Source organism: Flavobacterium sp. GW821-FHT11G01 (genome assembly GCF_058808175.1).
This window is the reverse complement of record NZ_JBXARK010000003.1, coordinates 310,230-425,572: the sequence shown is the minus strand read 5'-3', so window position 1 is coordinate 425,572 and position 115,343 is coordinate 310,230. Positions and strand designations below refer to the sequence as shown.

Sequence of the window (115,343 nt, the reverse complement as noted above, 5' to 3'; positions counted from 1 at the left end):
TAATCAGTAAATTTAAGATTACAACAAATTAAATCTACTATGAAAATAGCTACTTATAATGTAAACGGAGTTAACGGGCGCTTACCCGTATTATTACGCTGGCTTGAAGAAGCTGCCCCAGATATCGTTTGCCTGCAGGAATTAAAAGCGCCACAGGATAATTTTCCGCTTAAAGCGATTAATGAAGCCGGTTACAATGCTATTTGGCACGGACAAAAACAATGGAATGGCGTTGCGATTCTCGCCCGAAATATGGAAATTGAAGAAGTAACGCGTATTCTTCCCGGAGATGATGAAGATATTCAGAGCCGTTATATTGAAGCTTTAATTAACGGAATTGTGATCGCCTGTCTTTATCTTCCAAATGGCAATCCTTCTCCGGGACCTAAATTTGAATATAAATTGAAATGGTTTGATCGTTTGGCAGAACGTGCAGATATTTTGCTAAAATTGAAAATACCTGTAATACTCGTTGGCGACTACAATGTTATGCCAACTGAACTGGATGTTTATAAACCTGAAAAATGGGTTAATGATGCCCTTTTCAGACCTGAAGTACGAAAAGCTTTTGCGGCTATTGTTTCACAAGGGTGGACAGATGCGATTCGAAAACTATATCCCGATGAGAAGATTTACACTTTTTGGGATTATTTCAGAAATGCTTACGAAAGAGATGCAGGTTTAAGAATTGATCATTTTTTACTAAGTCCGGAAATAGCTGCAATATTGCGTTCCGGCGGCGTAGATCGTCATGTGCGAGGCTGGGAAAAAACAAGCGATCATGCACCTGTATGGATTGAAATTGACAAAAAATAAAGGAAAAAATGACATTATTTAACGACACCGAATTATTTACCGCAGGTTTGGCAGGAAAAAAAGTATTTGACATTCCTGATTCTGAATTAATATTGATCGACAATTTCTTTACAAAAGAAGAATCTGATCGTTTTTATGAAAGAATACTTCGCAAGACTAAATGGAGAGAATATGAAATGGAAATTTATGATAAAATCTATACTGTTCCAAGAATGATTGCCTGGTATGAAGACAAAGATAATCCCGGAGCAGATCCAAAAGGACCAGACTGGACTTATGAATTATTGACTATTAGAGGTCGTGTTGAAAAAGAAACGCAATTAGATTTTAATACGGTTCTGCTTAATTTATACAGAGATGGAAATGATGGCGTAGGCTGGCACAGCGATAAAGAACATAATACTGGGCCAAATCCTACTATTGCTTCAGTGACTTTTGGCGAAACCAGAATGTTCAGGCTTCGCCATAAATTTAGCAAGGAGATTCCGCAGGTCGAAATCCCACTGCATCATGGCTCTTTTTTGTTGATGGCCGGGACGACCAATAGTTATTGGCAACATCAGGTTCCGAAAACAGCCCGAGATGTTTTGCCACGAATTAATTTAACTTTTAGACAAACCCATCGTAGTTTATGATTTATAAATGACTGAAAATGAAATTATTTTATACAATCTAACGACGAGGAAAATTCTGTCGAAAAAAGTTAAATTACTCATTGCGTGAACCTTTTATTAGGCAGACCTTATCTTTTTTAGTACTTTTGCAACCCTTTTTTATAAATTCAATACCATAATGGCTTACTCAAACAATGATTTATCGCGTTTTTTAGATGCGCAAAACAAACTTTATCTTACTGCTTTTTCTGAAATCAAAAAAGGAAAAAAAGAGACACACTGGATGTGGTTCATTTTTCCTCAGATTAAAGGATTAGGTAGTAGTGATACTGCAAATCTTTATGCCATTAACGATCTAAAAGAAGCAACCGAATTTTTAGAACATCCTATTTTAGGAAAACATCTTATTGAAATTTCTGAACTTTTTTTGACTTTTAAAAGAAAATCAGCTGATGGAATTTTAGGCGATTTAGACGCTCGTAAATTACGCTCGTCGATGACACTTTTTTCTTTGGCAGAAAACACGAATCCTGTATTTCAGGAAATATTAGATGCTTTTTTCTCTGGAGAAACAGATCCTCTTACTTTGAATATTATTAATTCAACTATAAAATCATCTACTGAAACTGAAATGGTATAATCACCAAAACGTTTCCTGGATTATTTAAATCAAAAGACACTGTTAGAAATAAGCAGTGTCTTTTTTTTTTGAAATGTGCTGAAGATTTAACCGCAAGGGGCGCAAGGGTTTTACGCAAAGTGCGCTAGTGATTTTTTGGTCGCAAAGTCGCAAGGTCGCAAAGTAAAAAAATAAAGCTTAAAAAACTTTGCGCCTTTGCGTCTTTGCGAGATTATTTTCTCACGCAGATTCTGCAGATTGAGCAGATTTATACAAAGAAACCGCCTTGCTAATAACAAGGCGGTTTCTTTTATTTATTTCCACAGTTGATTTAACTTGAAACTTTCAAACTTGAAACTTTGAAACAACTTTTTAATTCTCCTTTGGTTTTGTTAAGTAATAAACCGGAATTCCAGTTAGCATAATTAATACTCCCCAACCACAGGTTGAAAATTTAGTTAATAGCAATGAAATACAAATCGCTGTTGCAATAATGATGTATAACATTGGTAAAAACGGATACCCGAAAGCTTTATAAGGTCTTTCTGCATCTGGCATTTTTTTACGTAAAATGAAGATTCCGTAGATTGTTAGTATATAAAAAATCAATACAATGATGATTACAAAATCTAATAAATCACCGTATTTCCCTGTCAGACACAAAGCTGAAGCCCAAATACATTGTGCCCAAAGTGCCCATGCAGGAACACTAGATTCGTTTAACACAGCTGCTTTTTTAAAGAACAAACCATCTTTAGCCATTGTATAATAAACTCTGGCGCCTGCCATAATTAATCCGTTGTTGCAGGCAAAAGTCGAAATCATAATCATGATAGCTATAATTAGTGTTCCGATATTTCCAAAAATATATTGCGAAGCCACAACCGCTACTCTATCTGATTTTGCTGTTGCAATTTCGTCAAGCGGAATTACAGCCAAATACATCAAATTGGTCAAAACATAAATTATCGTTACAATAAAAGTTCCCAGAAATAAACTGAAACCAACATTACGTTTTGGATTTTTAATTTCTCCCGCAATAAAAGTTACTCCATTCCATGCATCACTTGAAAATAATGATCCAACCATTGCGGCCGAAATTCCAGTAATTAAAGCTGTTCCACTTATCGGAAGCCACGAACCATTTTCAGTATTATACGAACGTGTTGTCCAGGCATCTGCCCAATTCGCATCCCAAACTGAAGCTTTTGCGGCAAGTGTTAATCCGAAAACAATTAAGCCCAGCAATGATAAAATTTTGATAATCGTTAAAACAGTTTGCAAAATTTTTCCGTTTTTCACTCCACGACTATTAATGTAAGTCAATAAAATAATAGTAAAAATCGAAACTAATTGTGCTGCATTGAGTTTAAAAGAACCCAATTCAAATAATATATTTTCGTCGCTTAACGGTTCATAAATGTAAGCGGCAAATTTTGAGAAAGCCACACCAACAGCGGCGATTGTTCCGGTTTGAATTACGGCAAAAAAGCTCCAGCCGTACAAAAAGGCAATCAGTTTATTGTAAGCTTCTTTTAGGTAAACGTATTGTCCACCAGCTTTTGGAAACATGGCACTCAACTCGCCATAACTCACGGCAGCAATAATGGTAATTAATCCAGAGATTAGCCAAATTAGTGTTAGCCAGCCCGCAGATCCTACTTGTCTGGCGATATCGGCACTTACGATAAATATCCCGGAGCCAATCATAGAACCCACGACAAGCATGGTTCCGTCTAGTAATCCGAGTTCTCTTTTAAAATGTTCTTGGTCTTGTTCGTTTTCTTGCATTTTTTTGGTTTTGGGTTGGTTAAAGATATACTTTTTTCTGAAATCTAAAGATTTCAAATTCCAAATTTTGAAAATTTAGAATTCCAATTAGAAATAAAAACTTGCACATAATAATTTGGGCATGTCCCGCCGAAAAAGGCGGGTCGTGCTTTCGGCTATATTCCCGATTAACAAAAACTACGGCTAAAAAGCCTTGTTTTTCTAAATCGGGAGATACCGCCTCTATCCCTCATGCGGTCTCGGTTTCATAAGACGATATTATATTTAAAAATCAAAAAAGATATTTTATACTTTAGCGATAATTTAAATCCCAAATAAGAAATATGAATATTGACATTTTACTTTATATAATTTTTACAATTCCTCTTTTTGTCGTGGGATTTCAAATAGAAAGATTAAAAGAGAAAAAGGTATTTATCATTTGGATTTCAATTGCAATTCTATTAATCATTATTGGAATATTAATTGAAGACAACTCTAATAACGAAATGAGAAACATTAGCTATTTCGGTTCTCAAATGCTTTTTATCTTTCTGATTATTCAAAAGATCACAAGAAATATTTACTTTAAAATATTTAAAAGAGAGCCTGAATTAGGAAAATTTCCGAAATATAAAATTGATTATATTTATACTTTCACAATCTTAATTGCAACGATGCTTTTACCTTTTATTTTAGACAGTTATATCTTTAAAAAGTTCTAAAAACAAGAATGGAAGAAATAATCAATAAAATAGCACAAGACAAAATAGATTTTAATTCTGGTCTCAAATTATTATTACAATATAATTTCGAAGATATTTTCAAAACTTTGAATTACTACATCATTAATTCAATTTCAAATAAAACAGATTATAATTCAGAAGCTTATCAAAATGCAATAGCTACAATTCCATTAAAACCAACCTATTCTCCAATTGTAATTTTAAAAACATATCCAACTAAAATTGCATTTAGTAAGTTACTTCTGCTTCCTGAAACTGAAAATATAAAAACAATAACTGCATTACTTTGGGTCTTTAAAATTACGGACACAGAAAGAAGAAATACCGAGTGCAAAAATGGTTGCGGACACTTCTGGCATGAAATTGAATAAATAAAAGCTGCTACTATTTAAATATTGCAGTTTTTATTTATCTAAATCAACTTCAAAAATAAAATTTTAACACTTTACGTCTTCCCGTAAGATTATACAATTTCAACTATTTATATTTGAAAATCAAAACTATAAAACTTAACCAACCACATTATGGAAACCACGAACGTAGAATCTCAGGAAGTAGCGAATCAATTTTATAATTATGCCGCAAATCTTTTAATCAACCAGGATAAGTCAGCATACGAAACCAGAGCCGCTCTTGTTGAAAAAGGATTGAGTGCTGAAAGTGCCGCAATTATTGTAGAGAAACTAGAAGAGCAAATAGAAGATGCACAACAAGAAAAAGCAAAAAAAGACATGATTTATGGCGCTTTATGGTGTGTTGGCGGAACTGCTTTAACGCTTGCAAATGTAGGTTTCATTTTTTGGGGAGCTATTTTATTTGGTGGAATTCAGTTTTTTAAAGGTTTAATAAATTACAACTCATAATAATTTTCTATCTAAAACATTCAGTCAAAATAAGCCGAAAACAGGACTTTAAAAGTAGTAGGCAATCTCATTTAAATCAGCAATTATGATAGTTTGGTCAGGAAGAGGATTTCTCTCACTTCTAATTTTATTTATCGCCATCTTTTTATTCATCCCAATTTTACCAGAAAATTATATAACGCAAAGTTTTGTTATTCCTCTTTATATTGCTGCAATTTTTAGCTTTATTTATGGAATTAAATGGAATAAAACTTTAAGGGTATTTATTGATAAAGAAACGGGTAAGGAAATAAATTTCAAAAACAATCACGGTTTATTCTGGATTAACATGGAATATTGGGGAATTATATTTCCTTTATTCGCGCTTATTATGTTAATGCAAAGTTTAGACAAACAAGGAACGGAACTTTACCTGAATATCTTTTTGATTCTGGTAGGAATTGCCTGTTTAGTATACTTTAGCATTACTCTTTTTAAAATTAAAAATTCGGCAATTTCGAACTCACAATTTCAAAAAACTGACGCTGAACCTAAATTAAGTTTTGTTAAGGAAGAAATTATAACAAATAAGTTTGATAACGAAGATCCCAACCAATATTTACCAAAATAATTAAGGAAACATAGTTATAGAGCGTTACTATTGTTTTTGTCATCTAAACAACTAAAAAAAATAAAATCTCAAATCATGAAAGAAGTTTTTGAAAAGCTTATTCAGCTCGGTATGATTGCATTATGTCTTGTATTTTGTCAAACCTGTACTAACGATTATATTAAAGGAGGCGACAATAAAGTCATTAACAATTATCAAAAAATCATTTCAGAGAATACGTTTACTACAGCGACATTTAGCCCGATTTACAAAGAAAACACAATAAAAATAGCTGGATTACCCATAAAAACATATGATTTTGATTATTCTTTTGAAGTAGATAACCAACGTTATGAAGGCAAAAAAACATTCAGTAAATTACCGAAAGGTAGTCAGACAAAAGTTTTCTATTTAAAAGAGAATCCTAACTTTAATACGCTTACTCCACAAAGTGACTTAAAAGCCGAAAAAGATAAAAACAATGCGACTGGAAATTTATATTGGGGAATTTTTTGGGGAATTCTAAGTCTTATTATGTTAATAGGTTTTATTATTAATATCCGTGAATTCATAAATAACAGAAAATTAGAAAATCAGAATCTCTCTGCGGATTCTTAGATTCAAATTTTAACTTAAGACTTTAGATCACTTTATATTTTTCAAGAAGATCTTTCTGTATTTAAAACGGAAAGATCTTTTTTGCTTTAATGCCTTAATTTCTCGAATAAAAACAGTTAAACAAAATATCCTTTTTTTACGATATTGTTTCTTTTAGATTACTTTCCATTTAATTTTCCATTAAAGCTTTTAAGTTATTTATTTTTTAAACTTTTTCAAAAAATAAATAACAAACAACTAATAATCAATTAATTAAAAATTAAAAGTATTAAACTTAAAAGAAAATTCGCACTATTTAATTAAAATCAATTCTTTTTTATTAAATTTGAAAGAGATGTTAAAAGTATAAAATTCAGGCATTTTATTAACAATTGTTTATCTTTTTCAACATAATAATCAAACCTCAATAGATTATTCCCTGCGGAAAAAATTGTTAGATGTTCATAAGAATTCATGAAACCAAATTATTAACCTACAAATACAAAACTATGCTTAAGTTCCATTTTTTTAAGAAATTACGCTTTGCGAATGTTTTTATTCTTTTATTAATTGTATTTGTTTCTTGTGCTCTATTAATTTGCATCAATTTTTTCACTATTAAAACCTTATCAGCAAACAGAGCCTATGTAAATGGCGAATCTCATTATTCTAAAGGTCAAAAAGACGCTTCCAGACACCTGATTACTTACCTCTATACCAAAGACCAAAATCAATGGAAATTATATCTGGAAGAATTAAGAGTACCACAAGGCGACGGAATTGCAAGAATAACGCTTTTGAAAGCAGGAGATAATAAAATTGCCAGAAAAGAACTGCTCATAGGACGAAATCATGAACAAGATTTAGACGATCTTATTTGGTTGTTTGAAAATTTTAAAGAAGTTTCTTTTTTAGCGAAAGCCATTCACGAATGGGAACAAGGTGACAAATTGATTTTTCAATTATTTATTATCGGACAACAAATTAACGCCAAAATAAAACGCAATATACTAACGATTGAAGATCAGCAAAAATTTCTACAGGAGATTAGTGTTATTAGCGACAAACTTACCATTAACGAACGTAATTTTTCTAATACTCTGGGTGAAGGAACACGCCAAATAAAAAGCTTACTTATCATAACAAACATTTTTTTCATCTTCATTATTATCTGTAGTGTTTGTTTGTATTATTCCATAATGGTAAAACGACTTATTGTCTCTAAAAAGGAGATTGAAATTAAAAATGAAAACTTAATGCTTGTTAATCACGAACTGGATCGCTTTGTTTATAGTGCATCACACGATTTACGTTCTCCTATTACTTCATTAAAGGGACTCATAGAAGTAACACAATTAGAAGATGATCCAAATCAGATCAAAAGATATTTGAATTTAATGCACCAAAGTCTTGCAAAACAAGATCGTTTCATTAATGATATTATAGATTATTCTAAAAATAAACGAAAAGAGGTTGTTATGGAACCTGTCAGTTTACAAGAATTGTTTGATGAGGCTATTTCACAGCTTATGCACATTGAAAATGCAAATCAAATTAAGTTTACCAAAGAGTTATTAGTTGATCAAATTCAAAGTGATAATTTACGATTAAAAATTATTATTTCGAATTTAATCTCAAATGCTATAAAATATGCAGACAACAGCAAACAGGAAATGTACATTTCTATCAAAACCTATTTTATAGATGGCTTTCATAAAATTGAAGTATCAGACAACGGGATTGGTATTCACGATGAATACAAGGACAATATATTTGAAATGTATTTTGGAACTAATAAAAACAAAGGATCAGGATTAGGTCTTTACATTGTCAAAGAAGCTGTAGAAAATATCAAAGGGAATATTTCAGTAAGCTCACAAAGTAATATTGGAAGTAAATTTATAGTCACAATACCATATGCATATGCCAGCTAAAAATATATTTTTATTAATTGAAGACAATCTCATAGATCAGCTTGTCATTAAGCAATTGCTAAAAAAGGTTCTTTCTATAGAAGAAGTTCATATTACCAATAATGGTAAGGAAGGAATTGAATGGCTTCAGACTAATGCAAAACTTTATCCAGCGATTATTATCATTCTCGATGTACAAATGCCTGTGATGAACGGTTTTGAGTTTTTGAACGCGTATGCCAAATTAGATAGTGAACTAAAAAAAGGCAATCAAATCTATGTACTTTCGTCGACATTAGATCCTGATGAAATTAAAGAAATAAGCGAGAGTATCTATGTCACTGATTTTTTAGGCAAACCTTTTCCTATTGAAGAATTTAGAAATAAAATTCATCAAAATGCCTAAATTTTTTCTAAAACACGGTTTACTTGCGAAAAAGCTCTTTCGTAATAAGGCTCTTTAGTAGAAGAAATCATAACACCGCCGTGAGTTGAAGAGTGAACAAACTTAATCTCTCCATCGAGCACTTCAATTACCATCCCAACGTGATTAATTTGTCGTCTTCCATTTGTTCTAAAAAAGATAAGATCACCTTTTTGCGCTTCACCTGAATTGAGTTTTACACCAATTCGTGATTGTTCTATAGAACTTCTGGGTAGTTTAATGTCGAAATTACTAAAAGTGGAAATCATTAAACCAGAGCAATCAAAACCTGCTTTTGTTGTTCCGCCAGACCGGTACCTGACTCCAATATTTTCAGTCGCATTAATTATCAGCTGATTAATTAAATCTGAATGATTACTAACCCTTATAACGGTTGACGAATCTTTTTTAATTTCTGAATTCTCAGCAATCTGAACATTTTGATTTGGAGTTGATAAAGAGTCTTTTAGCGCAGGATTTGTTGGCTGTAATAATGCCTGAGCCGCATCAGCCTTTTCTTTTGAAGTTCGAATCTTTAAAACATATCCAACCGGTAATTTTCCTTTAATAAATGGATTTTGTTTTTCTAACTCTGCAACTGTTAATCCGTATCTTTTTGCAATTGCGTATTTTGTTTCTTTAGGCTGAACCTCAACAACAACTTCAACATCAGTGACAATTTTAAGATCATCAATTGGTTTTTCTGAAACCGATATTGAATTTGACGGAATATTTATTTGTTGTCCAATTTTCAGTCCTTCGGTTTCTAATGAAGGATTTGCTTTTTTTAAATCGTCAACCGAGACATTGTATTTTTTTGATATTCCCCAAAGTGTCTCTTTGGCTTGAATTTCGTGCAAACCCGGAGTACTATTTGCAACAGTTTCGACAGATTTAATCTCAGGAGTTTGATTGGTATTTGGAATTAATAAAATTGAATTTAATTTTAAAATTTTAGGAGCATTAGGATTCGCTTCTGAAATATCTTTTGCTTTTACTCCATACTTTTTAGCAATTACTGTAAGATTTTCTCCTTTTGAGATCTTATGTTTGATGTATTTTTCCTGCGAAAAAACACCAACACTAAAAAAAAACAATACTATTATTAATCTAAAAACCATTTTTATTCTATTTAATCTTCGTCTTCTCAGTTCTATCTTTAATTTAAAACTGAAAAAACGAATTGTATTTGGGGGTAGGCGAATTTAACTTTTTAAAGTAAAAAAAACACATTTTTTAACAACTTATTTTATTGAAATTAACAAACACGGTATAAAAATTGATCCAATATTTTTTCAAAACACCATTTTTTATACGAAAAATTGTATTTTTAAACCTCTTAAATAACCTTAAGCCAAAACATTATGAAAAAAGTACTTCTACTATTTTTTTTCCTCCCCTTACTTTCAATTTCCCAAAACATTAAAGGTAAAGTTGTTTCTGAAAAAAGTAACCTCCCAATAGACGATATAAATATTTCAGCGTTCAATTTCAACACCTCAACATTAACAAATGAAAACGGTGAATTCAGTTTAAAATTGCCTTCAAATTTTCAAGAAAAAGATAGTATTGAATTTTCTCATATTGGGTTTACAACTTTAAAAATTAGCTTGGGAGATTTAAAAAAATTAAACTTTAAAGTTTCACTTCAAGAAGAAATCGAAAATTTATCAGAGTTAACAATTATAACTAATTCTTGGTTAAAACTAAAATCAAAACTTGCTTTTACTAAATTATCTCCTTTGAAACATCCAATTTCCTCTTTTGGATCCTGTATTAATGATGGTAAAATTTATATTGTAGGAGGCAGTGACAGCTATGAATCGAATGCTTTAGAATCCTTGAAAGCAAAAAACATAAACTCAGAAGATCCCCGATTTTTACAAAAATATCTGACCGAAGTCGCATCTCAATCTTCATATTCTTCAATTGCATACCAAGGCGTCTTTTTAACTTACGATATTAAAAAAGACTCTTGGGAAACTTCTGAAGCAAAATTCAAAAGAAGAGCTTTTAACAACCTTAATTATTACGACAATAAACTTTATGTTCTAGGCGGCAAAAGAGTTTCTAAAACTGGAAAATATCAGTATTTGGAAAACGAAATTGAAGTATTTGATCTGAGTAAACAAAACATTACAATTGACAAAACTTATCCTCACCAAGCTTCAAATGCAGCTTCTTTTACTTATAAAAATAATATTATTGTTCTGGGAGGTTCTATAAAATCTACTGAAAAAGGGGAAAAAGAATTTACAAATAAAGTGCATTTTTATAATACAACATCTGGTTATTGGTATGAACTGACAAACATGCCAATTGCAATGGAAACTTCAGGAACGATAGTCGACAATAAAATTTATTTAATTGGAGGAAACAACGGTAAGCCTCTGACAGCTATTGAAAGTTTAGATTTAACAACTGAAAAATGGCAAACTGAGGGAGAATTGTTTTCCGGTTTTGATCATCCAGCTGTGACGTCCAATAATGACATCATCTATTTCTTTGAAAACAGAAAAATATGCGTTTACGACACTAAATCAAAGCAGCTTAAAGAATATCTAGTTGAACTAAGTGTAAAATCTTCAGCTATGTATTTTTTTGATAATAAATTATACATTGCAGGAGGAACTACATTTGTAAATTATGCCACAGCTGCTACAGCAAATATGTACAGTATAGATATTAATGAATTTGAAAATACAAAACCAAATCGAATCAAAGTTTTATCACAGGGATTAAATTTAGCTAAAAACAACTGATCTATTTAAATTCCATTTTAAAATTCTAAAAATAAATCAGATCGAAATCCTGTTTAAATTTATCATTAAAAAAAACGCTCTGTTTTCACAGAGCGTTTTTAGTATAATCAAATCTTAAAGATTAAGCTTTTCCTGCAGCAATTAAGTTTAATGCTGAACCTGCAACAAACCAACCAATCTGACCAGCGTTATAAGTATGATTTGCCAGGATGATATCTTTAGTACCATCAGCGTGAAGAAACTCTAATGTTAATGGTTTTCCTGGAGCGAACTCCGTTAAATCAGTAAAATTAATAGTATCGTTCTCCTGAATTTTATCGTAATCGGCTTCGTTTGCAAAAGTCAATCCTAAAAGACCTTGTTTTTTAAGGTTAGTTTCATGGATACGGGCGAAAGATTTCACCAATACCGCTTTTACTCCTAAGAAACGCGGTTCCATAGCAGCATGCTCACGAGAAGAACCTTCACCATAATTGTGATCTCCAACAACAATTGATGGAACTCCAGCCGCTTTATAAGCACGAGCAACAGCAGGAACTGCATCATAATCACCCGTTAATTGATTTTTAACCGAGTTTGTTTTTTGGTTGAATGCATTTACTGCACCAATCAACATATTATTAGAAATATTATCTAAATGTCCACGGAAACGTAACCATGGTCCAGCCATAGAAATATGGTCAGTAGTACATTTTCCAAATGCTTTGATCAATAATTTAGCACCTGTAATGTTTTTACCGTCCCAAGCATCAAATGGAGCCAATAATTGCAAACGATCAGATGTTGGACTTACAACAACCTGAACTCCTGAACCATCTTCAGCAGGAACCTGAAAACCTGGATCTTTAACATCAAATCCTCTTGGAGGCAATTCATCCCCTGTTGGAGCTTCAAGCCTTACTTCTTCTCCGTCTTCGTTGATCAAAGTATCAGTTAAAGGATTAAAACCTAAATCACCTGCAATCGCCATAGCAGTCACCAATTCCGGAGAACCAACAAAAGCTAAAGTATTTGGATTACCGTCTGCACGTTTTGAGAAGTTACGGTTGAAAGAGTGAACAATAGTATTTCTTTCTTCTTTCTCTGCTCCATCTCTGTCCCACATACCAATACATGGTCCACAGGCATTAGCAAAAACAGTAGCTCCAATTTTTTCGAAAGTATCGATAAATCCATCTCTTTCAATTGTATAACGAACTACTTCAGAACCTGGAGTAATTGTAAATTGAGATTTAGTTTTTAAGTTTTTAGCACTTACTTGTCTTGCCAAAGAAGCGGCACGAGAAATATCTTCGTAAGAAGAGTTTGTACAAGAACCAATTAAACCAACCTGAATTTGTAATGGCCAGTTATTTTTGATTGCTTCCTCTTTCATTTTAGAAATTGGAGTAGCTAAATCTGGAGTAAAAGGACCGTTTAAATGCGGTTCTAATTCAGTTAAATTGATTTCGATAACCTGATCAAAATATTTTTCCGGATTAGCATATACTTCAGGATCTCCAGTTAAATAAGAAGCTACTTTGTCTGCAGCATCAGCAACATCTGCTCTATTTGTAGAACGTAAATAACGACTCATAGAATCATCATAACCAAAAGTTGAAGTTGTAGCTCCAATTTCAGCCCCCATGTTACAAATAGTTCCTTTACCAGTACAAGACATAGAAGTTGCACCTTCTCCAAAATATTCAACAATAGCACCAGTACCACCTTTTACCGTTAAGATACCTGCAACTTTAAGAATAACATCTTTAGGAGCAGTCCATCCTGATAATTTACCAGTTAATTTTACTCCAATTAATTTAGGGAATTTAAGCTCCCAAGCCATACCAGACATTACGTCTACAGCATCGGCTCCCCCAACACCAATAGCTACCATTCCTAAACCACCTGCATTTACAGTGTGAGAATCGGTACCAATCATCATTCCACCCGGGAAAGCATAATTTTCAAGTACTACCTGGTGAATAATTCCAGCTCCTGGCTTCCAGAAACCAATTCCATATTTATTAGAAACTGACGATAAGAAATCGAAAACTTCGTTACTTTGTGTTTTTGCTCTTGCCAAATCGGTTGCAGCATCTACTTTTGCCTGAATCAGGTGATCACAGTGAACTGTTGTAGGAACTGCTACTTTAGGCTTTCCAGCGTGCATAAATTGCAATAATGCCATTTGAGCTGTTGCATCCTGACATGCCACGCGATCCGGTGCAAAATCAACATAATCAACTCCTCTGCCAAACGCCTTCGTCGGATTTCCGTCCCAAAGGTGATTGTACAAAATTTTCTCCGTTAAAGTTAGTGGACGACCAACAATCTCGCGTGCTTTATCAACACGACCTGGCATGTTCTCATACACTTTTTTAATCATTTCAATATCAAAAGCCATAAGTATAATTGTTTTTGTTTTTTTTATTTTGAACACGACAAGATACAAAAAATAGAATAGCCATAAAAGAAAAAGCCCGAGAATAACTCGGGCTTTTGCATATAATTAACTAATCTTATGATTACATAACTAGTAATTTATGAGAAGGTGCAAATCTGGTCAAATTAATACCATCTACTGCAGCTGTATACTCATCCAAAGTAGGAGTTCTTCCAAGGATTGTAGACAATACTACAACCGGTGTCGACGAAAGTAATGATTCTCCTTTTTTACCCTCAGAATCTTCTACAACTCTTCCCTGGAAAAGACGCGTTGAAGTTGCCATTACAGTATCTCCTTTTGCCGCTTTTTCCTGATTCCCCATACAAAGGTTACATCCTGGACGCTCTAAATACAACATGTTCTCGTATTCAGTACGTGCAGCACCTTTAGGAGCATTGTCGTCGAATTCGAATCCTGAATATTTCTGTAAAACTTCCCAGTCTCCTTCAGCTTTAAGTTCGTCTACGATATTATATGTAGGAGGCGCTACTACTAGCGGTGCCTTAAATACAACCTTACCTTGTTGATCTTCTATATTTTTAAGCATTTGAGCCAAAATTTTCATATCACCTTTGTGAACCATACAAGAACCAATAAATCCAAGATCTACTTTTTTATCTCCTCCGTAGAAAGATAAAGGTCTGATAGTATCGTGAGTGTATCGTTTAGAAACATCAACGTTGTTTACATCCGGATCAGCAATCATAGGTTCTATAATCTGATCAAGATCAACCACAACTTCAGCATAATATTTAGCATTTGCATCTGGAGTTAACGCAGGTTTCTCAGCTGACTTAATTTCAGTAATTCTCTTATCTGCTTTATTGATCAATCCCTGAAGAACTTGTTTATGATTGTCCATTCCTTTGTCGATCATGATCTGGATTCTTTCTTTTGCAATCTCTAAAGATTCAATTAAAGTATCATCCTCAGAAATACAGATAGAAGCTTTTGCTTTCATTTCTGCAGTCCAGTCTGTAAATGTAAACGCCTGGTCAGCAGTAAGAGTTCCAAGATGAACCTCAATAATTCTACCCTGAAATACGTTTTCACCACCAAATTTCTTAAGCATTTGAGCTTGTGTAGCATGAACAACATCACGGAAATCCATGTAGCTTTTCATATCACCTTTGAAAGTAACCTTAACTGATTCCGGAATCGGCATTGAAGCTTCACCAGTTGCCAATGCAAGAGCAACAGTTCCTGAGTCAGCACCAAAAGCAACACCTTTTGACATTCTTGTATGAGAGTCACCACCAATAATGATAGCCCACTCGTCTATTGTAATATCATTAAGAACTTTATGAATTACGTCAGTCATTGAATGATAAACACCTTTCGGGTCACGAGCTGTGATTAATCCGAAATCGTTCATAAATTTCATCAATTTTGGAATATTTGCCTGCGCTTTTTTATCCCATACAGAAGCTGTATGACAACCAGATTGGTATGCACCATCAACAATTGGTGAAATAACTGTAGCAGCCATCGATTCCAATTCCTGAGCAGTCATAAGACCAGTTGTATCTTGTGAACCTACAATATTAACTTCTACACGAACATCTGAACCAGCATGTAATACTTTACCCGGAGTAATTCCAACAGCATTTTTGTTGAAGATTTTTTCTACCGCTGTAAGGCCTTGCCCTTCAATAGAAATCTCTTTTGACGGAGCAAATACAAGAGGAGCTTCGATATCCAGAATTTTTGCGGCTAATGTCTGAAGCTTTTTACCAAATACAATTGCATATGATCCACCAGCTTTTATAAATTCCATTTTCTGAGGAGTGAATGCCTTAGAAATGTCAATTAATTCTTTATCGCCGTTGTAAAGCTTCTTCGTTTTTGTGTTTATCGTAAGTACAGTTCCGGTAGCAACAGAGTAAGCTTCTTCTAAAATTGGCTCATTATTCTCATTACGAATAACATTACCCTCTGCATCAAGCTTTTTTACCCAGTTTTTAAGATCTAAACCAATACCACCTGTAACATCTACTGTTGTTAAGAAAATCGGAGAAATACCGTTTGTTCCTGCAACAATTGGAGCAATATTAATAAATGGAACATAAGGACTTGCTTGTTTACCTGTCCAAAGTGCCACGTTGTTTACACCTGACATTCTTGATGAACCTACACCCATAGTACCTTTTTCAGCAATCAACATAACGCTCGCATCAGGGTGTTTTGCTTGTAGTGCTTTAATTTCTTCTTGTGCCTGAGGAGTAATCATGCATTTACCATGAAGTTCACGGTCAGAACGCGAGTGCGCCTGGTTACCCGGAGATAACAAATCGGTTGAAATATCACCCTCACCAGCTATAAAAGTAACCACTTTAATTTCTTCAACTACTTCTGGCAATGTAGTAAAAAACTCTGCCTGTGCGTAACTTTTAATAATCTCTATAGCAACTGGGTTACCATTTTTAAATGCTTCTTTTAAACGGTCAGTATCTGCCTCATACAGATAAACTTGTGTTTTAAGAACATCTGCAGCTTGTTTTGCAATAGAAACATCATTACCAAGAGCCAAATCAAGCAATACTTCAATAGAAGGACCACCTTTCATATGTGATAATAATTCAAATGCAAAAGCAGGAGTTATTTCTTTTACTGCAAATTCACCAAGAATAATTTCTTTTAAAAACTTAGCTTTCAGACCAGCAGCACTAGTTGTACCCGGTACCACATTATAAATAAAAAAGTTAAGAGAATCTTCTCTGTACTCGTTATTCAAATCTTTAATTTGTTCAATGATGTCACTTAATAATTCAGCACCATCAATTGGTTTTGGATGAAGTCCCTGACCTTTTCGGTCTTCAATCTCTTTAATGTAATCCTTATAAATGTTCATAAATAGAAGTATTTCTTGGTATTTTTATTTTTTGTTCGCAAATTTAGCTATTAAAGCCGAGAATTAAAAAAAATATAATAGAACTCGCCTTTTCAAAAATTATTATTGTTAAAAAACGATTTTGACCGCTTGTTTTTGTCAAAACCTCAATTTTGTATTAAAATAATGAATTATTGATATTTTAAAATCTTTTCTTTAACAAAGTCGAAATTTGTTGTTACAATCGAAGTGAGATTTTACCTCGTTTTTCACTAAGAATCTTTCTAAATAAAGAATTATAACGTTATAGTTGCATTTTTTTCTTCTTTTGAGACTCAATCCTGAAGAACTGATTCCCTCAAAAAACTATTTTCAAAAAAATAAAATAAAAATCTTGTAATTCAAAATTTCTATTAACTTTGTATTTCAAAGTACTTTTAAATAAATATAACTATGAAACACAAAATAGAAATTTTAAAAAATTACACGCAAGAACCAGGTGTCTTAATTAGCTTAATTATTACACTCTTTAGTACGATACTATTAATCAGCTCTCTTGTAGGCAGAGAATTTCGTTTTTATAATTCAGAATCTATTGCCATATTAAGTTTAATAGTAGAATTTGTTTATGGAACTATTGTTTCATTCCTAATTCTAAAGCATAAAGAACAATACATTCATTTAACGTCATTTCTAATATTAAACTGGTTTATTGGATGCTTTTGTCTAAATACTTTAATTCCCGTTTTTCAGGATTTGCCAATTTGGGTTTACATCACAACCTTTGCTTTCTGTTTATCGAACTTCTTCATTTACCGTAACTCAGAAGACATTCCTAACACTTTTGTGTACTTTTTCATTAATGGATTGTCCTTTTGGATTATCTTTTATTTTGCACTCTATCTAATTCCGATTATACCTATTTCTTTCATCGGAATTTTAGCTTTGGGGCTTGGATTTTATGGTTTAGTTCCCGCATTAGTCTTAATCATTCATATGTTGACTATTATTCGTTATTTGCATCGAAACAGAATTCATTACATTTCGTTTGGTGTAGGGTTTTCAATTATATTAATCACTTTATTAATTTTCACTACAGGTTTAGCAATCGAAAGCAGGAAAATTTCCAAAACTGTGATGCTGCAATCTTTTAATTCTCGTGAAGATTTACCTTCTTATATTAAGGTTTCACAAAATTTAGAGCCTAATTTTTTTAATGAAATACTACTAAAGAAAGACATCGTTTATGTGTCTCCAGATGATTTCTTTTCATTTAGCGGACTTGATTCATTTGGAACAAAGCAATTCAACGAAAAAAAAATACACAACCCATTTATTACAATCGCTTATTTATGCTGCGCCGATCTTGGCCTTGATAATGATGATAAAATAAATATTCTGAAATCGAATTTTGATAAAAGACTAGAAACCGAAGAACAACTGTGGAGTGGCGAAGATTTATTTACCAAAACCATTAAAGAAGATGTAAAAATATATAGTGAAACCAGATTAGCCTATACAGAAGTTACAATGCAAATTGTTTGTAACGAAGATTCATGGAGACAAAAAGAAGCAATTTATTCTTTTCAGTTACCTGAAGGATCAGTTGCAACTTCACTCTCTTTGTGGGTAAACGGAATGGAACGTAAAGGTGTTTTAACTACTAAGGAAAAAGCAAAAAAAGCGTATAAACAAATTGTGGGTGTAGAATATCGCGATCCTTCCTTAATGCAATGGAGAGAAGGAAATAAAATTGTAGTCAGAGTTTTTCCAGTAAACTACAAGACACCAAGAACTTTTAAGTGCGGCTTTACAACTCCTTTACAAGTAGAAGATAATGAAATGAAATACCAGAGCCTTTCTATAAAAGGCCCAAACATTTCAAATGCTAAAACAATTTCAAGAATCCAAATAGTTGGAAATACAAAAATTGAAACCAGCAAAGACTTCGAACTCAAAAATGGATTTTATATAAATGAATCTGAAGGTTTAGACGACTGGCACGCAAAGATGCCTTTAAATAAAATACATTCTAATTCATTTGTATGGAAAGAAAAAGCATATGAAGTTAAAGATATTCAGAAAACGGTAGTTCCTTTTGCGCCGTCTGAAATCATTTTAGACTTAAACAACAACTGGACCACCAAACAAATCGAGTCATTTGTAAACCTGAATCAAAAAAATATTTACGTTTTTGTAAATGGTCGAAAAACAGCAATAAATAAAGATAATTTCAAAGCAATTCAGCTAGATTTTGAAGACTTTCATTATTCTTTATTACCACTTTATAAATTAGCAAAAAACAGTTTGATCATTACAAAATCCGGAACATTTTCGGCCAATTTTGAAGAATTGGAAAATTCAGACTATTTGAAGAAAATTAAAACCCAAACAAAACAGAGAAACATCAAGGTTATTAATATTTCAGCAGACATTAATCCTTTTTGGCAAACTGTTAAGGAACAAAAATACGTTGATTACTTTCAGACCAATTTACCAAACAGCTTAAAAATGATCGAACAGCATCAATTTATTTTATTTAAATCAACTGAAAACGGTGTGAATATTGAGCCAGCTCAAATTTCTATTCAGGAAAACCCAAAAGATAGTATTTCAAAAAGCAATGGTCCAAATCATATTTACAGAATGTATGCTTTTGGAAAAGTTATGGAAGAACAGGTAAAAATTCAAACCGATACCATGGCCAGCAATCAATATGTTGAATTAGCAAAAGATGCCAATATCGTTACACCAATTTCGTCATTAATTGTTCTTGAAACCGATAAAGATTATGAAAAGAATGGCATCGATAAAAACGTTAATACATTAGGAAATGCTTCTATAAACAATGACGGATCAGTTCCTGAGCCACATGAATGGCTTTTAATTATTATAGGAACTGCAACACTTTACTTCTATTATAGAAAAAATAAAAAACAGACTATTTAAATGAATCATCTATTGAAATACCAAAAAACAATTGGCTTCTTAATCATTTTATGTCTTTTAATTATAAATTACAAGATTGTATTAACAGGGCTCAATAGTAATTTGTTAGGAATCATATTTTCAATAGCATTATTTTTTATTGGGGGAAGAAAAACGACCTTAAATCTAAACTTTCCCCTTTTTACAATGATTTTTATATTAGAATTTGTAAGCTACCGTCTTCATACCAAATCTGTACATTTTTTGGCTTTAGCCTTATTTATCTGTCTTATATATTATAACATAACTCAAAAATTCTCCTTCATTGCCTTTATCTGTATTCTTTTATTTTCTTCATTATTTAGCACTTTTTTTGATTATCTGACAACAGAAATAAAACAAGCTCTTTGCTATTATGTCTATATAACATTAAAGAATTTTATTCCGATTAATAAAATAGAAGGTGTCAATTTTTATATTAATGATGCTAAAATCACCATCGATACCGCTTGTATGGGATTGTCAATGTTTAAAACCGGTTTGCTTTCAGGAGCACTTTTATTAACACTGGAAGAAAGAAAATATCAAAAATATTTTAACATCATACAAATACTTTTGTTTTGTTGCTTCTTAATTGCGTTGAACATTATTTCAAATTATTTCAGAATCATCACGTTGGTTTTATTTAATTGTACCGAAGAAAACGTATTGCATCATACTATTGGAATACTCTGTTTTGTATTTTATCAAATCATACCAATGCTTTTTTTGGTCCGATTCTTCAAACCGAAAAAAGAAGAAATTAAAATAACGAAAAATCTTTATCCGGTATTTTTCACCATAATCACTGCAATAATACTATTCGCAACCAGTTTAGAAATCAAAAAAGAACAACATTACAATTTACTTGAAAATCTAAACCATGAATATAAAAACCACAAAGGAGTTTGGGTAAATAAAGAAGTATTTAAAATTTCGACTCCAGAGAAGCTGATTTACATTAAAACACCTAATCACAATCCATTGGTTTGCTGGACAGGTGTAGGATATAAAATAATTGAATCGAAAAAAATAAAAAAAGGAAATGAAAAAATTTGGTTAGTTAAAATGGAAAAAAATCAAATTCAATATTTCTCCTATTGGTGGTATGAATGTAATAACAAAAAATACACTTCTCTTATTGAAGTCCTTTTAGTCAAATTATTTGATAACAAACCAGTTCGCTTAATAAACGAAACACGTAAAGCTTAAAAGAAAAAAGCCTGACAAATTAATTCTGTCAGGCTTTCTTAGAAATCGCATCTATTGTTACAAAAGCTTCTGAATAATAATATCTTCTGTTATTCCTTCAGCATCTGCTTTATAATTTTTAATAATTCTGTGACGTAAAATTCCAGTCGCAACTGCTTTTACATCTTCAATATCCGGAGAAAATTTACCATGGAAAGCGGCGTGCGCTTTTGCTGCCAAAATCAAATTTTGAGAAGCTCTTGGTCCAGCACCCCAGTCTAAATAGTTTTTTACAAAATCGTTAGATAATGCATTGTCCGGACGGGTTTTACTTACCAGAGTCACTGCATATTCAATAACATTATCCGCCACAGGAATCCTGCGAATCAAGTGTTGAAAATCAATAATTTCCTGCGCTGTAAACAAAGGATTGATAGTTGTCTTAGCATCCGATGTCGTACGTTTAACCACCTGTACTTCTTCTTCAAAAGTTGGATACTCTAATTTTACAGCAAACATAAAACGGTCTAACTGTGCTTCTGGTAACGGATAAGTTCCTTCCTGCTCAATTGGATTTTGAGTTGCTAATACAAAATAAGGTAAATCTAATTTATAATTTTGGCCTGCAATAGTTACCGAACGTTCCTGCATTGCTTCAAGTAAAGCTGCCTGAGTTTTTGGTGGAGTTCTATTAATCTCATCTGCCAAAATAATATTTGAGAAGATTGGCCCTTTGATAAATTTAAAATGTCTGTTTTCATCCAGAATCTCACTTCCTAAAATATCTGAAGGCATTAAATCCGGAGTAAACTGAATTCTCTTAAAATCTAAGCCTAAAGCCTGAGACAAAGTATTAATCATTAATGTTTTTGCCAAACCCGGAACACCAATTAAAAGAGCATGTCCTCCTGAAAATATACACAGTAAAATTTGATCTACAACTGCATCCTGGCCTACAATGATTTTTGCTATTTCTGATTTTAATTCGTTTCGTTTTTGAACTAAATTATGAATTGCTGCTACGTCAGACATTTAAGTATGTTTTTAAATTGAAAAAGAGTTAGCTCTATGAATTCATAAAACTAACTCTTTTATTTATTTAATAAAAATTATTTTTTCAGCCAATTGTTAGCAAAAGCACAATCTCTGTATTCTCCAATAATTTTGATGTAAGTATCTTTAATCTTAGTATCGAACCATTTTCCAATTGCTTCAATCTGTTTTTCTTTCAGGGCTAAATCTTTAATTTTTGTATAATCTTTAGCATAATCAGCAACATGCTCATCAATTCTATTTGTAACTGTAATTAATTTATACGTTTTTTTCCCTTTATCATCTGTACTTAAAAGCGGCTGAGAAATTTCAGTATCTTTTAAATTTGACACCTGGCTGTACAATGCCGGATCCATCTTAGTCAACTCAAAACGAGTATCTTGCGTATTAGGATTTATTAATACACCTCCATTTGCTCTTGTTTCTTTTTCATCAGACTCTGTTCTGGCAGCATCTGCAAAAGTAATTTCTTTAGATTCTATCTTTTTTCTAATATTGGTAATTCTTTCTTTTGCTTCTTTTAAAGCATCTTCAGATACAGTTGGAGAAATTAAAATATGACGCAACTCTACTTCTTGCCCCTTAATTTTGTCTACCATAATAATATGGAATCCAAAATTTGTTTTAAAAGGCTCTGAAATTTCACCTTCCTGCAAACTAAATGCTACATCTTTAAATTCTTTTACAAAGGGTGTTCTTCTGGTCATTTTATAATAACCTCCGTTTGATGAAGATCCCGGATCTTGAGAGTATAAAACTGCTTTTGTTGCAAAGCTAGATCCTTCAAGAACATCTTTTCTAATAGCATTTAATCTGTCAATTACTTTTTGTTCGTCTTCTTTTGAAACTTTTGGTTCTACCACAATCTGTGCTACTTCCATCTCTGCTCCAAAAGTTGGTAATTCATCTTTCGGTATTTTTTTAAAGAAATTACGAACCTCCTCGGGAGTAATCGATACACCATCAACAATTTTATCTCTCATTTCTGAAGATAATTTTTGCTCTTTTAAAATATCTGCAAAATAGGTTTTAAATTCCTCTACAGAACTTTTTTTATAATACTCAACTACTTTATTTATATCACCAACTTGTTTTACCATATAATTCAGTCGGTCTTCCATCATTCCTCTAACTTCTGCATCACTTACTATAATACTATCCTGAATCGCCTGGTGTGCATATAGTTTGTCTTCTAAAAGTTTACCAAGCATCTGACATCTTGTAATATCCTTTACATTCCCTCCCTGAGCAGTAATTTCTAAAAATCCTTTATCAATATCTGAATCTAAAACAATATAATCTCCAACAGTAGCAATGATACCGTCAACTTTTAGCTTCTGTCCAGTAGGAACTTCAACTGGTTTTTGAGCTACAACATCTGGAATAATTTCCTGAGCCGAAACAATTGAGTTGAAAAAAAGTAAAAAACACATTGTCAACACTAGTTTGTAATCAATTGTTTTTAGCTGTAATTTTTTTAATAACATTATTTTAAATTTAATTTGAATGTAAAGATCTTGCCTTCGTATTTCGTTTTTAAACTAAAAATCACTAAATAATTAAGATCTAGTTCTTTTTAACTTATAACGAACAAAAATAACAATTCAATCACATAATACAACTATCAGCCATACTATTAACAAAAAATTATATGGGTTGTATTTCGATTTCAACAATTGAACCTATTTATCAAAGATTATTCTCTAAAAAGCAGCACAAATCACACTTTAAAAAATTTTTAGAAATAGCATAAATCAAAATTGACACAAAACACAAAAAGCTATATTTCAGTAAAATAAAAAAAGTTTTTAACACTACAACGTTTTCGTTGTATAACTATTTTCTTATAAAAACGGATCGAATTAAAAAACACATACTTTAGATGCGTAATTAATAATTTTCAGGTATTAAAATTACGAATATCACTTTATAAATACTTAAAAATAAACAATTACAAACTTTATTAACCTTTTAACCAAATCTAAATTATGAAAAACCACAATGCGAAAATTTATTTGATGACAGCAATAACAGCATTTTTTTGTTCGTGTTCGCCAAATGAAACAAATGAAGTTGATTCGAAAGCTGAAAGTCAACAATTTGAAATTATTAATGTGACACATCATGATGGGAAGCCTTTCAGTACCGGAGCTAAATCGTCACTAACAGGAAAATATGTGGATAATCCTGGAGGTGGAGTTATGATGCAAGCCTTTTATTGGGATGTTCCTGCTGGAGGAAATTGGTGGAATACCGTTAATGGTAAAGTAACGGCCTGGTCGAATGCCGGAATTGGCTCAATTTGGCTTCCACCAGCTTCTAAAGCACAAAATGGAGCATTTTCAATGGGATACGACCCAACAGATTATTTCGATTTTGGTGATTATAATCAAAATGGAACTACAGAAACCAGATTTGGTTCTAAAACCGAATTGGTAAGTTTGATTACAAAAGCACATACTGAAAACATGAAAGTGTATGCAGACATTGTAATTAATCATAACAGCGGAGGACAATCAGAAGCAAATCCGTTTACAGGAACCAATACCTGGACAAATTTTAATGGAGTTGCTTCAGGAAAATTTAAACGTACTTATGTTAATTTCTACAAAAATAGTTACGGTAATAATGATGAAGGTTCTTTTGGAGGTTTTCCTGATTTATGCCATGCAGATCCTTATGTACAGGATTGGCTTTGGAAAAGAGCTGATGGAGTTGGTAAATATTATAAAAACACCATGAAATTTGATGGATGGCGATTTGATTATGTAAAAGGCTTTGCTCCCTGGGTCGTATACGATTGGAATGCAAATGTTGGTGGATTTTCTGTTGGTGAATTATGGGATTCTAATGTCGACATATTAAATAACTGGGCAAATAGCGCCAACAGTTCTGTCTTTGATTTTGCTTGTTATTATAAAATGAATGATGCTTTTGACGGAAACAATCTGGCTCTTTTGAATGATGATATGATGTGGAAAAGAAATCCATACAAAGCTGTAACATTTGTAGCAAATCATGATACTGACGAGATTTCAAATAAATTACTGGCTTACTCTTATATATTAACACATGAAGGATATCCAACGATTTTCTACAGAGATTATGAAGAATGGCTGGATAAAACGAAATTGAATAATCTTATCTGGATTCATAATAACAAGGCAACGGGTACAACATCTATTTTATACTCTGACAATGATGAATATGTGGCAAGAAGAAATGGATATAACGGAAACCCTGGATTAGTTGTTTACATAAATAACTCAACTGTTTGGCAGGAAAGATGGATTCAGACGAATTGGGCAAATACTCAAATTAAAGATTTTACAGGAAGTTCAACTTGGTACCCAACTACGCAAGCAGATAAATGGGTGAAAATTCAATGTCCACCAAAAGGATATTCAGTTTGGTCAATTAATCAATAATTCTTAAAAACAACAATTAAAAGACTGTTCTAAAAAAACAGTCTTTTTTTTTGCCTAAAAGTTTCTGTTTATAAAGTAATGACTTCTAAATTATAGAAGTGAATATTTTTATTAAGCCGTAATTAATAGTACTTTTGCAAACCTATTTATACAAAATATGAGCTTTTTAAAAGAAATACAACGTAGAAGAACATTCGGAATTATATCGCATCCCGATGCCGGTAAAACAACTTTAACTGAAAAATTATTGTTATTTGGAGGTGCAATTCAGGAAGCTGGTGCGGTAAAAAATAATAAAATAAAAAAAGGAGCAACAAGTGATTTCATGGAAATCGAACGCCAAAGAGGTATTTCGGTTTCGACATCTGTACTTGCTTTTAATTATAAAGACAAAAAAATCAACATTCTTGACACTCCCGGGCACAAGGATTTTGCTGAAGATACTTTTAGAACTTTAACTGCTGTAGATAGCGTCATTGTTGTAATTGACGTTGCAAAAGGAGTTGAGGAACAAACTGAGAAATTGGTTGCAGTTTGTAGAATGAGAAATATTCCGATGATTGTTTTCATCAATAAATTAGACCGTGAAGGAAAAGATGCTTTTGACTTAATGGATGAAGTTGAACAGAAGTTAGGTTTGACCGTTACCCCTTTAAGTTTTCCTATCGGAATGGGGTATGATTTTCAGGGAATCTATAATTTATGGGAACAAAACATCAATCTTTTTAGCGGTGACAGCCGTAAAAACATTGAAGAGACTATTGCTTTTTCAGATGTTCAAAATCCTGAATTAGAAAAAATTATCGGGCAAAAACCAGCAGATAAATTACGTGAAGAATTAGAATTAATCGATGAAGTTTATCCAAAATTTGAACGTCAGGATTATTTAGACGGAAAAATTCAACCTGTGTTTTTTGGTTCAGCCTTAAATAATTTTGGAGTTCGTGAATTGTTAGATTGTTTTGTAACTATCGCTCCTTCTCCAAGACCAAAAGATTCTGAAACTCGTTTAGTTGATCCAAAAGAAGAAAAAATGACCGGTTTTGTATTTAAAATCCATGCCAATATGGATCCAAAACACAGAGATCGTTTAGCTTTCATCAAAATTGTTTCCGGAACTTTTGAAAGAAATAAGCCTTATTATCACGTTCGTCAAAAGAAAAATTTAAAATTTTCTAGTCCAAATGCCTTTTTCGCAGAGAAAAAAGAAATTGTAGATATTTCATATCCTGGTGACATTGTAGGTTTACATGATACAGGAAACTTTAAAATTGGAGATACTTTAACCGAAGGAGAAATAATGAGTTTTAAAGGAATTCCGAGTTTCTCTCCAGAACATTTTAGATACATCAATAATGCTGATCCAATGAAAGCCAAGCAATTGGACAAAGGTGTCGATCAATTAATGGATGAAGGTGTTGCACAGTTGTTTACATTAGAAATGAACAACCGTAAAGTGATAGGAACTGTTGGAGCACTTCAATATGAGGTAATTCAATATCGTTTGGAACATGAGTACGGTGCAAAATGTACTTATGAAAACTTCCCGGTTCATAAAGCTTGTTGGGTTAAACCTGATGATGCAAAAAATGATGAGTTTAAAGAATTTAAACGAATCAAACAAAAATTCCTAGCTCATGATAAATACGGTCAACTAGTATTCTTAGCTGATTCTGATTTTACAATTCAAATGACACAAAGTAAATATCCAAGTGTAAAATTATTTTTCACTTCTGAATTTGACTAAATTCTTCTTTTTTTGAAGAAAAACTATAAAAAAAGCGCTAATTATATAATTAGCGCTTTTTTTTAATTTGAATTAAACCAACCTTTACTAAGTTATTATATTCCAAAAAATTAAATCTTTTTATTAGGAAACTCTAAATTAGAATAATGTAACCTAAGATAGAAATATAGTCGATGAAAGTAAAATTAAATCGGTTAAAGTGCACTTAATTCTAAATTTCATGCAAAAAAAAGCCCCATTACTGGGGCTTTTTAAATTTATGCTTGTCCTGCCGGACCAAAATTAAGCGGAATTGGAGCTTGTTCAGTGTCTTTAATTTCGCCATGAGCGACTTCAAAACGATGAATATTTTCGCCAATTGCTTTTAATAATCTTTTAGCATGTTGTGGTGTCAGGACAATTCTTGACTTTACCTTGGCCTTAGGAATACCTGGCATAATGCTCACAAAATCTAAAACAAACTCTGATGATGAGTGGTTGATAATCGCAAGATTAGAATAAATTCCTTCTGCGATAGTTTCATCTAACTCGATATTAATTTGCTCTTGTTGTTGTTTCGGATTACTCATAGTTTCCTAATTAATAAATATATTCTTCTTTATTAGCCATCATTTCATTGTAATCGTCTTTAGATCCTACGATAGTGTTATCGTATTCTCTCATACCAGTTCCCGCAGGAATTCTGTGTCCAACAATTACATTTTCTTTTAATCCTTCTAAATCATCTACTTTACCAGCTACAGCAGCTTCGTTAAGTACTTTTGTTGTTTCCTGGAAAGAAGCAGCAGAGATGAATGATTTAGTTTGTAGCGAAGCTCTTGTAATACCTTGTAAAACTGGCGTTGCAGTTGCAGTAATTACATCTCTGGCTACTACCAGATTTTTATCATTTCGTTTAAGCAATGAATTTTCATCACGTAAATCACGAGGTGTAATAATTTGACCTGGTTTCAATACAGCAGAATCTCCAGCGTCTTCAACTACTTTCATACCATATAATTTATCGTTTTGAACGATGAAATCTTTAGTGTGAATCAATTGATCTTCTAGGAATAATGTATCTCCTGGATCCTGAACTCTTACTTTACGCATCATTTGACGAATAACTACCTCAAAGTGCTTGTCGTTAATTTTTACCCCTTGTAAACGGTATACTTCTTGAATTTCATTTACCAAATACTGTTGAACAGCAGCTGGCCCTTGAATTCTTAAGATGTCATCTGGTGTAATTGCACCGTCAGACAATGGAACTCCCGCTCTTACGAAGTCATTTTCTTGTACTAAGATTTGGCTTGAAAGTTTAACTAAATACTTTTTAATCTCACCAAATTTAGATTCGATAACAATTTCACGGTTACCTCTTTTGATTTTTCCAAAAGAAACAACACCATCAATTTCAGATACAACTGCTGGGTTTGAAGGGTTACGAGCCTCAAGCAACTCGGTAATTCTTGGTAAACCTCCTGTAATATCTCCCGCTTTAGAAGAACGACGTGGAATTTTAACCAATACTTTACCTGCTTTAATTTTCTCACCGTTCTCAACCATAAGGTGTGCACCTACCGGTAAGTTGTAAGAACGAATCAATTCACCTTCTTTACCGTAAACCAATAAAGTTGGGATTAATTTTTTGTTTCTAGCCTCAGAAATTACTTTTTCCTGGAATCCTGTTTGCTCATCAATTTCAACCATGAACGATTGTCCTTGTTCTAAATCCTCGTAAGCAATTTTACCAGTAAATTCAGAAACAATTACACCATTATATGGATCCCACTTACAGATCACAGTTCCTTTAGTAACTACTTCACCATCCTTAACGAAAATACTAGATCCGTAAGGAATGTTGTGTGTATTTAAAACGATTCCAGTTTTCTCATCAACCAATTTCAATTCAGTTGAACGTGATACTACGATATCAGTCGCATTACCTTCACTATCCTCACCTTTTACAGTTTTTAAATCTTCAATCTCAAGTCTACCGTTGAATCTTGTAACAATACTAGATTCTTCAGAAATACCTCCGGCAACCCCTCCAACGTGGAACGTACGAAGTGTTAACTGTGTACCTGGCTCTCCAATAGATTGAGCTGCAATAACTCCGACAGCTTCACCTCTTTGTGTCATTTTACCAGTAGCTAAGTTTCTACCGTAACATTTAGCACAAATACCTTTTAAAGCCTCACAAGTTAATGGAGATCTTACCTCTACTTTTTCAATTGGAGAAGCTTCGATAGTTCTCATAATTGCTTCAGTAATTTGGTGTCCAGATTGAACCATTACTTCATTAGTAAGTGGATTTATAACATCTTGCAATGCCACACGCCCTAAAATTCTTTCTCCTAATGATTCAACGATTTCCTCATTTTTCTTCAATGCAGAAACTTCAACACCTCTTAAAGTTCCACAATCTTCGATGTTAACAATAACATCTTGAGAAACGTCATGAAGTCTTCTTGTTAAGTAACCAGCATCGGCCGTTTTAAGAGCCGTATCCGCAAGACCTTTACGAGCACCGTGAGTAGAAATGAAGTACTCAAGGATCGAAAGACCTTCCTTAAAGTTAGAAAGAATCGGGTTTTCAATAATCTCACCACCACCGGCAGTAGATTTTTTAGGCTTAGCCATCAAACCACGCATACCAGTTAACTGACGAATCTGCTCCTTAGAACCCCTCGCCCCAGAGTCAAGCATCATATATACAGAGTTAAAACCTTGTTGGTCTTCTCTAATATTTTTCATTGCTAACTCAGTTAATTGAGCATTTGCAGAAGTCCATACGTCAATAACCTGGTTGTAACGTTCGTTATTTGTAATAAGACCCATGTTATAATTCACAGAAATACCTTCAACTTGTTCTCTGGCATCTGCAATTAATTTTGTTTTTTGTTCCGGGATTCTAATATCACCAAGAGAGAAAGATAAACCTCCTCTAAATGCGAATTTATAACCCATATCTTTCATATTATCCAAGAAAGCTGCAGTAGTAGGTACATCAGTCACACTTAAAATGTGTCCGATAATATCTCTAAGGTTTTTCTTAGTCAATACATCATTGATATATCCAGCTGCTTCAGGTACTACTTCATTAAATAATACACGTCCTGCAGTTGTTTGAATAATTTTGAACACTAATTCTCCAGCGTCATTAAAATCTTTTGCTCTAATTTTTACACGAGCATTCAATTCTAATCTTCCTTCGTTTAATGCAATGTTTACTTCTTCAGCAGAATAGAAAGTTAAGTCTTGACCTAAAATTACATGTTCTGGTGTCGAGATACGTTCTTTGGTCATATAATATAGACCCAAGACCATATCCTGAGAAGGTACAGTAATTGGTGCTCCATTTGCAGGGTTAAGAATATTATGAGAAGCCAACATTAATAATTGTGCCTCTAAAATAGCCTCTGGTCCTAATGGCAAGTGAACTGCCATCTGATCCCCATCAAAATCGGCGTTGAAAGCCGTACATACTAATGGGTGCAATTGGATCGCTTTTCCTTCAATTAATTTTGGCTGAAAAGCTTGAATACCAAGTCTGTGCAACGTAGGAGCACGGTTAAGTAATACAGGGTGTCCTTTAATTACATTTTCAAGGATATCCCAAACTACAGGCTCTTTTTTGTCTATGATTTTCTTAGCAGATTTTACTGTTTTAACAATACCTCTTTCAATCAATTTACGGATAACGAAAGGTTTGTATAATTCAGATGCCATATCTTTTGGCAATCCACATTCGAATAATTTTAATTCAGGACCAACAACAATTACCGAACGAGCAGAATAATCCACACGTTTTCCAAGTAAGTTTTGACGGAAACGTCCTTGCTTACCTTTTAAAGAGTCAGATAATGATTTTAATGGTCTGTTAGATTCTGTTTTAACAGCAGAAGCTTTACGAGTGTTATCAAATAATGAATCTACAGATTCTTGTAACATACGTTTTTCGTTTCTTAAGATAACTTCTGGAGCTTTAATCTCCATTAATCTTTTCAAACGGTTGTTACGAATGATTACACGACGGTATAAGTCATTTAAATCCGAAGTTGCAAAACGACCTCCATCAAGTGGCACAAGCGGACGTAATTCTGGTGGAATAACAGGAACCACTTTCATAATCATCCACTCAGGACGATTTTCGCGGTTTAAGTTAGACTCACGGAAAGACTCAACAACTTGTAATCTTTTTAAAGCTTCAGTTTTACGTTGTTTAGATGTTTCATTGTTAGCGCTGTGTCTTAGTTCATAAGATAAAGCATCTAAGTCAATACGAGCCAATAAGTCCATAATACATTCTGCTCCCATTTTGGCAACAAATTTATTAGGATCCATATCATCTAAATATTGATTTTCTTGCGGAAGAGTATCTAAAATATTCAAATATTCTTCTTCAGTTAAGAAATCTAATCTTTGTAATGATTCTCCATCTGCATTTTTAGCAATACCTGCCTGGATTACTACGTATCTTTCATAGTAAATAATCATATCTAATTTCTTAGATGGAAGACCAAGGATATAACCAATTTTGTTTGGAAGAGAACGGAAATACCAAATATGAGCAATTGGCACAACAAGGTTGATGTGTCCTACTCTATCACGACGTACTTTTTTCTCAGTAACTTCAACACCACAACGGTCACAGATAATACCTTTGTAACGAATTCTTTTATATTTACCACAAGCACACTCAAAATCCTTTACAGGTCCGAAGATTCTTTCACAGAAAAGTCCGTCACGCTCTGGTTTGTGAGTTCTGTAGTTAATTGTTTCCGGTTTCAACACCTCTCCTCTTGATTCTTTCAAGATAGATTCTGGTGAAGCTAATCCAATAGAGATTTTATTAAATCTTTTGACTGGATTTTTATCCTTATTATTGTTTCTATTATTCATCATAGTTTTTACTATTGATTTATTTGCAATTAAAAAATTGATTTTAGATTTATAATCTACTCTTAAAAAAATAAAGAGTTAATCATTCAGCTACTACCTCGGGTTACTTCTCTAAACCTCAAAATTACTTTGAAGCGCTAGTTATAAAATGCCTTGCATTCTTATAAAAAATCGGAACGGGTTACGGGTATAAATCTTTAAAAACTTTTATAAATGAGTAATCAGTCCCATTAAAAAATGAGACTGACTACAAAACTTTTATTATTCTTCTAAACGAATGTCAAGTCCAAGACCTTTCAATTCATGCATTAATACATTGAATGATTCTGGTAATCCTGGTTCCGGCATAGACTCACCCTTAACGATAGCTTCGTAAGTTTTAGCTCTACCAATAACATCATCCGACTTAACTGTCAAGATTTCACGAAGTGTACTTGATGCTCCATAAGCCTCAAGTGCCCAAACCTCCATCTCTCCAAAACGCTGACCTCCAAATTGAGCTTTACCTCCAAGTGGTTGTTGAGTGATCAACGAGTATGGTCCGATAGAACGTGCGTGCATCTTATCATCAACCATGTGTCCTAATTTAAGCATGTAAATTACACCCACAGTTGCTGCTTGATGGAAACGCTCTCCAGTACCACCATCATAAAGATGTGTATGTCCGAAACGTGGTACTCCAGCTTCATCAGTTAATTCATTAATTTGATCTAAAGAAGCACCGTCAAAAATTGGAGTAGCAAATTTTCTACCCAAGTTCATACCAGCCCATCCAAGAACAGTTTCATAAATCTGACCAATGTTCATACGTGAAGGTACCCCAAGTGGATTCAATACGATATCTACTGGTGTTCCGTCTTCAAGGAAAGGCATATCTTCATGACGAACGATTCTTGCAACAATACCTTTGTTACCGTGACGTCCCGCCATTTTATCACCAACTTTTAACTTACGTTTTTTAGCGATATAGATTTTAGCCAATTTCAAGATTCCAGATGGTAATTCATCCCCAACTGTAATAGTGAATTTTTCTCTTCTTAAAGATCCTTGTAAGTCATTCAGCTTAATTTTATAGTTATGAATTAAATCATTAACCATTTTATTAGTAGCATCATCAGCAACCCATTGACCTTTGCTTAAGTGAGCAAAATCTTCTACTGCGTAAAGCATTTTTTGAGTATATTTTTTACCTTTTGGTAAAACTTCTTCACCCAAATCATTCATTACACCCTGAGATGTTTTTCCGTTAACGATCAAGAATAATTTTTCAACCAATCTGTCTTTTAATTCAACAAATTTAGTTTCAAATTCCATTTCTAAAGCGCCTAAAGCATCCTTATCCTGAGTACGTTTACGTTTATCTTTTACAGCTCTTGCAAATAATTTTTTGTCAAGAACTACACCATGTAAAGATGGAGAAGCTTTTAATGAAGCATCTTTTACATCACCTGCTTTATCCCCGAAGATTGCACGAAGCAATTTCTCTTCCGGAGTAGGATCTGATTCTCCTTTTGGTGTAATTTTTCCGATCAAAATGTCGCCAGGTTTAACCTCTGCTCCAATTCTGATCATACCGTTTTCATCTAAATCTTTAGTAGCTTCTTCAGAAACGTTAGGAATATCGTTTGTTAACTCTTCATTTCCTAACTTAGTATCTCTAACCTCTAATGAATAATCATCAACGTGGATAGAAGTAAAAATATCATCACGAACTACTTTTTCAGAAATTACAATCGCATCCTCAAAGTTATACCCTTTCCATGGCATGAACGCAACTTTTAAGTTTCTACCTAAAGCTAATTCACCATTTTGAGTAGCATATCCTTCTGATAATACTTGTCCAAGAACAACTCTGTCACCTTTTCTTACGATTGGTTTCAAGTTAATACTTGTACCTTGATTGGTTTTTCTAAACTTAATTAAGTTGTAAGTTTTTTCATCAGCATCAAAACTAACCATTCTTTCGTCTTCTGTACGGTCGTATTTGATAGTAATGATATTAGCATCAACATATTCTACAGTTCCATCTCCTTCAGCATTAATCAATACTCTAGAATCTGAAGCTACCTGACGCTCTAAACCTGTACCAACAATTGGTGCTTCTGGACGGATCAAAGGAACCGCCTGACGCATCATGTTTGATCCCATCAACGCACGGTTCGCATCATCATGCTCCAAGAAAGGAATTAATGAAGCCGAAATCGAAGCAATCTGGTTAGGAGCAACGTCTGTATAATGTACTGCTGATGGCTCAACAACCGGGAAGTCACCTTCCTCACGAGCAATAACATTGCTTGCAGTAATTTTACCAGTAGCATCCATTTCAATGTTTGCCTGAGCAATCATTTTTCCTTCTTCTTCTTCAGCACTTAAATAAATTGGAGTACTTTCTAAATCAACTACACCATTTGTAACTTTACGGTATGGTGTTTCGATGAAACCCATTCCATTTACTTTTGCATAAACACCAAGAGATGAAATCAAACCAATGTTTGGTCCCTCAGGAGTTTCAATCGGACATAAACGACCATAGTGTGTATAGTGAACGTCACGAACCTCAAAACCAGCTCTCTCTCTCGAAAGTCCACCAGGTCCAAGTGCAGATAATCTTCTTTTGTGTGTAATCTCAGCTAATGGATTCGTTTGATCCATAAATTGAGACAACTGGTTAGTACCAAAGAAAGAGTTGATAACTGATGATAATGTTTTAGCATTAATCAAATCAATTGGTGTAAACACCTCGTTATCTCTAACGTTCATTCTCTCACGAATAGTTCTAGCCATACGCGCTAAACCAACACCGAATTGTTGAGACAATTGTTCTCCAACTGTTCTAACACGACGGTTTGATAAGTGATCAATATCATCAATCTCTGCTTTAGAGTTGATCAATTCGATCAAATATTTTACAATGGTAATGATATCTTCTTTGGTAAGCACTTGCTTTTCCATTGGGATATCTAAACCAAGTTTTTTATTCATTCTATAACGACCAACTTCACCTAAGTTATAACGTTGATCAGAGAAGAACAATTTATCTATAATACCACGAGCAGTTTCTTCATCAGGCGGTTCTGCATTACGCAATTGTCTGTAGATATGCTCAACAGCTTCTTTTTCAGAGTTTGTTGGATCTTTTTGTAATGTATTGTGGATAATAGCATAATCTGCTTGATTATTATCCTCTTTATGTAACAAAATAGATTTTACGTTAGAATCAATGATCTCTTCAACATTATCTTTGTCGATAATTGTATCACGATCAAGGATGATTTCGTTACGTTCGATAGAAACTACCTCACCGGTATCTTCATCAACGAAATCCTCATGCCATGTATTCAATACACGTGCAGCAAGTCTTCTTCCAATGTATTTCTTAATACCCGTTTTAGAAACTTTAATTTCTTCTGCTAAGTCGAAAATTTCAAGGATATCCTTATCTCTTTCGAACCCAATTGCACGGAATAAAGTCGTAACCGGTAATTTTTTCTTTCTATCGATATAAGCATACATAACGCTATTGATATCAGTAGAAAATTCTATCCAAGAACCTTTAAAAGGAATTACTCTGGCAGAATAAAGTTTTGTTCCATTTGCGTGGAATGATTGACCAAAGAAAACTCCAGGAGAACGGTGTAGTTGAGATACTACTACACGCTCAGCACCATTGATAACAAAAGTACCGCTTGGAGTCATATAAGGTATTGTTCCAAGATAAACATCTTGTACAATAGTTTCAAAATCTTCGTGTTCTGGATCTGTACAGTATAGTTTTAACCTGGCTTTTAAAGGCACACTATAAGTAAGACCTCTCTCTATACATTCTTGAATTGTATAACGTGGTGGATCAACAAAATAATCTAGGAACTCCAATACAAAGTTGTTTCTTGTATCTGTAATTGGGAAGTTTTCCATGAAGGTGTTGTACAACCCTTCGTTGCCTCTTTCGTCAGATTTCGTTTCTAATTGAAAGAAATCTTTAAAAGATTTAACCTGAACATCTAGAAAATCTGGATAATCAGGGATATTTTTTGTAGAGGCAAAATTCAATCTTTCAGTCTGATTTGTTATCATCAATGGACAAAATTTTGATTAAAAAAAAGTAATTTTTTTGTGTAAAAACACACTGTTTAATCTATACTTTCTTATTATAATCAATACATCTTTAAAAATAAACCAAAAGTAAGTTCAATTTTTTTTCTTCGTATTGATCAAAAACTTTTTCGTATTTTAAACTATTTGATAATAAAACTTGATATATTTTATTATACGAAAAATGGTTTAGGCCTTTGAGTGTTCACTCAGGACCTAAACCTAGTTCTTAAAACTGAGTTGAATTATTTTAATTCAACAACAGCTCCAGCTTCTTCTAATGATTTTTTAAGACCTTCAGCCTCTTCTTTAGAAACACCTTCTTTAACGTTACTTGGAGCACCGTCAACTACATCTTTAGCTTCTTTCAAACCTAAACCTGTAAGTTCTTTTACTAATTTTACAACTGCTAATTTAGAAGCACCAGCTTCTTTTAATACAACTGTAAATTCAGTTTGTGCTTCTTCAGCAGCACCTTCTCCACCACCAGCAGCAACTACTACAGCTGCAGCAGCAGGCTCGATACCATACTCGTCTTTTAATATTGTTGCTAATTCGTTAACTTCTTTAACTGTTAAGTTAACTAATTGTTCTGCGAATTGTTTCAAATCTGCCATTTTTTCTATCGTTTAAAATGATTTGTAAAATATAATTTATTTATTGTGCGCTAATTAAGCAACAAGGAAATGAATTCCCTGCTTCGAATTATTATGCTTCAGCCTCTTCTTCGCTACCAGCGAATTTGTTTTGTAAAGCAGAAATAATTCTTTGTGCTGGTGATTGCAATAATCCAATAAGTTCTCCAAGAAGTTCTTCTTTAGATTTAATAGTAGCTAATGCTTCTAATTGATTATCTCCAATATATACTTCAGAATTGATGTATGCTCCTTTTAAAACTGGTTTATCAGATTTCTTACGGAAATCTTTGATAATTTTTCCAGGTGCATTAGCTACATCAGAAATAAATATAGCACTATTACCAGTCAATACAGTAGGTAAATCACCATAATCATTAGCAGAAGCTTCCATTGCTTTTGCAAGCAAAGTGTTCTTTACAACTTCTAATTTGATACCTGCTTTAAAACAAGCTCTACGTAAGTTTGAAGTTGTTTCTGCGTTTAAACCAGAAATATCAGATACATAAATGATATTTGTACCAGCTAACTGCGCAGTTAAATTTTCAATCGCGATTGATTTTTCTTCTCTAGTCATACTAAAAATTTTTAACTACCAATTATACTGCTTTTGGGTCTAATGCAATAGCAGGACTCATAGTGCTTGTAAGGTGAATACCTTTAATGTAGGTACCTTTAGCAGCAGTTGGTTTAAGTTTTATTAATGTTTGAATAATTTCGTGTGCGTTGTCAACAATTTGCTCAGCTCCAAAAGAAACTTTACCAATTCCTGCGTGAACGATACCAGTTTTATCAACTTTAAAGTCAATTTTACCAGCCTTAACCTCTTGAACAGCTTTTGCAACATCCATAGTTACAGTACCTGTTTTAGGATTTGGCATTAAACCTCTAGGTCCTAAAATACGACCTAATGGACCTAATTTACCCATAACAGCTGGCATAGTGATAATTACATCAACATCAGTCCAACCATCTTTAATTTTTTGTAAATAGTCATCAAGACCTACATAGTCTGCACCAGCTTCTTTAGCTTCCGCTTCTTTATCTGGAGTAACTAATGCTAATACTTTAACATCTTTACCTGTTCCGTGAGGTAATGTAACCACACCTCTAACCATTTGATTCGCTTTTCTTGGATCTACACCCAAACGAACTGCGATATCAACAGACTCATCAAATTTTGCAGAAGCAACTACTTTTAATAATGCCGCAGCATCTTTAAGAGAATATAGTTTGTTCTTTTCAATTTTTGAAGCAGCCTCTTTTTGCTTTTTTGTTAATTTTGCCATGTCTTTTTCTTAATTAAAAAGGAGCTTCTCCTGATACAGTTATACCCATAGATCTAGCTGTTCCAGCAACCATACTCATTGCAGCCTCAATAGTGAATGCATTTAAGTCCGGCATTTTGTCATCAGCAATTGCTCTAATTTGTTCCCAAGTAACACTAGCTACTTTTTTACGATTAGGCTCACCAGAACCAGATTTTAGCTTTGCAGCTTCCATTAACTGAACCGCTGCTGGAGGAGTCTTAACGACAAAATCAAATGATTTGTCTTTATACACAGTGATTTGCACTGGGCATATTTTGCCAGGTTTATCCTGAGTTCTAGCATTAAATTGCTTACAGAACTCCATGATGTTTACCCCAGCAGCTCCTAAAGCAGGTCCAACCGGTGGCGACGGGTTCGCAGCACCTCCCTTAACTTGTAGTTTAACTACCTTACTAATTTCTTTAGCCATTTTTAAAAAATTTAACATCACAATCAATTGGAAGCGATTGCAATGGATATTATATATGTAACAAAAAATTATACTTTTTCAACTTGCATAAAACTTAATTCCAATGGCGTTTTTCTTCCGAAAATCTTAACCATAACTTCAAGTTTACGCTTTTCTTCATTTATTTTTTCAACAGTACCATTAAATCCATTAAAAGGACCATCGATCACTTTAACAGTTTCACCTAAGTTGAATGGAATAGCACGAGTATCTGTATTAACAGCTAACTCATCTACTTTACCTAACATACGATTTACTTCAGATAGTCTCAAAGGAACAGGTTCTCCTCCTTTTATCTCACCTAAAAAACCAATTACACTTGTAATAGACTTAATAATATGAGGTATCTCACCAACTAAATTGGCTTCGATCATAACATATCCAGGGAAATAAACTTTATCCTTAGACATTTTTTTTCCTTCTTTTACAGTAACTACTTTTTCTGTAGGTACCAAAACTTGGGAAACATAATCACCCATACCTAATCTGGCAATCTCAGTTTCGATGTAAGCTTTGACTTTATTTTCTTGTCCGCTTACAGCTCTAACCACGTACCATTTTTTCACATTATTATCTGCCATCACAAAAAAATTATCCTTTTAACCAGTTAAAAAATCCAGCCAAAGCTTTTGCAAAAAATTCGTCTACTCCCCATGTTGCCAAAGCAAATAGAATCGAAAATACAGCCACAACAATTGTCAATTTTTGAACCTCAGCCCAAGCTGGCCAAGTAACATTTGACTTTAACTCCTCGAAAGCCTCTGATAAATAATTAGTAACTTTTGTCATTTGATATATTTTTTATTGCACGGGCGGAGGGATTCGAACCCCCATCAACGGTTTTGGAGACCGCTATTCTACCCTTGAACTACGCCCGTAATTAAAAGCCAGTGATTTCAGTTAAGAAAATCAGCTGGCTTTTTATAATATTTATAGGATTATCCTACGATTTCAGTAACCTGACCTGCACCTACAGTTCTACCACCTTCACGGATAGCGAAACGTAAACCTACGCTCATTGCGATTGGGCTTAATAAAGATACATTGATAGTTAAGTTATCTCCTGGCATTACCATCTCTACTCCTTCTGGTAAAGTAATAACTCCTGTTACGTCAGTTGTACGTACGTAGAACTGTGGACGGTAGTTATTATGGAATGGAGTATGACGTCCACCTTCTTCTTTTTTCAAGATATAAACCTCAGCTTTGAAAGTAGCGTGTGGTTTTACTGATCCTGGCTTAATGATAACCATTCCTCTTTTGATAGATTCTTTATCAATACCTCTTAACAATAAACCTACGTTATCTCCAGCTTCACCTCTATCAAGGATTTTACGGAACATCTCAACTCCTGTAATAGTAGAAGTTAATTTATCAGCCCCCATACCAATGATTTCAACTGGATCTCCTGTATTAGCAATACCTGTTTCGATACGACCTGTAGCAACAGTTCCACGACCAGTAATTGTAAATACATCTTCAACCGGCATCAAGAATGGTTTAGCAACGTCACGCACTGGCTCTTCGATCCAAGCATCAACAGCTTCCATTAATTCAATGATTTTTGGTACCCAAGCAGGATCATTATTCAATCCTCCTAAAGCAGAACCTTGAACCACAGGACCATTATCTCCATCATATTCGTAGAAAGATAATAAATCTCTAATTTCCATTTCAACAAGCTCTAACAATTCAGCATCATCAACCATATCCACTTTGTTCATGAAAACAACGATTCTTGGAATACCAACCTGACGACCTAAAAGGATGTGCTCACGAGTTTGTGGCATTGGACCATCTGTAGCAGCAACTACTAAGATAGCTCCGTCCATTTGAGCAGCACCAGTAACCATGTTCTTTACGTAATCCGCGTGACCTGGACAGTCAACGTGAGCGTAGTGACGGTTAGCTGTTTCATACTCTACGTGTGATGTATTAATAGTAATACCTCTTTCTTTCTCCTCTGGAGCGTTATCGATTTGATCAAACGATTTTGCTTGACAGTAACCTGCATCAGACAATACTTTTGTAATTGCAGCAGTTAATGTAGTTTTTCCGTGATCCACGTGTCCAATTGTACCTATGTTTAAGTGCGGTTTGGAACGATTAAAATTCTCCTTTGCCATTTTACTTAATTTTTAATCTTAGTTATATATTAATTTTCAATTTCCTACTTACTTGAGCCAATGTCGGGAATTGAACCCGAGACCTCTTCCTTACCAAGGAAGCACTCTACCCCTGAGCTACACCGGCAGAGAGTTCTGATTTTAGATTTTTGAATTTAGATTTCAGATTTGAAAAAATCCAAAACCTATAATCCGAAATCTTAACTTCTTTTTTTGTGGGGAGAGCAGGATTCGAACCTGCGAAGTTCACACAGCAGATTTACAGTCTGCCCTCGTTGGCCGCTTGAGTATCTCCCCTATTTTTATCAATAATTGCATGAACAATTTCAAATCGCATTTGAAATATTTAGAGCCGGCGGAGGGACTCGAACCCACGACCTGCTGATTACAAATCAGCTGCTCTAGCCAACTGAGCTACGCTGGCAATATCAATAAAAAAGTCCGCTATTTCTAACGGACTGCAAATGTAGCTATTTTATCTTTGTATCAAAACATTTTTTGAAAAAATTTTTCAATTATATGTGTGCTCTTATTTTTTCTTTCCTTTTTACTAGTAAACGCTCTAGAGATTCTGCCGAAAGTTCAACTGCCTCTTCAAATGTCTTACACTGCTTTTTAACCAAAAAATCATCTCCCGGAACATTGATCTTTATCTCAACAGCTTTATTCTCTTTATCACTTGTTCTTTCAACTTTTAAAAAAACATCAGCCGAGACAACTCGATCGTAATACTTTTCCAACTTATCCATTCTCTCTTGAATAAAATCCACCAACTTTCGGTCAACAGTAAAGTTAACTGCATGAACATCTACCTTCATAATATTAATTTTATGGTTAAACATTTCAGAAGTATTATTTATTTCTAGGATGAGCATCCCCGTATACTTTTTTAAGCTCCGCTAAACTATTATGAGTATAAACTTGCGTAGATGCCAAACTCGAATGTCCTAATAACTCCTTAACTGAATTTAAATCCGCCCCGTTATTTAGCAAATGAGTCGCAAAAGTATGCCGAAGCACATGCGGACTTTTTTTTACCTTTTCTGAGACTCTACTAAAGTAAGAATTAATTAATCGATACACAAAAGATTCACTCAATTTTAATCCTTTTTTTGAAATAAAAAAATAATCTGCATCTACGATATTCTCAACCGAGTTCCGCTCATCAAGATACAATTTAAGCTGATCTGCAATAATCGGCAAAACAGGAATAATACGCTCTTTATTACGCTTACCCAAAACCTTTACAACATTTAAAGTTAAATCAACATTATAAAACATCAAATGTATTAATTCTGCACGCCTCATTCCAGTTGTATAAAACATATCCACAATAAGCTTGTCACGCACTTCCTCAAAACCAACAGGACTACCCACCTGACCCATTAAATCAGAAAGTTCTTTTTCAGAAAATGGAATTTGAACAATTTTTGGAGTCTTCAAAGCCTTATGTTTCAACATTGGACTCACCTCTATTTGTTTTGTTTTTAAAAGAAATTTATAAAAAGCTTTTAACGAAGCCATTTTTCTATTTACAGAAACATTTGAAATATTCTGATCTACCAAAAAAACAATCCAACTCCTAATTTGATTATAATTTACCTGCTCAATGTTTTCCTGCTCAAAATTCTCCTTATTATAAGCTTCAAAAAAAATAATATCATTCAAATAAGCATTAACCGTGTGTGGCGAATATTTTTTCTCCAACTGAAGATAATCACGAAATGCATCTTTATTTGACTTCATATGTTATTTTTTCATAAATAAGATCCTACCTATATATATTATCTCAAAATTAAGCATAAAAAAACCGTTAGTATCAAAATATTGATAACTAACGGTAATTATTTTTGAAAAAGCTAATACTAACTCTCTAAACTATCTCTCAAGTTTTGGATGTAAGCCGCTTTTTGAATTTGAGCTCTTTTGATAACAGAAGGCTTAATAAAAGCAGTACGTGCTCTTAGTTGACGAACAGTTCCTGTTTTATCAAATTTTCTTTTATAGCGCTTTAATGCTCTATCGATATTTTCTCCGTCTTTAATTGGTATAATTAACATAATATAGACACCTCCTCTCGTTAAGGCTGCAAAAGTATATATTAATTTTGAATTACAAGTTATAAATTGTGAATTATTTTAAAAGAAAAAAGAATATAGAAGAAAGAGAATAGATTGTAGCACAATTTTTACTTTACTCTTTCAATAAATTCCTCGATATAACTAATTTCTGGATTTCAGTTGTTCCTTCTCCAATCGTACATAATTTAGAATCTCTGTAGAATTTCTCTACAGGAAAATCTTTAGTATAACCATAACCACCGTGAATCTGAACTGCTTCATTCGCTATTTTCACACAAGCTTCTGATGCATACATTTTAGCCATCGCTCCAAGCGTTGTTACTGGTTTATGTTCTTGTTTTAAGAAAGCCGCTTTGTGAAGCAACAATTCTGAAGCTTCAATCTCTGTAGCCATATCAGCTAGTTTGAATGAAATTCCCTGAAAACTACTAATTGGCTGTCCAAACTGATATCTTTCTTTAGAATATTTCAAAGCAGCATCATAAGCCCCTTTTGCAATTCCTAATGACAAAGCGCCAATTGAAATTCTGCCACCATCTAATATTTTCATTGCCTGAACAAATCCCTGGCCAACTTCACCTAATCTATTTGCATCAGGTACACGACAATTGTCAAAAACCAACTCAGCAGTTTCACTGGCACGCATTCCTAATTTATTTTCTTTTTTTCCTGAAGTAAATCCTGCCATTCCTTTTTCAAATACAAATGCAGTCATTCCTTTTGAATCTCCTTTTTCTCCTGTTCGAACAATAACTACAGCAATATCTCCTGAAATTGCATGTGTTATAAAGTTTTTAGCTCCATTTACAATCCAGAAATCACCATCTTTAATTGCAGTAGTATTCATACCTCCTGCATCAGAACCTGTATTATGTTCTGTTAAACCCCAAGCTCCAATATATTCTGCCGTTGCTAATTTAGGTAGCCATTTTTTCTTTTGCTCTTCATTACCAAAAGTCAAAATATGATTTGTACATAATGAGTTATGAGCGGCAACTGATAAACCAATTGAAGGATCAACTCGTGAAATTTCTTCTACAACAGTAATATATTCATGATAACCTAATCCGGACCCACCATATTCTTCAGGCACTAAAACACCCATGAAACCCATTTCGCCCAATTTTTTAAAAAGCGGAATTGGAAAAATTTGTGCTTCGTCCCATTCCATTATATTAGGTCTAATGTTTTTTTCAGCAAAATCTTTAATAGATTGTGCAATCATTGACTGTGTTTCGTTATAATTAAAATTCATTGTTGGCTATTTTTTTTAGAACTCCAAATATAAACTAATTATTTTTGCTTTTTCAACAGGAAAACCTTTAATTTTTGACAAATCCTCAATATTTTTAAAATTTCCGTTCATACTCCTATACGTGACGATTTGTTTAGCCAATGCATATCTGAAATATGAAAACTGAGACAATTCTTTTAAAGAGGCATCATTTATTGCTATCTTTTTAAAGTTTACAGGTATTACCACTTTAAAATGAGAATTCAATTCAGCAATAACTGCAGGCGAAAGTCCCCAAACATCATTCATCTGCTCCATAGAAACAAAACATCCTACTATTTCTTTTTGTTTTAATATGCGCAAAGACAGCGCTTCACCAATACCATATATTTTAACCAAATCTTCCTGAGTTGCCTCATTTATATCTAAAATTACAATCTTTTCCTTTTTAAAATCAGCTTTCTTAATAAATTCTTTCTTCTCTGTTTTGAAGTTTTCTTTTTGAATCCAATTAGCAAACTTAAAAAAGGGAGAAATAGTTTTTAATAAGGAATCAGAAATTTTAGTGACTTGTTGAAACTCCTCTGCAGAGTTCACAAATTTATTTTCTTTTCGAAAAGCCAAAAGTCTATCAATTTCCTGAGTAGACATTCCGAGTTTATATCCTTTATAATCCGTAATGAAATTTGGATTATAAAGATAAACCTTTGGTTTCTCCTTATACTTAACAAGCTTAAGAGAATCAATTTCTGATTGCAGAGACATCCATTCCTCTTTCTCCTGGACGTTTTTTTCAGGTGAATTAAAATCAGCATAAAAATAAACCAATTGCAATCCGATAATAATTACAAAAAGTAAAAAAATTCCTGTACGTTGCTGTCTTGTAAATTTAAAATATAACGCGAGCGTTTTAAGATTAGCCATTAAAATAAAATTTTCAATCGTTTTAAAAAGGATAAATTAAGCACTAAAATATCAATTTATTAGGAAAAATAGTAAAAAAATTATTTTTTATTAAATTATTCAATCCGCATTAACACTTTAATTAAATTGATGAATTTCAGTACTTAACAACTACAAACTGCCTATTTTGCATAATTTTTTGATATTTTATAACTTAAAACAATATAATTGTTTTTATTTTTTATAAAAAACGATACATTTGGAGCTTAATAACAATAAACCAATATAATAGTATGTCAATTTGGAAAACTAAACCTCTTTCGGTATTGCTCGGTGAAGCATCCGAATCTGAAAAAGGACTAAAAAGAACCTTATCTTCACGTTCGCTTGTTGCACTTGGAGTTGGAGCAATTATTGGAGCGGGACTATTTTCGCTAACAGGAATTGCAGCTGCTGACCACGCAGGTCCGGCGGTAACAATTTCTTTTATTTTAGCAGCTGTAGGTTGCGCATTTGCGGGACTTTGTTATGCTGAATTTGCATCAATGATTCCGGTTGCGGGTAGCGCATACACTTACTCTTATGCTACTATGGGTGAATTTATGGCCTGGATTATTGGTTGGGATTTAGTTTTAGAATATGCTTTGGGTGCTGCAACCGTAGGTGTTAGCTGGTCTCGATATTTGCTTGAATTACTGGCAAAGTTTCATATTCATCTTCCGCCCGATTTAATCTGTTCGCCATGGGAAACATTAACACTTAGCAATGGTACGGTTATTCATGGAGGAATTATAAATTTACCTGCAATCTTTATTGTTTCATTACTTTCTTTATTATTAATTAAAGGAACTAAAGAATCAGCATCATTAAACAACGTTTTAGTTGTTGTAAAAGTTGCCGTAGTAATCATTTTTATTGTATTAGGATGGAAATTTATTGATCCTACAAACTATACTCCTTACATCCCTGAAAACACTGGTGTTTTTGGAAAATTTGGATGGTCAGGAATTGCTGCCGGAGCTGGTACAGTCTTTTTTGCCTTTATTGGTTTTGATGCTGTTTCTACTGCTGCACAAGAGGCTAAAAACCCTCAAAAAGGAATGCCAATTGGTATTTTAGGGTCATTAGTAATCTGTACAATTTTATATGTTTTGTTCTCCCACGTTATGACAGGACTTGTACCTTATTATAAATTTGCAGGAGATGCAAAACCTGCTGCAACTGCTTTTGCTGTAACAGGATATGACTTTTTACAAACAGGTTTAATCGTGGCTATTTTAGCTGGATATACTTCTGTAATGTTGGTAATGCTTATGGGACAAAGCCGTGTTTTCTATACAATGAGTAAAGATGGTTTATTACCTCCTTTCTTCAGTGAAATTCATGCTAAATTCCGTACTCCATGGAAAACTAATCTTTTCTTTTTAGTATTCGTAAGTTTATTTGCAGGGCTTGTTCCTGTAAGTGATTTAGGGCACATGGTAAGTATTGGAACATTATTGGCATTTGTATTAGTATGTATAGGTGTGATGGTAATGCGTAAAAAAATGCCAGATGCTCCAAGAGCCTTTAGAACTCCATTGGTTCCTTTTGTACCGATTGCGGGTATTGTAATTTGTTTAGCATTAATGTATTCATTACCGAATGAAAGCTGGGCAAGACTTGTAATTTGGATGGCATTAGGTATCGTTATTTACTTTGTTTACGGTAAGAAAAACAGTAAATTAAATAATCCGGAAAAATAATATTCAAGATAAAACATAAAAAAGGGTCATATAAATTATATGACCCTTTTTTTATGTTTTAAAATTACTTTTATAAATCAAATACTGAAGTTCTTTTTGCCCTAATTAAATCTTTTAAACGAATCCAGAATGCTAATGTGAGATAGATTCCAAAACCTAAACCAGCAGTAACAAATGAAATGTAAATAAAAAACAATCGTACACTAGTAACACGCATTCCGAGTTTATCAGCTAATCGTGATGAAACATGAAATCCGTATTTTTCAAAGAAAAATTTAAGTTTTAAAATGGCTGACATTCCTAATTTTAGATTTTAGATTTTAGATTTTAGACAAAAATACAAAATTATCTAATGCTGCATTTTCTAATTATTTAATTATTTTTAAGCAATTCAATTCCAATTGCACATCTTAAACAAGCTTTATTATTACAATATTCATTCTTGAGTTCCAGTAAAGTTTGAGTTTCAAATGCATTTTTTGAAAGAACTCCAAAACTCTCAAATTTATCAATTACGGCATTTTTTTCAGGAGAAACTTCATTCATAAATAAGATAAGATCTTCAACATTAAATCCTCCAATTTTATTTGAATATGCAAATTGTAAAGGAATAATAGTATTTACAATTAACAAGTCTATAAATGATCTTGATAAAGCTTTCGGCTTCTTTGAGCTTTCTTTATCAAACTGATAATGGTTTTCCCAATATAAACTTGTTGTAACGTTTAACAGACCATAAACCTCTTTGGCAGACTTTAGCATAATTACTTTAGAAAATAAATTCTGATGCTTATTGTATAAACTCCCTAACTGCGAAAGCCGTATTGTTGGAAAATTATCCGGACGATGCTTAAAAAATTGAAGTGGATCTGTATACACCTTATCTAATTGATATTTATGCAAAAGATAAAAATATCTAATTTTCAAATCATTAAAATATACATCTTCTTTTTCAAAATCTAATAAACCTGAAGTTCCAAAAAGCAAAGCTTCAAGATTTTCAATTTCGAAACTTTCCTTTCGAATGATAGAAAACGGAATTGATTTAGCGATTTGTAAAAAAGTATTTCCATTAGTGTTTAATCCAAAATTCTTCGCTAACAAAGAGAATAAAACAGACTCCCAATCGTAATTCGTCTCTTCTAACAAATCATAAATAAATTTCGATTTTCTTTCCAGACGATCAAAAAATAATCTTTCCTGCCAATTTTTAAAAACAAATTCATCAATTTGAGCAATTTGCTTTTCACAAGAAATCCAGGATTTTGGAGATATTAAAGACTGATAATTATTTACCACTTCTAATGAAACATAATCTTTTAGGACTAAAACAGGAATTTCTGTATTGTTTTTATTAAAGATTTCTGTATCGTGTTCCCAAACTACATGCAAAATTACATTTTCATAAGCCGGATCTTTTTCATGATGATGCACATACCAGTCAGATGACCTTAAATGGATTTCAACATTTCCAGCCCATTTCTGAGTTCCAATTTTAATCTGAGCATTAAAAAAATCCGGGCCTGAAAGTTCTAAATAATCTCCTGTCTTAATAATTACAATTGGATCATTTTGAGTTGTTCTTAAATTCAAAGTTTCAAACTTCTTGAATTTCCAGAGATAATGAAGAAAGTCTTCTCTCATTTTTAAGCTTATTTTAAAATTAAAAAGCTTAAAAATAATAAAAACTAGTACTAATCTTACAAAATAATATTATTTTAACAAATACAACTTAGCGCAAGCACGCGCATCAGATAAAGCTTCATGATGATTTAAGTGAATTTTCATTTCACGACAACAATCACTTAGTTTGGTTGGTTTTAATCCTTTTGCTTTGTAAATTTTAACCGTACATTCCCAACGTGATGCAATATTCAAATCTTCATATTGTAAACCGTAAAGCGCCATTGATTTCATTAATACATTACGATCAAAACTTTCATTATGCGCTACAATTACTCTATTTTTTAATCTTCTTTCGATTTCAGGAAATACCTGAGAAAAAGATTTTGCATTAACTGTATCACGAGGATAAATACCATGAACCTGAATCGTAAACGGATTATATATGTTATTTGGAGGTTTAATTAAAGAAACAAACTCATCAACAATAATTCCGTTTTGAACCGTAACTATTCCGACAGAACAAGGATGATAACCCGTAGCGGTTTCAAAATCTATGGCAGTAAAATTCATTTTTGAAATATTCTAGCTAAAAAAATCCATAAATCAAAGTCTTAAAACTCCGATTTATGGATTTATAATGTTATTAAAATTGTCTTATTTTATAGATCCAATAATATCATATTTTGTAATAATATGATGTTTTCCATTTCCCAAATCTACCAAAACAGCATCATTTTCTTTGGTAAATAATTTAGAAACTTCTTCAATCGTAGTTCCTAATTTCACAATCGGAAAAGGTTTTCCCATTACTTCCTTAATTGGTTTTTCTGCAACATTTTTATCCGCAACATAACTTCTAAACAAATCTGTTTCATCAACAGAACCAACAAATCCGTTAATATCTACTACCGGAATTTGAGAAATTTTATACTTACGCATACGCTCGATAGCATGTGACACTAATTCTTCGGTACGAACAACGATCAATTCTTTATCGATATGATCTTTAATCACATCTTCGGCTTTCGTTACGTTTTCTTCTAAAAATCCACGCTCGCGCATCCAGTCATCATTAAACATTTTACCTACATAGCGACTTCCTGAATCATGAAAAAGAACGACAACGACATCTTCTGGCTTAAAATGTTCTTTAAGCTGTAAAAGGCCTTTAATACAAGCGCCGGCAGAATTTCCAACAAAAATAGCTTCTTCCATTGCAATTTTTCTCGTATAAACGGCAGCATCTTTATCTGTTACTTTTGTAAAACCGTCAATTAAAGAAAAGTCGACATTTTTAGGTAAAATATCTTCCCCAATTCCTTCTGTTATATAAGAGTAAATTTCGTTCTCATCAAAAACTCCGGTTTCATGATATTTTTTAAAAACAGAACCATAAGTATCAATTCCCCAAATTTTGATGTTTGGATTTTTTTCTTTTAAGTATTTTCCAACTCCAGAAATAGTTCCTCCGGTTCCTACTCCAACAACAAAATGAGTGATTTTTCCATCTGTTTGTTTCCAGATTTCTGGTCCGGTTTGCTCATAATGTGCTAATGAATTTGATAAATTATCATACTGATTTACATACCACGAATTTGGTGTTTCTTCTGCTAAACGCTTTGAAACTGAATAATAAGAACGTGGATCTGTTGGCTCAACATCAGTAGGACAAACTACAACTTTGGCACCAACAGCGCGCAAAATATCCATTTTTTCTTTTGACTGCTTGTCTGATATTACACAAATCAATTTATATCCTTTGATAATTGCTACCAATGCCAATCCCATTCCGGTATTACCCGAAGTTCCTTCGATAATAGTTCCGCCCGGTTTTAATCTGCCGTCTGCCTCTGCGTCTTCAATCATTTTTACGGCCATTCTGTCTTTCACAGAATTTCCAGGATTAAAAGTTTCGACTTTTGCCAATACTAACGCATCGATTTCAGCAACAATTTTGTTGAGCTTTACTAAAGGTGTATTACCAATTGTTTCTAAAATATTTTTTGAAAAGTCCATTTTATGTTTATTTAATATTTGGTTCTAAAAATCTAAATAGTCCTAATTTTATTGGAAGAAATTCCAAACTAAACCAAATCGGATAACAAAATCACGATATGGATTATTAGGTGCCGAATAATAATCGCTTTTTGCAAATAAAGCATTAATATGTTCGGCTTTTAAATAAAATCTAGTCTGGCGAATTCTGGCGTTTACAAAAAGATCGAATAATGGATAACCTCCAATTTTTTTCGTATCCTGAACAAAAAATTCACCAATAACAGGATTATAATCATTTCCGTAGTATTTGGTAAAATAATTAAATACAACTCCTGTCTGCATATATAATGCTTTTTTGAAAAAATAACTGGAATAGTAAAACGTATTTCTAGTTACAAAATCAGGAACATTCAAAATCAAATCTGACTGATCTACTTTTTGATACAAAAGCGTATTGTCTAATCCAAATGGGCCAAATTTAAACTCCTTACTGGCTTTTATGGACAAATAATTAATTACATTTCCATATTGTTCAGGCTTTATGATTTGAGTATATGCTAAAGCTTCTGCTGGACTGGAATCATCTTTAAAATACAAATGATCTTTTAAAACAGAATACTCAACTTCAGCATTTAACCAAGGTGTAAAAACATTGGCGCTGAGTTGATTTATTTTTTCATTCTTAAAATTATTGGACCAATTATATTTAACGTAACTGCTTTGATATAAATTATAGTTGTTATTTGGTAACTTATTTAAGTTTCTATATCTAAAATCGAATTGAATTTTCTCATTTAGATTGTATCTCAATTTTGCATCTAAATCAGAAAGAGATTGATTTGTAATTGATCTTGTATATAAAAAACGACCATTCCACTTATTTTTTTGATATTCATATTGTCCTCCAACATTATTAATCTGCAGAAATAAATTATCAGGAATAGCAGTACCATCACTATTTACGATAATTCTGTCATATTTATAATTTGATCTGTAATCGTCAACAAAAAAATTGAATTTTCCCAAAAGTGAATTTTCATAGGCAAGTCCAACCTTATTGTATAATTTCTCAAAACGAGTCTCATCATTTATATTGCTACTAGCATAAGATTCTCCAAAACGTTCAACCTGTTGACTTGGTCCAACTGTAGGTGTTACAATCGAAAGAACGGTTGGTTGCAAGTATTGAAAATATTTATATTCATAATTAAATTGATGTGTTACATACAAATTATTACTACCATCTTTTGAGTTTACTCTGAATGCATGGTCAAAAAAGAAACGTCTTCCTTTTAATAATGATTTTGCATCAGTCAAAAACACTTGCAATCGTTGACGGTTTTTAAAATCCGGGTCTTCACTCTCAAAATTTTCAGAATTTGTAATTCCGCCATTTTCTTCGTTGGTAATATCCTGGAATGTAGCATGAGCATTTAAAACATATCTTCTATCTGTTGTAAAATAACTAGTCGTAAAACGAAAATTTCCTGCACTTACTAATTGATTTATATAATCACCTTCAGAACGCAATCCTCTGTACGCTGCAGAAAAATTTAGATTCTTAGAAGTATTCAGTGTTATAAATGAATCTAAGTTTTGTCCTTTGTTTATTGTTGTATTAAAAAAAAGCTCGGTTAATGGCGTTGCAACAGAATAATATCTTATATCGCTGACTTCCATATAATCAAAATGTTTGCCTTTGAAACCAATTTCCGGATAAGGAGAAAAATCAGTTAAACTATATTGTATTGTATTATAAGTTTGCCCAATATTAGAAAATGGCAAAAGACCAAAATTATCTTTTCTTAAATAGTTTTGCTTGTACGCACTTTTTAATGTTAGTGACGTATCGGCATAAATAGTATCATGTTCTAACGTATAAATCTTATATTGATCAATCTTTGCTATTAAAGCCTTTTTCTTTTTTACTGTATCAGTTATACTTGAATATTTTGTATTCATATCTAAACTGTTTTTTGAACTCGTTTTTTCCTGAGAAAACAATAATGTGGGTACAATTAATAGATATAGAAAAAAGAATATTCTCATTTGATAGCTTTATATATAATTATTTTGGCAAAATTTGTCAAGCAAAGGTAAAAGATAAAAACGTATAAAAAAACAAATCATTATGATTGAGAACTTTTTATATCGAACTAAAGCTGAATAAAAAAACCCTCAATCAAAAATGATTGAGGGTTTTAGAAAATCAAAATATTTATTTTTTACCAACCTGGATTATTTTGTCCTTGTAAACCTGGATTAGTATTTATTTCAGTTTGTGGTAATGGCCATATGAATCTACGATCAGCATATGGAATAGCAGCAATAGGAGTTGTAATAACATAACTGTTACCTAATACATACGCAGCAGTAGCAGGAGTAGCATTAGCTACTTTTGCAGGAATTCCAACAATAGGAGCTAAATCATCACCTTGTAATCTGTGAATATCAGCCCATCTACGACCTTCTTGTAAAAACTCAATTCTTCTTTCTTTAAGAATAGCAGCTACCATAGTAGCATTTGTAGTAAAAGAAGCAGCAGTATAAGCCTGAGTTGCTGGATTAGCTAAAGATCTATTTCTAATAGAATTTAACAAAGTAAGAGCTGTTGGCAAGTTCGACAAACGAGCCTGAGCTTCTGCCATATTCAATACTACTTCTGCATATCTGATAACTGGAGCAGCATCTGACATGTTTGTAATATCTGTATACTTATTAGTATATTTTATACCAGCTGAAGTGAAAATCATTTTTCCATCTTCTCTACGTTTGTCATCAGCCAACCATTGTGGATCTCTCCAAAGAATTGGGCTAATTGCAACTAAACCTCTATTTTTTAATATACTTGCCAAAGCAGCATTAGTCTGTGGATTCATTGTTGCAGAATGCGCAATAGAGAATATAGACTCAGTGTTAGTTAAATTACTTGCTAACACGAAAGGAGTAGCCGGATCAGCCGTTAATGTATAAAGACCATTTAATTTAGTTCCTTCAGCAATTACATTTGCCCAGTCTCTTTTTTGAAGATAAACTCTGGTTTTGAATGCGATTGCAGCAGATTTTGTTGCTTTAGAAACTACTCTTCCCCCAGCAAAACCATTTGATGTAATCAATTTTTCAGCATCATCTAAATCAGCTAAAACTTTTGCATAACATTCAGCAACAGTATTTCTTGGTTTCTGTTGTTCTGTTGCTACTTCAGCAGCTGTATTTACACCTACTTCTCTGTAAATAATTCCAGGATGTGTTGCACCAGCTGTAAAATTATATGGTTTTGCAAAATTTGTTAAAATTTCAAAATGAGTAATTGCTCTTAAAAATTTAGCTTGTCCGATATAGTTATCACCAACTGCTTTTGTAATAATACCTTTAGCAACTGCATCAGTAGTTCCCTCAATCATAAGATTACATCTACCGATTAATCTATAACCGTCAATCCAGTAATATACATTATTTGCTGTAGTAGGATCATAATCCGCCTGATAAGTTAATTGGTAAAAAGTAGCCATGTTAACAACATCTTCACCTCTAGCTTCTCCTTGTTCAACAAAAGCAGCTCCCCAGATATAACCTCGACCACCATTTGGACTGGTTGATGCAGCATTATATTGTCCAATTGCAGCAGCATTATAAACACCATTCATGTAAGATTCTATTAATGAAGGGGTTGCAAAAGCATCTGTATCTGCAATATTGTTTATTGGAGTTAAATCCAATATTTTTTCTTCTGTACATGAGCTCATCCCGAGTACAACTACAGAAAGTAAAATTGTTTTAATTATATTTTTCATATGTTTTTTTTATAAACTTACATTTATTCCAACTGATATTACCTTAGAACGTGGAGTACCATTAATGTCTACTCCATTTGTTTCCATTTCAGGGTTAATACCTTTATAGTCTGAAATTAACCAGATATTTTGTGCCTGAGCAAAAACTCTAAAATTATCAACACCAATCTTATCCATTAACATCTTAGGTAATGTATAACCTAAACTAATATTATCAAGTGAGATAAAATCACCATCCTCAACGAAACGAGTTGAAGCACTTCCTGAAAGGTTTGTAAATGTATTTGAACTTGCATATAATCTTGGTGTCCATCCGTCTCCAGGATTATCAACACTTTGCCATCTTCCTAAAATCTCTGTTCCGTTGTTGTTAAAGTTTTGGTTCATCAATTCTCTTCTTGTAGCGTTAAAAATCTTATTTCCACCACTAAATCTAATCATGAAACCAAGATCAAGATTCTTGTATTTCATACTTGATGTGAATGAACCGTAATATGTTGGTAAAGTATTTCCTAAAACAGCTTTATCAGTAGTAGCTAATGTTGCAGCTGCTCCAGCAGTTCCAGGATTAGCAGGATCAAAAACAGTATAAGTAGACGTTGCCAAGTTTCCTTGTACTAAACTACCATCCGCTTTGTAGTAAACTGGGTTACCATTTGCTTTATTTACACCCCAATATTTAAATCCGTATAAAGAGTTAAGAGATTCACCCTGTCTGATAATGATATTTGGTGCTATGTTAACGATATCCTGAGATGTACCAAAAGATGAAGAACCTCCTACAATATCTTGTCCATTAACTAAACCAGTAACTACGTTTTTAGTAAGAGTTAAATTAGAAGAAACATCCCATGTGAAGTTAGCATTGTTTATTGCTTTGAAACTTACAGCAAATTCATATCCTTGGTTGTACATTTTACCAACGTTAGAATTGATAATACTGTTAGGAACACCTAATGAAGGAGCTACAGGAGCAGCTAATACTAAACCGTCAATATCATTTTTATAATAGTCAAATGCTACAGTCAAACGATTGTTGAATAAGCCTAAATCTACACCAAAATCAATTTTATTACTAGTTTCCCATTGTAATTGATCATTACCAAATTGATAGTAACCAATACCATTTAAAGAACCATATGGAGAACCAATCATAAGTCCTTTTGAAGGATAAGCTGCACTATTTAATACATCAACGTTACCAACTTCAGAGTAAGAACCTCTAAATTTCAAATCAGAAACAGTACTACTGATTCCTTCCATAAAACTTTCTTTAGAAACTGTCCAACCTGCAGAAACTCCAGGGAAGTTATGGTATCTAACATCTTTCTCAAATTGAGAAATTCCATCACGTCTAAGAGAAGCTTGTACAAAATATTTCTCTTTATAGTTGTATGTAAAACGACCTAAATATGATATAATTCCTTTTTCAGAAGCACTACCACCAGAATCTTTAGTAGCATAAGTACCTGTTACTAAATTTTGATCGTAGAAATCACTTAAAATATCTGTTCCTGAACCCCATAATATTTTAGTACGTGATTTTTGGTACTCAGCAACACCTGTTAAACCTAAATTATGATCTTCAGCAAAAGTATGCTTGTAATTCAAAATATTTTGCCAGTTCCATCTCAATAGATTCGTGTTATCCTGATACAAAGATCCATTAACTCCACGTCCGTCTCCATGTACTGGGTTCCAATATTGGTAACCATCTGTTGAAGCATTATCTCCACTTACTTGTAATTTATAACTTAAGTCAGAAGTAATTTTTGCATTTGCAAATGCACTTACTAAAATTCTCGTAGTTGTAGATTTATATTTATTATGATCAAGAACATAAAGAATATTTGTAATGTTATCTCCTGCTGGGTCAGTATTATCCCATTGACCTACAGTTTGTCCATTTGCTGAAAGATTATATCCAGTTGGGTCAGCAGCATCGTAAATTGGCGTATTAGGCAACTGTCTAGTAGTATTAAAAATGTTACCTGACAAACCATTTGCATTGATATTCAATCCATTATACTCTGTTCTACTTACAGCTAAATTAGTACCAATACTTAACCATTTGTTGATATCCTGATCAATGTTAGTTCTAACAGAATATTTTTTCATATCATTAGCTAAATTGATACCATCTAAATCTGTTATCCCTAAAGACAAATAATACTTTGTTTTTTCAGAACCACCACTGAAGTTAAGATTATGAGTAGTTTGAGGAGCATTTCTTAAAACTGCACTTTGCCAATCTGTATTATATGCACTTCCAAAAGCCCATGGAGCTTGACCTCTATTTGTTCTTTTTTCATTAGAAATAACCAAGAAATCAGGAGTTTGTAACAAATCATATTTTTTAGCTGCACTAGCAACACCAAACACACTTGAGTAAGTTACTTTTAAAGAACCTTTCTTTCCGCTTTTAGTAGTAATCAAGATTACACCATTAGCCGCTCTCGAACCGTAAATAGCGGTTGCAGCACCATCTTTTAATACATCAAAAGATTCGATATCTTCTGGGTTAATATCCGCTAAACCATTTGTAGCAGAAACACCACCAATATCACCAGAATAAATAGGCACACCATCAACAACGATTAATGGCTCAGTACTTCCAGAAATAGATCCAACACCTCTAATTCTAATTTTTGGAGCACCACCAATGATACCAGTATTTGTTAATACCTGAACTCCAGTTGCTCTACCAGCTAAAACACCCTCGAAAGAAGGAGTAACTAAGTTAGCAATGTCTTTTCCTGCAATTTTAGAAATAGAACCGGTTACTTCCTTTCTTTTTTGAACACCGTAACCAACAACTACAACCTCATTCATTAGTTGAGCTTCTGATTCCATTTCAACATTTACTGTACTTGCACTTCCTACAGTAACTTGTTTATTATTCATACCTACATACGAAAAAACCAAAACATCACCAGTCTTTGCTTTAATAGAATAACTACCATCAAAGTCAGTCTGAGTATTTGCTTTTGATCCTTTCACAGCAACATTTACTCCTGGAATAACACCTGTTTTATCAGATACTTTTCCAGTGACAGTTCTCTCTTGAGCAAAAGAAAACTGCATAGATAACGCTACAAGGAGCGTAAAAATCCATTTAAATTTTAATTTCATTTTAATTTATTTTGAATTAGTATGCGGCAAACATCTTAATTATTTCTTAAAATAACAAACTATTCAATTTAAATTTTTTCAATATTATTAACAATACCTTAATATTTTCCTGAAAAATATAACGCAAGTTTGTATTTAATAAATCAATTCCTATAAAAAAGATCAAAAAACAAGTGGTTTTGCTTTAAAATTGTTAACATATTTTAACATTTCAAAATTTTAAATACCAAACCCGTAAAAAAGATGAACAACTTTTATTAAGATCGTGATTTTTACAATGAATTTTGAGCTTTTGATAATTCCAAGCATTTTTAACATCATAATGTAATTTATTTGCCGGTATTGCGTTGATTTCTTTCAAAATAATTCAAAAAAAGAAAGCAAAATGAAAAATTAATAGAATAAAATTTAATAAAAACCCAACAATACTATATCTCAGTTACTAAATAATTAAAGAATAGTTGGGTAAAAATCCCAAAACAATTCTCAATTCAAATTTTGAAAGATTTATTATTATCCTTTTTTAGAAAAATTTATATTTGCTATTCAAAATAAAAAGCATGCTTCAACTTAATTATTCAGGACATATATTTGAAACCGGAACTGATGAAGCTGGCCGTGGCTGCCTGGCCGGACCCGTTACTGCTGCTGCAGTGATCTTACCTGCCGATTTTGAAAACCAAATTTTAAATGACAGTAAGCAATTATCTGAAAAAGAAAGATTTCTTTTAAAACCAATTATTGAACAACATGCTGTTTGTTTTTCAGTAACACATTTATTTCCAGATGAAATTGACGAAATAAATATTCTTAATGCTTCTATGAAAGGAATGCAGGAATGCATCTTAAAATTAAATCAAAAGCCAGATTTTATTATAGTGGATGGGAATCGCGCCCTGAATGCAAAATTAGGATTGAAAAATTCTTATGGAAGACAATTTTCTGTTGAAGAAATAGAATTATTAAAATCAATTCCGAATCAGAGTATAATTAAAGGAGATGCGAAATTTTTAAGTATTGCTGCTGCTTCTATATTGGCAAAAACTTACCGCGACCTTTATATGGAGCAAATTCATGAAGAATTCCCGATGTACAACTGGAAACAGAATAAAGGCTATCCAACTAAAGAACATCGTGACGCCATTCGCGAACATGGCACTACAAAATATCATCGAATGAGTTTTAGACTCTTACCGGAACAATTAGAACTTGATTTTTTTGAACACTAAAAAAGGCTTATCGATTTGGATAAGCCTTTTTTAATCTTAACTAATATATACTATTTTTTACTTTTCAAGAATTCAGCAAATTGTTTGGTATCAAAATAAAATGGTCTGATTGCTGTAATTTTTCCATTCTTTAAATCGAAATGTTCAGAAATTGGCATCAAAAGTGTTTTACCTGATTTTTTTGCTTTGCATTTTATAGTAAAATAAATAATTACTTCGTTTTTAGTAGCATCACTAAAATAAACCGGTTCTTTTTCTATTTCCAAATCAAAAAACTCACTTGATTTTGTATACATTTTTGTCCATTCGTTAAAACCAACATAAGTACCACCATAAGGCAATCCTTCTGCCTGATTATAAATCGCTGCTTCTTCGATTATGGCTGCCATTTCATTAAAATCTCTGGTTTTAAAAAGGCATTCGTAATATTTTGCGACAACTTTAAAATTATCAGCTTCAAGATTTTGTAAAATTTCAGATTCTGATAAAGTAACTTCCTTATCCCAAAAACCAATAATTTTACTTATCTGGCCTTTCCCGTTTAATCTGGCAAAATCACGACCTGCCATTATCGGCTTGTTTTTTGAATCGAGAATTTTCCAATCCCAGGTTACATAATTGTCTTTTACTATTTTTGAATCTGATGTTAATATGGCATCCGGAAACTTTTTATAAAACTCGTTTATAACATTATTCAATGCAACTGCTCCTTTTATAGACGCCGAAGGATCCTCGAAAGTACTGTCGTCTAACCAAATTGTTTTTATTAATTTTAACCTTGCATCACTATTATGTTCCTGCCAAACTTTTTCATAAACAGTAATTGGGTTTAATTTATCCTTCTTTTGAGCAAAAACATTGTTTAAGATAAAAAGGAAACAAAGAAAGTAGATTTTTCTCATAAGCTGCAAAATTAGATTTGATTAATGTTTCATTAAAAGTATAAAACCAAATTTACCATAAAAAACATTATAAAATTACAGCGCTTTCATAATTTGCTATCAATTCAAAATCCAGGCTTTTAGAAAATCATTTTTACATTTTTTGCAATATTCTCTTTAAAAATAAATTTCTATTCAAAAACAACTGATTCATTGCTAGACTCAAAAGCATTTATGATCTGATTTTTCCATTCTGAAATACTTTCTGCCAAAACACGATCTGCCTGATCAAAATAGTAATGATTTTGAATTTCTAAACCACAATAATTAAAAATTCCAATATCTGAAGTTAATGACAAAGCTTTATCCATTCCTATTGCTTCATATTCTGTATTTGATTTTCCGTGAGAATTAATAATTATCGTGCTTTTTCCGGTTAATAATCCTTTTTGAATGCCTTCATCATATCGATAAGCAAATCCGTAGCTAAATACCCTATCGATATAACCTTTCATAATTGAAGGCATTCCTGTCCACCAAATTGGGTAAATAAAGATAATTCGATCTGCCCAAGTGATAAAATCCTGTTCTGTTTTAACGTCATCTGCCACTTTTCCGATTCTTTGCCCCTGCATATCTTCTAAAGAAAGAACCGGATTAAAATTGATTGCATTTAAATCGCGAACAACAACTTCTTGCCCGGATTTTTCTAAACATTCAAGAACAGTTTGCTTGAAGAAATGATTTAAACTAGCTGGATTTGGATGTGTGTAAATAATTAAATTTTTCATGTTTTCTATTTTTAAGATTGAACATGACAAATCTAAAACACAAGCTTCGGCGACAATTGTAAGAAAACGAAATGAGACTTATTCTGCTTTTGAACTGCAGATATCGTTTTGAAATTTTAGAAATTTAGTTGGAGAAATATTCATATAAAATTTAAAGTCATGAATGAGCTGACTTTGGTCATAATAACCACATTCTTCGACAATAGTTAACCAATCTGTTTTGGATTGATTTATTATGTTTTTTTGAATTTCATTAACGGCTTTTAAAAACCTTTCGTAGCGATTTATTTCTTTTATGGTATATCCAAAAACCTTTTTCTGATTCAGCTGAATGCTTCTTTCTGTTTGATTTACCTTTGAAGCAATCGCTTTTATCGGATTTAGATTTTCTTCTTTAAAATCGGTTAAAAGTGTTGTGATTTCGTTTTGTTCCCTAAGATACGGCTTACAGAAATCTAAAATATAAGCGACACGTTCTACAACATCAGAAATTTGTTGAAGCTCTTCCCATAAAAGACTGAAGCAATTTTCCTGAATTAAGGCATCGGGATGAATTGGCAAAGAATCAAACAGTACATTTCCGAAGAATCTATAGAAAGCATCTTCTTTAAAATTGGCGACTAAAATTTCTGAATTGGGTTTTAAAGTATAATCGAAAGCCTGTTTTATAGGACCTAAAACAATGCATTTTTCAACTTCAAGAATAGTACTTTGCTGTGACTTTAAAGTCGATTTGACTCCGAAATTAAAAACTAAAATGGTTTGAAAACTCGGCAATAAAGTTTTTGTAACGGGAAAATTAGTTTTGTTTTCTGCGAAATAAAAATGAGAAAAAACAGTTTCAAATGCTAAAGGAACAGCAATTCTATAATTGTTATTTTCTTCAGCATTTTTCATACTATTTTATATTTTAGAAAGCTTTATTCTAAACAAATTCGGCTTCAAACAATTGGGTTAAATGTTTAACGATTTTGGCTTTTACTTCTTCTTCTTCAACTTTTTCAACACCAAGTTCTACTTGTAATGAAGTAACGCCTTTTCCGCGAATTCCACACGGAATAATATTATCAAAATAACCCAAATCTACATTTACATTTAAGGCAAATCCGTGCATGGTAACCCAGCGTGAAGCGCGAACACCAAGCGCACAAATTTTACGTGCAAACGGAGTTCCAACATCTAGCCAAACGCCGGTTTCGCCTTCGCTTCTACCGCATTTTAAACCGTATTCTTCTAAAGTCAAAATAATAGATTCTTCGAGAAAACGTAAATATTTATGAATATCAGTAAAGAAATTCTCTAAATCCAAAATCGGATAACCTACAATTTGTCCGGGTCCGTGATACGTAATATCACCACCACGATTGATTTTATAAAAGGTTGCTCCTTTGGCTTCGAGTTGTTTTTCGTTTAATAGTAAATTCTCTAAATCACCGCTTTTCCCTAAAGTATAAACATGCGGATGTTCTACAAAAAGTAAATAATTTGGCGTCTCTAAATCAAGTTCTTCTCTTCTATTCTTGATTTTTAAGTCGACTATGTCTTTAAAAAGTTCTTCCTGATATTCCCAGGTTGATTTATAATCTTTACTTCCTAAATCTTGAAGTTGGATTTTTTTATTCATTTTTATTATTTTTCAAACTCAACGTCAAAGTTAAGTTTGTCAGGATTCTCCATATAATCCGTGAAAGGGTATTGAATTGTAATTGTTTTTCTATCGTCGCTAAACAATGCATTTGGGTTTGAAACCTTTTTTACACGTTTAGGAAAATGATACTTAATAATATAATTAGAGGAAGCAAACATCATTTTAGACATATCTGCTGTAGAATCAGCCGCTTTTTCAGTAAGTTTTTGCTTCTCTATTATTGCTTTACGGGTAAATTTCTTTCCGTCGTAAGTATAACTTAGTTTACTTTTATTATCTCCTAATCCTGCAAACGGCGTTGAAGGAGCAGTTCCGCCTTCTAGTTTTTGAAGAGCACTCATTGATTGTAATATATCCTGCAGCTCATTTACACTTTTAAAATCAGTCGCAATGTTCATTAGAAATTGTTTTTGCTCTCCATTCATTTTTATATTTAAAACAAAATTCTCCAGTTTTTTAATTTCTTTTTGCGCTTCTGGTGATAATTTTGAAATACTATCTTGTTTTTCTGCAATTAACTGTTTGAAAGTAAAAGTAGAGTCGATATTTTTTTTGGCATCTGCTCCCATTTGGTTTCCGAGTTGATCGCCCGCCATTTCCATTAAAGCCGAACCATCTACATCTACAGAAAATTTTCCTGTTCCGTTATCGTTGATATACATGTTTTCGGTAAAAGTACAGCTTGTAAGCGTTGCCAGTAAAAAAGAAAAACTAAGTAATTTATATAATTTCATCATGGTTAATTTTTTATCAAATATACGAAGAGTATTTTATTTTTAAAGGTTCTGATCCCGAAGCTTCGGGACTGAGATTCTATCCCGAGGTTTCGGGACTAAGTTTTTATTGGATTGACTTCAGGTTTTTTTGAGTATTTATGTTTAATTACTATTTGACTCTAAAACCACTTCTAAATTCGTCATTTCCGGATTTTGTAAACAATCTGAAAGTTGAAATTCTAAGGTTAATGATTTTTTATCAGGGCTCAGAATCGCTTTCTCATTTGAAACTGATTTTATTTTTCCCGGAAAATGATATTTTAAAATATAGGATTGTACTAATTTATATTTAGCATATGTTTTTTTTCTTTCTTCGAGCATTTTTTTATTGCGATCAAATTCTTCGCGATCAACAATAACTAAATTCCTTTTAAAAACAGACCCGTCGAAAGTATATTTTATTTTAAAAAATTCTTTTGAAACCGGATAATTTTCTTTTAAAGAATTTGCTAAACTAAGGCTTTCATAGATATTCGGCAATTCTTCTATTTTTTTAAAGTCAGAAGAAATTACATTAAAATTTTCCATTTGAATTGGATCTAGCTTTACATGCATTTTGACATTGGCATGTTCCTGAAAAAGTGCCTGATCCGCTTTATTAAATTTCACAAACGTTTCTTTGTATTTTGTTATATAATCCTGGAAAACAAATATTGTATCTGTGAATTTTTCTGAGCTTTTAAGAGGACGACCTAATTGCATATAACTATTTTCGTCTCGTAATTGAAAAACCTCAATACTTCCGCTTCCGTCCGGATTGATATTTATGGTTTCAGTGATTTGGCAACCTGATAATAGAATTAGAAATAGAAAGACTTGTATTTTATTCATTTTTTTGGAAAGGTTCTGAGGTTCTGAGTTGCTAAGATACTGAGGTTTTTTGTTTAATTTCTTTCAGAAATAATATTTCATAAATTTTTGTAAACATCTCAACTAAAACGTCTTTTGAAAACAAAAACATCTAAACTAGCCCCGATAGAAGCGGTATCCTTTTTTGTCCCGTTTTACAAACGGGACAAAAAAGATACAAGTGGATAGCGGGACAAAACGAGATTGAAAACACGAAAATTTCTGCTTCAAAAAATCTAAAATCTGCATTCTGAAATGTACATTCTTTTCTTTATCTTTGCAGACTTAAAAAAAGAGCACAAAATGGCATTATCAGAACAAGAAATCATTAGAAGAGAAAAACTTCAAAACTTACGCAACTTAGGAATCAATCCTTATCCGGCTAATCTTTTTCCAGTAAATCATACTTCAAAGCAAGTGAAGGAGTCTTTTGAAGAAGGTAAGAAGGTGATCGTTGCGGGACGTTTGATGAGTGTTCGTGATCAGGGAAAAGCTTGTTTTGCTGAGTTACAGGATAGCGAGGGACGTTTGCAATTGTATGTGAATCGCGACGTTTTGTGTGAAGGTGATGATAAAACATTATACAACACTGTATTTAAAAAATTAACTGATTTAGGTGATTTTATTGGTATTGAAGGTGAATTGTTTACTACGAAAGTGGGTGCACAATGTATTCGCGTTGACGGATTTACTTTCTTAAGTAAAACACTTCGTCCGCTTCCTTTACCAAAAACGGATGAAGACGGAAACGTTCACGATGCTTTTAATGATCCTGAATTGCGTTACAGAATGCGTTATGTAGATTTAACAGTGAATCAGCACGTTAAAGATACTTTTGTGAAACGTACGAAGTTGTTTAGCGCTATGCGTGGTTATTTTAACGATGCAGGTTATTTGGAAGTTGAAACTCCGGTTTTACAACCAATTCCGGGTGGTGCCGCGGCGCGTCCGTTTACTACGCACCATAATTCGCTTGATATTCCGCTTTACATGCGTATTGCAAACGAATTGTATTTAAAAAGATTAATTGTTGGTGGTTTTGAAGGTGTTTATGAGTTCTCTAAAAACTTTAGAAATGAAGGAATGGACAGAACGCATAATCCTGAATTTACCGCTATGGAAATATATGTAGCCTACAAAGACTACAACTGGATGATGAAATTTGCAGAAGGTTTGCTTGAACATTGTGCGATTGCTGTAAACGGAACTAGCGAAGTTACTTTTGGTGAGCACAAAATCAACTTTAAAGCACCTTATGCTCGTGTTACGATGACAGATTCTATCAAACATTTTACTGGTTTTGATATTTCCGGAAAAAGCGAAGACGAATTGTTTGAAGCTGCCAGAGGAATGGGAATTGACGTTGACAAAACAATGGGTAAAGGAAAATTGATTGATGAAATTTTTGGAGCTAAATGTGAAGGAAATTATATTCAGCCAACTTTCATTACTGATTATCCTAAAGAAATGTCTCCGCTTTGTAAAGAACACCGCGATAATCCTGAACTTACAGAGCGTTTTGAATTGATGGTTTGTGGTAAAGAAATTGCAAATGCCTATTCTGAATTGAATGACCCGATTGATCAGCGTGAGCGTTTTGAAGACCAAATGCGTTTGTCTGAAAAAGGTGATGATGAAGCGAACGGAATTATCGATGAAGATTTCTTAAGAGCGCTTGAATATGGTATGCCTCCAACTTCTGGAATGGGAATTGGTATGGATCGTTTGATTATGTATTTGACAAATAATGCTTCTATTCAGGAAGTTTTATTGTTCCCACAAATGCGTCCGGAGAAAAAACTAGCTCAGATTGAATTGTCTGATGAAGAAAAATTCATCGTAGATCTATTGAAAGGAAATGAAAATAAAATGGATCTTCAGCAATTAAAAATTACTGCTAATTTAAGCGGTAAAAAATGGGACGCATCTATGAAAAATTTATCTAAACATGGTTTGACTAAAGTTGCTGTTGAAGGCGAGTTTAAGATGGTTGAATTGGTGGGATAGTTTTAAATCTTATCTTATTATAAATATAGCCCGACAGGTTTAAACTTGTCGGGCTTTTTGTTTTTATAAACTAAAACGAATACTTCTCCAATTTCTTAGCATAAATATCCAAAATAACCGGAGATTCCTTAGGAATTTCTCCTTTCCATTTTTCCTGAACGGATGGATTTGAGGGATATTTTCCGTTTTTCATTTTTACAAGATGTAATGTATTTCCACTTTTAAAAATTAGGTCTTTAAAATTCTCAGATGAAGTCTTTGCTGCGAAAATGGGAAAATCGGTTACGGTAAAAGAATTAATTAAACTTCCATCATTATTTAAGATATAACCTGAGCAGCCTCCGCTTCCGCAGAAATACCGATTGGAGAAACCTACAAAATATTCATTTTTCTTATCGTTATTTAAATCGTAAGCTTCGTAATAAAAGAATCTATCGTCTTTTGTCATGGCTGGTAAATCTTTCTTTAATAAAACTGTAAGCTGTTTTCTAATCAGTTCAACTGTTTTATTGTCTTTCGGAGGAACATCGCTTAAGTTTGCTGTACCTCCCAACGTTTTTGATAACGTGTCCTGAACAATAGTTTTAATGATATTTTTTGATGCTGGTTTTTCTTTATTCTGACACGAAAACATCGCCAGAACTATAAATGCAATTAAAATTTTCGTTTTCATATTTTCTGTTTTTAAATTCTTAACATTTGTTTTTAAACCAATAAAGCCGCTTTATTTTCAATATCATTTTGATTCAGTAAAGATTTTATATTATTAAAAGTGACCAATGCAATCTGAGTTAAAGCTTCGTTGGTAAAAAAAGCCTGATGCGCTGTTACCAAAACATTTGGAAAACTCATTAAGCGCTGAATCGCGTCATCCTGAATTATATCTGCAGATAAATCTCTAAAGAATAACTTTTCTTCCTGTTCATAAACATCGATTCCTAAATAACCTATTTTACCTTCTTTTAAACCTTCAATAACGCAAGCTGTTTCGATTAATCCGCCACGACTGGTATTGATGATCATGACGCTGTCTTTCATTTCATCGATAGACTTGCTATTGATTATATGTTTGGTTTGCTCGTTTAAGGGACAATGCAATGAAATAATATCACTCGCTTTAAAAATGGTTTCTAAGGATACGAATGCAACTCCGTCCTTTTCCATTTCAGAATTTGTTACAATATCATAAGCCAGCACTTTACAGCCAAAACCTAATGCTATTTTTGCAAAAGCTTTCCCAATATTTCCGGTTCCGATGATTCCTATTGTTTTTCCAAATAAATCAAAACCTAACAATCCGTTTAAGGAGAAATTTTGTTCCCGAACTCTGTTGTAGGCTTTATGTGTTTTTCTATTTAAAGTCAAAATCATTGCCATGGCATGTTCTGCAACAGCTTGAGGTGAATAGGCAGGAACTCGGCAAACTTTTAAATTGTATTTTTTTGCTGCTTCTAAATCGACATTATTAAAACCTGCACAACGCAAAGCAATAATTTTTACGTTCTTTTCTGCCAATTGTTTGATTACAGATTCATTGACAATATCATTCACAAAAACACAAACAATGGATGCATTTTCAATCAAAATTACGGTTTGAGGATTTAATTGCGTTTCAAAAAAATCCAGCTCAAAACCAAAATCATTATTGTATTTATTAAAAAAAGTTTTGTCGTAAGGCTGAGTTGAAAAAAAAGCAATCTTATTATTATTGGATGATGATTCTAAATTCATAATACATTCTTCTAGGTTCGTAACTTGTTGATACCTTAAAAATAAGCAATTAATTCTGTAATTTTATCCTTATGAAAACGTTTTTAATGAATTAGACTTCAATTTGTTAAATAAAATATAATTCTAAGAGTCAGATTAAACCTATTGAATTTGATAAAGTCTAAAGTATATAACAATTAAAAAACTTACATCATGAAAAAATTATTTATCGCAGCTTTGTTATTCGTTGGAGTAGCAAGTTTTGCACAAGACGCAGATCAGGATCAAACTCAGGATCATAAAGAGCACAAAGAAAGAATGACTCCGGAACAGCGTAATGAGAAGCAGTTAAAAAAGCTAACTTCAGAGTTAACTCTGGATGCTAATCAACAAGCGCAGGTAAAACAATTATTAGCCGAAAGAAGTGCAAAAGCTGAAAAATTCAGAGAAGCACGTCAGGCAAAAAAAGACAGCGATGCAAAACCAACAACTGCAGAAAGAGAAGCCTTTAAAAAAGAAATGATGGCTGAAAAAGAAGCAAATGATGCTAAAATGAAAGCTATTTTGAATGCTGACCAATACACAAAATGGAAAGCTATTCAGGAAGAAAACAAAGACAAAGCTAGAGAAAAAATGAAAGAATACAGAAAAGAAAAAATCTAACTTTTTGTCCCTAAACAAAAAAAGAGGCTTTAAAAGCCTCTTTTTTATTTCTATAAATCTATTTAATTGGATTTAATATCAAATCAATTCGTTTGATACAATCTTCGTAATGATATTTTGTTTCGGTATTTACACCTAACGCTTTTGCTGTTGCAAGTGATTTTTTAAGAACATTTAATTCCCCACGAACTAAGGCTCTTAAATCAGACTGAGACACATTGTAATAAACAGTAGATCTATCTGTTGGCTTAATTTCTTCTGTCATTAGGTAGGCCATTCTATCAATATAAGCCCTTTGCAGATTTCTACGGTAAATGGTAACATTCGTTGCTGTACCAGCTTCTTTCCAAATTCCTTTTCTGGTGTCTTTGAATAAATCTAATGCTTTGTAAGTGTCTGCTCCCAAAATTTCATTATCCATTAATCTTCCAATTCGGCCAAGACTCAATAAATTATTCAAATGTCTTACCTGAAGATTTCGAAATGTTTCTGTATAGCCTGCAAAATTGGTATTTTTTAAAGTATTAACATTGACAATCCAGGTTGGAGAAGCAAAAGCATTTGCTTGTAACCAATTCATCGCTTCAATTTGTTTTGCTTTAGGAACAACATCATAAACATTTCCTGCCTGATTTGGATTTTTAGTATTTTCGTAAACCCCACCAACATTAGTTACAACATGCCCAACATAACGACTCCAAACATCTAACATTTCTTTGTATAATTCATCTAAATCTCCATAATCATTGGTTACATTGCTTGTCCATTCACTTAAATGACTGGCAACATATTCCAGATTTTTCATTCCGTAAGTACTGGCTTTCATAGAATTATTTCCAATATCTTCTGTTTGAGAAGAAGGATCAAAAGCACTGCTTTGTTTTCCAAAATGATAAATAGGATTTCCGGCTTTATCTAAAATCCATTTGTCTAATGTTGCTTTTTCATCCTGAGGAGTTTTAGCATTTGGAATCGCTCTGTATCCCCAGTTTAAAGCATAATGATCATAGGCTCCCATTTTTCGAATAAATCGAATATTTTGATCTCCTGGCTGTGCGATATAATTATAACGTGCATAATCCATTATACTGGCCGCAATTCCATTTTCTTGTGTAAACGTTCCGTTTCTGTAACTTTCGCAATCATAAGAAGAGCTGGCGCCCATATTATGAGGAAAACCTAATGCATGACCTACTTCGTGAGCAATTACCATACGCATCATTTCACCCATTTCCTCATCGCTGGTTTGCAAAGTTCTTGCTTTTGGATTTGCAGCTCCTGTTTCTAACAAATAACGGTTTCTGTACGAACGCAAATGATTGTGATACCAAATAACATCACTTTCGATAATTTCGCCCGTTCTTGGATCTGAAACGCTCGGGCCAACTGCATTTCTGGTTGTACTCGCTACATAACGAATTACAGAATAACGAATATCTTCCGGGCTAAAATCAGGATCTTCTTCTTTTGTAGGAGCGTCTTTTGCGATAATTGCATTTTTAAATCCGGCCGTTTCAAAAGGTTTTTGCCATTCTTCGATTCCCTGTTTGATATATTTCCTCAATTTTTCAGGCGTTGCAGGATCCAGATAATAAACGATTGGTTTTATTGGCTCAACCAATTCTCCCCTGGCATAAGCTTCCGGATCTTTTGGTTCTAATCTCCAACGACGGATGTACGTTTTCAAATCTGATTTTAATTCATTACTTCCATAATCATATTGACTAACAGTAAACCAACCCACACGCGGATCTGCTAATCTTGGTTTCATTGGAACTTCCGGCAATAAAACCATTGATTGATTCATCTGAATGCTAATTGACTCACTTTCTTCTAACATTGATGGTTTTGAAGCATTGTACGTCATATCCTGAATTACTTCGATATTCATCGGAAAACTTTTAATTGTATTGACAAAACTTCTCGATTCATCCAATCCTTTTACTTTGTATACCTCACGCATTTCTGCAGATATTCCACTGATGGCCTTCACGTCTGTGCTATAAAATTTAGTCACATCAATTACTGTATTTGCCGAATCTTTGCTGAAAGCTACAATGTCAAAAGCAAATAAGGTTGGCTCATAATTATTCGATTTTACCGAAATACTAATCGGTAATGTATCGTTTGCAACCGCATTATAGGATTTAGATTTGATGAGGATTTTATCCTGAAAACGCTGCCAGACAATCAATTGTTCGTTGGTTTCAGAACCAGCGTTTACATAACCGCCTCCTAAATTAGAAGGTAATTTTGACAATCTGCTTACTAACAGCATGTCTTTATTTAAATATTTGTTAGGGATTTCGAAATAGTACTTTTTGTCTACTTTATGAACCGTAAAAAGTCCTTCATCAGATACAGCGTCTTTGGTAATTACTTTGCTGTATTCCTTAATAGTTGATTCCGATTTTTTTTCTGGGGGAGGAGTTGCAGCTTCTTCTTTTGAAGATTTTTTCTTTTTAGATTGGGCAAATTGATTACTCGGAAATAGCATAAAAGCTGCTATCGTAGATAAAATGAAAAATTTCTTCATTTACTTTTGGTTTAATGGTTATTTGATAAACAAAAATAATTTTTGATTATAATAATACAAGAAAACAACTCCCTATTAACTTTTTATTAACTAATAAAAAAGGCTCAACTTTTTAGAAGTTGAGCCTTAAATTTAATCTGTTTTTAATTTTAAAAACTAAAAAGTTTTCGAAACTTTATCAATTGCATTTATAGTAAAATCTAAATCTTCGTACGTTAATGCATCTGTAATAAACCAGGTTTCATATGCTGACGGCGCAATATAAACACCCTCATTCAACAATCCGTGGAAGAATTTCTTAAACGTTTCATTATCTCCTTTTGCAGCAGTTTGAAAATCTGTAACCGGATTTGCATCAAAGTGAACAGAAATCATAGAACCTACTCTATTGATTGTAAAAACAACATTATTTGCTTTTAAAACTTTATCAATTCCTGCTTCTAAATAAGCTGTTTTTTCTTCTAAACGAGTAAAAATCGCACGATCATTATCTAAAGATTGTAACATTGCTAATCCGGCAGCCATTGCTAATGGATTTCCAGATAATGTTCCCGCCTGATAAACCGGTCCAAGTGGTGCCAGATAATTCATGATTTCGGCACGGGCAGCAAAAGCTCCTACCGGCAACCCTCCACCAATTACTTTTCCGAAAGTTACAATATCAGCATTAACATTAAACAATTCCTGAACTCCACCGCGACCCAAACGGAAACCCGTCATAACCTCATCAAAAATCAATAAAATTCCGTTTGCAGTACACAAATCCCTTAAACCTTGCAAGAAACCTTTTTGAGGCGGAATACAGCCCATATTTCCTGCAACTGGTTCAATAATTATTGCCGCAATTTCGTTTTTATTAGCCTCGATTAAAGTTTTTACATTCTCTAAATCATTGTATTTTGCCAATAAAGTATCTTTTGCAGTTCCTTCTGTAACTCCCGGACTATTTGGCGAACCAAAAGTTACGGCTCCACTTCCTGCCTGAATCAAAAAGGAATCTGAATGTCCGTGGTAACAACCTGCAAATTTGATAATTTTATCTCTTCTTGTAAATCCACGAGCTAAGCGAATCGCGCTCATACAAGCTTCTGTTCCTGAATTTACAAATCTAATTTTATCAATATTTGGAACCATAGAAACGGCCAAAGCTGCTATTTCTGTTTCCAATTCTGTTGGCATTCCGAATGAAGTTCCCAATTTTGCTTTTTCAATCACAGCATCAACAACAGGCTGATACGCGTGACCTAAAACCATAGGTCCCCATGAATTGATATAATCAATTAATTTATTTCCGTCTTCGTCATACAAATAAGCACCTTTGGCACTTTTTACAAAAATTGGAGTTCCTCCTACTGCTTTAAAAGCACGAACTGGCGAATTTACTCCTCCCGGAATTACTTTTTCTGCTTCAGCAAAAAGCTGACTACTTCTTTTATAGATCATTTTTTATTTTAGATTTCTTGATAATTGTTAATTGTCAATTATCAATTCATAATTACTTAACTCGCAATTTCTGTCCTATTGAAATGGCATTATCAGTTAAACTATTTTTTTGCTTTAAATCATCGACTAATACATTGAATTTTTTTGAAATAGAATACAAAGTATCTCCTTTTTGAACTTCATATAAATTCGGGTCATTTGAGTTCATGTTTATCTTTGGATCTGAAGCCACATCATAAGATGATTTTCTTGCAGGAGCTGTTTTGTTAATAGCAACATAATCTTTTCCTGTAATCTGGCAATCGTATTGATGCAGATTATAACGCTCTATATAACTGATTAATTTATCCGGATAATTAGGATCTGTAGCATAACCACATGCTCTTAATCCTTTTGCCCACGCTTTATAATCGTCTTTTTCGTAAGTAAATAATGAAGCATATCTATTTTTTCCAACCAAAAATAAAGCATGATCTCTATATGATTCTGAAGCTTCTCTATATTTTCTGAAACATTCCTGAGCCGAATCATCGTCATGGCGAACACTTTCTCCCAACCAGTCTTTGTGGCATTTTATTCCGAAATGATTATTAGCTTCAACAGCTAAATCTCCTTTACCTGCACCAGATTCCAATATTCCCTGCGCCAAAATAATACTTGCAGGAATACCATATTTCTGCATATTTCCCATTGCAATATCTTTGTACTGCAAAACATAATCGTTAATTGAATTGCTGGTAACAGTAGTTTTTGAGGTCGACTGAATAACTTCTGTCGTATTATTTGTAGAAGGGTAATTTTTGCCAATTGGCTTAACTGGAGTTTGTTTTTTCGCTGCGACTGTCCTGGGCCTCTGAACAGCTGCTTGTTTTTTGGTCGTTGCGATAGCGGGTTTGCTGGATGAACAGCTTGCCAGAACTGCAACTATAAAGAACAATAGGATCTTTTTAATCATTGTTTTTGAGTATTGGTAATTTTTTCTGCTTCAATTTGATATTCATTCCATCAATTCCCTGTAATCCGCCAGTGTGAATGAGTAAAATTTTTGAATGTGCAGGAAAATAATTTTTGCTGATTAAATCTATAACGCCAAAAACCATCTTTCCTGTATAAATTGGATCTAAGGGCACTTTGTTCTCTTCAAAAAACGCATTAATAAATTCAATTAATTCTAAATTTATCTTGCCATAACCTCCAAAATGATAGTCAGAAATTAAATTCCAGTTATCTTTTTTTGCAAAAATACGAATTTCATCGTTTAAAAAGTCACCTTTTAACGCCGGAAAGCCTAAAATTTTCTGATTTGGCAATGCACTATTAATCAATCCAGAAATCGTGCCACCGGTTCCAACTGCACAACAGACGTAATTGAAAACGGAATCTTCCTCCGTTAAAATCTCTTCACAGCCCTTTACAGCAAGTTCATTTGTTCCTCCTTCGGGAACTAAATAAAAATTACCAAATTGTTCTTTACGTTTTTCTAAAAATGAAATTTCATTTTTATTCCGATACTCTTCTCTCGAAACAAATTCAAATGTCATTCCGTTTTCCTGAGCAAATTTCAAAGTCGGATTTTCATCGATTTTATCAAAAAGTTCATCGCCCCTAATGATTCCGATTGTTTTAAAACCCTGTTCTTTTCCTGCATAGGCTACGGCAGCAATATGATTGGAGAAAGCGCCGCCAAAAGTCAAAATTGTTTTTTTATTTTCGGCTTTCGCCTGAAATAAATTATATTTTAGTTTTCTAAATTTATTCCCGGAAACAAACGGATGAATCAAGTCTTCTCGTTTTATAGTTAACGAAATTTCACTTGGAAAATTGATATGAATATCCTGGTTCAAAATCGGTTTTATTTTAATGTGATGTATTTTAGAAACTGAAAAAAAGATCGGTTTTTGAGATAATTATGATTTGCTTCATTTGTATAAGCTTCTCTTTCGAAACTAATATTTTGGTACGCTAAAGCTGCGTTTTTATATTGAATCAACCGAAATAAATATTCTAAAAAATACCAAATAAAAAACGGAATAATCAAAAGTTCTAATTGTTGTCTTAAATGTATTTTTTCATGATTTACAAAAGTTTCATTCGTTTTATCAAAACTATATTTAACCACAACAAACGGAAATACAGCCATGCCGCGATATCCTTTCGGAATTAAATATTTAGCAACAATCAGAAACATTAGCTGTAAAATTTATAAATTTGTAGACATAAAATTGTTTGATTTCATTAAAATCACAATCAATTATTTATTTTTGATTTTTTAAAGAAATAAAACAGCACCCAAAGCAGATTTATGAAAGAGCAAAGTAATGAAAATAAATTAATCGAAGGCGAAGATTTTTACTATACGCCGGAAGGTTATAAATGCTTTACTGAAAAACACCATTTAAAACGTGGTTATTGCTGTAAAAGTGGTTGTCGTCATTGTCCTTATGGGTTTGATAAAAGAACAGGCGAAATAAAAAAGAAAGCTAATTAGTCAATTTGAGAATGTGTCAATTAGATAATTCAACAATCTAAAATCTAGAATCAACAATCTAAAATATTATATGGATATCCATTCAAGAAAATTCAGGATTAAAATCCACAAGTCTTATCATAGGTCGGATATCCGTTATCCTTAGTTTTTTAATTAGAAAATGTGCCAATTTGAAAATTAGATAATTAAATCGAGTTTTCATTTATAAAAAAATATCATGCACGTTTAAATTCCATCAAGGCAAAATAATCTATTAAAGAACAAAAAAATTAATCTGTTGTTAATCTAGCTAATATACCTTAGCATCTTACAACCTTAGCAACTCAGCACCTTAAAAATAAATGACTTTCCAAGAAGAAATAAAACAAGGAATTCCAAATATATTACCTCCAAAAAAAGACTACGATTTAGCGATTAACCATGCGCCAAAACGAAAAGAAATTCTTTCAACAGAGGAAAAAAAACTGGCTTTAAAAAATGCTTTGCGTTATTTTGAACCTCAACATCATGCTGAATTACTTCCTGAATTTTCAGAAGAATTAGAAAAATACGGTCGTATCTATATGTATCGCCTTCGTCCTGATTATAGAATGTACGCGCGACCAATTGATGAATATCCGGGGAAATCTTTACAGGCAAAAGCAATTATGCACATGATTCAGAACAATCTGGATTATGCTGTGGCACAACATCCGCACGAATTGATTACGTATGGTGGAAACGGAGCTGTTTTTCAGAACTGGGCACAATATTTATTGACCATGCAGTATTTGTCTGAAATGACAGATGAGCAAACTTTAACGATGTATTCAGGGCATCCGATGGGATTATTTCCTTCGCATTCTGAAGCACCAAGAGTTGTAGTTACAAACGGAATGGTTATCCCAAATTACTCTAAACCGGATGATTGGGAAAAAATGAATGCTTTGGGCGTTTCACAATACGGACAAATGACGGCAGGAAGTTATATGTATATTGGCCCGCAAGGAATTGTACACGGAACTACGATTACGGTTTTGAACGGTTTCAGAAAAATAAAACAAAATCCGGAAGGCAATTTATTCGTGACTTCAGGTCTTGGCGGAATGTCGGGAGCTCAGCCAAAAGCCGGAAATATTGCAGGTTGTATTACGGTCTGCGCCGAAGTAAATCCGAAAATTACTAAAATTCGCCATGAACAAGGATGGATTAATGAAATCGTAACTTCGACTGAAGAATTGGTTAAGAGAGTTAATTCGGCGAAAGCCAATAAAGAAGTTGTCTCGATTGCTTATCTAGGAAATGTCGTTGATGTTTGGGAATGTTTCGACAAGGAAAATATCAAAATTGATTTAGGTTCAGATCAGACTTCGCTTCATAATCCGTGGGCGGGAGGTTATTATCCTGTTGGAATTTCATTTGAAGATGCCAACGAAATGATGGCCAATAATCCTGAATTATTCAAAGAAAAAGTTCAGGAATCTTTACGCAGACAAGCGAAAGCAATTAACAAACACACAGCAAAAGGAACTTATTTTTTCGATTATGGAAATGCTTTTTTATTAGAAGCTTCACGTGCTGGTGCTGATGTAATGGCCGAAAATAACATCGATTTTAAATATCCGAGTTACGTTCAGGATATTATGGGGCCAATGTGTTTTGATTATGGTTTTGGGCCTTTCAGATGGGTTTGTACTTCTGGAAAACCAGAAGATTTACAAAAAACTGATACTATCGCAAGTCAGGTTTTAGAAGAAATGGCCAAAACGGCTCCGGATGAAATTCAGCAACAAATGCAGGATAACATCAAATGGATCAAAGGCGCCCAGGAAAATAAATTGGTTGTAGGTTCACAAGCCAGAATTCTTTATGCTGATGCAGAAGGAAGAATTAAAATCGCCGAAGCTTTTAATCAGGCCATTGCAAAAGGCGAAATTGGAACAGTGGTTTTAGGACGCGATCATCATGACGTTTCAGGAACTGATTCTCCTTACAGAGAAACTTCAAATATCTACGACGGATCTCGTTTTACAGCCGATATGGCCATTCAAAATGTGATTGGAGACAGTTTTAGAGGCGCAACCTGGGTATCTATTCATAATGGCGGTGGCGTTGGCTGGGGAGAGGTTATAAATGGCGGCTTTGGTATGGTTCTTGATGGTTCTAAAGAAGCTTCAAAACGTTTAGCATCAATGCTTTTTTGGGATGTTAACAACGGAATTTCAAGAAGAAGCTGGGCTCGAAACGACGAAGCAATTTTTGCCATAAAAAGAGCAATGGAAGTTCAGCCTTTACTAAAAGTAACTTTGCCTAATATAGTCGACGAGACTCTATTTTAGTCTAAAGTTTTCTTATTTAATTAAAAATGAGAACATTAAATTTTTAAATATATGAAAACATTCAAATTAGTACCTGTTTTTCTGCTTTTAATACTAGCTTCCTGCAGTTCGGTCAGTGTTTATTCTGATTACGACAAAAACGTAGATTTTGCGCCTTATAAAACGTATGCTTTCTTTAAGCCCGGAATTGATAAAGTCGAAATTTCTGATTTGGATAAAAGAAGAATTCTACATGCAATAGATACCGAAATGCAAGCCAAAGGTTTTACTAAAAGTGAAAATCCTGATTTATTAGTAAATATTTTTACCAAATCAAGAGAACAAGTAAGCGTAAACCAATTTAGCGCCGGATGGGGCTACGGTTGGGGATGGGGATGGAATCCTTACATGATGTACGGAGGACAAACTACAGTTTCATCTTCTACGGAAGGAACTTTATTTATCGACCTTATTGATGCCAAAAAGAAAGAAATGATCTGGCAAGGTGAAGGTGTTTCAACCTTAACGAAAAACGTCGATAAAAAAGATGCAAAAGTAGCTGAGATTGTAAACAAAGTTTTAGCACAATATCCGCCGGTTAAAAAATAATTAATACATTTGCGATTCAATTATCTGAAATGAAAAACTTAAATAACATTATTATCTCTATTAGTATTATTGCTATTCAGCAGTAATGGTGAGGTATTATATAAATAAGTAAACAAAATACAATTTATTAAACCTCCCAAACCGGGAGGTTTTTTATTTATAAATAATTAAAAAGTTGCCACGAATTTCACGAATGTTCACGAATTTTTTCCTGTCATTGAGGAAATAAATTAGAGGAAATTTGTGTAATTCGTGGCAAAAAAACAAAACATCATGAATCTATTTAATGAAGTACTTGCTGCAAAAAAGCAACTCGAAAATGTAGTTGCCGCTACTCCTCTTACACAAAATTTAAATCTTTCAGACGAATTTAAATCGACTATTTTATTAAAAAGAGAAGATTTACAGATTGTACGGTCGTATAAAATTAGAGGAGCATACAACAAAATTTCTTCGTTAAATGAAACAGAAAAAGCAGTCGGAATTGTATGCGCAAGTGCTGGAAATCATGCTCAGGGCGTTGCTTACTCCTGTCATCTTCTGCAAATAAAAGGCAAAATTTACATGCCAAAAACAACTCCAAAACAAAAAGTAAAACAGGTACAATTGTTTGGAAAATCGTTTGTAGAAATTGTACTTACAGGCGATACTTTTGATGATGCTTATGCTTCTGCCACAGCCGATGCTATTAAAAACCATAAAATATTTATTCATCCATTTGATGATGAAAAAGTTATTGCTGGTCAGGGAACTGTTGGATTAGAAATCCTTGACAGTTACAAAGAGCCAATCGATTATGTTTTTGTTCCGATTGGCGGCGGCGGATTAGCTTCTGGTTTATCTGAAGTTTTCAAGCATTTAAGTCCGAATACGAAAATCATCGGCGTTGAGCCAAAAGGCGCTCCTTCAATGAAAACTTCGATTGCAGAAAACAAAAACACTGCTTTAAAAACCATTGACAAATTTGTTGATGGTGCTGCTGTAAAACAAGTTGGTGATATGACTTTTGAAATTTGTCGGAATAATTTAGAAGATATAATTCTGGTTCCGGAAGGAAAAGTCTGCACTACAATTTTACGTTTATACAATGAAGAAGCTATGGTAGTAGAACCAGCCGGAGCTTTGACTATTGCGGCTTTGGATTTTTATAAAGACAAAATAAAAGGCAAAAAAGTTGTTTGTGTTGTCAGCGGAAGCAATAATGATATCGAAAGAACTGCCGAAATAAAAGAGCGCTCGTTGCTTTACGAAGGTTTAATGCATTATTTCATGATTCAGTTTCCGCAGCGTCCGGGTGCTTTAAAAGAATTTGTAAATAATATTTTAGGTCCGGATGATGATATTACTTATTTCCAATTTCATAAAAAAAACAATCGCGAGGTTGGTTCTGTGGTTGTTGGATTAGAATTGAAAAACAAAAAGGACATTATGAATATCAAATTGAATATGACTAAAAATGGTTTTGAGTTTCAATATTTAAATGATAATCAGGATTTATTTACACAATTAATTGGTTAAGAAATAAAAAAAGGCTGTCTAAAAATCTTAGACAGCCTTTTCAAATCAATATAAAATTACTAATTGAATTCTAAATTTGTAATTATTGTTTCAACACTTTTTTAGAATAAGAGCCTTTACTGTCGTTCACTCTCACGACATAAACGCCTTTTGGCAATCTTGAAATTTCAATTTCAGATTGACTTCCTTTTGCAAAGTTTACGGTTTTCTTTAAAACACTTTGTCCTGCTATCGAGAATAATTCTACTTCTCCATTTCCTTCATGACTAGTGTCAATTTTTAAATAATCATTTGTTGAATTAATGAAAATTGCCATGTCATTCGGACTTTCATTCTCTGTTATGGTTAAAGCTTTTTTGGCAGTAGATTCAACCTGTACCAATTGCCATTGTTGATTTAATCCACCAGTATAAGCCCACACCTGAATATTTGCTCCATTTGCAGTTGAAACATTTTCAACATCTAATGATTTTCCACTGTTTACGTTAATAATTTTATAATACCCTCCTCCAAGACTTGTAACGGTCCATTTAAATTCGTTAGACGCTGAAAAAGTCTTTTGCTGTACTTTTAATCCATCGCCCGTACCATTATTTTCAACTGCCAGATACATTCCGGTTGATTTTACAATAATGTAGAAATTACCGCCTCCGTCTGAAACAAATTTCCAGCGTTGATTACTTCCTCCGCCACCTGTAACATCGTATTGTTGAATACGTCCTCCGCTGGTTGTTGAATTATCTGCAACATCCAATCCTTTATTACTGTTTCTTGAAATGATATTGTAATAACCCGGAAAAGTTGATGTCGAAGCTGTAACAGTAATTGCGCTTGTTGCCGTTTTTGATCCGTCAACTGTAGTTACTGTTATTATTGCTGTTCCTTGCGATACTCCTGTAACCAATCCATTTGAATTGACTGTCGCCACACCTGTGTTACTTGAACTCCAGTTCACATTTTTATTCGTTGCATTGCTTGGCAAAACGGTTGCCGTTAATTGTGTTGTTGAACCAGCGGAAATTGAAGCCGAAGTTGGACTAACACTTACACTTGTTACTGCAACCGGACTGCTTGTTGCCCAATTAAAAGTAACTGCTGATGAAGCCGGAACCGAATAATTAAATGCCGATGATCCTGAAACAACTTTGATTGTATTGGCTGATCCTGAATTGTATACTACAAGAGCAATTGATCCATCAGGATTTTTAAATCCGGCAGAAACAATGCTTCCGCTACTGCTCGAAGAAGAAATTCTCAAAGCGCCCGGTTTTACAAATTTTGATATTTGACCAATAATATAATACGCCACATTTTTTGTATAACTTGTACTATTGTTGACAGTAATTGCGCCTAAACAAGTATTACATCCGCCAGGAGTACGTGGTCCTAAACTTGAATTATTAGCAGCATTCCATTCCAGAACTGTTTTTGACCAGTTATTTGTACTTCCAATAACTACATTTTGCATGTGCCATCCAAAATCCCCTCCGAAACTTCCTCCAGATCCAGTATATTGTTCTGTAAAATAGACATTTTTATTTGTCGCATTTCGTACAGTCGACATGGCTGAAATGTTTCCTAAATACAAGTGAAATGCTGCACCATCAACATAACTGCTATTATTTAAAACATCAATAGGATAAGCTGTATTATCACAATTATGGTCAAAAGCAATAATTTTAATTCCGCTATATCCGGCTGCAGCCAATTGTGGTCCAAGTTGCTGATTAATAAAATTCTTTTGTTCTGTAGAATTCATTAACATACTTGGTTCATTGTTTGGATTTTCAGGCTCATTTTGAGGTGTGATGGCCCAAATCGGAATTCCCTGCGCCTGCATCGCGGCAATATATTTTACAAAATATTTTGCGTAAGCAGCATAATATTGTGTTTGCAGACTTCCACCAACCCATGAGCCGTTTGTTTTCATCCAGCGTGGCGCTGACCATGGTGTTGCTAGTATTTTAATGTTTGGGTTTATCAGCTGAATCTTTTTGATAATTGGAATCAGATAAGTCAAATCCGGTCCATTCAAACTGAAATTATTCATATTAGTATCTCCGGAAGTTTCGTTATAACTATAAGAAGAATTACTTAAATCTGAAGCCGCAATACTAATACGAATCACACTTGCGTTTAATCCTGTAGTTGGATTGTACAAATCATTCAATAATTGGTTTTGCTGCGTTGCTGCCATTCCACTGATGACTTCGGCACTTCCTTCAGTAAGGGTGTAACCAAAACCATCCATAGTTTGATATGTTGTTCCTGCATTTACTGTAATTGTAGAGGGATTTGTTCCTGAGTTTGTCCCGAAACTTACTGTTCCCTGCTGTTGGAGTAATTTTGTCTGATCACCTGATGTGATAAAAGGTGTAACCGTCTGTGCATTTGTTTTGGTAATAAATAAAAGCGTTATAATAACAATTTGTGTCATAAAAGCTTTTACCCGAATTGTAGGTTTTTGAGTAGTTTTGTGCATTTTTTTGGTTTTTGTGGTTTGTTGATAGTTAATTTTTTCTCATTTTATTATGATTATTTTTATTAAAACACAACAAAAATATATCAATTTTCACGAAATCGATATAACTAAAACTTTACAAATACACATCACTTGTAAAATTTACCTTAACAAAAACTTATCTGCCAAAAAAATAAAATATTGATAATCAATATTTTAATAAAAATAAAAGCGCAAAAAATCTTACTTTTTATTTTTCAGCAGCTGCAATATTATACAAACAGCTGGTTTTCCAGATAAGTTCTATTTTATCCTCTGAAATGTCTGTCTGTTAAATGACAAATATCATGGATTAAAGATGAAGTTATATCGTATTTTTGCACCTCAATTTTTAGAAAACATGAAAACTCTTAAAGATATTTCGACTATTGAAGATATTAAGCAAATGGTCAACAGCTTTTATGACAATGTTAGAAAAGATGATCTGATTGGTCCAATCTTTAATGATAAACTTCAGGATCGTTGGGAACCTCATTTACAAAAAATGTATGGTTTTTGGCAGACTATCTTGTTTGATGTTCGTGCTTATTCCGGAACTCCCTTTCCTCCACACAAACAATTACCGGTTGACAAAACACATTTTGACCGATGGATTCAGATTTTTAACACTACAATCGATTCACAATTTGCAGGAGTAATTACAGAAGAAGCTAAAATGCGTGCTACTAATATGGCTTTTATGTTCAATCATAAAATTGAATATTTTAGAAATGCAGAAAACCAATTACGAAATCCATCAGATAAATCTTAAAACTAATTCAGAAATTTGATTGGAATACTATTCTAATTAGATAAATTTGATTAGCTGCAAAAAGCAACAAAAAGTCTAATCAAAAACCAATCACTATTTTATTATGAAAAAAGTAATGCTGTTTTTTATAATCTGTTTTTCTTTTTTAAATCATTCAAACGCACAATCTCAGACTCCAGTTTCTAATTTATACAAAGGATCTGTTGATGGAAAAACTCCCATAACAGTTTATATCAAAACAGAAGAAAATCAATGTACCGCTGATTTAATGTTTACCGCCATGTATCGCTATAATAAATCAAATAACTGGATACAACTTAATGTTACACAGAATAAAAAGAAAGAAAACGAATTTGTTTTGGTCGAACATGGGTTTAGTGGCGTTTTAATTTTAAAGAAAACCGGAAATACTTATACTGGTTTATGGATAAGTTCTGATGCTAAAAAGCAATTGCCGGTCGATTTAAAAGAAACAGCAATGACGAAGAAAGAACTGGAAAACTACGAGAAAACAATGGAAAAAGTTAATTATGAAAATAACGATTGCTAGAAAATCGTTCTTTTTATACTTCGAAAACTTTCTTTTGAAAACCGATCCCCTAGCCCTACTTCTCAAAACAAAATTTATATTAAAACCTCAATAAAAAACACTTTAGAACAAAAAAATTGTGATGAATAGCAAAAATTAGCGCCTTAAATTCGTAATTTTACATTCTTAATCTACAACGTTTTCGAAATGAATCCAAATATTGAGACAAATCCGTTATTAGAGCGCTTGCCTAAACATTTAAAGCAATTTATTAAACCTCAGGATTATAGCGATTATACGCCAATTAATCAGGCGGTTTGGCGTTATGTGATGCGCAAAAACGTAGATCATTTATCAAAAGTTGCCCATCACTCTTATTTAGATGGTTTGAAGAAAACAGGAATCGAAATAGATTCTATTCCGAGTATGTACGGAATGAACCGTATTCTGACCGAAATTGGCTGGGCAGCAGTTGCTGTTGACGGTTTTATTCCGCCAAATGCTTTTATGGAATTTCAGGCTTATAACGTTTTGGTAATTGCCTCAGACATTAGACAATTAGAACATATTGAATATACACCCGCACCAGATATTATCCACGAAGGTGCAGGCCACGCCCCTATTATTGCAAATCCAGAATATGCAGAATATTTGAGACGTTTTGGAGAAATTGGCTGTAAAGCGATTTCATCTCACAAAGATTATCAAATGTACGAAGCGATTCGTTTGCTTTCAATTTTGAAAGAAGCCGAAGATACGCCTCAGCAAAAAATTGACGAGGCTGAAAAGGCCGTTGCCGATTTACAAAACAATATGGGCGAATTATCGGAAATGGCCCAGATTCGTAATCTACATTGGTGGACAGTCGAATACGGTTTAATTGGAACTGTTGAAGATCCAAAAATTTATGGCGCCGGATTACTTTCTTCTATTGGAGAAAGTGCGTGGTGTATGACGGATAACGTAAAAAAAATCCCTTATGATATTTCAGCTGCGAATCAAAATTTTGATATCACGCAGTTACAACCTCAACTTTATGTGACACCAAATTTTTCTTATTTAAGTTTAATTTTAGAAGAATTTGCCAATAAAATGGCTTTGCGTACCGGAGGTCTTTCCGGAATTCAGAAACTAATTCATTCGAATGCTTTAGGAACTATTGAATTAAGTACAGGTTTACAAATTTCAGGTGTTTTTACGAATGTTTTGGAAGACGAAGGAAAACCGGTTTACATTCAGACTACAGGAAAAACAGCTTTATCTTATCGTGAAAAAGAATTGGTTGGCCACGGAACTCTAACTCATCCACACGGATTTGGAAGTCCGATCGGGAAGTTGAAAGGTTTTAATTTGGCGATTGAAGACATGAGCCCAAAGGATTTACAGGCTTATAGTATTGTTGAAAATGAAAGCGTAAAATTAGAGTTTGAAGGCAATATTATTGTTCAAGGAGAAATCATTACAGGTTCCAGAAACTTACACGGAGAAATCATTTTAATTAGTTTTAGAAATTGTACCGTTACACATGGCGAAACCATTTTATTCCAACCTGATTGGGGAAATTACGATATGGCCATTGGTAAAAAAGTAGTTTCTGCTTTTTCTGGTCCAGCCGATGTGAATAGTTTTGATCTGATTAATATTGTTCCGACTTCTCAAACGATAAAAGCAAAACATACCGATGAGCGTGATGATTTAGAAATTCTTTTTCAAACGGTTCGTTCTATAAGAGAAAATAAAGATTCTAAATCGGAACTAAAAGCTGTTTTTGAAAAACTGAAAAATAATCACTCTAATGATTGGTTGCTTTCTGTTGAAATTGCAGAACTTTTGAAAGACTCTGATGAAAAACAACTTCTGCAAGAAGTATTGGTTCATTTGGATCAATTGAAAGAAAAACGTCCTGAAGTGGCGCATTTGATTTCTGGTGGATTGGATTTAATTTTTGATAAAGAAGCCGTTTAGAGATTTGCCACGAAGACGCTAAGACACAAAGTTTTTTTAAAAAAGCAGTAATTAAGCGTACTGTTTGTCATTTCGAGGAACGAGAAATCCCCGCAAGTAACTCCGTAAAGAGAATCAAATCTTTGTCGAGCTTCTCGCGGGGATTTCTCGTTCCTCGAAATGACAAGATTGGGAAAACCTTTGTCCCTTTGAACCTCTGCACCTTTGAACCTTCTTTTATAATTTCAAATCTTCATTAAATTCTTTTTCAGATTCAATCGTTTTGCCATTATATTGTAGCTTCCAACCCATTGAATTTGTTAAGATTAAAATCTTCGATAATTCACTAATTAATCTGTTTTGAGCGTTTGTTTTTAGAGATGAACTCTCGATTTTCTTCGCCAGATTCGCTTTAACCGATTTATTGATTTTATTATAATCATCTCCGGTAAACTGATTCATTTGGCTTTGCTCAATATCGTAAAACTTAATATCCGGATTGATTGTGATTTCTTCTTTCGGGATATTTAAAATTGTAATGGTTTTGTTTTTTTCATCAATGTCGTATTTCATTTTATGCAAATCATAGGCAACGGTAACATTTGCATTTACGACAACCAATGCTTTCTTCTCAAAAGAAACCATATTCAAAAAATATTTCTGCTGGTTTTTATAGGTGATCACTTCTGAAAAATGACCTTCAGTCACAACTAATTTACCGACATTCAGAATTTGCTGTTGAATTAAATTGGTATTGTATTCAATATCCTTGTCATCATCTTTTTTAAATTGGCAAAATTTGAAAGCCAATATTATTAAGAAAATGACTGATCCTAAAACTAAAATTCTTTTGAGTGTATTTTGCATTACTTTATTTTATTAGACCAATTTACTTCTTTTTTTTATAATGCAAATCAAATGTTAGCCATGAATTCACGAATTTCTTTAATACAAATTGATAGTCTGAAATCAAATTTTACAAATTTTCAATTCGTGAATTCGTGGCGAAAAAACTTTTAAAATGGATATCCAATTGCGATATTCAAAATCAGGTTTTCTTTTCTCCACGGTCCGCTTCCAAAATCTATATCTTTGATTACCCATCTTTCACCATCGGGCAAATAAGGTTTTCTAAGTGGAAATGCCAAATCAGTTCTTAAAATAAAGAAAGAGACATCAAAACGCAGTCCGACTCCTGCTCCAACTGCAATTTCTTTCATAAAATCCTTAGAAATTTCAGCTCCGGGTTTATTCGGATCAGCATTCATAAGCCAAATATTTCCCGCATCAATAAAGGCGGCACCTTTTACAATACTAAAAAGTTTAGCCCTGTATTCAGTACTAAATTCCAATTTCAAATCTCCTGATTGATCTGGGAGATAATCGTTATCAGTTGCAGTGTTGAGGTAACTTCCAGGCCCAATAGATCGCGCCCTGAAGGCTCGAATACTATTGGTTCCGCCAACTACAAATTGTTTAGATGTTGGCAAAGCACCTGAATTTCCATACGGAATACCAGCTCCTACAATAATTCTGCTAGCCAATTGACTTTCTTTTCCTAATTTCAAATAATGCCTGAAGTCACCTCGAAATTTTGCATATTGGCTAAAAGGAACGTCAAATATTTTGATCGTATCATTCTTTTTGACATTTGCTCCGGTAACTAATCCTGTAATATTTCCGGCTAAGTCTGCCTCTCCGCTAAAATAAAAGGTATTCTTTTTCCGCTTCTGCATTGTATTGGTGTACGTGTAAGTATACGTTGGACCAAAAATCAATTGTTTTTCGATTACTTTTTTCAATGATTCATCTTTATCAGCATCGGCTAAATATTCTGCTGTAACATGATTCGGACTTACATAGGTAATATCCATCAAATTTAATTGATGCTCTTTTCGAACATTCTCTTTCCACAAATAACCGTAAGACGCTTTAAATGAATTCAAAGCATACAATTGTGTTCTGTTTTGATATTCATATCTCACAGTTGCTTTGGTTCTTGGTACATATTCGCTCGAGCCTTCAACATGAAAAAATGGGACAATAAATCTAGGCCAGGTTAAGCTGGTTTCTGTACCCACTTTATAAATATTCTTGCCATTGTTGGTTCCGGAAAGCTGAAAATCGGCTCCGCCAAAAACAGAAACGGTGAGTAATTCAGCTCCGCGAAATAAATTTCTGTTATTCCAATTGACATTCAATTCTGTACCGGTATAACTCGCCGAATTGGTTTTCCCCAAAACCTCAACACGAATGAATTTCTTTGGCAGCAACGTTAAATAATAATACGAATCTAAAGTCTTCGGTAAACTATCTGAAGGTTTGAATTCATTTTTCACAAAACTAAAAGTCCCGAGATTTACAAATCGATTCAACGTTAAATTATGGTCTTTTCTGTTATATAAATCTCCCTTTTTGAAATAAATGGCGCGATCAAAAACTCTGGGTTTAAAAGTATTTGCTGTATCGATAATGGTGAAATCCTTATACTGAACTACATCTTCTTTCGTATATTTTAAGCTGTCTTTTGAAATAGAAAAGTTAGGATAAACAATGATTTTGTTAATCTTGTATGCTGTAAGGGCTTTTGGCGGTGTATCAGGTTTTATTACCAGTCTGACTTTTACTTCATGATCGCCTTTCGTACTGTCAACCTGAGCTAAAATATAATCCGGATTAAAGTAATAATAGCCGCGTTCCTTAAGTCTTGCATCTATACGTTCCCGTTCAGCCTTAATGACATCCAAATCATACGGCTTACCTACTTTCAACAAACTTCTTCGGCTTGATCTTCCAATTATTCTTGACATTGCCAGGGAATCGTCCGGAAAAGTCACGTTTTTAATGATATATTGTTGTTTAGGCGTAACCGTATATTCTGCCGTTGCTCTTTTATTTTTAGCTGTTGAATCAGCACTGACACGCGTTTTAAAATAACCTCTGTTTTCTGTAAAATTTCGTAAAACAGATGCATTATAATCCAAATCAACTTTACTGAAAAGTACCGGTGGCTCGCCCACTTTTGTGCGCAGCCAATAGCGAAATCCTTTTTGTTTTTTAGGTTCTCCGGCAATATTATAAAACCATAATTTAGGACGCAATCCTAAAAAACCATTATTTGGTTTTGGGCGTAATAATCCTTCCAGCTCTTTCTCCAGTTCTTTTCTTTCTTTCTTTTTAATAACAGAATCTTTTATTGTTACAGAACCACCTGTATACAATAATTCGCCTTCTGGCAGGTATTTTGTATTGCTGCATCCAAAAACAAAAAATAAGGACAATGCAATACAATATCTGATATATTCCGTTCTCCTATTGCTATGTTTTTTGCTCATTTCCTTCCAATTGATTTTCGTCTTTTCCTTTTTCTTTATCTTCTTTCTCTTTCAGTTTTTTCTTTTCCTTGCGCAGTTTCTCTTCTCGAATCATTTCTTTTTCTGCTAAAGTGCGATGAAAGAGCTCGCGGAATTTATTGTAGCTCATGGTAATAATAAAGGCAACTCCGGTTTCAATTACCTGACCTTCAACCGCAACCTGATATTCATTTTTTCGATAAGCACGAAGCATATAACGACCGTCTTTCGTTAACTGATAATCTAGCGCCACATCTCCGGCAATATTCGTGCTTTCTTCATTGGCGCGTTCCTGACCTTCAACTGCGAAACTGCTTCCAACGGTTACTTTTAATCTGTCATCTAAAAGTTTTTTAGAAATTCCAACATTTAAATCAGTTCTGTCTTCTCTTGTTCCTGAAGTGTAATCATCTGTTGATTCCAGATCAAATTCCAGCTGAACTCCTGTTATTAATTCTCCTGCTAAATCATTTAATTGTTGTGATAGAATTTTGCTCACACTTTGTCTGGCCAATGATTCTGCGCTTGTTCCTCCAGCTTCGCTTGCAAACGGATTTTCTCCGATAAATCTGTTCAACAATAAAAGAGCAAAAACCTGTTTGTTTAATTCTGCTGGTTCTTGTCGCAATTGTTCTAATTTTTGCTGTGTAGTTTCTACGATCGTAGATGATACATCATAATTTCCGTCTGGCAGGACAATATCAAAAGAGATTTCAGGCTTCATTAATTCACCATTCATTTTCAATAAAGTCTGAAATGGTATTTTTTGCTTATAGGTATTTTTAGTCGTTTGAGATTCACTTCCTAATTGATTTCCGAGCAAATCAATTGGTGCCGCTTCTACTTTATAAATTGCAGTAATATTTACATTTGCCATTGTAGGCTCACCATTCCAGATAATATAACTTCCTTTCTGAATGTTGAATTTTCTTCGGATCATGTTGAAATTCATTTCATACGCACCATCCGAGAATTCATATTTACCTGTTAAAGTCGTTTTTCCTGACGGATCAATTCCACCAGTCAATTCTGCTTCGCCTTTTAGATTTAAATAATCACCGTTTCCTTTGTCAATGACTAAAGTAAGTTCAGCTTCCTTATCAATTGAAATGGCAACGCTTACATCCATACCAAGTAATTCTGACTGATCCAGTTTTGCCTTCATTTCAGCTGTTTGTCTCAGGTAGACATTATCTTCGTTTACAAACTCTACAATCCCTTCTCTATCTGCAATTGATGGATCAGATTGAGGTAAAACAACGGAGAATTTAGTATCATCTTTGATTTTGATATTCCCGTTAACAACAGGATTTTCAAGCGTTCCTTTGATATTAAGTTTGGTATCTAAAATTAAATCTCCGTAAAATAAATCGTTGTCTTTTTCCTTGGAATGTATGGCTCTAAAATCGTCTGCAATAACGGTCAGGCCGAAATCAAAATTGGTATAATCTGCTGATTTAATAGTTCCGTTAATTGTCAATTCATTGTCGTTTTCATCGTGGAAAGTGAAACTATCAAACGTAATTACATCATTTTGAAGTGTGATTTTTTCGTTTTTAGTTTTGAAATACGAATCGAATTTCGTCACTCTAAAACCAGTATCATTAAAATTTAATTCTCCGTTTACTTTTGGTGCGCTGGTATTTCCTGTAATTTTGAAATTTCCAGATAAATATCCCGTTCCTTCTTTAATATTATCCATACTGAAACCCTGAATACTTTTAATATTCAGTTTATTCAAATCGAGATTAAAATCAAGATTTCCATCAGCAATCGCGTATGTTCCTGTCAGATTTACGTCGTTATCTTCTCCGCTCAGCGTGACATTGGCGTTTAATAAATTATTTGTTTTATTATCAACTTTAACCGCAATATCGCCAACTGGTTCGCCTTTAAAAGCAAAATCATCAATTTTTATGTCTGATGTAAAAGTGGGTTTTGTCATTACATTTTCGGCAACAGCATTTCCGTTGATCAAACCTTGCATCAATAATTTGTCTTTTTTGACGATATTCATAATTGTCTCAATTTTGAAGTTTACAAAATCGAGTTGTAAAGGTGCATTATCCTGATTCCCCTTAGATTGAATTTTAAGTTCGTTTCCGGAATTTTCTAAAAAGAATTTATTAACGTAAAGTCTTTTTCCTCCAAATTCAATTGCATTTTCAGGATCGATATTCCATTTATCATAATTCAGAACGAAGTTTTCTGCATCAATTTTGAAAATGTTTTTAGAATCTTCTGCTTTGAAATTTCCTGCAATAAAATACTGCTGTTTGTCTTTTGCATCTTTTACTTCAAGTGCATAATCCAAGATATTATTTTCGATTTTTCCGGATAAACTCGTGAACGGAATTTTTAAAGAACCGCTTTCAATCGTTGCTACAGAAATTTGGTATTGTAATGCATTTTCTTTGGCCTCAATATTTATTTTTCCGTCAGCAATAGTATTATCCGCATAAACAATTCTCGAAATCGTTCCTTTTATTTCTAAAGAATCGGTTACATTATTGTATTTTCCTTCAATTTTAAGAGGTTCTAAACCAGTTAATTTTGGAACCAATTTGAAAAGAATCGGATCGTTATCAACCGTTAATGTGAAAGCCAAACGTTGTTCGTCAGATTCTCCGTTTACTTTTGGATTTTTTAAATCAATGTATTTTGACAATGATTTTTTTACTGCCGAAACCAAAGTGGTTAATTTGTATTTTCCGTCAACTTCAGCTTTTAAAAATTGAGATGAAATTTTAATGTTATTTCGATTCTCATCTGAAAAAGCAATAACTCTGATGGAATCTAAAACAATCGGTTCCTTATCCTGTAAAACCTGAATGTTAGAAAGAAACACTTTTCCGTTTAAAAAATCAGGATTACTATTGGCAATATCGGCATCGACATTTCCACGTAATTTCATAGGTCCGGCATGAAGATGCAGTTTTTCTAAATCGGCGATGTCCAGGTTTAGTTTTAATTTTATCGCTGGGTATTTCTCTTTTGTATTTCCACTTGCTACCAAATCAAAATTCAAATTCGGATCTTTCATTCCGGATTTTACTGCAAATGAACCATTCGCGATATTTCCTTTTAAGGCTAAATCTCTGTACGTATATTTATTGAAAACGGCCTTCTGAACCAAACCGTCAATTGCAGCATTTGCCGTTTTCGGATCTAAACCTATTCCTTTTACTTTCGCTTTAAGCGTAATTTTTCCGATCGAATCATTTTTGATTAATCTTCCCAAATCAAAATCTAATAAATAAACGGTTGCATCGTATTTCTCTCTTTTCTTAACACGCTGATCAAATAAAGCATCAATTTTAGCATTTCCGAAACTGCTCTTTAAAGCCAGATTCGTTTTGAAATTCTGAACCGAACCTTTAAATTTTCCCTGCAAACTCAATTGAGAAGGCAATTGAATGTTTTTCGGAATCGTTCCGGTCGGCACAAAAGAATTAATATCTTTTGAAGTGCTTGAAAGTTTCTTAATATCTAAATCATAATACGCTTTTTGAGCATCCGGCAAACCTTTGATTTTTCCCGAAAGGGAAACTTTTGTCGTCCCGATTCCGCTCATTTCAAACTGCGGAATAGTCAAATCTTTTACTTTTCCGCTCAAGCGTGTATTTAAATACAAAATCGCATTTGGATTACTTTTAAACGGATTTGTTTTCTGTAAATCCGGAGCAAATAATAAAATATCTTTAAACCCGATTTTGGATTGATTTAAATTCGCATCAAGACTTAGATTGGCAATATCTTTTTTTAAAGCGTCAAGCGAAGGATACGCAACTTTTATTTTATTCTGCAGAAGCGTCTGCGGTGTTCTTAAATATAAATTCTCTAAAGAAGCATTTTTTGGTCCGTAAAAGAAATCAGTTTTTAAAGACTGAATCTGCAATCCGCTTTTATCGTTTACGGCAAGCGATTTTATATTTCCTGAAATTGTATCATTTCCATAATATAATTTCTCGGCTTTAAAATTGAATTTATCCAAATCCATATGACTGTAATCAATTCCTTTTGAAAGCGGTTTCGATTGCATATCATCAAATTTGAAAGCGATATTTTCTAAATTCACATCAGCCAATTTTACTTTCCAACCCGTTTGTTTAATTGATGTTGTGTCTAAACTCGGAGCTTTAATTTGTTTGTCTTTTGCACCCAAACGTAAATTCCCTTTTAGATCTTTTATTTCGAAAGTATTAAAATCCAAAAACTGATTGTTCATATCAATTTTATTGACTGATAAATCAAGATTGCCGAGTTTAATTCCCGAATCTAATTTGGAATCCTTATTGTCATACGCAATATCAATTTTTGATAAACTGATTTTTCCGAGTTTTAAACTGAAATCTTTTCTTTTCGAAATTGTGTCAACTGTTTTTACCGAAACTTCAGCAATCTTCTCCACAACATCCTGATTCAAAACTACTTTTAACCCATTCAAAGCAATATTCGGAATATCAAAATTCATTTTATCCAAATCGAATTCATTAAATTTCGTATCAAAATGTGTCAATTTTACGCGAACATCATTTTTTGAATAATCATCTTTGAAATTGAATTTGATATTATCAAGATTTACTTTTACAACAGAAATTGTAAAAGGCTTGCTATCCGGATCCTTTGGTTTTTCAGGTTCTTTTGATTCGAAAGCTTTGATGATATAATCGAAATTGAAAACGCCGTCCTTATTTCTGGAAATATTAGCTGTTGTATTTTCTAAAGAAACCGAGTTTATCTCCAATTCACTGCTAACCAATTTAAACAAATCGACATCAACAACTAAACGTTTACCAGCCAGCAAAGTATCTTTTTTTTGATCTTCAAAATAGAAACCTTCCAGCACTACATCTTTTGGAAATTTGATCGAAATATGGTCTAAGGCAACTTTGGTTTTGATTTTATCATGCAGATAGGTTATCGCTTTATCCTTAACGAAATTCTGCACTGACGGAACTTGGATTAAAATAATAAGAAGTAATAAAAGTGCAATTATAGATCCCACGCACCAAAGCAGTACACGTAGTGTTTTTTTAAGTAAATGAATTGTTTTGGTATTCATGCGTCAGTAAAACACGTTAGATTAAAATTGCATTATTTATAAAGCAGTATTTCTACAGTTTACAAAATTGAAAAATTTAAACTTTAACAATTTACATAATTTCGCGCAAATATTCCAGAATTTTACGGACAAATAATTATTTTCCTACTTTTTAAAATTTGATATTTGGCCATTTTTCGCCCAAAGCATTTATTTTTTGCTGAAGTTTAGCAAGGAATTTTTGATGTTGTTCTGATTCTGGATTAAAGCTTCTATGGCGTAGGCTTTTTTGTATTTCTGAGATTTCCTGCATTAAAGAAATGCTTTCTTCAGCCATATAATTTTCACTGAATTTATGCCAGATATAATCAATAGCAACCTGATTCGGGTGTAACATATCTTCCGTATAAAAACGATAATCACGAAGTTCGTCCATCATGATTTCGTACGACGGAAAGTAGTTATGAGTTATGAGTTGTGAGTTATGAGTTTTTAAAACTCCATGAACTGCCATGAATAAATGTGATTTACTTAATTGATTTTCTGCGAAGCCATCTTTTATGTGGCGTACTGGCGAAATCGTAAAAATGAACTTTATGTTGGGATTTATAGTCTGAATTAAATCGATTGTATTTTGGATGCTTTTTTGAATTGCATCTGCCGACAATAATTCTTTTGAAAATTGCTTTTGAGGAACTTTATGGCAATTGGCAACAATTTCGTCACTTTCAAGGTTTCTGTAAATCCAGGAAGTTCCGTATGTGACAATGATATGCGTCGCTTCTTTTAATTGCTTATTGGTTTGTGAAATTGCTTTGTTTAAAGTTTCTAATAATTCTTGTCTGTCTGAATTGCTTAGATCAGAATGCACTTCAAAAGAATGCCAGCGTTCGTTATGAAAGAAAACGTCTTTTTCTGTAAATCCTTTTTCGTTAACCGTTCTTTCAATTACTTTTTCAATCGAAACCGGATTAAAAATTATCCCAAATGGATTCGTTTCATTCTGAAATTTAAAATAATCGAATTTCTCAGCCATATTCTCTGCAAAACAAGAACCAAACGAAAGCACTTTCGAATTATAATCAATTGGATTACTGGATTTTGAGAGTGGAATTTGGGTTCTGAATTGCATGGCTTTGAATTGAAACACGAATTTCACCAATTTTCACCAATAAAAAAACCAAATACAGAAGTATTTGGTTTTAATTTATTTCAAAGTTTTAATTCCTTAATAGGTATATTCAATTTCGTATTCTATTGATTTACCATCACTGGTAAGTGATGTCTGTTTTGTTGGATACTCTTTATCATTGTAAATATAATTTGTCAAATAAACACTCGAGTCAGGCAATCCACTATCCGTTCTACTAATTTTCAATATATTATTTGTCGAGCACTCCGTTTCTTTTAATAATAAATCAAGACCTAAAATATTTTTAAGAGGATTCTTTTTAGTATCATATTCATAAATTCTGGTAGAAACATTAACACCACTAACGAACTGATCTTTAACAAGATTACCATCTTTATAAGTAAGACTGCCATCACTATTTTTTGTTTCTAATTGAGTATCGGGATTAATTGAGTAATTTATGTAGGATATCAAACTATTAGAAACATGCGTATATACTGTTTTACCAATATATTCCCCATTAGGATATTTAGTACTAAAAGACTCCCTGGTAATCCTGGTTTTTAATTTATTATTTTCATAAGTATATACAACTTCGATATCTTTCGTCTCTATACCTTTTGAATCAACATCAAATTGCTGTTGTTTTGTAATAACACTTCCTGTATAAGTAAAAATCGTTTTTGAGCCATCCTTAATGCTACTTAATAGCTTATTTCCATCATAACTTAAAATGCTTTTACTATTTGTACCCAAATATATTGAAGGATAACTATAAGAAATAGTTTTAGGCAAGATGGACTTATCCTCCGCACTAGAAGGATTTTCATCACTTGAACAGGATGTCTGCACTAAATTTAAAGCGCAGAAAAACAATAAAAGTCTTTTCATTTTTAGTAGGTTAAATTTGTTATTTACGCAAATGTAATACAACCCAAAATCAAAACATTACGGAATTCCACATAAAAACTTATACTATAATTTAGGCCTTCTTAATATATTAATGACAAGCAACATAGTTGTAATTATCTTAGTAAGAAAATTTAATTAAAAGAAAAACAATGTATAAATACCTAGCTATTTCCTAAATTTATTTTAGAGTATTACAATGTTAAAAATAGGATTTATAAAAATTAAAACATCCAGGACTTAAAAAAACACTGTCAATCTCAGTTATAAAAAAATTTACATTTTTAATAACAAAAATCAACTACACAAACCCAAACAATTGCTTACTTTTGCATCTTCCACTTTTCTAAAAATCATATGAAATTATTATATTCTTATATAATCAGACATAAAATGCTATTGTTTTTTGCTTTGATTATGGCCTCTATAAACATTTGTTTCAGTTTATCAGACTCTATTATTACCGGTAAATTAATGCAGGATTGCGGTGTTGGATTACACAAATACGCAGGAAATCCAACTGGTTTTATCAAATCGCTTTCTTTCTGGCTTGGACTTTCTCTTGGTGCAGCGATGGTTTCAAGAGTTACCAAAAACTTTCAGGATTACTTTACCAACGTTGTCATTCAGCGAACTGGTGCTCAAATGTATACTGACGGAATCAAAAAATCACTTGATTTGCCTTTTGCCGAATTCGAAGATCAACGAAGCGGTGAAACTTTGAGTAAACTGACGAAAGTACGTTCTGATTCAGAAAAACTAATTACACTTTCGATTTCTTTGATTTTTCAAACCGTCATTGGATTTGTGTTCGTAATTGTTTACGTTGCCCGTATTGATTACCGAATTTCGATTATCTTTTTAATTACTGCTCCCATTATTGCTTTGGTTAGTTCTTATCTTGGTAAAAAAATTAAGGTTGTTTCTAAAAAGATCGTGAATCAAACTAACGCTTTGGCTGGTTCAACAACTGAAAGTTTACGAAACATCGAACTTGTAAAAAGTCTTGGATTAACGTATCAGGAAGAAAAACGTCTGAATTTAAACACTTTTAAAATTCTGCATTTGGAATTGGAGAAAATCCGTTTTATCAGAAGTTTGAGTTTTATTCAGGGAACTACAGTTCACTTTTTAAGAACCTGTGTTGTTTTTACTTTGTATTATTTCTTATTTGGAGGAAAAATTATTGTCGGTGATTTATTGACAATGGTTTTCTTTACTTTCTTCATTTTTGGACCATTGCAAGAATTAGGAAACTTTATTATCGCTTTGAATGAAACCAAAGTTTCTATGGAAAACTTCAAAACTTTGTTAAGTGCTCCAAAAGAATTTCGCCCAAAAAATCCTAAACACGTTGGAGCAATTCAGTCTTTACTTTTCTCGAATGTAAGTTTCAAACATAAAACAGCCAAATTTAAAGCGGTTGAAAATATCAATTTTGAAATCAAACAAGGAGAAACCATTGCTTTTGTTGGGCCATCCGGTTCGGGAAAAACAACTTTAGTAAAATTATTAGTTGGATTATACACACCAGCCGAAGGTCAGGTTTTATATAATGAAATTGATTCTACAGAAATTGATTTATTAGATTTAAGAAAACAATTAGGTTTTGTAACTCAGGATGCACAATTATTCTCCGGTACAATCCGCGAAAATTTATTGTTCGTAAAACCAAATGCAACTGATGAAGATTTATACGATGCCCTAAAAAGAGCAAGTTGTGAGAAATTATTAAAACGTGCCGAAGATGGTTTAAACACAACAATCGGAGAAGGCGGAATTAAAGTTTCCGGCGGAGAAAAACAACGTTTATCAATCGCCAGAGCTATCTTAAGAAACCCGAATTTATTGATTTTTGATGAAGCGACTTCGGCATTAGATTCTATAACTGAAGAAGAAATTAACGCTACAATCAGAAATATATCAGATAAAAACAGAATCACGGTTTTAATTGCACACCGTTTGTCTACGGTAATGCACGCTGATAAGATATTTGTATTGGAACAAGGAAAAATCATCGAACAAGGTAAACATGAAGAATTAATTGTTGAGCGAGGTTTGTATTACGCTATGTGGCGTCAGCAGATTGGGGAGCGTAAGTAGGTTTAAGACTAAATCTAAAAAAAAATCGCGCAAAGGCACAGAGGCGCAAAGTTTTTTGTAACTCTCGCCTTTATGCTAATTGTTTTTTAATTTTAATTTAAAGATTATTAACAATTCTTGTAATACCAAATTTAATTAAAGGCACATTAAAATTTATCAGCAAACCTAATTTCATTTTGGTAATTTTCAAATATGTCATAATTTGTTTTGCATGAACTTCTGTTATTTTTTCTATTGATTTAATTTCTAAAATTAATTTATTTTCAACTATTAAATCGGTTCGAAAACCAATATCAAGTTTAACTTCATCCCAAATAACTGGAAGTGTTTTTTGTCTTTCTACAAATAACCCCCTTTTAGTTAACTCGTAATATAAAATTGATTCATACACCGATTCCAACAATCCTGGCCCAAGCTTTACATGCATTTTGTAGCAAATATCAACTACCACACTCGAAATTTCATTTTCAGTCATACTCAATAATTTAAAGAATAAACTTACAAAAATAAATTACTATAACTAAAAAAAGCCGCAAAGCTTTTAAAAAACTTTGCGACTCTGTGCCTTTGCGCGATTAAAAAGCTTTATTTCACAAAATCAACTGCATGAGCCAAAGCCTCAGCAATTCCGTTAGCTTTTTTACCTTTTCCAGATGCGAAGAAAGGCTGCCCTCCTCCATTTCCTTCAATATATTTTCCTAATTCTTTGATCACTGCGTTTGCATTTAAGCTTTTTGAGGCAACCAATTCTTTAGCGATATAACAGTGAATGTTTGGCAATCCATCTTCAATAGAAGCTAAAAACACAAATGAATTTGCTTTTGAACTTCCCAATGCAGAAGCTAAATCTTTAGTCGAAGCCATGCTTAAATCAACTTGTTTTGCAAGGAAATTTACTCCATTTATTTCTTGAAAGTCTTTCTCTAATTCAGATTTTAAAGCGCCTACTTTTTCTTTTAGTAATTGCTCAATTTGTTTTTTTAATTTAGCATTATCATCTTGCAAAGAAGCTACTGATTTTAAAATATCCTGTGGATTTTTTAATGTCTCCTTTATTTCAGATAAAGTATTCTCCTGATTTTGATAGAATTCTTTTACTGCATCACCTGTAATTGCTTCAATACGACGAATTCCAGCTGCTACTGCACCTTCAGAAATGATTTTAAAATGCCAGATTTCTGCCGTATTTTTCACGTGAATTCCACCGCAAAGCTCTTTACTTTCGCCAAATTCGATCATACGAACATTATCTCCATATTTCTCTCCAAATAAAGCCATCGCACCTTTATCCAATGCTTCTTTAATCGGAATATTTCTGTGTTCCACCAATTGCAATTGTGCTTCAATTTGTGCATTTACACTTGCTTCAACCTGACGTAATTCTTCATCTGAAACTTTAGAAAAATGTGAAAAGTCAAAACGCAAATAGTTCGGATTTACCAATGAACCTTTTTGCTCTACGTGAGTTCCAAGAAGATTTCTCAAAGCCAAATGCATTAAATGCGTAGCAGAGTGATTTTTAGAAGTTGAACCTCTTAAATCGTTATTTACTTTTGCTGTAAAACCAGCTTCAATATTTTCAGGCAATTGTTTTGCTAGATGCAAAATCAAATTGTTTTCCTTTTTTGTGTCAATAATTTCGATGGTCTCGTTTGCAGAAACCAAAGTTCCTTTATCACCAACTTGTCCTCCACCTTCTGGATAAAATGGCGTATTATCTAAAACGATCTGATATAGAATTCCGTCTTTTTTAGAATCTACTTTACGAATTCTAGTAATCTTTACATCATTTTCTAATTGATCATAACCAACAAAAGTTTCAACGTTTCCTGGAATCAAAACTGACCAATCTTCTGTAGAAACTTCAGATGCTGCACGTGAACGATTTTTTTGTTCCTGCATAGATGCATCAAATTCAGCTTCATTAAAAGACATTCCTTTTTCTTTCAAGATTAAAGCAGTTAAATCTTTCGGGAAACCAAAAGTATCATACAATTCAAAAGCTTTTGCTCCAGAAACTTCTGAACCAGTAGTTTGTGCAATAACATTATCTAACAATTGCAATCCCTGATCTAGAGTTCTCAAAAACGAAGCTTCTTCTTCACGAATTACATTGGTAACTAATTGTTGTTGTGATTTGATTTCCGGGAAAAATTCTCCCATTTGATTTGCCAAAACTTCTACCAATTTATTGATAAAAGGTTCTTTGGTATTCAAGAATGTAAATCCGTAACGAATCGCACGACGCAAAATCCTACGAATTACATAACCAGCTCCCGTGTTTGATGGCAATTGTCCGTCAGCAATTGCAAACGCAACCGCACGTACGTGATCCACCACAACACGAATAGCAATATTCGTTTTGTTTTGTTCTTCACTGATGTTTTTAATTTCATCAGATGTATATTTTAAACCTGTAATTTGTTCTACTTTTTCGATAAGTGGTGTAAAAACATCCGTATCATAATTTGATGTTTTTCCCTGTAACGCCATACACAAACGCTCAAATCCCATTCCGGTATCAACGTGTTGCGCAGGAAGTTTTTCCAGAGATCCATCAGCTTTACGGTTGAATTCCATGAATACATTATTCCAAATTTCAACTACTTGCGGGTGATCATTGTTTACTAAACTTTTACCTGAAACTTGTGCTTTTTCTTCTTCAGAACGTAAATCAACGTGAATTTCAGAACAAGGTCCGCATGGTCCCTGATCTCCCATTTCCCAGAAATTATCTTTTTTATTTCCAAGAATAATTCGGTCTTCATCAATTAATGTTTTCCAGATATCCCAAGCTTCCTGATCAAAAGGAACATTATCTTCTTTGCTTCCTTCAAAAACAGAAACATAAAGATTTTCCTTTGGAATCTTATAAACTTCCGTCAATAACTGCCAAGCCCAGTTGATTGCTTCTTTTTTGAAATAATCGCCAAAAGACCAATTTCCTAGCATCTCAAACATGGTATGATGATAAGTATCAAAACCAACATCTTCAAGATCATTATGTTTTCCTGAAACACGAAGACATTTTTGCGTATCGGCTATTCTTTTACTTTTTGGTGTTCCGTTTCCTAAAAAATATTCCTTAAACTGGGCCATTCCCGAGTTATTGAACATTAGTGTTGGATCGTCTTTAAGAACGATAGGAGCCGATGGAACAATAAGATGTCCATTGCTTTTAAAAAAGTCTAAAAATTGTTTACGTACGTCTTGTGATTTCATGTTTATTAATGAGATAATTTGAAAATGTATCAATTAGATAATTCATCAATCTGAAAATCTGACCATTAGATTTTTTTATTAAAAAACCGTAAAATTTAAAACAATAAATTCCGTTTTTAATACATTATCTAATTATCAAATTGACACATTATCTAATTATTTTTATTCTTGAAAAAAAGCAGTCAACAACTGAAACATTTCTTAATTTTGTTCGACTAACTATTTTACAAGCTGCAAAAATAGGGTATTTTAAAATATGGCGAAAGTAAAATATTATTACGACTCAGAAAATCTGGCTTATACGAAAATAAAAACCAGAAAAAGGGCGAAAATTGGCTATGCATTGTTGTTTTTATTAGCCTCAGCGCTGTTTGGCTTCATGGTTTTTGTTCTTTTAATTAATACTCCATATTTCGAAACACCAAAAGATCGTTTGCAGGCTCGTGAAATTGAAAATTTGAAATTGCAATATGCTATTTTGAATAAAAAAATGGACGAAATTGATGATGTAACCGAAGCGTTAGAAGACAGAGACAATAATATTTACAGGATTTATTTTAATAAGGCAGAAATTCCGGATTCGATTCGGAAAGCTGGATTCAGAGATCCGAAAAGATATAAAGATTTAGAAGGTTATAACAATTCGCAATTGGTTTTGAATACCACAAAACGAATTGATAAACTTTCAAAAGAACTGGCGATTCAATCAAAATCATTGGATGAAATTTTGAAATTAGCTAGCGTCAAAGGAAATTTATTATTGGCAATTCCGGCGATTCAGCCTGTTCAGAATGAAAATTTAAAACGTGTTGCCTCGGGTTTTGGTTATCGAATTGATCCTTTCACGAAAGTGCGAAAAATGCACAATGGAATGGATTTTACTGCCAACACCGGTTCTCCGGTTTATGCAACAGGAGATGGCGTTGTAGCAAGAGCTGATAATTCGGCTTCCGGATTTGGAAATCATGTCGTCATCAGGCATGGTTTTGGTTACGAGAGTTTGTATGCACATTTAAGCAAATACAACTGCAGGCCGGGACAAAAAGTAAAAAGAGGTGCTGTTATTGGATATGTGGGAAGTACCGGAAGATCTGAAGGTCCGCATTGCCATTATGAAGTTCATAAAGATGGAAAAGTCGTAAATCCATTGAATTTTTATTACGGCAATATTTCTGCTGTAGAATATGTGGCCATTTCGCAAATGGCGAATCAGGAAAACCAGTCATTAGATTAATACTTTAAAAAGTGTTATTTTTGAAATAAATTAGAAATAAAAAAAACATGCATATTGAGCTTTCAAAGGATAAAAGATATTACAGCATTGGCGAAGTAGCCAAAGCTTTTAATGTCAATGCATCATTGATACGGTTTTGGGATAGTGAATTTGATATTTTGAAACCTAAAAAGAATGCCAAAGGCAACAGAATGTTTACGCCGGAAGATATTACCAACCTGCAATTAATCTATCATTTGGTTAAAGAAAGAGGTTTTACATTAGAAGGTGCCAAAACACATTTAAAAGAAGGACAAAAGAAAACATTAGATAAATTCGAAATAATACGTAAATTAGAGACCATAAAAACACAATTAAACGAAATAAAGAACGAATTATAATAATAAATCAAAACTAAAAATAAACTTAAATTAAATACACATGAAAAGATTTTTGCCTTGGATTATTGGTGCTGTTGTTATTTTTGTAATTTACAGCTGGGTTAAAGGAATTAACAATACTGCTGTAACATTAAATCAAACTGTTGAGCAATCTTGGGGAGATGTTCAAACGGCTTACCAAAGACGTAATGACCTTATCGGAAACTTAGTAAATACTGTAAAAGGTGCTGCTGATTTCGAAAAATCAACTCTGACTGCAGTAATCGAAGCTCGTGCAAAAGCAACTAGTGTAACTGTAGATCCTTCTAATATTACACCAGAACAACTTGCTGAATTCAACAAAGCACAAAGTGGTGTATCATCTTCTTTATCAAGATTATTGGTTTCTGTTGAGCAATATCCAACATTGAAAGCAAATGAAAATTTCCTGAAATTACAAGATGAATTGGCCAGTACTGAAAATCAAATTTTGACGGCAAGAACGCGTTTCAACGAAGCTGTAGCTCCTTACAACAACCACATTAAAACATTCCCAAACAGCTTATTTGCAGGTATGTTCGGTTTCAAAGAAAAAGCATACTTTAATGCTGTTGAAGGCGCTGATAAACCAGTTGAAGTAAAATTCTAAATTTAGATTTTTAGATTATTAGACTTCTTAGAAACTAAGATATCGTCTAAAATCTAATATCTGAAATCTAAACTCTAAAATAATTCCAATGTCACAAGTAGAAGATTTTTTATCCAAAGAAGATGAACAAGCAATTGTTGAAGCTATTCGCGTGGCCGAAAAAAACACTTCTGGCGAAATTAGAGTACATATAGAACAAACAACTTCTAAAGTCCCTTTTGACAGGGCTTTAGAAGTTTTTTATGAATTAAAAATGAATGAAACCCAACAACAAAATGGGGTTTTATTTTACTTTGCTGTTGCCGATAAAAGTTTTGCCATTTGTGGAGATAAAGGTATAAACGACCTCGTATCTTCTGATTTTTGGGATTGTACCAAAGATAAAATGACAGAACAATTTAAAGCAGGAAACTTTAAGCAGGGCATCGTCGACGGAATTTTAAACGCCGGCGAACAATTAAAAAAATATTTTCCGTGGTCTGAAAATGACACAAACGAATTATCTAACGAAATCTCAAAAGGATAAATAATGAAAATTTCCAAAAACAAAATATCTCAGTCAAAAGGAATTTTTACATTATCCTTTCTATTATTAGCCCTTTTTACAACCAATTGTATTTTTGCACAATTTACAATTCCGGAGAAACCAAGTTTTCAGACTTCTGTTTATGATTATGCCAACATTTTAAGTTCGACTGAAAAAGCACAATTAGAAGAAAAACTAGTTCGCTATTCAGATTCAACCACAACTCAGATTGTAATTATTACAATCGAAAGTTTAAAAGGTGAAGATGTTAGCCAGTTAGCAACAAAATGGGGACAAACCTGGGGAATTGGAGGAACTGCAAAAGACGATAATGGTGTTGTCATTTTATTGGCTAAAAATGAGAAAAAAATTGCCATTAATCCAGGATACGGAGTTGAAGATCGTTTAACGGCAGGAATTGGAGGAACTATAATTCGAAATATTATTATTCCGGAGTTCAAAGCAGGAAGTTTTTACAACGGTCTTGACAAAGGAACGGATGCTATAATTGATGTTTTTAAAGGAAAATTCAAAGGAGAAAGAAAACAACAAACCAAAGGAAAAGACTTTCCTATATTACCTTTCATTGTAATTGTTGTAATTGTATTAATTTTACTATCTCGAAATAAAAGAGGCGGTGGAGGAAATTCTGGCAACAACGGCGGTGGCGGCCCTAGCTTGATGGATGTAATTCTTTTAAGCAGTCTTGGCAGAAGCAGCGGAGGTGGTTTCGGCGGTTTCGGCGGAGGATCATCCGGAGGTGGTTTTGGTGGCGGAGGCGGTGGCTTCGGCGGAGGATTTGGCGGAGGCGGATTCTCAGGTGGAGGTTCTAGCGGAGGCTGGTAGGACTTTTTGTTTCTTTGTTTCAGGTTTCAAGTTTATGGCTTTATACTAAAAACTAGTTTTCAGTTTTAAAAATTCATAATTCACAATTTATAATTCATAATTAAAAAATAGATGTTATCACATAAAGCAAAATACGCCCTTAAGGCCTTACTTTATTTAGCAGAACAAGACGAAAATCACATTTCAAGAACGATAGAAATTGCTGATGGCGCCAACATTCCTAAAAAGTTTTTAGAACAGATTTTACTGGATCTAAAACGAGGACGTTTTGTGAGTAGCAAGCAAGGAAAATTTGGCGGTTATTATCTGATAAAATCCAAAAATGAAATTACTTTGGCCGAAATTCACCGTTTATTTGACGGTGCAATTGCGCTTTTGCCTTGCGCTTCTTTAAATTTTTACGAGCCATGTTCTGATTGCAAAACCGAGTCTGAATGCAGTCTGCGTCACGGTTTGCTTCTGATAAGAGATAAAACTCTAAAGGCAATGGAAGGGATCACTATCGCTTCATTAGTAAAGAAATAAAAAAATATTCCCTAAACTCTATCGGTTTAATAGAATTTGTATATATTTGCCAAAAATAATTAACAAATCATTTACAAATTTTTAACCCATGAAAGTACATTCCAGTAAATCAGGTGTAACAAAAAATCTTTTGCAAAGTAATTATAGTCCATTCACAACTGTGAAAAACAATTCATTTATGATGTGTATGTGTTGGTAAAAAAAATTTAATTAAAATTCTACTAATTACATATACTTAATATAAAAATGAAAAATCTATATAAAATATCACTTACAAGTATCTTTTTACTATTAGCCTTTACAACATCTTACGCACAAAATATTGAAGGTGTTGTAACAACAACAGAAAACATTCCATTAGAAGCAGTTAACGTTGTTATCAAAGGAACAACCTTCAGCACTACTACAGATCCAAGCGGAAAATTCTCAATAGATTCTAAAGGAAAACTTCCGGTAACTATTTTAGTTCAATATGTTGGTTATAAAACTGCAGAAATAGAACTTAATGCTATTCCGGCAACACCATTATTAGTAACATTAAAAGAAGAAAATGAACTTGTAGAGGTTGTGGTTTCTTCAAGACGTCGTATTGAAAAAGTACAAGATGTACCCATTGCAATTTCAGTTATTACAGGAAAACAAGCAGAACAAACTGGTGCTTTTAATGTGAATCGTATCAAAGAATTGGTTCCTTCTGTTCAATTATATTCATCTAATCCAAGAAATACAGGAATTAACATTCGTAGCCTTGGTTCACCATTCGGGTTAACAAATGACGGAATCGATCCAGGTGTTGGTTTCTATGTAGATGGTGTTTATTATGCACGTCCGGCTGCAACAACTCTAGATTTTATCGATGTAGAGCAAATCGAAGTTTTGCGTGGACCACAAGGATCTTTATTTGGTAAAAACACTACTTCAGGAGCTTTTAATATTACAACACGTAAACCAAGCTTTACAAGTGGAGCTGATTTTGAAGTAAGTTACGGAAACTATGCCTTCTTGCAGGCAAAAGCTTCGGTTACTGGAGCATTAGGAAAAAAAGTTGCAGGACGTATCTCATTTTCAGGTACACAACGTGACGGTTTAATTGATAATGTTGCTACAGGAAGAGCAACTAACACTTTAAACAATCAGGGAATCAGAGGTCAACTTCTTTGGACTCCAACAGTAAATACTAATGTTATATTAGCAGCAGATATTACGACTCAACGTCCGGACGGATATGCACAGGTTGTAGCAGGAGTTGCTCCTACTCAAAGAGCTGCTTATCGTCAGTTTGATGCTATTATTAAAGATTTAAACTATCAATTGCCAAGTTTAAATGCTTTTGATCGTAAAATTGACCACGATACACCATGGCGTTCAGGACAAGACATGGGTGGTATCTCTCTTAATATTGATACCAAAATTGGAGGTGGAACACTTACTTCAACAACAGCTTGGCGTTTTTGGAACTGGGATCCATCAAATGATAGAGATTTTACAGGATTACAAGTGTTAGCTAAATCTCAAAATCCAACAAGACAAACACAGATAACACAAGAGGTTCGTTATGCTGGACAAATAACATCTAAAATAAGCGGAGTTGCAGGTGTATTCTTCATCGATCAAACTTCTCAAACAGACGGTACAGAAGAATCTGGAAATGCACAATGGAGATTTGCTCAAAGTACAACAAGCAACTTATGGAAAACTCCGGGTCTTTTTGAAGGATACGGAATCAAAACTGATGCAAACATCAGAGCTTCAAGTGCCGCTGTATTTGGACAATTAGACTGGGCTATAACAGATCGTTTACATATTTTACCGGGTTTAAGATATAACTTCGATAAAAAAGACGCGCATTATGCCCGTACAACATACGGAGGTCTTCAGACAAATGATCCTGCATTAATAGCTTTGAAAAAACTAGTTTATTCTGATCAGGCATTTGACTCTAGTACTGACAATACAGACTTTTCAGGAAACTTAACTTTGACTTATAAAGCCTCTGACAAAATTAATGCTTATGCAACTTACGCTAAAAGTTACAAACCAGTTGGTGTAAACGTTGCTGGATTGCCAACAGATGCAAAAGGACAACCTTTACTTGATCTTGCCGTAATTAAACCAGAAAAAGTAAATCATTACGAAGTTGGTGTAAAAACGTCTCCTTTTAGAAATTCAATTTTCAATTTGGCTTTCTTCAATACAGAAATTAAAGACTTTCAAACAAACGTTCAGGCAGCTGAATTGGGTGTAAACCGTGGTTATCTTGCGAACGCAGACAAAGTACGTGTAAGAGGTGCTGAATTAGATGCAAGTTTTGTATTCAGCCAACATTTGACCGTAAATGCTGCTGCAACTTATACTGAAGGTACTTACGTTAAATTTACAAATGCACCACTTCCATTAGAAGAAACCGGAGCTCCGGTAGCTTATAAAGATGTTTCAGGAACTGATTTACCTGGTGCGTCAAGATGGGCAGGATCTTTAGGAGGCGAGCTTTCTGATAATGCAAGATTCTTTGGTAATGCTGGTAAAATTTTCTTAGCTCTTGATTCTTACGCACGTTCTGAATTCTCATCCAGCCCTTCTGCTTCAAAATATTTAGTAGTTCCAGGTTATGCGATTTTTAATGCTCGTTTAGGTTTCCGTGCTTCTCAGGGATTATCTGTTCACTTCTGGGGACGTAACTTACTAAACAAAGATTACTACGAACAATTATTACCTGCAGGAGGAAACTCAGGACAATATGCTGGTGTAATTGGAGATCAAAGAACTTATGGAGTTACACTGAAATATTCATTATAAGAAATTAATAAAGTCTAAATACAAAAAGAGGCAAGTTCTGGAACTTGCCTCTTTTTTTTATAATCACAAAAAAGCATTTTAAACCCATTTTAATCTTCTGTAAATGCATTTTGATTTATATATATTCGCAGCCTGAATTTATATAAATGAGAATTCTCAGAATCTTTTTCTTTCTTGGTCTGTTAAGTCAAATTGGTTTTTCTCAAACAAAGAGAAATATCGACCATCAAACACTGACCTGGATTCGTTATTACAATATTTTACCTTTGACTGAAAAATGGGCTTTACATTCTGAATTTGACAACCGAAGTTTTTTAAATCCTGTGCATGAAAATCTTTTTGTATTAAGAGTTCAGGGAAGATATCGTGCTACAAAACTGGTAGATTTAGGTAGTGGATTTGCTTTTTTCAGTGCCAATACGCAAGACCCTTATATTGATCCCAATTTTTCGATTCCGGAATATCGTGCTCAACAAGATATCACTCTGATCAATGATATTGCTAAAATTACGTTTCATAATCGCTTTCAATTGGAAGAACGTTTTATTCAGAAAGCTACAAAAACGCTATTGCTCGATGATTTTTCTTTTTCTTTCCGATTCCGATATCGATTACAATCGACTTTTGATCTTTGGAAAAAAGAAAACCAAAGTATAAAAGGCATAATCTCTGATGAAATCCTTCTCAATTTTGGAAAAGATAACAAGAGAAATACCTTCGACCAAAACCGGCTTTATGCTGCTTTACGTTATCATTTTAATCCTAACATTGGCTTAGAATTAGGTTATTTAAAAAGTTTTCAAAGACGGGCCAGCGGTGTTGATTTTTATGATCGTGACATTATTCGGTTTACCTTTTATCATAGAATTGATCGTAAAACGAAAATTTAAATAATCCCGAAGCTTCGGGACCAATCCCAAAAATACATCTATAATAGCTACTATTTAGTAACTATGAAAGAAAAAATATTCAACCAAAAATAACTTTTAATTTGGAATTTAGTCCCGAAGCTTCGGAATTTTTTAGGAGTTTATAACCTATTCTTCTCCTTGACGTTCTCCTCCTCCGCCTCTTCTTCTCTGCCCTTTTTCCTTAGCTGAAAAATTTCCAATTTTATAAGCTAAAGAAAACATCATATATCTTTTTAGAACTGTATTTTCTTCGTCGCGAATAGAAGTTGCAGAAATTGTTCTGGTAGCACTTTGATTTTGGTTCAGTACATCGTAAACTTTTACTTTCGCATATACTTTTTTATCAAAAAATCCATACGACAAACTAGTATTCCATAGAAAGAAATCTTTTTTGAAATCGCCTGAAATATTAGAATTGTAAGTATAACCAAAATCATTTCCAAAAATCAAATTCGCCGGCCAATATGATGTTGTTTGCAAATTAATTCTATGAAGAACATTTGAACTCGCGTCTCTGTTATAATTTTCATATTTTGTTTCATTATAAGACAAACTATAAGATGGTGAAATCGTAAGCACTTCTCCATATTCATAAGTCATATAAACTTTCGGGCTTATAGCAGTAGATTTAGCATTGTACATCACAGCATTGGTAAATCCTTTATCAAACGAATAACTACCATTAAGTGCCAGACCATATCGTAAAACATGGGCATCTCTTTTTATTGACTGACTCCAATTGGCACCAACAGAAACGGTATAAGTTCCCGATATATTAATGTAAGATGTTGTTCGTTTACCACTATCATCATAAACAGATGTTGCATAAATATCATTGCTGTAATAGTCCCCTTTTGCCATAAAACTATATCCGGAACGGGTTCTGAAATCGAAGTTTCTGAAATTGAAATTTACCGTATTTTTCTCAATTGGATCCAGATTCGGATTTCCGATAATGGAATTCAATGGATTACTTAAATTTGCAACTGGCATTAAATAATTTGCAGCAGGAAGTGTGCTTGAATAATCGTATTTTAAAGTCAAATTCTTTGATCGGCTGAATTTATATCGAAACTGAGCTGTTGCAAAAGGCAGAGCATATTTCTTATTTAATTCTGTTTCTTTACCTAAGTACAAAGAGTAATTATCAAAATCAACCAGAGATGTTCTTGAATCCAGATTCAAAGTAAATTTATTTTTCTGTAAAGTAATTCCAACCTTTGGGCTAACAGAATTTTGTCTCGAAGTTGTGTAGGTAGTCAATGATTCATTCAAGTCAGAATACGATTGTGTCGCTGCATCAAAATCAAAGGTTTTTTGATCTTTAATTTCATTCTTCCAATCAAAATCAGATCCAAATCTTATGCGTAATGAATCTGTAATGGGTTCTGTATATTCAATATCTGCCGAATAAGAATCGCTTGAACTATTGTTTTTGGTATTCTGATTTCTCAAATCATCTGGTTTAGTATCCTGATAAAAAATAGTTTCCGATTGATTCCAACCATCAGAAACCGTATTTGAATTATTGTTATCAAAAACAAAACTTAGATTGCGGTTTTTTTTCTTGAATACTTTATTAAAATTAATCGTGTTTGCAAAATTCGTGTTTGTACTTTCATTATATGATTTAGCCGTACTTTCGTTCAAAGCGTCACCATTTTCATCCACAGAAGAAGTCGACGAAAATGAATCACTATTTGATCGTGACTGATTTAATTTTGGAGAAACAACAAGTCTTGTAGTCGGATCTATTTTATATTCTAATTCAAAATTGGCTTTGTTGCCCGTATTTTCATTTCTAGTTTTTGCATCAGATTCGGTGATAATGTTTCCAGCTGGTAAAAAACTAAGCTGGTTGGCTTTGCTTTCATTTTTATTAATAGTATTCGAAAAATTGTAGCTTCCCATAGCTGCCAGTTCTTTACTCCAGTCATCCGTATAATTGACACCAAACAAATTAGATTGTGTAATTCCTTTTCCGTTGCCTGTCGAACCGCTATTTTTATTGCTATTATTTCTTCCGCCTCCCATATTATCAAAAACTTCATCCTGAGCAAAACCGGTTGAATTTATATTATTGGATGATCCTAAAACGCTTATTTTTCGTTTATTATTAAAGAAATTCATAAGCAAACTACTTTCGTACCGATCATCAGAGCCATAGCCGCCTAATATTTTTCCGAAATATCCTTTATTTTTCTTTTCATCAATAGTTAGGTTAATTGACGAATAATCTGAAGTAGATTCTTGTTTCGCTAATTCTTCCTTTTTAGATTTAAAGTCCGAAACCTGAATCTTTTTTATAATTTCTGCAGGCAAATTTTTCAAAAGCAAAGCACCATCTTTATCAAAAAATGTCTTTCCATTCACTAAAAACTGTGTCACTTCCCGACCATTTACGGTCACTTTTCCGTCATTATCGACGTCAACACCGGGCAATTGTTTTAATAAAGTCTCTACATTAGAATCCGGGCGCACTTTATAAGAAGCCGCATTAAACTCCAATGTGTCTTTTTTCATTGTAATAGGTGGAGCAGCAGCTTTAATTACAACATTATCTAATGCATTAACATTTTCAAGCACATATAATTTACCAAAATCTTTGCTTTCTAAAAGTCCTTTTTGCTCTTCGATATAAGGCTGATAACCTACATAATTGATTTTTAGTAAAACTGGTTTGTCGTATTTTTTGGTGTTAATCCTAAAAACACCATTCTTGTCTGTAGTAGCATATTCTATTATCGTAGAATCTTTTACAGTTGTAAAATAAACAGTAGCAAGTTCAAGAGGAAGTTGTGTATTGATGTCAACCACAGTCCCTTTAACAATAATATCGTTCTGGGCGTTTGCGGCAAAGCAAAAAAGAAAAAACAGTAAAAATGAATAAATCCTGATCATAAAATTGGTTAGTTAGAAATAGTTAGACTACAAAAAACACAAAAGGTTTAATTGTAGATTTTACATTTATTCAAATAGCATGCCAATTAAATGAAAAACAATCTTGGTAAATTTGAAATAAGGCATAAAAAAATCCCCGTTGTAGCGGGGATTTTAATATTATTTCTCTCTGATATAAATATCAATTGGTACTCCTGAAAAGTCCCAATTTTCTCTAATTTTATTTTCAAGATATCTTTTATATGGTTCTTTAACGTATTGTGGCATGTTGGCAAAAAACACAAACTGAGGCGTTAATGTTGGCAACTGCATACAATATTTAATTTTTACATATTTACCTTTTGTCGCTGGCGGCGGATAAGCTTCAATTACTTTCAACATATATTCGTTGAATTTTGAAGTAGCAATTCTTTGTTTTCTGTTTTCGAAAACCTGAACTGTAGCTTCTAATGCTTTCAATAAACGTTGTTTCGTTAAAGCCGAAACGAACAAAATTGGCACATCTGTAAAAGGCATCAATTCTTTTTTGATTTTCTCTTCGTAATCACGAGTCGACATGGTATCTTTTTCAACCAAATCCCATTTGTTTACTAAGATTACAACACCTTTACGGTTTTTCTCAGCCAACCAGAAAATACTCTGATCCTGACCTTCAAAACCACGAGTGGCATCGATAACCAAAATACAAATATCTGCATGCTCAATCGCACGAACAGAACGCATTACAGAATAAAATTCTAAATCTTCTTTCACTTTAGCTTTACGACGGATTCCCGCAGTATCAACCAAGTTGAATTCAAAACCAAAACGGTCAAATTTTGTATCAATTGCATCACGAGTTGTTCCCGCAATATCAGTTACCATGAAACGTTCTTTACCAATTAATGCATTGATAAAACTTGATTTACCTGCATTCGGACGACCTACAACTGCAAAACGAGGTAAAACAACCTCTTCCTGAACTGGTTCTGGTTTTACTGGGAAAGACTCGATTAAAGCATCTAATAAATCTCCAGTTCCACTTCCTGAAATACTCGCAAATGTGAAATATTCTCCTAAACCTAAATTATAAAATTCAAGCGCATCTTTCTCACGCATGGCGTTATCAACCTTATTCACTGCCAATAAAACGGGCTTTGTCACTTTACGCAATAAGCGCGCAACAACATCATCCATTGGTGTAATTCCTTCTTCTACATCAACCACAAAAATAATAACATCAGCCTCATCGATAGCAAGCTCCACTTGTTTTCGAATTTCACCTTCAAATACGTCATCAGATCCGCGAACATATCCGCCGGTATCAATTACAGAAAACTCTTTTCCGTTCCACTCGCTTTTACCATAGTTTCTATCACGGGTAACCCCAGATACTGAATCTACAATAGCTTCTCTTCTTTGTATCAGCCTATTAAAAAGGGTTGATTTCCCCACATTAGGTCTTCCTACTATCGCAACAATGTTATTCATTTTTTTTGAATTTTAGACTTTAGACTTTAGATGTCAGATTTTTAGCTTCCTAAAAAACGAATCATTATAACCCCAAATGCCTTATTTAAATTTTTTGCAAAGGTAGTTAAAAAAAGTTGCTAAGATGCTAAGTTTCTAAGTACCTAAGTTTTTATTGTTTTTTGTATAATTTTCAGAAGCTATTTCCCGCTGTTCCTTAAAGGTTCAAAGAATATTTTAGTTAAATTACTACTCTTTTCTTAACCAACCCAATAATCTCTTATTATCTATTTTATAATTTCCTTTTTGATTTTCTAATACAAATTTTTCTCTTGAACTGCCAAACGGTCCCGGATTTTGTTGAATAATATCGATTTCATTTTCAGAAACTTTAGAGATTATCGCTACATGTCCAAATCTATTCAACAACGATCCTGAAAAAATCACTAAATCTCCAACTTCAGGTTTTTCTTTACTGGGATTTGTATATTGAGTTAAATTTCGTTTCAAATTCAGCTCTCCATCTTTTACTCTTGGATCAAAAAAATCTTTTGCATGACCGTAAGCATTTGGCATTTTATGTTTGTAATATTCGTAATAATAACGCTTTACAAATTCAACGCACTGATATTTAAGTCCTAAATTGTAATTATCTTTTGTAACGTTTCTTCCTGAGATATGATCTACTCCTCCGTTATAATAAACTTTTACTCCATTTAAGCTATCCAGCGCCAGCCCTATCTTATGATCTGAATTTAAATTTATTTTCTTTACAACTTTTAATCCTGCATAGCCCAAAGCTAAAACCGAAATAATTAGAATCGTAATCTTTTTAATATTCATTTATCTATCTAAAAAATCAATGTTCTTTTTAGTTTTGCTTGCGTGAGGGATTGAGGCGGTATCCTTTTGTGAAGTGGAACGGAGCAAAAGATATAGCCGAAAGCCCGACCCGGAGGGGCACGCCCAAATCATTTTACTGATTATAACCAAATCGTTTCAACATATTCGCGTTGCTTCTCCAGTTTTTATTCACTTTCACGACTAGTTCAATGTGAATTTGTTTTCCGAAGAATTTCTCTAAATCGGCACGAGCATCGGTTCCTACCTTTTTAAGAGCGGCACCTTTATGTCCGATGATAATTCCTTTTTGAGTTTCACGCTCTACCATAATAATAGAACGGATTCGGATAATTTTTTCGTCTTCAAAGAATTCTTCTGTTACGATTTCAACCGCATACGGAATCTCTTTGCTATAATTCAATAAGATTTTCTCACGAATTGTTTCGTTTACGAAAAAACGTTCCGGTTTGTCTGTTAATTGATCTTTAGGGTAATATGCCGGAGATTCTGGCAATAATGAGATAATTCTGCTGAAAACTTCCGGTACATTAAAATTCTGTAAGGCAGAGATTGGGAAAATTTCAGCATTTGGCACTTTTGCCGTCCAAAACGCTACTTGTTCCTCTAATTGTTCCTGATTTGAATTGTCAATTTTATTCAACAATAACAAAACCGGAATTTTAGCATGAATGATTTTATTAAAGAAAGCTTCGTCTTTTAAGTCCTGTTCCCCTATTTCGACCATGTAAACCAAAATATCAGCATCTTCAAAAGCTGATTTTACAAAGTTCATCATCGACTCCTGCATTTCATAAGCCGGTTTGATGATTCCTGGGGTATCTGATAATATAAGTTGAAAATCTTCGCCATTCACGATTCCAAGAATACGGTGACGTGTTGTTTGTGCTTTTGATGTAATGATCGATAATCTTTCTCCAACAAAGGCGTTCATCAATGTTGATTTTCCAACGTTTGGATTCCCGATGATGTTTACAAAACCTGCTTTATGTGACATTTGCATATTATTTATTTTGCAAAGGTAGTCATATCAACTCAATACAGAAAATAAAACATTTTTTAAAGTTTTCGTTGGATTTCTCAAAAAACGGCGTATCTTTGCACCCGAAACATCGCGGGATAGAGCAGTAGGCAGCTCGTCGGGCTCATAACCCGAAGGTCACAGGTTCGAGTCCTGTTCCCGCTACTAAGACAAAAAGCTTCAGAGAAATCTGGAGCTTTTTTTGTTTTAATCTATGTCGGGCTTATATCCGCCGCGGCGGACACAGGTTCGAGTCTTCGCCGCGGCGAACTACTAAGACAAAAAGCTTCAGACAAATCTGGAGTTTTTTTGTTTTTAATCTATGTCGGGTTCATTTCCGTCACGGCGGACACAGGTTCGAGTCTTCGCCGCGGCGAACTACTAAGACAAAAAGCTTCAGAGAAATCTGGAGCTTTTTTTGTTTTCCAAATATTTCTTTTGATATTTTTATACTTGTTCACGAGTGATATGCTGACGCCAGCAGCGGCGTTTTTGCCTTTGTCTATCAAAATGAATTTTCTCTTTACTCTCTTTTTTATTTCCCTGTTTTTCTGTTCAGTTTTTAATCACCAGTTGCTTTTTATTTATGCTAAATTGCAGGTTTTCAAGCCTAAATTCTAAAATCAATAAAAATATTTTAAAAAATATCTTTTTTAAGGTAACAATTAAAGTAGTACTGTATCAAAAGATAAACTTTAAAAAATTAAATCTTATGAAAACGAAATCTATTTTAATTATCGCATTTATCCTTCTTGTCTCAAAATCTGTTTTTGCTCAAACTGCCTTTAAGGTAGAGGTAAAAGGAAAAGGAAATCCTGTATTGTTATTCCCGGGGTTTGGCTGTACAGGAGAAGTATGGAATGAAACAGTAGCCGAACTTTCTAAAAATTACGAATGCCACGTTTTTACTTTTGCAGGATTTG

General features: G+C 33.2%; 89 protein-coding genes and 5 tRNA genes (1 of these 94 only partly in view). 37 read left to right on the top strand and 57 right to left on the bottom strand.

What is annotated here, in order from left to right:
• Positions 1-39: 39 nt before the first annotated feature.
• The 3 genes from xth (at position 40) to AC1RRN_RS08795 (ending at position 2,070) form a co-directional block, all read left to right on the top strand.
• Positions 40-816, top strand: a complete 777-nt coding sequence (xth, locus tag AC1RRN_RS08805) for an exodeoxyribonuclease III (RefSeq protein ID WP_492966932.1) — start codon at positions 40-42, stop codon at positions 814-816.
• An 8-nt stretch (positions 817-824) separates the two neighbouring features.
• Positions 825-1,451, top strand: a complete 627-nt coding sequence (locus AC1RRN_RS08800; RefSeq protein WP_492966931.1) for an alpha-ketoglutarate-dependent dioxygenase AlkB family protein — start codon at positions 825-827, stop codon at positions 1,449-1,451.
• A gap of 157 nt (positions 1,452-1,608) precedes the next feature.
• The gene (locus AC1RRN_RS08795; protein WP_492966930.1) at positions 1,609-2,070 is read left to right on the top strand and encodes a DUF1810 domain-containing protein; all 462 of its coding nucleotides are present in this window, start codon (positions 1,609-1,611) and stop codon (positions 2,068-2,070) included.
• Positions 2,071-2,421: 351 nt separating this feature from the next.
• Here AC1RRN_RS08795 and AC1RRN_RS08790 read toward each other — a convergent pair whose 3' ends face one another.
• A complete protein-coding gene (locus tag AC1RRN_RS08790; protein WP_492966929.1) occupies positions 2,422-3,840 on the bottom strand; it encodes an APC family permease in 1,419 nt (472 codons plus the stop codon).
• A 323-nt stretch (positions 3,841-4,163) separates the two neighbouring features.
• Between AC1RRN_RS08790 and AC1RRN_RS08785 the strand changes: the two genes are divergently transcribed.
• The 7 genes from AC1RRN_RS08785 (at position 4,164) to AC1RRN_RS08755 (ending at position 8,933) form a co-directional block, all read left to right on the top strand.
• Complete coding sequence (locus AC1RRN_RS08785; RefSeq protein ID WP_492966928.1) at positions 4,164-4,544, top strand: hypothetical protein; 381 nt, start codon at positions 4,164-4,166, stop codon at positions 4,542-4,544.
• An 8-nt stretch (positions 4,545-4,552) separates the two neighbouring features.
• A complete protein-coding gene (locus AC1RRN_RS08780) occupies positions 4,553-4,936 on the top strand; it encodes a DUF5958 family protein (protein ID WP_492966927.1) in 384 nt (127 codons plus the stop codon).
• Between the two features lie 153 nt (positions 4,937-5,089).
• The gene (locus AC1RRN_RS08775; RefSeq protein WP_492966926.1) at positions 5,090-5,428 is read left to right on the top strand and encodes a hypothetical protein; all 339 of its coding nucleotides are present in this window, start codon (positions 5,090-5,092) and stop codon (positions 5,426-5,428) included.
• Between the two features lie 85 nt (positions 5,429-5,513).
• Positions 5,514-6,038 carry a hypothetical protein gene (locus AC1RRN_RS08770; RefSeq protein WP_492966925.1) on the top strand — a complete coding sequence of 175 codons (525 nt, stop codon included), beginning with the start codon at positions 5,514-5,516 and terminating at the stop codon, positions 6,036-6,038.
• Between the two features lie 75 nt (positions 6,039-6,113).
• Complete coding sequence (locus AC1RRN_RS08765; protein WP_492966924.1) at positions 6,114-6,635, top strand: hypothetical protein; 522 nt, start codon at positions 6,114-6,116, stop codon at positions 6,633-6,635.
• 437 nt (positions 6,636-7,072) lie between these two features.
• Positions 7,073-8,548, top strand: a complete 1,476-nt coding sequence (locus tag AC1RRN_RS08760) for a sensor histidine kinase (RefSeq protein ID WP_492966923.1) — start codon at positions 7,073-7,075, stop codon at positions 8,546-8,548.
• Positions 8,538-8,933, top strand: coding sequence for a response regulator (locus AC1RRN_RS08755; protein WP_492966922.1), 396 nt, complete (start codon positions 8,538-8,540; stop codon positions 8,931-8,933). The genes AC1RRN_RS08760 and AC1RRN_RS08755 overlap by 11 nt, the downstream gene beginning before the upstream one ends.
• Here the strand turns inward: AC1RRN_RS08755 and AC1RRN_RS08750 are convergent.
• The gene (locus AC1RRN_RS08750) at positions 8,930-10,072 is read right to left on the bottom strand and encodes a C40 family peptidase (protein ID WP_492966921.1); all 1,143 of its coding nucleotides are present in this window, start codon (positions 10,070-10,072) and stop codon (positions 8,930-8,932) included. The genes AC1RRN_RS08755 and AC1RRN_RS08750 overlap by 4 nt on opposite strands.
• A gap of 243 nt (positions 10,073-10,315) precedes the next feature.
• Between AC1RRN_RS08750 and AC1RRN_RS08745 the strand changes: the two genes are divergently transcribed.
• A complete protein-coding gene (locus AC1RRN_RS08745) occupies positions 10,316-11,713 on the top strand; it encodes a Kelch repeat-containing protein (RefSeq protein ID WP_492966920.1) in 1,398 nt (465 codons plus the stop codon).
• Between the two features lie 121 nt (positions 11,714-11,834).
• Here AC1RRN_RS08745 and AC1RRN_RS08740 read toward each other — a convergent pair whose 3' ends face one another.
• Both AC1RRN_RS08740 and AC1RRN_RS08735 read right to left on the bottom strand, forming a co-directional pair.
• Entirely contained in the window at positions 11,835-14,099 is a 2,265-nt protein-coding gene (locus AC1RRN_RS08740) for an aconitate hydratase (RefSeq protein WP_492966919.1), read from the bottom strand.
• A 121-nt stretch (positions 14,100-14,220) separates the two neighbouring features.
• Complete coding sequence (locus tag AC1RRN_RS08735) at positions 14,221-16,992, bottom strand: bifunctional aconitate hydratase 2/2-methylisocitrate dehydratase (RefSeq protein ID WP_492966918.1); 2,772 nt, start codon at positions 16,990-16,992, stop codon at positions 14,221-14,223.
• Between the two features lie 432 nt (positions 16,993-17,424).
• Between AC1RRN_RS08735 and AC1RRN_RS08730 the strand changes: the two genes are divergently transcribed.
• Both AC1RRN_RS08730 and xrtN read left to right on the top strand, forming a co-directional pair.
• The gene (locus AC1RRN_RS08730) at positions 17,425-19,920 is read left to right on the top strand and encodes an XrtN system VIT domain-containing protein (protein WP_492966917.1); all 2,496 of its coding nucleotides are present in this window, start codon (positions 17,425-17,427) and stop codon (positions 19,918-19,920) included.
• A complete protein-coding gene (gene xrtN / locus AC1RRN_RS08725) occupies positions 19,921-21,150 on the top strand; it encodes an exosortase N (protein WP_492966916.1) in 1,230 nt (409 codons plus the stop codon).
• Positions 21,151-21,207: 57 nt separating this feature from the next.
• Here the strand turns inward: xrtN and AC1RRN_RS08720 are convergent, their stop codons facing one another.
• Together AC1RRN_RS08720 and AC1RRN_RS08715 are read right to left on the bottom strand one after the other, a co-directional pair.
• Positions 21,208-22,161 (bottom strand): AAA family ATPase, encoded by a 954-nt coding sequence (locus AC1RRN_RS08720; RefSeq protein WP_492966915.1) that lies wholly within the window; start codon positions 22,159-22,161, stop codon positions 21,208-21,210.
• Between the two features lie 77 nt (positions 22,162-22,238).
• On the bottom strand, positions 22,239-23,669 hold the full coding sequence (locus AC1RRN_RS08715) for a peptidylprolyl isomerase (protein ID WP_492966914.1): 1,431 nt from the start codon (positions 23,667-23,669) through the stop codon (positions 22,239-22,241).
• A 501-nt stretch (positions 23,670-24,170) separates the two neighbouring features.
• Here AC1RRN_RS08715 and AC1RRN_RS08710 point away from each other — a divergent pair.
• Together AC1RRN_RS08710 and AC1RRN_RS08705 are read left to right on the top strand one after the other, a co-directional pair.
• Complete coding sequence (locus tag AC1RRN_RS08710; RefSeq protein WP_492966913.1) at positions 24,171-25,610, top strand: alpha-amylase; 1,440 nt, start codon at positions 24,171-24,173, stop codon at positions 25,608-25,610.
• 157 nt (positions 25,611-25,767) lie between these two features.
• Positions 25,768-27,357, top strand: coding sequence for a peptide chain release factor 3 (locus AC1RRN_RS08705; RefSeq protein WP_056190737.1), 1,590 nt, complete (start codon positions 25,768-25,770; stop codon positions 27,355-27,357).
• 257 nt (positions 27,358-27,614) lie between these two features.
• On the opposite strand, the gene AC1RRN_RS08700 is transcribed toward AC1RRN_RS08705, so the two are convergent.
• From AC1RRN_RS08700 to AC1RRN_RS08610, 19 genes are all read right to left on the bottom strand, one after another.
• A complete protein-coding gene (locus AC1RRN_RS08700) occupies positions 27,615-27,926 on the bottom strand; it encodes a DUF3467 domain-containing protein (RefSeq protein WP_026985797.1) in 312 nt (103 codons plus the stop codon).
• Between the two features lie 10 nt (positions 27,927-27,936).
• Positions 27,937-32,247 (bottom strand): DNA-directed RNA polymerase subunit beta', encoded by a 4,311-nt coding sequence (gene rpoC, locus AC1RRN_RS08695; RefSeq protein ID WP_026985796.1) that lies wholly within the window; start codon positions 32,245-32,247, stop codon positions 27,937-27,939.
• Positions 32,248-32,505: 258 nt separating this feature from the next.
• Positions 32,506-36,318 carry a DNA-directed RNA polymerase subunit beta gene (rpoB, locus tag AC1RRN_RS08690; RefSeq protein WP_492966912.1) on the bottom strand — a complete coding sequence of 1,271 codons (3,813 nt, stop codon included), beginning with the start codon at positions 36,316-36,318 and terminating at the stop codon, positions 32,506-32,508.
• 263 nt (positions 36,319-36,581) lie between these two features.
• Complete coding sequence (rplL, locus tag AC1RRN_RS08685) at positions 36,582-36,953, bottom strand: 50S ribosomal protein L7/L12 (RefSeq protein WP_007807437.1); 372 nt, start codon at positions 36,951-36,953, stop codon at positions 36,582-36,584.
• Positions 36,954-37,044: 91 nt separating this feature from the next.
• On the bottom strand, positions 37,045-37,548 hold the full coding sequence (gene rplJ, locus AC1RRN_RS08680; RefSeq protein ID WP_029273446.1) for a 50S ribosomal protein L10: 504 nt from the start codon (positions 37,546-37,548) through the stop codon (positions 37,045-37,047).
• Between the two features lie 22 nt (positions 37,549-37,570).
• Entirely contained in the window at positions 37,571-38,260 is a 690-nt protein-coding gene (gene rplA, locus AC1RRN_RS08675; protein ID WP_035619180.1) for a 50S ribosomal protein L1, read from the bottom strand.
• A 13-nt stretch (positions 38,261-38,273) separates the two neighbouring features.
• Positions 38,274-38,711, bottom strand: a complete 438-nt coding sequence (gene rplK, locus AC1RRN_RS08670) for a 50S ribosomal protein L11 (RefSeq protein WP_029273445.1) — start codon at positions 38,709-38,711, stop codon at positions 38,274-38,276.
• Positions 38,712-38,779: 68 nt separating this feature from the next.
• On the bottom strand, positions 38,780-39,331 hold the full coding sequence (gene nusG, locus AC1RRN_RS08665; protein ID WP_029273444.1) for a transcription termination/antitermination protein NusG: 552 nt from the start codon (positions 39,329-39,331) through the stop codon (positions 38,780-38,782).
• A 10-nt stretch (positions 39,332-39,341) separates the two neighbouring features.
• Positions 39,342-39,539 carry a preprotein translocase subunit SecE gene (gene secE, locus AC1RRN_RS08660; protein WP_008466927.1) on the bottom strand — a complete coding sequence of 66 codons (198 nt, stop codon included), beginning with the start codon at positions 39,537-39,539 and terminating at the stop codon, positions 39,342-39,344.
• Positions 39,540-39,557: 18 nt separating this feature from the next.
• Positions 39,558-39,628 (bottom strand) — tRNA-Trp (locus AC1RRN_RS08655).
• Positions 39,629-39,688: 60 nt separating this feature from the next.
• Positions 39,689-40,876, bottom strand: coding sequence for an elongation factor Tu (gene tuf / locus AC1RRN_RS08650; RefSeq protein ID WP_007807448.1), 1,188 nt, complete (start codon positions 40,874-40,876; stop codon positions 39,689-39,691).
• Positions 40,877-40,931: 55 nt separating this feature from the next.
• Positions 40,932-41,003, bottom strand: a tRNA-Thr gene (locus AC1RRN_RS08645).
• Between the two features lie 89 nt (positions 41,004-41,092).
• Positions 41,093-41,173: transfer RNA gene (locus AC1RRN_RS08640), tRNA-Tyr, on the bottom strand.
• A gap of 53 nt (positions 41,174-41,226) precedes the next feature.
• Positions 41,227-41,300: transfer RNA gene (locus AC1RRN_RS08635), tRNA-Thr, on the bottom strand.
• Between the two features lie 91 nt (positions 41,301-41,391).
• Positions 41,392-41,694, bottom strand: a complete 303-nt coding sequence (gene hpf / locus AC1RRN_RS08630; protein ID WP_017496722.1) for a ribosome hibernation-promoting factor, HPF/YfiA family — start codon at positions 41,692-41,694, stop codon at positions 41,392-41,394.
• Positions 41,695-41,728: 34 nt separating this feature from the next.
• Complete coding sequence (locus AC1RRN_RS08625) at positions 41,729-42,622, bottom strand: tyrosine-type recombinase/integrase (RefSeq protein ID WP_492966911.1); 894 nt, start codon at positions 42,620-42,622, stop codon at positions 41,729-41,731.
• 119 nt (positions 42,623-42,741) lie between these two features.
• Entirely contained in the window at positions 42,742-42,936 is a 195-nt protein-coding gene (gene rpsU, locus AC1RRN_RS08620; RefSeq protein WP_035684969.1) for a 30S ribosomal protein S21, read from the bottom strand.
• 133 nt (positions 42,937-43,069) lie between these two features.
• Positions 43,070-44,212 carry an acyl-CoA dehydrogenase family protein gene (locus AC1RRN_RS08615; protein WP_492966910.1) on the bottom strand — a complete coding sequence of 381 codons (1,143 nt, stop codon included), beginning with the start codon at positions 44,210-44,212 and terminating at the stop codon, positions 43,070-43,072.
• Positions 44,213-44,227: 15 nt separating this feature from the next.
• Complete coding sequence (locus AC1RRN_RS08610; RefSeq protein WP_492966909.1) at positions 44,228-45,115, bottom strand: ComEA family DNA-binding protein; 888 nt, start codon at positions 45,113-45,115, stop codon at positions 44,228-44,230.
• Positions 45,116-45,387: 272 nt separating this feature from the next.
• Between AC1RRN_RS08610 and AC1RRN_RS08605 the strand changes: the two genes are divergently transcribed.
• The gene (locus tag AC1RRN_RS08605) at positions 45,388-46,839 is read left to right on the top strand and encodes an amino acid permease (protein WP_492966908.1); all 1,452 of its coding nucleotides are present in this window, start codon (positions 45,388-45,390) and stop codon (positions 46,837-46,839) included.
• A 70-nt stretch (positions 46,840-46,909) separates the two neighbouring features.
• Here the strand turns inward: AC1RRN_RS08605 and AC1RRN_RS08600 are convergent, their stop codons facing one another.
• The 7 genes from AC1RRN_RS08600 to AC1RRN_RS08570 all read right to left on the bottom strand — a co-directional run bounded on the left by AC1RRN_RS08600 (position 46,910) and on the right by AC1RRN_RS08570 (position 57,389).
• Entirely contained in the window at positions 46,910-47,137 is a 228-nt protein-coding gene (locus AC1RRN_RS08600; RefSeq protein ID WP_026985787.1) for a PspC family transcriptional regulator, read from the bottom strand.
• A gap of 74 nt (positions 47,138-47,211) precedes the next feature.
• Positions 47,212-48,483: a DUF2851 family protein gene (locus AC1RRN_RS08595; RefSeq protein ID WP_492966907.1), complete on the bottom strand. Its 1,272-nt coding sequence runs from the start codon at positions 48,481-48,483 to the stop codon at positions 47,212-47,214.
• Positions 48,484-48,552: 69 nt separating this feature from the next.
• Positions 48,553-49,035, bottom strand: a complete 483-nt coding sequence (locus AC1RRN_RS08590; RefSeq protein ID WP_492966906.1) for a 3'-5' exonuclease — start codon at positions 49,033-49,035, stop codon at positions 48,553-48,555.
• Positions 49,036-49,119: 84 nt separating this feature from the next.
• Positions 49,120-50,481, bottom strand: coding sequence for a pyridoxal-phosphate dependent enzyme (locus AC1RRN_RS08585; protein ID WP_192185711.1), 1,362 nt, complete (start codon positions 50,479-50,481; stop codon positions 49,120-49,122).
• A gap of 48 nt (positions 50,482-50,529) precedes the next feature.
• Positions 50,530-52,512 carry a putative porin gene (locus AC1RRN_RS08580; protein ID WP_492966905.1) on the bottom strand — a complete coding sequence of 661 codons (1,983 nt, stop codon included), beginning with the start codon at positions 52,510-52,512 and terminating at the stop codon, positions 50,530-50,532.
• Positions 52,513-52,688: 176 nt separating this feature from the next.
• A complete protein-coding gene (locus AC1RRN_RS08575) occupies positions 52,689-54,257 on the bottom strand; it encodes a RagB/SusD family nutrient uptake outer membrane protein (RefSeq protein WP_492966904.1) in 1,569 nt (522 codons plus the stop codon).
• Between the two features lie 9 nt (positions 54,258-54,266).
• Positions 54,267-57,389: a SusC/RagA family TonB-linked outer membrane protein gene (locus AC1RRN_RS08570; protein ID WP_492966903.1), complete on the bottom strand. Its 3,123-nt coding sequence runs from the start codon at positions 57,387-57,389 to the stop codon at positions 54,267-54,269.
• Positions 57,390-57,949: 560 nt separating this feature from the next.
• Between AC1RRN_RS08570 and rnhB the strand changes: the two genes are divergently transcribed.
• The gene (gene rnhB / locus AC1RRN_RS08565) at positions 57,950-58,618 is read left to right on the top strand and encodes a ribonuclease HII (RefSeq protein ID WP_492966902.1); all 669 of its coding nucleotides are present in this window, start codon (positions 57,950-57,952) and stop codon (positions 58,616-58,618) included.
• 50 nt (positions 58,619-58,668) lie between these two features.
• Here the strand turns inward: rnhB and AC1RRN_RS08560 are convergent, their stop codons facing one another.
• From AC1RRN_RS08560 to AC1RRN_RS08535, 6 genes are all read right to left on the bottom strand, one after another.
• A complete protein-coding gene (locus tag AC1RRN_RS08560; RefSeq protein WP_492966901.1) occupies positions 58,669-59,520 on the bottom strand; it encodes a nuclear transport factor 2 family protein in 852 nt (283 codons plus the stop codon).
• Positions 59,521-59,690: 170 nt separating this feature from the next.
• Entirely contained in the window at positions 59,691-60,290 is a 600-nt protein-coding gene (locus tag AC1RRN_RS08555; RefSeq protein WP_492966900.1) for an NAD(P)H-dependent oxidoreductase, read from the bottom strand.
• Between the two features lie 78 nt (positions 60,291-60,368).
• Positions 60,369-61,187 (bottom strand): AraC family transcriptional regulator, encoded by an 819-nt coding sequence (locus AC1RRN_RS08550; protein ID WP_492966899.1) that lies wholly within the window; start codon positions 61,185-61,187, stop codon positions 60,369-60,371.
• A 28-nt stretch (positions 61,188-61,215) separates the two neighbouring features.
• Positions 61,216-61,914: a lipoyl(octanoyl) transferase LipB gene (gene lipB, locus AC1RRN_RS08545; RefSeq protein WP_492966898.1), complete on the bottom strand. Its 699-nt coding sequence runs from the start codon at positions 61,912-61,914 to the stop codon at positions 61,216-61,218.
• A 5-nt stretch (positions 61,915-61,919) separates the two neighbouring features.
• Complete coding sequence (locus AC1RRN_RS08540) at positions 61,920-62,672, bottom strand: hypothetical protein (RefSeq protein ID WP_492966897.1); 753 nt, start codon at positions 62,670-62,672, stop codon at positions 61,920-61,922.
• Between the two features lie 144 nt (positions 62,673-62,816).
• A complete protein-coding gene (locus tag AC1RRN_RS08535; RefSeq protein ID WP_492966896.1) occupies positions 62,817-63,545 on the bottom strand; it encodes a hypothetical protein in 729 nt (242 codons plus the stop codon).
• 321 nt (positions 63,546-63,866) lie between these two features.
• Between AC1RRN_RS08535 and lysS the strand changes: the two genes are divergently transcribed.
• Positions 63,867-65,570, top strand: coding sequence for a lysine--tRNA ligase (lysS, locus tag AC1RRN_RS08530; RefSeq protein ID WP_492966895.1), 1,704 nt, complete (start codon positions 63,867-63,869; stop codon positions 65,568-65,570).
• Between the two features lie 70 nt (positions 65,571-65,640).
• On the opposite strand, the gene AC1RRN_RS08525 is transcribed toward lysS, so the two are convergent.
• Entirely contained in the window at positions 65,641-66,243 is a 603-nt protein-coding gene (locus AC1RRN_RS08525; protein WP_492966894.1) for a hypothetical protein, read from the bottom strand.
• A 32-nt stretch (positions 66,244-66,275) separates the two neighbouring features.
• Entirely contained in the window at positions 66,276-67,301 is a 1,026-nt protein-coding gene (locus AC1RRN_RS08520; protein ID WP_492966893.1) for a 2-hydroxyacid dehydrogenase, read from the bottom strand.
• 192 nt (positions 67,302-67,493) lie between these two features.
• Here AC1RRN_RS08520 and AC1RRN_RS08515 point away from each other — a divergent pair, with 192 nt between their 5' ends.
• Positions 67,494-67,943, top strand: coding sequence for a DUF4890 domain-containing protein (locus AC1RRN_RS08515; RefSeq protein ID WP_492966892.1), 450 nt, complete (start codon positions 67,494-67,496; stop codon positions 67,941-67,943).
• Positions 67,944-68,001: 58 nt separating this feature from the next.
• On the opposite strand, the gene AC1RRN_RS08510 is transcribed toward AC1RRN_RS08515, so the two are convergent.
• The 5 genes from AC1RRN_RS08510 to AC1RRN_RS08490 form a co-directional block, all read right to left on the bottom strand.
• On the bottom strand, positions 68,002-70,479 hold the full coding sequence (locus AC1RRN_RS08510; RefSeq protein ID WP_492966891.1) for a zinc-dependent metalloprotease: 2,478 nt from the start codon (positions 70,477-70,479) through the stop codon (positions 68,002-68,004).
• A 156-nt stretch (positions 70,480-70,635) separates the two neighbouring features.
• Entirely contained in the window at positions 70,636-71,922 is a 1,287-nt protein-coding gene (gene hemL, locus AC1RRN_RS08505) for a glutamate-1-semialdehyde 2,1-aminomutase (protein ID WP_492966890.1), read from the bottom strand.
• 52 nt (positions 71,923-71,974) lie between these two features.
• A complete protein-coding gene (locus AC1RRN_RS08500; protein WP_492966889.1) occupies positions 71,975-72,877 on the bottom strand; it encodes a glucosaminidase domain-containing protein in 903 nt (300 codons plus the stop codon).
• Positions 72,870-73,766 carry a 1-aminocyclopropane-1-carboxylate deaminase/D-cysteine desulfhydrase gene (locus AC1RRN_RS08495; RefSeq protein WP_492966888.1) on the bottom strand — a complete coding sequence of 299 codons (897 nt, stop codon included), beginning with the start codon at positions 73,764-73,766 and terminating at the stop codon, positions 72,870-72,872. The genes AC1RRN_RS08500 and AC1RRN_RS08495 overlap by 8 nt, the downstream gene beginning before the upstream one ends.
• 8 nt (positions 73,767-73,774) lie before the next feature.
• Complete coding sequence (locus AC1RRN_RS08490; protein WP_492966887.1) at positions 73,775-74,110, bottom strand: hypothetical protein; 336 nt, start codon at positions 74,108-74,110, stop codon at positions 73,775-73,777.
• Between the two features lie 114 nt (positions 74,111-74,224).
• Between AC1RRN_RS08490 and AC1RRN_RS08485 the strand changes: the two genes are divergently transcribed.
• From AC1RRN_RS08485 to ilvA, 4 genes are all read left to right on the top strand, one after another.
• Positions 74,225-74,410 (top strand): C1orf53 family protein, encoded by a 186-nt coding sequence (locus AC1RRN_RS08485; protein WP_264536473.1) that lies wholly within the window; start codon positions 74,225-74,227, stop codon positions 74,408-74,410.
• A gap of 341 nt (positions 74,411-74,751) precedes the next feature.
• Complete coding sequence (gene hutU / locus AC1RRN_RS08480) at positions 74,752-76,728, top strand: urocanate hydratase (protein ID WP_492966886.1); 1,977 nt, start codon at positions 74,752-74,754, stop codon at positions 76,726-76,728.
• A gap of 51 nt (positions 76,729-76,779) precedes the next feature.
• Positions 76,780-77,316, top strand: a complete 537-nt coding sequence (locus tag AC1RRN_RS08475; protein ID WP_492966885.1) for a DUF4136 domain-containing protein — start codon at positions 76,780-76,782, stop codon at positions 77,314-77,316.
• Between the two features lie 273 nt (positions 77,317-77,589).
• The gene (ilvA, locus tag AC1RRN_RS08470) at positions 77,590-78,834 is read left to right on the top strand and encodes a threonine ammonia-lyase IlvA (protein WP_492966884.1); all 1,245 of its coding nucleotides are present in this window, start codon (positions 77,590-77,592) and stop codon (positions 78,832-78,834) included.
• A gap of 82 nt (positions 78,835-78,916) precedes the next feature.
• On the opposite strand, the gene AC1RRN_RS08465 is transcribed toward ilvA, so the two are convergent.
• Entirely contained in the window at positions 78,917-81,316 is a 2,400-nt protein-coding gene (locus tag AC1RRN_RS08465; RefSeq protein ID WP_492966883.1) for an RICIN domain-containing protein, read from the bottom strand.
• A gap of 379 nt (positions 81,317-81,695) precedes the next feature.
• Between AC1RRN_RS08465 and AC1RRN_RS08460 the strand changes: the two genes are divergently transcribed.
• The 3 genes from AC1RRN_RS08460 (at position 81,696) to AC1RRN_RS08450 (ending at position 84,600) form a co-directional block, all read left to right on the top strand.
• A complete protein-coding gene (locus AC1RRN_RS08460; protein WP_492966882.1) occupies positions 81,696-82,106 on the top strand; it encodes a group III truncated hemoglobin in 411 nt (136 codons plus the stop codon).
• Positions 82,107-82,209: 103 nt separating this feature from the next.
• Positions 82,210-82,656, top strand: coding sequence for a hypothetical protein (locus AC1RRN_RS08455; RefSeq protein WP_492966881.1), 447 nt, complete (start codon positions 82,210-82,212; stop codon positions 82,654-82,656).
• A 186-nt stretch (positions 82,657-82,842) separates the two neighbouring features.
• Positions 82,843-84,600: an aromatic amino acid hydroxylase gene (locus AC1RRN_RS08450; RefSeq protein WP_492966880.1), complete on the top strand. Its 1,758-nt coding sequence runs from the start codon at positions 82,843-82,845 to the stop codon at positions 84,598-84,600.
• A 216-nt stretch (positions 84,601-84,816) separates the two neighbouring features.
• Here AC1RRN_RS08450 and AC1RRN_RS08445 read toward each other — a convergent pair whose 3' ends face one another.
• The 5 genes from AC1RRN_RS08445 to AC1RRN_RS08425 all read right to left on the bottom strand — a co-directional run bounded on the left by AC1RRN_RS08445 (position 84,817) and on the right by AC1RRN_RS08425 (position 94,960).
• Positions 84,817-85,446 carry a DUF4230 domain-containing protein gene (locus AC1RRN_RS08445; protein WP_492966879.1) on the bottom strand — a complete coding sequence of 210 codons (630 nt, stop codon included), beginning with the start codon at positions 85,444-85,446 and terminating at the stop codon, positions 84,817-84,819.
• Between the two features lie 149 nt (positions 85,447-85,595).
• Positions 85,596-87,914, bottom strand: a complete 2,319-nt coding sequence (gene tamL / locus AC1RRN_RS08440; RefSeq protein WP_492966878.1) for a translocation and assembly module lipoprotein TamL — start codon at positions 87,912-87,914, stop codon at positions 85,596-85,598.
• Positions 87,898-92,997 carry a translocation/assembly module TamB domain-containing protein gene (locus AC1RRN_RS08435; protein WP_492966877.1) on the bottom strand — a complete coding sequence of 1,700 codons (5,100 nt, stop codon included), beginning with the start codon at positions 92,995-92,997 and terminating at the stop codon, positions 87,898-87,900. The genes tamL and AC1RRN_RS08435 overlap by 17 nt, the downstream gene beginning before the upstream one ends.
• Before the next feature lie 151 nt (positions 92,998-93,148).
• Entirely contained in the window at positions 93,149-94,108 is a 960-nt protein-coding gene (locus AC1RRN_RS08430; RefSeq protein WP_492966876.1) for a GSCFA domain-containing protein, read from the bottom strand.
• A gap of 96 nt (positions 94,109-94,204) precedes the next feature.
• Positions 94,205-94,960: a hypothetical protein gene (locus AC1RRN_RS08425; protein WP_492966875.1), complete on the bottom strand. Its 756-nt coding sequence runs from the start codon at positions 94,958-94,960 to the stop codon at positions 94,205-94,207.
• Positions 94,961-95,374: 414 nt separating this feature from the next.
• Here AC1RRN_RS08425 and AC1RRN_RS08420 point away from each other — a divergent pair, with 414 nt between their 5' ends.
• Entirely contained in the window at positions 95,375-97,120 is a 1,746-nt protein-coding gene (locus AC1RRN_RS08420) for an ABC transporter ATP-binding protein (protein WP_492966874.1), read from the top strand.
• A 97-nt stretch (positions 97,121-97,217) separates the two neighbouring features.
• On the opposite strand, the gene AC1RRN_RS08415 is transcribed toward AC1RRN_RS08420, so the two are convergent.
• Both AC1RRN_RS08415 and alaS read right to left on the bottom strand, forming a co-directional pair.
• Positions 97,218-97,595, bottom strand: a complete 378-nt coding sequence (locus AC1RRN_RS08415) for a GxxExxY protein (RefSeq protein ID WP_492966873.1) — start codon at positions 97,593-97,595, stop codon at positions 97,218-97,220.
• Positions 97,596-97,705: 110 nt separating this feature from the next.
• Complete coding sequence (gene alaS / locus AC1RRN_RS08410; protein WP_492966872.1) at positions 97,706-100,342, bottom strand: alanine--tRNA ligase; 2,637 nt, start codon at positions 100,340-100,342, stop codon at positions 97,706-97,708.
• A 256-nt stretch (positions 100,343-100,598) separates the two neighbouring features.
• Between alaS and AC1RRN_RS08405 the strand changes: the two genes are divergently transcribed.
• The 8 genes from AC1RRN_RS08405 (at position 100,599) to AC1RRN_RS08370 (ending at position 108,167) form a co-directional block, all read left to right on the top strand.
• The gene (locus tag AC1RRN_RS08405) at positions 100,599-101,576 is read left to right on the top strand and encodes a peptidoglycan DD-metalloendopeptidase family protein (protein ID WP_492966871.1); all 978 of its coding nucleotides are present in this window, start codon (positions 100,599-100,601) and stop codon (positions 101,574-101,576) included.
• Between the two features lie 47 nt (positions 101,577-101,623).
• Positions 101,624-101,956 carry a MerR family transcriptional regulator gene (locus tag AC1RRN_RS08400; RefSeq protein WP_026985753.1) on the top strand — a complete coding sequence of 111 codons (333 nt, stop codon included), beginning with the start codon at positions 101,624-101,626 and terminating at the stop codon, positions 101,954-101,956.
• A 40-nt stretch (positions 101,957-101,996) separates the two neighbouring features.
• Positions 101,997-102,584 carry a LemA family protein gene (locus tag AC1RRN_RS08395; protein WP_492966870.1) on the top strand — a complete coding sequence of 196 codons (588 nt, stop codon included), beginning with the start codon at positions 101,997-101,999 and terminating at the stop codon, positions 102,582-102,584.
• Positions 102,585-102,672: 88 nt separating this feature from the next.
• Entirely contained in the window at positions 102,673-103,110 is a 438-nt protein-coding gene (locus AC1RRN_RS08390) for a TPM domain-containing protein (RefSeq protein ID WP_492966869.1), read from the top strand.
• Positions 103,111-103,113: 3 nt separating this feature from the next.
• Positions 103,114-103,956 carry a TPM domain-containing protein gene (locus tag AC1RRN_RS08385; RefSeq protein ID WP_492966868.1) on the top strand — a complete coding sequence of 281 codons (843 nt, stop codon included), beginning with the start codon at positions 103,114-103,116 and terminating at the stop codon, positions 103,954-103,956.
• Positions 103,957-104,067: 111 nt separating this feature from the next.
• Entirely contained in the window at positions 104,068-104,481 is a 414-nt protein-coding gene (locus AC1RRN_RS08380; RefSeq protein WP_056195014.1) for an RrF2 family transcriptional regulator, read from the top strand.
• A 246-nt stretch (positions 104,482-104,727) separates the two neighbouring features.
• Entirely contained in the window at positions 104,728-107,277 is a 2,550-nt protein-coding gene (locus tag AC1RRN_RS08375; RefSeq protein ID WP_492966867.1) for a TonB-dependent receptor, read from the top strand.
• A 146-nt stretch (positions 107,278-107,423) separates the two neighbouring features.
• Positions 107,424-108,167 carry a DUF2490 domain-containing protein gene (locus AC1RRN_RS08370; protein WP_492966866.1) on the top strand — a complete coding sequence of 248 codons (744 nt, stop codon included), beginning with the start codon at positions 107,424-107,426 and terminating at the stop codon, positions 108,165-108,167.
• Between the two features lie 147 nt (positions 108,168-108,314).
• On the opposite strand, the gene AC1RRN_RS08365 is transcribed toward AC1RRN_RS08370, so the two are convergent.
• From AC1RRN_RS08365 to era, 4 genes are all read right to left on the bottom strand, one after another.
• On the bottom strand, positions 108,315-111,089 hold the full coding sequence (locus tag AC1RRN_RS08365; RefSeq protein ID WP_492966865.1) for an outer membrane beta-barrel protein: 2,775 nt from the start codon (positions 111,087-111,089) through the stop codon (positions 108,315-108,317).
• A 159-nt stretch (positions 111,090-111,248) separates the two neighbouring features.
• A complete protein-coding gene (gene der / locus AC1RRN_RS08360; RefSeq protein ID WP_492966864.1) occupies positions 111,249-112,559 on the bottom strand; it encodes a ribosome biogenesis GTPase Der in 1,311 nt (436 codons plus the stop codon).
• Between the two features lie 228 nt (positions 112,560-112,787).
• Positions 112,788-113,381: a CHAP domain-containing protein gene (locus AC1RRN_RS08355; protein WP_492966863.1), complete on the bottom strand. Its 594-nt coding sequence runs from the start codon at positions 113,379-113,381 to the stop codon at positions 112,788-112,790.
• A gap of 133 nt (positions 113,382-113,514) precedes the next feature.
• Positions 113,515-114,396, bottom strand: a complete 882-nt coding sequence (gene era / locus AC1RRN_RS08350) for a GTPase Era (protein ID WP_026985744.1) — start codon at positions 114,394-114,396, stop codon at positions 113,515-113,517.
• A 116-nt stretch (positions 114,397-114,512) separates the two neighbouring features.
• Between era and AC1RRN_RS08345 the strand changes: the two genes are divergently transcribed.
• Together AC1RRN_RS08345 and AC1RRN_RS08340 are read left to right on the top strand one after the other, a co-directional pair.
• A tRNA-Met gene (locus AC1RRN_RS08345) sits at positions 114,513-114,585 on the top strand.
• A gap of 547 nt (positions 114,586-115,132) precedes the next feature.
• Positions 115,133-115,343, top strand: the beginning of a protein-coding gene (locus AC1RRN_RS08340; RefSeq protein ID WP_492966862.1) for an alpha/beta fold hydrolase. The gene runs 626 nt beyond the window's last position; only the first 211 of its 837 coding nucleotides appear in the window; it begins with the start codon at positions 115,133-115,135; its stop codon lies beyond the right edge, outside the window.

What these genes read in the sequence shown, in the direction of transcription:
- xth (WP_492966932.1), top strand. Translation starts at nt 40, where the DNA reads ATGAAAATAGCTACTTATAATGTAAACGGAGTTAACGGGCGCTTACCC.
- AC1RRN_RS08800 (WP_492966931.1), top strand. Translation starts at nt 825, where the DNA reads ATGACATTATTTAACGACACCGAATTATTTACCGCAGGTTTGGCAGGA.
- AC1RRN_RS08795 (WP_492966930.1), top strand. Translation starts at nt 1,609, where the DNA reads ATGGCTTACTCAAACAATGATTTATCGCGTTTTTTAGATGCGCAAAAC.
- AC1RRN_RS08790 (WP_492966929.1), bottom strand. Translation starts at nt 3,840, where the DNA reads ATGCAAGAAAACGAACAAGACCAAGAACATTTTAAAAGAGAACTCGGA.
- AC1RRN_RS08785 (WP_492966928.1), top strand. Translation starts at nt 4,164, where the DNA reads ATGAATATTGACATTTTACTTTATATAATTTTTACAATTCCTCTTTTT.
- AC1RRN_RS08780 (WP_492966927.1), top strand. Translation starts at nt 4,553, where the DNA reads ATGGAAGAAATAATCAATAAAATAGCACAAGACAAAATAGATTTTAAT.
- AC1RRN_RS08775 (WP_492966926.1), top strand. Translation starts at nt 5,090, where the DNA reads ATGGAAACCACGAACGTAGAATCTCAGGAAGTAGCGAATCAATTTTAT.
- AC1RRN_RS08770 (WP_492966925.1), top strand. Translation starts at nt 5,514, where the DNA reads ATGATAGTTTGGTCAGGAAGAGGATTTCTCTCACTTCTAATTTTATTT.
- AC1RRN_RS08765 (WP_492966924.1), top strand. Translation starts at nt 6,114, where the DNA reads ATGAAAGAAGTTTTTGAAAAGCTTATTCAGCTCGGTATGATTGCATTA.
- AC1RRN_RS08760 (WP_492966923.1), top strand. Translation starts at nt 7,073, where the DNA reads ATGTTCATAAGAATTCATGAAACCAAATTATTAACCTACAAATACAAA.
- AC1RRN_RS08755 (WP_492966922.1), top strand. Translation starts at nt 8,538, where the DNA reads ATGCCAGCTAAAAATATATTTTTATTAATTGAAGACAATCTCATAGAT.
- AC1RRN_RS08750 (WP_492966921.1), bottom strand. Translation starts at nt 10,072, where the DNA reads ATGGTTTTTAGATTAATAATAGTATTGTTTTTTTTTAGTGTTGGTGTT.
- AC1RRN_RS08745 (WP_492966920.1), top strand. Translation starts at nt 10,316, where the DNA reads ATGAAAAAAGTACTTCTACTATTTTTTTTCCTCCCCTTACTTTCAATT.
- AC1RRN_RS08740 (WP_492966919.1), bottom strand. Translation starts at nt 14,099, where the DNA reads ATGGCTTTTGATATTGAAATGATTAAAAAAGTGTATGAGAACATGCCA.
- AC1RRN_RS08735 (WP_492966918.1), bottom strand. Translation starts at nt 16,992, where the DNA reads ATGAACATTTATAAGGATTACATTAAAGAGATTGAAGACCGAAAAGGT.
- AC1RRN_RS08730 (WP_492966917.1), top strand. Translation starts at nt 17,425, where the DNA reads ATGAAACACAAAATAGAAATTTTAAAAAATTACACGCAAGAACCAGGT.
- xrtN (WP_492966916.1), top strand. Translation starts at nt 19,921, where the DNA reads ATGAATCATCTATTGAAATACCAAAAAACAATTGGCTTCTTAATCATT.
- AC1RRN_RS08720 (WP_492966915.1), bottom strand. Translation starts at nt 22,161, where the DNA reads ATGTCTGACGTAGCAGCAATTCATAATTTAGTTCAAAAACGAAACGAA.
- AC1RRN_RS08715 (WP_492966914.1), bottom strand. Translation starts at nt 23,669, where the DNA reads ATGTTATTAAAAAAATTACAGCTAAAAACAATTGATTACAAACTAGTG.
- AC1RRN_RS08710 (WP_492966913.1), top strand. Translation starts at nt 24,171, where the DNA reads ATGAAAAACCACAATGCGAAAATTTATTTGATGACAGCAATAACAGCA.
- AC1RRN_RS08705 (WP_056190737.1), top strand. Translation starts at nt 25,768, where the DNA reads ATGAGCTTTTTAAAAGAAATACAACGTAGAAGAACATTCGGAATTATA.
- AC1RRN_RS08700 (WP_026985797.1), bottom strand. Translation starts at nt 27,926, where the DNA reads ATGAGTAATCCGAAACAACAACAAGAGCAAATTAATATCGAGTTAGAT.
- rpoC (WP_026985796.1), bottom strand. Translation starts at nt 32,247, where the DNA reads ATGATGAATAATAGAAACAATAATAAGGATAAAAATCCAGTCAAAAGA.
- rpoB (WP_492966912.1), bottom strand. Translation starts at nt 36,318, where the DNA reads ATGATAACAAATCAGACTGAAAGATTGAATTTTGCCTCTACAAAAAAT.
- rplL (WP_007807437.1), bottom strand. Translation starts at nt 36,953, where the DNA reads ATGGCAGATTTGAAACAATTCGCAGAACAATTAGTTAACTTAACAGTT.
- rplJ (WP_029273446.1), bottom strand. Translation starts at nt 37,548, where the DNA reads ATGACTAGAGAAGAAAAATCAATCGCGATTGAAAATTTAACTGCGCAG.
- rplA (WP_035619180.1), bottom strand. Translation starts at nt 38,260, where the DNA reads ATGGCAAAATTAACAAAAAAGCAAAAAGAGGCTGCTTCAAAAATTGAA.
- rplK (WP_029273445.1), bottom strand. Translation starts at nt 38,711, where the DNA reads ATGGCTAAAGAAATTAGTAAGGTAGTTAAACTACAAGTTAAGGGAGGT.
- nusG (WP_029273444.1), bottom strand. Translation starts at nt 39,331, where the DNA reads ATGGCAGATAATAATGTGAAAAAATGGTACGTGGTTAGAGCTGTAAGC.
- secE (WP_008466927.1), bottom strand. Translation starts at nt 39,539, where the DNA reads ATGACAAAAGTTACTAATTATTTATCAGAGGCTTTCGAGGAGTTAAAG.
- tuf (WP_007807448.1), bottom strand. Translation starts at nt 40,876, where the DNA reads ATGGCAAAGGAGAATTTTAATCGTTCCAAACCGCACTTAAACATAGGT.
- hpf (WP_017496722.1), bottom strand. Translation starts at nt 41,694, where the DNA reads ATGAAGGTAGATGTTCATGCAGTTAACTTTACTGTTGACCGAAAGTTG.
- AC1RRN_RS08625 (WP_492966911.1), bottom strand. Translation starts at nt 42,622, where the DNA reads ATGAAGTCAAATAAAGATGCATTTCGTGATTATCTTCAGTTGGAGAAA.
- rpsU (WP_035684969.1), bottom strand. Translation starts at nt 42,936, where the DNA reads ATGTTAATTATACCAATTAAAGACGGAGAAAATATCGATAGAGCATTA.
- AC1RRN_RS08615 (WP_492966910.1), bottom strand. Translation starts at nt 44,212, where the DNA reads ATGAATTTTAATTATAACGAAACACAGTCAATGATTGCACAATCTATT.
- AC1RRN_RS08610 (WP_492966909.1), bottom strand. Translation starts at nt 45,115, where the DNA reads ATGGCTAATCTTAAAACGCTCGCGTTATATTTTAAATTTACAAGACAG.
- AC1RRN_RS08605 (WP_492966908.1), top strand. Translation starts at nt 45,388, where the DNA reads ATGTCAATTTGGAAAACTAAACCTCTTTCGGTATTGCTCGGTGAAGCA.
- AC1RRN_RS08600 (WP_026985787.1), bottom strand. Translation starts at nt 47,137, where the DNA reads ATGTCAGCCATTTTAAAACTTAAATTTTTCTTTGAAAAATACGGATTT.
- AC1RRN_RS08595 (WP_492966907.1), bottom strand. Translation starts at nt 48,483, where the DNA reads ATGAGAGAAGACTTTCTTCATTATCTCTGGAAATTCAAGAAGTTTGAA.
- AC1RRN_RS08590 (WP_492966906.1), bottom strand. Translation starts at nt 49,035, where the DNA reads ATGAATTTTACTGCCATAGATTTTGAAACCGCTACGGGTTATCATCCT.
- AC1RRN_RS08585 (WP_192185711.1), bottom strand. Translation starts at nt 50,481, where the DNA reads ATGGACTTTTCAAAAAATATTTTAGAAACAATTGGTAATACACCTTTA.
- AC1RRN_RS08580 (WP_492966905.1), bottom strand. Translation starts at nt 52,512, where the DNA reads ATGAGAATATTCTTTTTTCTATATCTATTAATTGTACCCACATTATTG.
- AC1RRN_RS08575 (WP_492966904.1), bottom strand. Translation starts at nt 54,257, where the DNA reads ATGAAAAATATAATTAAAACAATTTTACTTTCTGTAGTTGTACTCGGG.
- AC1RRN_RS08570 (WP_492966903.1), bottom strand. Translation starts at nt 57,389, where the DNA reads ATGAAATTAAAATTTAAATGGATTTTTACGCTCCTTGTAGCGTTATCT.
- rnhB (WP_492966902.1), top strand. Translation starts at nt 57,950, where the DNA reads ATGCTTCAACTTAATTATTCAGGACATATATTTGAAACCGGAACTGAT.
- AC1RRN_RS08560 (WP_492966901.1), bottom strand. Translation starts at nt 59,520, where the DNA reads ATGAGAAAAATCTACTTTCTTTGTTTCCTTTTTATCTTAAACAATGTT.
- AC1RRN_RS08555 (WP_492966900.1), bottom strand. Translation starts at nt 60,290, where the DNA reads ATGAAAAATTTAATTATTTACACACATCCAAATCCAGCTAGTTTAAAT.
- AC1RRN_RS08550 (WP_492966899.1), bottom strand. Translation starts at nt 61,187, where the DNA reads ATGAAAAATGCTGAAGAAAATAACAATTATAGAATTGCTGTTCCTTTA.
- lipB (WP_492966898.1), bottom strand. Translation starts at nt 61,914, where the DNA reads ATGAATAAAAAAATCCAACTTCAAGATTTAGGAAGTAAAGATTATAAA.
- AC1RRN_RS08540 (WP_492966897.1), bottom strand. Translation starts at nt 62,672, where the DNA reads ATGAAATTATATAAATTACTTAGTTTTTCTTTTTTACTGGCAACGCTT.
- AC1RRN_RS08535 (WP_492966896.1), bottom strand. Translation starts at nt 63,545, where the DNA reads ATGAATAAAATACAAGTCTTTCTATTTCTAATTCTATTATCAGGTTGC.
- lysS (WP_492966895.1), top strand. Translation starts at nt 63,867, where the DNA reads ATGGCATTATCAGAACAAGAAATCATTAGAAGAGAAAAACTTCAAAAC.
- AC1RRN_RS08525 (WP_492966894.1), bottom strand. Translation starts at nt 66,243, where the DNA reads ATGAAAACGAAAATTTTAATTGCATTTATAGTTCTGGCGATGTTTTCG.
- AC1RRN_RS08520 (WP_492966893.1), bottom strand. Translation starts at nt 67,301, where the DNA reads ATGAATTTAGAATCATCATCCAATAATAATAAGATTGCTTTTTTTTCA.
- AC1RRN_RS08515 (WP_492966892.1), top strand. Translation starts at nt 67,494, where the DNA reads ATGAAAAAATTATTTATCGCAGCTTTGTTATTCGTTGGAGTAGCAAGT.
- AC1RRN_RS08510 (WP_492966891.1), bottom strand. Translation starts at nt 70,479, where the DNA reads ATGAAGAAATTTTTCATTTTATCTACGATAGCAGCTTTTATGCTATTT.
- hemL (WP_492966890.1), bottom strand. Translation starts at nt 71,922, where the DNA reads ATGATCTATAAAAGAAGTAGTCAGCTTTTTGCTGAAGCAGAAAAAGTA.
- AC1RRN_RS08500 (WP_492966889.1), bottom strand. Translation starts at nt 72,877, where the DNA reads ATGATTAAAAAGATCCTATTGTTCTTTATAGTTGCAGTTCTGGCAAGC.
- AC1RRN_RS08490 (WP_492966887.1), bottom strand. Translation starts at nt 74,110, where the DNA reads ATGTTTCTGATTGTTGCTAAATATTTAATTCCGAAAGGATATCGCGGC.
- AC1RRN_RS08485 (WP_264536473.1), top strand. Translation starts at nt 74,225, where the DNA reads ATGAAAGAGCAAAGTAATGAAAATAAATTAATCGAAGGCGAAGATTTT.
- hutU (WP_492966886.1), top strand. Translation starts at nt 74,752, where the DNA reads ATGACTTTCCAAGAAGAAATAAAACAAGGAATTCCAAATATATTACCT.
- AC1RRN_RS08475 (WP_492966885.1), top strand. Translation starts at nt 76,780, where the DNA reads ATGAAAACATTCAAATTAGTACCTGTTTTTCTGCTTTTAATACTAGCT.
- ilvA (WP_492966884.1), top strand. Translation starts at nt 77,590, where the DNA reads ATGAATCTATTTAATGAAGTACTTGCTGCAAAAAAGCAACTCGAAAAT.
- AC1RRN_RS08465 (WP_492966883.1), bottom strand. Translation starts at nt 81,316, where the DNA reads ATGCACAAAACTACTCAAAAACCTACAATTCGGGTAAAAGCTTTTATG.
- AC1RRN_RS08460 (WP_492966882.1), top strand. Translation starts at nt 81,696, where the DNA reads ATGAAAACTCTTAAAGATATTTCGACTATTGAAGATATTAAGCAAATG.
- AC1RRN_RS08455 (WP_492966881.1), top strand. Translation starts at nt 82,210, where the DNA reads ATGAAAAAAGTAATGCTGTTTTTTATAATCTGTTTTTCTTTTTTAAAT.
- AC1RRN_RS08450 (WP_492966880.1), top strand. Translation starts at nt 82,843, where the DNA reads ATGAATCCAAATATTGAGACAAATCCGTTATTAGAGCGCTTGCCTAAA.
- AC1RRN_RS08445 (WP_492966879.1), bottom strand. Translation starts at nt 85,446, where the DNA reads ATGCAAAATACACTCAAAAGAATTTTAGTTTTAGGATCAGTCATTTTC.
- tamL (WP_492966878.1), bottom strand. Translation starts at nt 87,914, where the DNA reads ATGAGCAAAAAACATAGCAATAGGAGAACGGAATATATCAGATATTGT.
- AC1RRN_RS08435 (WP_492966877.1), bottom strand. Translation starts at nt 92,997, where the DNA reads ATGAATACCAAAACAATTCATTTACTTAAAAAAACACTACGTGTACTG.
- AC1RRN_RS08430 (WP_492966876.1), bottom strand. Translation starts at nt 94,108, where the DNA reads ATGCAATTCAGAACCCAAATTCCACTCTCAAAATCCAGTAATCCAATT.
- AC1RRN_RS08420 (WP_492966874.1), top strand. Translation starts at nt 95,375, where the DNA reads ATGAAATTATTATATTCTTATATAATCAGACATAAAATGCTATTGTTT.
- AC1RRN_RS08415 (WP_492966873.1), bottom strand. Translation starts at nt 97,595, where the DNA reads ATGACTGAAAATGAAATTTCGAGTGTGGTAGTTGATATTTGCTACAAA.
- alaS (WP_492966872.1), bottom strand. Translation starts at nt 100,342, where the DNA reads ATGAAATCACAAGACGTACGTAAACAATTTTTAGACTTTTTTAAAAGC.
- AC1RRN_RS08405 (WP_492966871.1), top strand. Translation starts at nt 100,599, where the DNA reads ATGGCGAAAGTAAAATATTATTACGACTCAGAAAATCTGGCTTATACG.
- AC1RRN_RS08400 (WP_026985753.1), top strand. Translation starts at nt 101,624, where the DNA reads ATGCATATTGAGCTTTCAAAGGATAAAAGATATTACAGCATTGGCGAA.
- AC1RRN_RS08395 (WP_492966870.1), top strand. Translation starts at nt 101,997, where the DNA reads ATGAAAAGATTTTTGCCTTGGATTATTGGTGCTGTTGTTATTTTTGTA.
- AC1RRN_RS08390 (WP_492966869.1), top strand. Translation starts at nt 102,673, where the DNA reads ATGTCACAAGTAGAAGATTTTTTATCCAAAGAAGATGAACAAGCAATT.
- AC1RRN_RS08385 (WP_492966868.1), top strand. Translation starts at nt 103,114, where the DNA reads ATGAAAATTTCCAAAAACAAAATATCTCAGTCAAAAGGAATTTTTACA.
- AC1RRN_RS08380 (WP_056195014.1), top strand. Translation starts at nt 104,068, where the DNA reads ATGTTATCACATAAAGCAAAATACGCCCTTAAGGCCTTACTTTATTTA.
- AC1RRN_RS08375 (WP_492966867.1), top strand. Translation starts at nt 104,728, where the DNA reads ATGAAAAATCTATATAAAATATCACTTACAAGTATCTTTTTACTATTA.
- AC1RRN_RS08370 (WP_492966866.1), top strand. Translation starts at nt 107,424, where the DNA reads ATGAGAATTCTCAGAATCTTTTTCTTTCTTGGTCTGTTAAGTCAAATT.
- AC1RRN_RS08365 (WP_492966865.1), bottom strand. Translation starts at nt 111,089, where the DNA reads ATGATCAGGATTTATTCATTTTTACTGTTTTTTCTTTTTTGCTTTGCC.
- der (WP_492966864.1), bottom strand. Translation starts at nt 112,559, where the DNA reads ATGAATAACATTGTTGCGATAGTAGGAAGACCTAATGTGGGGAAATCA.
- AC1RRN_RS08355 (WP_492966863.1), bottom strand. Translation starts at nt 113,381, where the DNA reads ATGAATATTAAAAAGATTACGATTCTAATTATTTCGGTTTTAGCTTTG.
- era (WP_026985744.1), bottom strand. Translation starts at nt 114,396, where the DNA reads ATGTCACATAAAGCAGGTTTTGTAAACATCATCGGGAATCCAAACGTT.